92 protein-coding genes and 1 other annotated feature (1 of these 93 only partly in view) are annotated in these 92,214 nt (G+C 42.0%); of the genes, 32 read left to right on the top strand and 60 right to left on the bottom strand.

The annotated features are described in order from the left end of the window. Positions 1–164: 164 nt before the first annotated feature. The 5 genes from C6Y03_RS17455 to C6Y03_RS17435 form a co-directional block, all read right to left on the bottom strand. Entirely contained in the window at positions 165–848 is a 684-nt protein-coding gene (locus C6Y03_RS17455) for a metal-dependent hydrolase (protein WP_060596988.1), read from the bottom strand. 66 nt (positions 849–914) lie between these two features. Beyond that, the gene (locus C6Y03_RS17450; RefSeq protein ID WP_106039690.1) at positions 915–1,670 is read right to left on the bottom strand and encodes an SDR family oxidoreductase; all 756 of its coding nucleotides are present in this window, start codon (positions 1,668–1,670) and stop codon (positions 915–917) included. A 177-nt stretch (positions 1,671–1,847) separates the two neighbouring features. Continuing rightward, positions 1,848–3,221 carry an argininosuccinate lyase gene (gene argH / locus C6Y03_RS17445; RefSeq protein ID WP_106039689.1) on the bottom strand — a complete coding sequence of 458 codons (1,374 nt, stop codon included), beginning with the start codon at positions 3,219–3,221 and terminating at the stop codon, positions 1,848–1,850. Further along, on the bottom strand, positions 3,218–4,429 hold the full coding sequence (locus tag C6Y03_RS17440) for an argininosuccinate synthase (protein ID WP_106039688.1): 1,212 nt from the start codon (positions 4,427–4,429) through the stop codon (positions 3,218–3,220). The genes argH and C6Y03_RS17440 overlap by 4 nt, the downstream gene beginning before the upstream one ends. A 173-nt stretch (positions 4,430–4,602) precedes the next feature. Further along, positions 4,603–5,118 (bottom strand): MogA/MoaB family molybdenum cofactor biosynthesis protein, encoded by a 516-nt coding sequence (locus C6Y03_RS17435; protein ID WP_106039687.1) that lies wholly within the window; start codon positions 5,116–5,118, stop codon positions 4,603–4,605. Positions 5,119–5,360: 242 nt separating this feature from the next. Here C6Y03_RS17435 and C6Y03_RS17430 point away from each other — a divergent pair, with 242 nt between their 5' ends. Continuing rightward, on the top strand, positions 5,361–6,002 hold the full coding sequence (locus tag C6Y03_RS17430) for a hypothetical protein (RefSeq protein ID WP_106039686.1): 642 nt from the start codon (positions 5,361–5,363) through the stop codon (positions 6,000–6,002). A gap of 64 nt (positions 6,003–6,066) precedes the next feature. On the opposite strand, the gene C6Y03_RS17425 is transcribed toward C6Y03_RS17430, so the two are convergent. The 7 genes from C6Y03_RS17425 to sppA form a co-directional block, all read right to left on the bottom strand. Continuing rightward, a complete protein-coding gene (locus tag C6Y03_RS17425; protein WP_106039685.1) occupies positions 6,067–7,254 on the bottom strand; it encodes an acetate kinase in 1,188 nt (395 codons plus the stop codon). Between the two features lie 229 nt (positions 7,255–7,483). Then, a complete protein-coding gene (locus C6Y03_RS17420; protein WP_034661875.1) occupies positions 7,484–8,458 on the bottom strand; it encodes a class I SAM-dependent methyltransferase in 975 nt (324 codons plus the stop codon). Positions 8,459–8,546: 88 nt separating this feature from the next. Beyond that, entirely contained in the window at positions 8,547–9,047 is a 501-nt protein-coding gene (gene tpx, locus C6Y03_RS17415) for a thiol peroxidase (RefSeq protein WP_034321005.1), read from the bottom strand. 111 nt (positions 9,048–9,158) lie between these two features. Then, a complete protein-coding gene (ytfJ, locus tag C6Y03_RS17410; protein WP_003216488.1) occupies positions 9,159–9,611 on the bottom strand; it encodes a GerW family sporulation protein in 453 nt (150 codons plus the stop codon). Positions 9,612–9,625: 14 nt separating this feature from the next. Next, complete coding sequence (locus C6Y03_RS17405) at positions 9,626–10,333, bottom strand: DUF2953 domain-containing protein (RefSeq protein WP_060597089.1); 708 nt, start codon at positions 10,331–10,333, stop codon at positions 9,626–9,628. A 98-nt stretch (positions 10,334–10,431) separates the two neighbouring features. Further along, positions 10,432–10,953, bottom strand: coding sequence for an RDD family protein (locus C6Y03_RS17400; protein WP_034661878.1), 522 nt, complete (start codon positions 10,951–10,953; stop codon positions 10,432–10,434). 14 nt (positions 10,954–10,967) lie between these two features. Then, the gene (gene sppA, locus C6Y03_RS17395) at positions 10,968–11,969 is read right to left on the bottom strand and encodes a signal peptide peptidase SppA (RefSeq protein WP_060596993.1); all 1,002 of its coding nucleotides are present in this window, start codon (positions 11,967–11,969) and stop codon (positions 10,968–10,970) included. A 445-nt stretch (positions 11,970–12,414) separates the two neighbouring features. On the opposite strand from sppA, the gene C6Y03_RS17390 reads away from it, so the two are divergent. The 10 genes from C6Y03_RS17390 to C6Y03_RS17345 all read left to right on the top strand — a co-directional run bounded on the left by C6Y03_RS17390 (position 12,415) and on the right by C6Y03_RS17345 (position 23,568). After that, complete coding sequence (locus C6Y03_RS17390) at positions 12,415–13,218, top strand: NAD kinase (protein WP_003216672.1); 804 nt, start codon at positions 12,415–12,417, stop codon at positions 13,216–13,218. A gap of 99 nt (positions 13,219–13,317) precedes the next feature. Continuing rightward, positions 13,318–14,760 (top strand): DEAD/DEAH box helicase, encoded by a 1,443-nt coding sequence (locus C6Y03_RS17385; protein ID WP_106039684.1) that lies wholly within the window; start codon positions 13,318–13,320, stop codon positions 14,758–14,760. A 189-nt stretch (positions 14,761–14,949) separates the two neighbouring features. Next, the gene (gene desA / locus C6Y03_RS17380; RefSeq protein ID WP_106039683.1) at positions 14,950–15,999 is read left to right on the top strand and encodes a Delta(5) desaturase DesA; all 1,050 of its coding nucleotides are present in this window, start codon (positions 14,950–14,952) and stop codon (positions 15,997–15,999) included. Between the two features lie 118 nt (positions 16,000–16,117). Further along, entirely contained in the window at positions 16,118–17,254 is a 1,137-nt protein-coding gene (locus C6Y03_RS17375; protein WP_106031182.1) for a sensor histidine kinase, read from the top strand. Next, positions 17,251–17,850 (top strand): response regulator transcription factor, encoded by a 600-nt coding sequence (locus C6Y03_RS17370; RefSeq protein ID WP_060596997.1) that lies wholly within the window; start codon positions 17,251–17,253, stop codon positions 17,848–17,850. The genes C6Y03_RS17375 and C6Y03_RS17370 overlap by 4 nt, the downstream gene beginning before the upstream one ends. A gap of 198 nt (positions 17,851–18,048) precedes the next feature. Further along, the gene (locus C6Y03_RS17365; protein ID WP_106039682.1) at positions 18,049–18,969 is read left to right on the top strand and encodes an iron-hydroxamate ABC transporter substrate-binding protein; all 921 of its coding nucleotides are present in this window, start codon (positions 18,049–18,051) and stop codon (positions 18,967–18,969) included. Positions 18,970–19,079: 110 nt separating this feature from the next. Next, positions 19,080–19,769, top strand: coding sequence for a response regulator transcription factor (locus C6Y03_RS17360; protein WP_148660152.1), 690 nt, complete (start codon positions 19,080–19,082; stop codon positions 19,767–19,769). After that, positions 19,769–20,773: a sensor histidine kinase gene (locus tag C6Y03_RS17355; RefSeq protein WP_060596999.1), complete on the top strand. Its 1,005-nt coding sequence runs from the start codon at positions 19,769–19,771 to the stop codon at positions 20,771–20,773. Before C6Y03_RS17360 ends, C6Y03_RS17355 begins: the two co-directional genes overlap by 1 nt. Positions 20,774–20,879: 106 nt before the next feature. Further along, positions 20,880–21,641, top strand: coding sequence for an ABC transporter ATP-binding protein (locus tag C6Y03_RS17350; RefSeq protein WP_012010889.1), 762 nt, complete (start codon positions 20,880–20,882; stop codon positions 21,639–21,641). Then, entirely contained in the window at positions 21,631–23,568 is a 1,938-nt protein-coding gene (locus C6Y03_RS17345) for an ABC transporter permease (protein WP_106039681.1), read from the top strand. Before C6Y03_RS17350 ends, C6Y03_RS17345 begins: the two co-directional genes overlap by 11 nt. 40 nt (positions 23,569–23,608) lie before the next feature. On the opposite strand, the gene C6Y03_RS17340 is transcribed toward C6Y03_RS17345, so the two are convergent. Together C6Y03_RS17340 and C6Y03_RS17335 are read right to left on the bottom strand one after the other, a co-directional pair. Continuing rightward, positions 23,609–24,961, bottom strand: a complete 1,353-nt coding sequence (locus C6Y03_RS17340; RefSeq protein ID WP_106039680.1) for an amidohydrolase family protein — start codon at positions 24,959–24,961, stop codon at positions 23,609–23,611. Between the two features lie 104 nt (positions 24,962–25,065). Continuing rightward, complete coding sequence (locus C6Y03_RS17335) at positions 25,066–25,653, bottom strand: NAD(P)H-dependent oxidoreductase (protein WP_060597004.1); 588 nt, start codon at positions 25,651–25,653, stop codon at positions 25,066–25,068. Positions 25,654–25,770: 117 nt separating this feature from the next. Here C6Y03_RS17335 and C6Y03_RS17330 point away from each other — a divergent pair, with 117 nt between their 5' ends. Then, positions 25,771–26,217, top strand: coding sequence for a MarR family winged helix-turn-helix transcriptional regulator (locus C6Y03_RS17330; RefSeq protein ID WP_106039679.1), 447 nt, complete (start codon positions 25,771–25,773; stop codon positions 26,215–26,217). 33 nt (positions 26,218–26,250) lie between these two features. On the opposite strand, the gene C6Y03_RS19225 is transcribed toward C6Y03_RS17330, so the two are convergent. From C6Y03_RS19225 to C6Y03_RS17300, 7 genes are all read right to left on the bottom strand, one after another. Continuing rightward, complete coding sequence (locus C6Y03_RS19225) at positions 26,251–26,427, bottom strand: hypothetical protein (RefSeq protein ID WP_162839365.1); 177 nt, start codon at positions 26,425–26,427, stop codon at positions 26,251–26,253. Positions 26,428–26,442: 15 nt separating this feature from the next. Continuing rightward, positions 26,443–27,195 (bottom strand): hypothetical protein, encoded by a 753-nt coding sequence (locus C6Y03_RS17325; protein ID WP_095285575.1) that lies wholly within the window; start codon positions 27,193–27,195, stop codon positions 26,443–26,445. 252 nt (positions 27,196–27,447) lie between these two features. Then, positions 27,448–28,062: a LysE/ArgO family amino acid transporter gene (locus tag C6Y03_RS17320; protein ID WP_106036963.1), complete on the bottom strand. Its 615-nt coding sequence runs from the start codon at positions 28,060–28,062 to the stop codon at positions 27,448–27,450. A gap of 131 nt (positions 28,063–28,193) precedes the next feature. Next, entirely contained in the window at positions 28,194–29,774 is a 1,581-nt protein-coding gene (gene mbcS, locus C6Y03_RS17315; RefSeq protein WP_106039678.1) for an acyl-CoA synthetase MbcS, read from the bottom strand. Between the two features lie 225 nt (positions 29,775–29,999). Then, entirely contained in the window at positions 30,000–30,212 is a 213-nt protein-coding gene (locus C6Y03_RS17310; RefSeq protein ID WP_024424829.1) for an alpha/beta-type small acid-soluble spore protein, read from the bottom strand. 89 nt (positions 30,213–30,301) lie between these two features. Continuing rightward, positions 30,302–31,507 carry a tRNA uracil 4-sulfurtransferase ThiI gene (gene thiI, locus C6Y03_RS17305; RefSeq protein ID WP_106039677.1) on the bottom strand — a complete coding sequence of 402 codons (1,206 nt, stop codon included), beginning with the start codon at positions 31,505–31,507 and terminating at the stop codon, positions 30,302–30,304. Positions 31,508–31,511: 4 nt separating this feature from the next. Beyond that, entirely contained in the window at positions 31,512–32,654 is a 1,143-nt protein-coding gene (locus C6Y03_RS17300) for a cysteine desulfurase family protein (protein ID WP_060597009.1), read from the bottom strand. A 200-nt stretch (positions 32,655–32,854) separates the two neighbouring features. Between C6Y03_RS17300 and brnQ (C6Y03_RS17295) the strand changes: the two genes are divergently transcribed. Both brnQ (C6Y03_RS17295) and brnQ (C6Y03_RS17290) read left to right on the top strand, forming a co-directional pair. Next, the gene (gene brnQ / locus C6Y03_RS17295; protein WP_060597010.1) at positions 32,855–34,198 is read left to right on the top strand and encodes a branched-chain amino acid transport system II carrier protein; all 1,344 of its coding nucleotides are present in this window, start codon (positions 32,855–32,857) and stop codon (positions 34,196–34,198) included. Positions 34,199–34,408: 210 nt separating this feature from the next. Further along, positions 34,409–35,752 carry a branched-chain amino acid transport system II carrier protein gene (brnQ, locus tag C6Y03_RS17290; protein ID WP_060597011.1) on the top strand — a complete coding sequence of 448 codons (1,344 nt, stop codon included), beginning with the start codon at positions 34,409–34,411 and terminating at the stop codon, positions 35,750–35,752. A 42-nt stretch (positions 35,753–35,794) separates the two neighbouring features. Here brnQ (C6Y03_RS17290) and ezrA read toward each other — a convergent pair whose 3' ends face one another. After that, positions 35,795–37,498: a septation ring formation regulator EzrA gene (ezrA, locus tag C6Y03_RS17285; protein ID WP_066030549.1), complete on the bottom strand. Its 1,704-nt coding sequence runs from the start codon at positions 37,496–37,498 to the stop codon at positions 35,795–35,797. Between the two features lie 340 nt (positions 37,499–37,838). Between ezrA and hisJ the strand changes: the two genes are divergently transcribed. After that, the gene (hisJ, locus tag C6Y03_RS17280) at positions 37,839–38,654 is read left to right on the top strand and encodes a histidinol-phosphatase HisJ (RefSeq protein ID WP_060597013.1); all 816 of its coding nucleotides are present in this window, start codon (positions 37,839–37,841) and stop codon (positions 38,652–38,654) included. Here the strand turns inward: hisJ and refZ are convergent. After that, on the bottom strand, positions 38,624–39,289 hold the full coding sequence (gene refZ / locus C6Y03_RS17275) for a forespore capture DNA-binding protein RefZ (RefSeq protein WP_060597014.1): 666 nt from the start codon (positions 39,287–39,289) through the stop codon (positions 38,624–38,626). The two genes, hisJ and refZ, sit on opposite strands and share 31 nt — an antisense overlap. Before the next feature lie 126 nt (positions 39,290–39,415). Here refZ and C6Y03_RS17270 point away from each other — a divergent pair, with 126 nt between their 5' ends. Next, complete coding sequence (locus C6Y03_RS17270; protein WP_095285580.1) at positions 39,416–39,913, top strand: GAF domain-containing protein; 498 nt, start codon at positions 39,416–39,418, stop codon at positions 39,911–39,913. Positions 39,914–40,213: 300 nt separating this feature from the next. After that, entirely contained in the window at positions 40,214–40,816 is a 603-nt protein-coding gene (rpsD, locus tag C6Y03_RS17265; RefSeq protein ID WP_034661940.1) for a 30S ribosomal protein S4, read from the top strand. Between the two features lie 235 nt (positions 40,817–41,051). On the opposite strand, the gene C6Y03_RS17260 is transcribed toward rpsD, so the two are convergent. From C6Y03_RS17260 to acsA, 6 genes are all read right to left on the bottom strand, one after another. Next, positions 41,052–42,617, bottom strand: coding sequence for a BclA C-terminal domain-containing protein (locus C6Y03_RS17260; protein ID WP_223260771.1), 1,566 nt, complete (start codon positions 42,615–42,617; stop codon positions 41,052–41,054). Positions 42,618–42,900: 283 nt separating this feature from the next. Next, the gene (locus C6Y03_RS17250; RefSeq protein WP_106039676.1) at positions 42,901–43,464 is read right to left on the bottom strand and encodes a cysteine hydrolase family protein; all 564 of its coding nucleotides are present in this window, start codon (positions 43,462–43,464) and stop codon (positions 42,901–42,903) included. Positions 43,465–43,550: 86 nt separating this feature from the next. Beyond that, the gene (locus C6Y03_RS17245; RefSeq protein WP_066030545.1) at positions 43,551–43,745 is read right to left on the bottom strand and encodes a hypothetical protein; all 195 of its coding nucleotides are present in this window, start codon (positions 43,743–43,745) and stop codon (positions 43,551–43,553) included. A gap of 100 nt (positions 43,746–43,845) precedes the next feature. After that, entirely contained in the window at positions 43,846–44,424 is a 579-nt protein-coding gene (locus C6Y03_RS17240) for an esterase/lipase family protein (protein WP_374955746.1), read from the bottom strand. 320 nt (positions 44,425–44,744) lie between these two features. Continuing rightward, positions 44,745–46,013 carry a tyrosine--tRNA ligase gene (gene tyrS, locus C6Y03_RS17235; protein WP_060597019.1) on the bottom strand — a complete coding sequence of 423 codons (1,269 nt, stop codon included), beginning with the start codon at positions 46,011–46,013 and terminating at the stop codon, positions 44,745–44,747. A gap of 53 nt (positions 46,014–46,066) precedes the next feature. Then, positions 46,067–46,305 (bottom strand) — a binding site (T-box leader). A gap of 59 nt (positions 46,306–46,364) precedes the next feature. Further along, positions 46,365–48,089 (bottom strand): acetate--CoA ligase, encoded by a 1,725-nt coding sequence (acsA, locus tag C6Y03_RS17230; RefSeq protein ID WP_066030543.1) that lies wholly within the window; start codon positions 48,087–48,089, stop codon positions 46,365–46,367. Positions 48,090–48,244: 155 nt separating this feature from the next. Between acsA and C6Y03_RS17225 the strand changes: the two genes are divergently transcribed. The 3 genes from C6Y03_RS17225 to C6Y03_RS17215 are packed head-to-tail and all read left to right on the top strand — an operon-like array spanning position 48,245 to position 50,715. After that, the gene (locus tag C6Y03_RS17225; RefSeq protein WP_060597021.1) at positions 48,245–48,877 is read left to right on the top strand and encodes a GNAT family N-acetyltransferase; all 633 of its coding nucleotides are present in this window, start codon (positions 48,245–48,247) and stop codon (positions 48,875–48,877) included. Between the two features lie 39 nt (positions 48,878–48,916). After that, positions 48,917–49,558 carry a CBS and ACT domain-containing protein gene (locus tag C6Y03_RS17220; protein ID WP_106039675.1) on the top strand — a complete coding sequence of 214 codons (642 nt, stop codon included), beginning with the start codon at positions 48,917–48,919 and terminating at the stop codon, positions 49,556–49,558. Next, entirely contained in the window at positions 49,555–50,715 is a 1,161-nt protein-coding gene (locus C6Y03_RS17215) for an acetoin utilization protein AcuC (protein WP_106039674.1), read from the top strand. Before C6Y03_RS17220 ends, C6Y03_RS17215 begins: the two co-directional genes overlap by 4 nt. A 42-nt stretch (positions 50,716–50,757) precedes the next feature. Here C6Y03_RS17215 and ccpA read toward each other — a convergent pair whose 3' ends face one another. From ccpA to C6Y03_RS17160, 11 genes are all read right to left on the bottom strand, one after another. Then, positions 50,758–51,759: a catabolite control protein A gene (gene ccpA, locus C6Y03_RS17210; protein ID WP_034665514.1), complete on the bottom strand. Its 1,002-nt coding sequence runs from the start codon at positions 51,757–51,759 to the stop codon at positions 50,758–50,760. 450 nt (positions 51,760–52,209) lie between these two features. After that, positions 52,210–53,286, bottom strand: coding sequence for a bifunctional 3-deoxy-7-phosphoheptulonate synthase/chorismate mutase (locus C6Y03_RS17205; protein ID WP_003217626.1), 1,077 nt, complete (start codon positions 53,284–53,286; stop codon positions 52,210–52,212). Positions 53,287–53,503: 217 nt separating this feature from the next. Then, positions 53,504–53,827 carry a bacillithiol system redox-active protein YtxJ gene (ytxJ, locus tag C6Y03_RS17200; RefSeq protein ID WP_034665511.1) on the bottom strand — a complete coding sequence of 108 codons (324 nt, stop codon included), beginning with the start codon at positions 53,825–53,827 and terminating at the stop codon, positions 53,504–53,506. A 33-nt stretch (positions 53,828–53,860) separates the two neighbouring features. Next, complete coding sequence (locus tag C6Y03_RS17195; protein ID WP_034665507.1) at positions 53,861–54,331, bottom strand: YtxH domain-containing protein; 471 nt, start codon at positions 54,329–54,331, stop codon at positions 53,861–53,863. A 26-nt stretch (positions 54,332–54,357) separates the two neighbouring features. Then, positions 54,358–54,777: a DUF948 domain-containing protein gene (locus C6Y03_RS17190; RefSeq protein ID WP_003217556.1), complete on the bottom strand. Its 420-nt coding sequence runs from the start codon at positions 54,775–54,777 to the stop codon at positions 54,358–54,360. A 225-nt stretch (positions 54,778–55,002) separates the two neighbouring features. Beyond that, complete coding sequence (gene murC / locus C6Y03_RS17185) at positions 55,003–56,301, bottom strand: UDP-N-acetylmuramate--L-alanine ligase (protein WP_034665503.1); 1,299 nt, start codon at positions 56,299–56,301, stop codon at positions 55,003–55,005. Between the two features lie 303 nt (positions 56,302–56,604). Beyond that, positions 56,605–59,355: a DNA translocase FtsK gene (locus C6Y03_RS17180; RefSeq protein WP_106039673.1), complete on the bottom strand. Its 2,751-nt coding sequence runs from the start codon at positions 59,353–59,355 to the stop codon at positions 56,605–56,607. Between the two features lie 196 nt (positions 59,356–59,551). Beyond that, a complete protein-coding gene (gene ytpR, locus C6Y03_RS17175) occupies positions 59,552–60,157 on the bottom strand; it encodes a YtpR family tRNA-binding protein (RefSeq protein ID WP_060597024.1) in 606 nt (201 codons plus the stop codon). 16 nt (positions 60,158–60,173) lie between these two features. After that, positions 60,174–60,986 carry a DUF1444 domain-containing protein gene (locus C6Y03_RS17170; RefSeq protein ID WP_106039672.1) on the bottom strand — a complete coding sequence of 271 codons (813 nt, stop codon included), beginning with the start codon at positions 60,984–60,986 and terminating at the stop codon, positions 60,174–60,176. A gap of 19 nt (positions 60,987–61,005) precedes the next feature. Further along, a complete protein-coding gene (locus C6Y03_RS17165; RefSeq protein ID WP_034665496.1) occupies positions 61,006–61,326 on the bottom strand; it encodes a thioredoxin family protein in 321 nt (106 codons plus the stop codon). Next, positions 61,313–62,341: a PTS sugar transporter subunit IIC gene (locus tag C6Y03_RS17160; protein WP_066030539.1), complete on the bottom strand. Its 1,029-nt coding sequence runs from the start codon at positions 62,339–62,341 to the stop codon at positions 61,313–61,315. The genes C6Y03_RS17165 and C6Y03_RS17160 overlap by 14 nt, the downstream gene beginning before the upstream one ends. Before the next feature lie 199 nt (positions 62,342–62,540). On the opposite strand from C6Y03_RS17160, the gene C6Y03_RS17155 reads away from it, so the two are divergent. Next, positions 62,541–62,987, top strand: a complete 447-nt coding sequence (locus C6Y03_RS17155) for a YtoQ family protein (protein WP_060597027.1) — start codon at positions 62,541–62,543, stop codon at positions 62,985–62,987. Between the two features lie 129 nt (positions 62,988–63,116). On the opposite strand, the gene C6Y03_RS17150 is transcribed toward C6Y03_RS17155, so the two are convergent. Beyond that, on the bottom strand, positions 63,117–64,190 hold the full coding sequence (locus tag C6Y03_RS17150; RefSeq protein ID WP_060597028.1) for a M42 family metallopeptidase: 1,074 nt from the start codon (positions 64,188–64,190) through the stop codon (positions 63,117–63,119). Positions 64,191–64,389: 199 nt separating this feature from the next. Here C6Y03_RS17150 and C6Y03_RS17145 point away from each other — a divergent pair, with 199 nt between their 5' ends. Beyond that, a complete protein-coding gene (locus C6Y03_RS17145; protein ID WP_003217759.1) occupies positions 64,390–64,704 on the top strand; it encodes a PepSY domain-containing protein in 315 nt (104 codons plus the stop codon). A 43-nt stretch (positions 64,705–64,747) separates the two neighbouring features. On the opposite strand, the gene C6Y03_RS17140 is transcribed toward C6Y03_RS17145, so the two are convergent. The 3 genes from C6Y03_RS17140 to trmB all read right to left on the bottom strand — a co-directional run bounded on the left by C6Y03_RS17140 (position 64,748) and on the right by trmB (position 68,125). Continuing rightward, complete coding sequence (locus C6Y03_RS17140; protein WP_106039671.1) at positions 64,748–66,445, bottom strand: NAD-dependent malic enzyme; 1,698 nt, start codon at positions 66,443–66,445, stop codon at positions 64,748–64,750. A 73-nt stretch (positions 66,446–66,518) separates the two neighbouring features. Continuing rightward, a complete protein-coding gene (locus C6Y03_RS17135; RefSeq protein ID WP_106039670.1) occupies positions 66,519–67,367 on the bottom strand; it encodes a YtnP family quorum-quenching lactonase in 849 nt (282 codons plus the stop codon). 116 nt (positions 67,368–67,483) lie between these two features. Further along, positions 67,484–68,125 (bottom strand): tRNA (guanosine(46)-N7)-methyltransferase TrmB, encoded by a 642-nt coding sequence (gene trmB, locus C6Y03_RS17130; RefSeq protein WP_106039669.1) that lies wholly within the window; start codon positions 68,123–68,125, stop codon positions 67,484–67,486. Positions 68,126–68,313: 188 nt separating this feature from the next. Between trmB and C6Y03_RS17125 the strand changes: the two genes are divergently transcribed. After that, on the top strand, positions 68,314–68,589 hold the full coding sequence (locus tag C6Y03_RS17125) for a YtzH-like family protein (RefSeq protein WP_095286138.1): 276 nt from the start codon (positions 68,314–68,316) through the stop codon (positions 68,587–68,589). Here C6Y03_RS17125 and C6Y03_RS17120 read toward each other — a convergent pair. From C6Y03_RS17120 to thpR, 4 genes are all read right to left on the bottom strand, one after another. Continuing rightward, on the bottom strand, positions 68,586–69,386 hold the full coding sequence (locus C6Y03_RS17120) for a phosphotransferase family protein (RefSeq protein WP_181185486.1): 801 nt from the start codon (positions 69,384–69,386) through the stop codon (positions 68,586–68,588). The two genes, C6Y03_RS17125 and C6Y03_RS17120, sit on opposite strands and share 4 nt — an antisense overlap. Positions 69,387–69,669: 283 nt before the next feature. Further along, positions 69,670–70,599, bottom strand: coding sequence for a YegS/Rv2252/BmrU family lipid kinase (locus tag C6Y03_RS17115; RefSeq protein ID WP_060597032.1), 930 nt, complete (start codon positions 70,597–70,599; stop codon positions 69,670–69,672). A gap of 48 nt (positions 70,600–70,647) precedes the next feature. Continuing rightward, on the bottom strand, positions 70,648–71,583 hold the full coding sequence (locus C6Y03_RS17110; protein WP_034665469.1) for a hypothetical protein: 936 nt from the start codon (positions 71,581–71,583) through the stop codon (positions 70,648–70,650). 25 nt (positions 71,584–71,608) lie between these two features. Next, positions 71,609–72,160 (bottom strand): RNA 2',3'-cyclic phosphodiesterase, encoded by a 552-nt coding sequence (gene thpR, locus C6Y03_RS17105; RefSeq protein WP_060597034.1) that lies wholly within the window; start codon positions 72,158–72,160, stop codon positions 71,609–71,611. A gap of 94 nt (positions 72,161–72,254) precedes the next feature. Here thpR and cysK point away from each other — a divergent pair, with 94 nt between their 5' ends. After that, positions 72,255–73,184 carry a cysteine synthase A gene (cysK, locus tag C6Y03_RS17100; RefSeq protein ID WP_411266091.1) on the top strand — a complete coding sequence of 310 codons (930 nt, stop codon included), beginning with the start codon at positions 72,255–72,257 and terminating at the stop codon, positions 73,182–73,184. Positions 73,185–73,232: 48 nt separating this feature from the next. On the opposite strand, the gene C6Y03_RS17095 is transcribed toward cysK, so the two are convergent. Together C6Y03_RS17095 and pepV are read right to left on the bottom strand one after the other, a co-directional pair. Next, positions 73,233–73,859 carry a Type 1 glutamine amidotransferase-like domain-containing protein gene (locus C6Y03_RS17095; protein ID WP_060597036.1) on the bottom strand — a complete coding sequence of 209 codons (627 nt, stop codon included), beginning with the start codon at positions 73,857–73,859 and terminating at the stop codon, positions 73,233–73,235. Positions 73,860–73,882: 23 nt separating this feature from the next. Continuing rightward, on the bottom strand, positions 73,883–75,283 hold the full coding sequence (gene pepV, locus C6Y03_RS17090; RefSeq protein ID WP_060597037.1) for a dipeptidase PepV: 1,401 nt from the start codon (positions 75,281–75,283) through the stop codon (positions 73,883–73,885). Between the two features lie 94 nt (positions 75,284–75,377). On the opposite strand from pepV, the gene C6Y03_RS17085 reads away from it, so the two are divergent. Continuing rightward, positions 75,378–76,676, top strand: a complete 1,299-nt coding sequence (locus tag C6Y03_RS17085; protein WP_060597038.1) for an NCS2 family permease — start codon at positions 75,378–75,380, stop codon at positions 76,674–76,676. Between the two features lie 371 nt (positions 76,677–77,047). Further along, positions 77,048–77,269 (top strand): DeoR family transcriptional regulator, encoded by a 222-nt coding sequence (locus C6Y03_RS17080; RefSeq protein WP_008356419.1) that lies wholly within the window; start codon positions 77,048–77,050, stop codon positions 77,267–77,269. 69 nt (positions 77,270–77,338) lie between these two features. Here C6Y03_RS17080 and C6Y03_RS17075 read toward each other — a convergent pair whose 3' ends face one another. Together C6Y03_RS17075 and C6Y03_RS17070 are read right to left on the bottom strand one after the other, a co-directional pair. Further along, the gene (locus C6Y03_RS17075; RefSeq protein WP_106039667.1) at positions 77,339–78,055 is read right to left on the bottom strand and encodes a pseudouridine synthase; all 717 of its coding nucleotides are present in this window, start codon (positions 78,053–78,055) and stop codon (positions 77,339–77,341) included. Between the two features lie 16 nt (positions 78,056–78,071). Beyond that, positions 78,072–79,694, bottom strand: coding sequence for a putative polysaccharide biosynthesis protein (locus C6Y03_RS17070; protein ID WP_034665449.1), 1,623 nt, complete (start codon positions 79,692–79,694; stop codon positions 78,072–78,074). 175 nt (positions 79,695–79,869) lie between these two features. On the opposite strand from C6Y03_RS17070, the gene C6Y03_RS17065 reads away from it, so the two are divergent. The 4 genes from C6Y03_RS17065 to C6Y03_RS17050 all read left to right on the top strand — a co-directional run bounded on the left by C6Y03_RS17065 (position 79,870) and on the right by C6Y03_RS17050 (position 83,659). Beyond that, positions 79,870–81,141, top strand: coding sequence for a BaiN/RdsA family NAD(P)/FAD-dependent oxidoreductase (locus C6Y03_RS17065; protein WP_106039666.1), 1,272 nt, complete (start codon positions 79,870–79,872; stop codon positions 81,139–81,141). Beyond that, positions 81,138–81,335 carry a hypothetical protein gene (locus tag C6Y03_RS17060; protein WP_034665444.1) on the top strand — a complete coding sequence of 66 codons (198 nt, stop codon included), beginning with the start codon at positions 81,138–81,140 and terminating at the stop codon, positions 81,333–81,335. The genes C6Y03_RS17065 and C6Y03_RS17060 overlap by 4 nt, the downstream gene beginning before the upstream one ends. Positions 81,336–81,475: 140 nt before the next feature. Continuing rightward, on the top strand, positions 81,476–83,008 hold the full coding sequence (gene opuD / locus C6Y03_RS17055; protein WP_106031156.1) for a glycine betaine transporter OpuD: 1,533 nt from the start codon (positions 81,476–81,478) through the stop codon (positions 83,006–83,008). Between the two features lie 126 nt (positions 83,009–83,134). Continuing rightward, a complete protein-coding gene (locus tag C6Y03_RS17050) occupies positions 83,135–83,659 on the top strand; it encodes a CbrC family protein (RefSeq protein ID WP_106039665.1) in 525 nt (174 codons plus the stop codon). 44 nt (positions 83,660–83,703) lie between these two features. On the opposite strand, the gene C6Y03_RS17045 is transcribed toward C6Y03_RS17050, so the two are convergent. The 7 genes from C6Y03_RS17045 to C6Y03_RS17015 all read right to left on the bottom strand — a co-directional run bounded on the left by C6Y03_RS17045 (position 83,704) and on the right by C6Y03_RS17015 (position 88,988). Continuing rightward, positions 83,704–83,886 carry a sporulation protein Cse60 gene (locus C6Y03_RS17045; protein ID WP_034665546.1) on the bottom strand — a complete coding sequence of 61 codons (183 nt, stop codon included), beginning with the start codon at positions 83,884–83,886 and terminating at the stop codon, positions 83,704–83,706. Between the two features lie 103 nt (positions 83,887–83,989). Beyond that, the gene (locus C6Y03_RS17040) at positions 83,990–84,301 is read right to left on the bottom strand and encodes a rhodanese-like domain-containing protein (protein WP_066030532.1); all 312 of its coding nucleotides are present in this window, start codon (positions 84,299–84,301) and stop codon (positions 83,990–83,992) included. 54 nt (positions 84,302–84,355) lie between these two features. Next, positions 84,356–85,039: a YesL family protein gene (locus C6Y03_RS17035; RefSeq protein ID WP_106039664.1), complete on the bottom strand. Its 684-nt coding sequence runs from the start codon at positions 85,037–85,039 to the stop codon at positions 84,356–84,358. 24 nt (positions 85,040–85,063) lie between these two features. Next, positions 85,064–86,353 carry a Gfo/Idh/MocA family protein gene (locus C6Y03_RS17030; protein ID WP_060597044.1) on the bottom strand — a complete coding sequence of 430 codons (1,290 nt, stop codon included), beginning with the start codon at positions 86,351–86,353 and terminating at the stop codon, positions 85,064–85,066. A gap of 17 nt (positions 86,354–86,370) precedes the next feature. Continuing rightward, on the bottom strand, positions 86,371–86,895 hold the full coding sequence (locus C6Y03_RS17025; RefSeq protein ID WP_060597045.1) for a hypothetical protein: 525 nt from the start codon (positions 86,893–86,895) through the stop codon (positions 86,371–86,373). Next, complete coding sequence (locus tag C6Y03_RS17020; protein ID WP_106039663.1) at positions 86,892–88,004, bottom strand: glycoside hydrolase family 88/105 protein; 1,113 nt, start codon at positions 88,002–88,004, stop codon at positions 86,892–86,894. The genes C6Y03_RS17025 and C6Y03_RS17020 overlap by 4 nt, the downstream gene beginning before the upstream one ends. A gap of 18 nt (positions 88,005–88,022) precedes the next feature. Then, positions 88,023–88,988 carry an ABC transporter permease gene (locus C6Y03_RS17015; RefSeq protein WP_106031150.1) on the bottom strand — a complete coding sequence of 322 codons (966 nt, stop codon included), beginning with the start codon at positions 88,986–88,988 and terminating at the stop codon, positions 88,023–88,025. Between the two features lie 231 nt (positions 88,989–89,219). Here C6Y03_RS17015 and C6Y03_RS17010 point away from each other — a divergent pair, with 231 nt between their 5' ends. Further along, complete coding sequence (locus tag C6Y03_RS17010) at positions 89,220–91,520, top strand: helix-turn-helix domain-containing protein (RefSeq protein WP_106039662.1); 2,301 nt, start codon at positions 89,220–89,222, stop codon at positions 91,518–91,520. A 37-nt stretch (positions 91,521–91,557) separates the two neighbouring features. Here C6Y03_RS17010 and C6Y03_RS17005 read toward each other — a convergent pair whose 3' ends face one another. Next, on the bottom strand, positions 91,558–91,929 hold the full coding sequence (locus C6Y03_RS17005; protein WP_003217763.1) for a winged helix-turn-helix transcriptional regulator: 372 nt from the start codon (positions 91,927–91,929) through the stop codon (positions 91,558–91,560). Between the two features lie 157 nt (positions 91,930–92,086). Between C6Y03_RS17005 and C6Y03_RS17000 the strand changes: the two genes are divergently transcribed. Next, positions 92,087–92,214 carry the start of an MFS transporter gene (locus C6Y03_RS17000; RefSeq protein ID WP_106039691.1) on the top strand. The gene runs 1,060 nt beyond the window's last position, so only the first 128 of its 1,188 coding nucleotides appear in the window; it begins with the start codon at positions 92,087–92,089; its stop codon lies off the right edge, out of view.

The following is a 92,214-nucleotide window of genomic DNA, read 5'->3' as shown; positions in this document are numbered from 1 at the left end:
GAGAAGAATTTCTAGTGTGGAACATGAGAAAAACACCTTCCTTAAGTGGGTTTTTCTCTATTATAAAATGAGGAGATGGAAAGTTTAAGGAAAAAATAAAGCTGTCGAGATTTTCTCGACAGCCTGAAAGCCGGCATTGGAATGCCGGCTTTTTGCTATGTTGATTAAATCTCAATCGATTCTCCGCTGTTTAACACATGACCAACGCCGCCATGCAGGCTGTCTGCAAATGCATGCGGGTCCTGTTCAATCGGCGGGAATGTGCTGTAGTGAATCGGCACGACCTGCTTCGCCCGAAGCCATTCGGCTGCGATTCTTGCATCGTCCGGCCCCATCGTGAAATTATCACCGATCGGAAGGAATGCAAGCTCAATATGATTCAGCTCACCGATCAGCTTCATATCTGAAAAGAGCGCAGTGTCTCCAGCATGATAAATCGTTTTGCCCTCTGCAGTAAATAAAATACCTGATGGCATGCCTGTATACGTAATCGTTTTTGCATCTTCATCAATGACAGCTGAACCATGGAACGCTTGCGTGAGCTTGACTTTACCAAATTCAAACTCACGTCCGCCGCCGATATGAAGCGGGTGCGTTTTCACCCCTTGCCAGCTTAAATAAACGGCAAGTTCGTTTGGCGCGACAACGAGCGCGTCATTGTTTTTAGCGATTTCAATGGTGTCACCGAGGTGATCTCCATGCCCATGTGTCAGTAAAATGACATCCGCTTTGACATCTTGCGGCTTGATATCTGTGTGTTTATTTCCTTTTAAAAATGGATCAATCCAAATATGGTATCCGTTTGTTTCAATGTGTACGACTGAATGTCCGTGATATGTAGCTTTCATGTGAGTATATCCACCTTTCGAATTTGATCTCATTTCATCTATTCCCTGTATAAAAAGCTGAAAAACTTAATGTCTGTGAATGACGTTAAGACCACCTGTTGCTTCAATAACTGTCCCTGTAATCAGGTCAGAGCGGTCATCGCATAAAAATGAAATGATGCGCCCGATATCTTCTCCAGTACCAGACCTGCCAATAGGCGTTTCATCGTCTTTGATCTGGCGTGCTTCTTCTATTGTGGATTCTTTCATGTCTCCAACGATTTTGCCTGGGCAAACCATATTGGCTGTGATGCCGTTTTCGGCTTCTTCAATCGCAATGGTTTTCGTAAGTGACGCCAGCCCCACTTTTGCCGCTCCGAAGGCTGATCTGTGCATCCAGCCTGGTGCATGGTCTGCTCCTTGGAAGCCATACGTGATAATGCGGCCAAAGCCTTGTTTTCTCATCATGGGGATGACCATTCGGAACAAATGGAACACAGCAGATAGGTTGCCTTCCATCATTTGATGCCATTCATCTTCAGAGTAATCCGCTAGTTTCTTACGTTCAAAAATATAAGGTCCAGCATTGTTAATCAAGGCATCGATCCGCCCAAATCGCTCTGCTGCCAGCTCTACCATGTTTTTTAAATCTTCTTTGTTTGTCACATCTCCTTGGACAAATTGAAGCTTTTCTTCGTATTCCTGCAATTCTTCTTTCATCTGCCGGACAGCTTCATCATCACTTCGATAATTCACTGTCACAGAATACCCCATATTCAGTAAAGACTCGGTTACTTTCCTGCCAAGTCCTTTAGAACCCGCTGTTATTAATGCGTGTCGCACACAATCTCCTCCTAAAGCAAAGGTTGCAAGTTCACATGTTTCTTATCTTTACTTTACTATAAACCAGCATCTGGCGCACTTATGAACCCTTTCTGCTATCATGTTCTCCAAGGAAGAGGATTCTCCTTTCTGACAGCAAAAAAACCATCCGCATCATACGAATGGTTTTTTGACGTGTTACGCTAGGCAGGCTTTTGCTTTTTCTAAAGCGAGCTGAATTTGTTTAAATCCAGTTCCACCTGCACTTGTTCTTTTTTCAACAGCAACATACGGATCAAGAATGGTGTAAATGTCTTCTTCAAAAAGATCGCTCGCTTCTGTGAATGTTTCAAACCGAAGATCACTTAAGTAGATGCTTTTTTGAATGCATGTATACACGAGCTTGCCAACGATTTCGTGTGCTTCACGGAATGGCATGCCTTTTTTCGCTAGGTAGTCTGCCACTTCGGTCGCATTTGAGAAATCTTCTTTTGTTGCCTTTTTCATGACATCCTCGTTCACCGTCATGGTTTGAATCATGCCTGTGAAGATTTGCAGGCTGCCAGCAAGGGTTTTTACTGTATCAAACATGCCTTCCTTGTCTTCTTGCAGGTCTTTGTTATACGTAAGCGGCAAACCTTTCATAATGGTGAGAAGCCCCATTAGGTTGCCATATACACGGCCCGTTTTTCCGCGGATCAATTCTGCCATATCCGGGTTTTTCTTTTGCGGCATCATGCTGCTGCCTGTTGCATATGTGTCATCAAGCTCAATGAATTTGAATTCTTGAGAGCACCATAAAATGATTTCCTCACAAAGACGTGAGAGATGCATCATCACAAGGCTGCTATTAGACAAAAACTCTAAAATGAAATCCCGATCACTCACGCCATCAAGGCTGTTTTCGTAAATATGATCAAAGCCAAGCAGCTCTGCTGTATATTCACGATCAATCGGAAATGTCGTTCCTGCTAGCGCTCCGCATCCAAGTGGAGACACGTTAATTCGCTTCAACGAATCTTGAAAACGCGCTTTGTCACGCTCAAGCATCCAGAAATAGGCGAGCATATGATGAGCAAAGGAAATAGGCTGTGCACGCTGCAAGTGCGTATATCCTGGAAAAATCGTTTCAACGTGCTGTTCTGCTTTTTCCACAAGCACTGTTTGAAAGGAAGAGATCAGTTCAATGATATGCTCTACTTGGTTATTCAAATATAAATGCATATCGGTTGCAACCTGATCATTCCGGCTTCTCGCTGTGTGCAATTTGCCGCCAAGCGGACCAATCTCATCAATGAGCATTTTTTCAAGGTTTAAATGGATGTCCTCATAATCTACTGAGAATTCCAGCTCATCCGCCTCTGCCTTTTTCATGAGCGTATTCAGGCCGTCTTTGATGGCAGCGGCCTCCTCATTACCGAGGATACCGCATTTATTCAGCATACTTGCATGAGCAAGGGAGCCGGTCAGATCTTCTTTGACTAATTGTTTGTCGAAATGAATGGACGCGCCAAACTCATCGACCCATTTTTCTGGTGTTTTTTGAAATCGGCCTCCCCAAAGCTTTTTCATGCTTTAACCTGCTCCTTTTTATTCACGATGCTGTTTACTTTTGTTGGTAAGCCCCAAAGATTAATAAATCCTACCGCAGCATCATGATCGAATTCATCTGCTTTTGTGTATGTTGCTAGATTTTCATCATAAAGTGAATATGGTGATTTACGTCCTTCTACAATGGCATGGCCTTTAAATAGTTTCACACGTACAACACCTGTTACGCTCTGTTGTGTTTCTTGTAAGAAAGCATCTAGTGCTCCTTTAAGAGGTGAGAACCATAAGCCGTTGTATATTAATTCAGCCATTTTTTGTTCAACGATTGGCTTAAAGTGTGCGACTTCTTTCACTAGTGTTAAATCTTCAAGCTCTTTATGCGCTTTTAGAAGTGTGACAGCACCTGGGCACTCGTACACTTCACGAGATTTGATGCCCACAAGACGGTTTTCAACGTGATCGATTCTGCCAACCCCATGCTGACCAGCGACTTCATTTAAATGAAGGATGAGATCAGATAATGAATACTGGATACCGTCAATGGCTGTTGGTTTTCCTTTTTCAAACGTGATTTCGATGATCTCAGGTGTGTCAGGTGTTTTTTCAAGTGGCGTCGTTAGATCATATGCTCCTTCTGGCGGTGCAGCCCAAGGATCTTCTAAAATGCCGCACTCGTTACTTCTGCCCCAAAGGTTTTGGTCGATTGAATATGGGCTGTCTAAGTTAATCGGAATTGGAATACCGTGCTTTTGAGCATAATCGATTTCTTCATCACGAGACCATTTCCACTCACGCACTGGTGCAAGAACTTCTAGGTCTGGATTCAATGCTTTAATAGATACTTCAAAACGGACTTGGTCGTTTCCTTTACCAGTACATCCGTGTGCAACCGCTACTGCATTTTCTTTTTCTGCGACTTCCACTAGTTTTTTTGCAATAAGTGGACGAGATAGTGCAGATACAAGCGGATATTTTCCCTCATACATGGTGTGTGCTTGTAATGCAGTCAGTGCAAATTCTTCAGCAAACTCTTCTTTTGCGTCAATCATGTAAGACTGAACCGCTCCGACTTGAAGTGCTTTTTGTTGAACGAATGCTAAGTCTTTTCCTTCACCTACATCCAGGCAGCAAGCAACGACTTCGTATCCTTGCTCTTGTAACCATTTAACTGCAACAGAGGTATCAAGACCTCCGGAATATGCTAATACGACTTTTTTATTTTGTGACATGATTGAAAAGCTCCTCTCGCTTGTTTTGATTCTGTGAATGTTTTTTGCATAAAAATAAGTTTTAATTTATAAACATGCATTTAGTATGTATACACTGTAACAAGGAAAAATTGTTTTTTCAACCCCTTTATGAAAAAAACTCCGCCAAATTTTCTTGGCCGAGTCATTTTGTGCTATTTTTGATCCTTTTCAAGCTCTCGTAAGACGTGAGGAAGCTCTGGAATGATGAGTTTTGTCATGGCTAAACGAACAGCTCCAGTAGAGCCTGGTGTGGCAAAGACGGCTTTTTGGTTGACGGCCCCTGCCGTTGCCCGGGACAAGATAGCGGCTGAACCGATGTCTTCTGTATAGCTCAGCATGCGGAAGATTTCGCCAAAGCCAGGCAGCTCCTTGGAGAAAAGTGGGGTGATCGCTTCAATGGTGACATCCCTTGCGGCAATTCCTGTCCCCCCGTTTAATAAGACGGCATCTATTTTCGGTTCGCTTGTTCCCTCTAACACAGCGTCTTGGATCGCTCCAATGTCATCTTTTACAATATCGTATGCAAGAATGAGATGTCCCTGTTCTTTAAGCAAATCAATCATCAGGCGGCCGCTTTTATCTGTTTCTTTCGTTCTTGTATCACTGACCGTAATAACTTTTACATAAAGCCTCTCTTTCGCCTCACGTTTATGCTCTGCAACGCTCATTTTTCACACCGCTCCCTTTTGCTTCGTATTGGACAACATTATAGCATGCTGCTTTTAACAGAAAAAAGCTCTTTTCCTTATTGGAAAAGAGCTTCTTCATTTTTGATTATGCTAAGCGCATAACGTCTCTTGCAATCATAATTTTTATTTAAGTTTACAATATGTGTAATTGTTTTCTATCAGCTACTTGATATTTAATTTATAATGTAAGTTATACAGCGTTAGAATGGAGAATGAAAAATATGGATTTAACAGCAATTCCTCAACTAATAACAACTTTAGTCTCTATATTCGCCTTAATTTTAGCAATTATAACATTAAAAGAAAATCTTAAAACAAGAAAATTGTCCATTAATCCACTTCTCTATCCTTCTAAAATTCTTGAGTTCACTTCAGATCATACCCTGTTAGCTGCTAATTTTACCTTTCCTATAACTGGTGATGTTAAACACTTTACCACTTTGCGTTTTGGCTTAAAAAATATTGGAAAAGGCCCCGCAAAAAATGTTAAAATTATTTCTTTTTCTTCTGAGAAAGAAACAGCTAATGAAAGTTTCAAGGTGAGTAGCAATGTAGTAAGTATACCTGAAGGGGATTCTATACCTTTCTTAATTAGAACAAGTTACGAAGACACACTAGAATTTGACTTTACAACTTATACTACAACAATTTATTATGAAAATATTCTAGGCAATGGTCTTTATTTTAGCGCAAGACTCTGTGTTCAACAAGAAGAAGTTATTGTATTAGAGTATACAGATGAGGACACTACTGAATGGAAAGAAATCATATCTTCTGTACCTAGAGCTTTAGAATCTTATGGCTATTTTGAAATGAAAAAAATAGAAGACAATATGCTGAACGACCATAGCTCTAAAAATTAACATAAAAGCACTCCTTTTCTTAATAAGAAAAGGAGTGCTTTTAAATTCTGCAAAAAAGAACACTTTAATTCGCAAGACGAAGAACGTCTCTTGCAATCATTACTTCTTCGTTCGTTGGGATGACGATCACTTTTACAGGAGAGTGCGGGTAGCTGATGAATGCTTCTTCGCCTCTCATGTTGTTAAGAGAAGGATCCCAGTAAACGCCCATGAATTCTAGACCACGAAGTACACGAGCTCTTACTTCTGAACTGTTTTCACCGATTCCAGCTGTGAAGATGATCGCATCTACACCATTCATTCTCGCTGCATAAGAACCGATATATTTATGAATACGGCTTGCAAAAATATCAAGAGCTACTTCTGCACGGTCGTTTCCTTCTTCTGTTGCTTCTTCGATATCACGAAGGTCACTTGATAGACCAGACACACCTAATAGACCACTCTTCTTATTCAAAGTAGAAAGTACTTCTTCAGCTGTATGTCCTGTTTTCTCCATAATAAATGGAATAAGGGCAGGGTCAATGTTACCTGAACGTGTACCCATTGCAACACCCGCAAGCGGTGTGAAGCCCATTGAAGTATCGATTGATTTTCCGCCTTCAACTGCTGCGATACTCGCACCATTTCCAAGGTGGCAAGAGATCAAACGAAGCTCTTCAAGAGGACGGCCTAATAGCTCTGCTGCACGCTCTGTTACGAACTTATGGCTTGTCCCGTGGAATCCGTATTTACGAATACCAAAGTTTTTGTAGTAGTCGTACGGAAGGCTGTATAGGTAAGACTGCTCTGGCATTGTTTGGTGGAAGGCTGTATCGAACACAGCAATCGCTGGTACGTCAGGCAGAATTTGTTTGAATGCTTTGATTCCTACAACGTTTGCAGGGTTGTGCAGTGGTGCTAGCTCTGAAAGCTGATCAATGTCATTGATGACTTCATCTGTTAAAAGAACAGAGTCGCTGAATTTCTCTCCGCCGTGAACGACGCGGTGTCCTACGCCATCAATTTCATTAAAGTCTTTGATGATGTTAAATTCAATTAGTTTTTCAAGCAGCATTTTGACCGCTACTGCATGATCTGGTATATCTGTGATTTCTGTTTTCTTTTCTCCACCTACAGAAATCGTGAAGATACTGTTGTCCATTCCGATTCTTTCAACAAGACCTTTTGTTAAAACGGTTTCTTCTGGCATGTCGAACAATTGGAATTTAAGAGATGAGCTTCCTGCGTTGATTGCAATAATTTTAGACATTTCTGTCGCTCCTTTTACTCAGTTGTTATATAAGGTTTCACGTTTTTTCCGGTGCTATATTCAACCTGTTTGACGGGTCTTTTATAGTTTAACGATAAGTCCGAAAAATATCTGACTTTTTCATTTAAACATTGAAAACTTTGCATTTCAAGTGCACCTTCGAACTGTTACCGCTTACATCGATAAGTCGTTATTTTCTGAATAATAAAATAGCCAGACATCACTCTGGCTATTCTTTCGTTTCTTTTTCTTCTATAAACCACTGGTCTAATTTTCTCATCACACCCACCATGGCTTCCTTTTGTGAGAAAGACGGCAGATTGGCAAAGAGCATCCGTTTTGGTGCTTCCAAGCCTTCCTTTTTCTTTTGCATCACAAACAAGCTTTTGGCGTGCTTTTTGTCCTTGAACATGGAGACCGGCAGCTGAATTAACGCATTCATATATGCATGATCTTTGATAAAATCCTTTAATTGCACGCTTTCTTTTCCTTCAAACAAATCGTTTGGAATGATGAAGAATAAGAAGCCGCCTTCTTTCGTATAACGAAGGCTTTGTTCAATGAATAAATAATGGGCAAAGGCATGTCCTTCTTTTGCCTTCAAATCATAGTCTGCTGCACGCTCATCATTTGGGTAATAACCGACTGGCAGACTGCATACAGTGACATCTACTGGTGAGATCAAAAGCGGCTCAAGGCTGTCTTGATGGAAAAGCTCGACTTCCTTCTCTTCCAAGTTTGCCTGTGCCCATGCAATTTTAATGAGTACATCATCAATTTCAGACGCAAAGCCGCGCTTTGTTTCTGCAGTGAGATTGTTTAAGACAGCAAGCAGTAAGTTCCCTGTTCCCGCTGCTGGATCAAAGACAACAAGCTCTTTTTGTCCTTCTAAAAATTTATTCACCAAATAGCTGACAAACAGCCCGATCGTATCTGGGGTCATCTGACGATTTGGATGGGAAATATCCTTTTGTCCTTTCAATACGGCGAGCTGAAACGCTTTACGAATCTGCTCATGATCATAAGAAGCAAAATCTGCTTTCTCTATTAAATCCTTTAGTAAACCGTCTCGATCATTTGCTTGGAAAAAGGCTTCTCCTGCTTCAGCTAATGCTTCAATATAGGAAATGCTTTGGTCCTTTTTTAATCGAATAGAAGCTGTATCGAGCAGCTCGAAAATCGTACTTACTTGATCTTTCTGCAATGCTTTTCTCTCCTCGCTTTGTTAAAAGCTATATCTCCTCATTGAAAAGAGCCCCAGTATGAAGCCGGAGCTCTTGTCGATGCTGCTTTTATAACAGTGATTTTGCAGCTTCAATGGCTTTTTCATAATTTGGGTGATTCGTTGCTTCGCTTACGTATTCAGTGTAAACCACTTTTCCGCTCGGGTCTAATACGAAGACTGCGCGCGCCAATAAACGCAATTCTTTCATATATACTCCGAACGCTTCACCAAATGACATATCTCTATGATCAGATAATGTTTCGACATTTTCAATTCCGTTTGCTCCGCACCAGCGTGCTTGTGCAAATGGAAGGTCTGCACTAATTGTATAGATATTGACCGGACCTAAACCGGCTGCCTCTTCATTGAAACGTCTTGTTTGTGCGTCACACACACCTGTATCAATAGAAGGAATCACTGAGATGATCGTCACTTTTCCTGTTAAATCTGAAAGTGAAACTTCCCCTAGTGAGTTCGTTAATACCGTGAAATCTGGAGCCTGCTCGCCTACTTTCACTTCATTTCCTACAAGCGTGACAGAACTCCCTTTAAATGTGATCGATGCCAAAACAATTCCTCCCTTATCAAATGTATGGTTCTATCATAGTAGAGAAAGCAAAAAACTGCAAAGCCTAATCGTCACTTTTGAAAAAAAGTTAACTGCAGCGCAGCTAACTTTTTAAAGGTCTATGTCATCTAGTTTTCGTTCTTTATGACGGTTCTCCCGTTCATCCTTCTTAAACATGTGCTGAAGACGTTCAATTGCTTGAGGAGCAGAATCCAATATTTTATCAAGCAGATGTGTATGTTCATCCAAATGAAGCATTCGAACGCCGTTTGTTCCGACAATTAAGAAGGCGATTGGTGTAATAGACACACCTCCGCCGCTTCCGCCGCCAAATGGGAGTCTCGGTTCTTTTCGTTCTTGATCATCAGAACGTTTTTCTTTCTTTTGGTTCCCGTTAAATTCACTGCCGCCGGCTGCAAATCCAAAACCAACCTTCGACACAGTAAGAATGACACTGCCGTCAGGGGTTTCGACTGGATCGCCGATGATCGTATTCACGTCTATCATTTCTTTTAAGTTTTCCATCGCTGTCTTCATAAGACCTTGGATTGGATGATCTGCCATTTTCGGGTTCCTCCTTAAACAGATGATTCATTCTTCGTTGCTTGAAGAGAGGCATTTTTTCTCGCCTTTCTTCCTTTTAACCAATGGACAAGTAAACGAATGGCTGCAAGCATAGCATGTCCAATACGAAAATAAGCTATACATGTAAACTGGGTTTGTGACACATTATGCTGAAAGGCAGGAATGACTTCATATACCGGTTTATGCTTAAAGGTGAGATGCTCCTGCATAAAGGCAAGCAGTGCTCCTTTGACTGACCACACACCGCCGGCTGCTACACCTGTTAAAGCGGCGTCATGAAAGCCGATCCATGTTGACCAGTGAAACGATACAATTCTGATGTGAATGAAGAATTTACGCATGATCCGGTTTAAATCGACGATCTCTTTTGTGATGCGCTCCATTTGATGAAGGATTTGCTTCATATCACGTTTTCCCACTTTTTGATGTATGGATTCTTTTTCGTGACTAGGGGTTTTGGCGCTCGCCATCTTCTTTTCACGTATATCAATCGTTTGATCTTCTGGATTGACCCTCACCATCGGAATGTCTTTTTTGAGTCTGATGATTCCATATAAGGTGATGATCTTCAGTGCAAGGTGGTCATTGTCATTTGCATGTGAATAATCCAGTGAAATGGTCACTTTCATGAAGATCAATAAGATCCCAAGGAACAAAAAAGCTGCGATCCAAACGTAAAGCACTGTGCTCACTTCCTCCATAACAAATGATGCTTCCTCTACGATTATGGCTCTCATTCTGGATTTTATACCCAATCATGAAAAAAGAGTTTGACCGGTACCCGGCCAAACTCCTTTGATTATACGTTTGCTTCTGTTTTTTCATATAAATGTTCATGGACGACCACCGTATCGGCAAAGTAATCATGAACCCCTTGCTTTTTCGGTGAGAACCCAACGACAGCATAGAGAACAAAGAGCGTATTAATGTAGCGACCTACAATCTCTCTAAAGAAAATGACATCCCATGCCAGCTTCTTCTCAGGCTGAAGCGAGACCACTTTGATCCCAAACACCATTTTGCCGAGTGTTTGTTGAAAGATTTTCGTCATGATGGCGAAATAAAGCAGGAATACAATCGTCGTTGTGACGGAGAATGGAGAAAACCATCCTCCTCCTTTGGACCAGCCAAACAGACTAAAGATTGGAGAAACCGTCAAATGGTTGACACCCCAGACGACGAGCCAATCAAGAATAAACGCCCAAAACCTAATCCAAAAGCCTGCAAACGCCTGTGCTTCAATCACTGCACGTTTCGCAAGAGCCGGATTCGATTCTTCTTGGCTGCGGCTTTCGGTTACTTCATCGAACGTAGAATCCATCTATGATCCCTCCTTTATTTTGAATAGAGATACATCGGTTTAGACCCGTTTGAGCCAGCCAGTGTTTCTTTTAGATTGAGAAAATCAATTTCACTTTTAAAGAGTTTGCTTGCGCTCATATTGAAGAGAGAGTTCCAGCCAAAGCTTTGAGAATAGCTGATCACTGTCGCTCCTTTTAACCCTTTTTCATTTTTCTTCATTGCTTTGATTGCATCTTCATAATATCCTAGCTCATCGACTAATCCGTTCGATTTCGCCTGCGTTCCGTCATAGACCCGGCCGTCAGCAATTTTCTTGACGTCCTGTTTTGACATGCCGCGTCCTTCAGAGATGACTTTGACAAACCCTTCATACGAGTTATCAACCATGCTTTGCATGATGTCGCGCTCATCTTTTGTCATATCACGATTGGGTGACATGATGTCTTTAAATTTTCCGCTCTTAATTGTTTCGTATTTAATACCTAAATTATCTGCCAGCTTTGAATAGTTCAAGCTTTGCATGATCACACCTAACGATCCTGTTAATGTTTCAGGTGAAGCAAAGATTTTCTTGGCTGGAGTTGATACGTAGTAACCGCCAGAAGCTGCCATTGAGCCCATGGAGACGTAAATCGGCTTCTTCGCTTTTTTCACTTCTTCTAATTTTTTATGTATTTCCGCACTTTCATAGACACCGCCGCCAGGAGAGTTGACGCGCAGCAGTACACCTTTTACTGAAGCATCATCTTTCGCTTTTTCTAGTTCCTTGAGGAATGCACGATGATCATAACCTTCTCCGCCTAACAGACTTGATGCGCCGCCATTATCTTGAATGGTTCCATTAATCTCAAGAACCGCAATTTTCCCAGCACCGCTTCCATCCTCTAGTACCTTTTCTTCTATTTCATCCCCAAATTGATAGCTCATTTTATTGTCATTGAAGTTTTCGAACAAGGCCATCGTGACACTTATCACAATTGAAAATCCGAAAACACCTAGTGCAATGATTAACGCTACCCATCTTTTCGCATTCATCTTTTTCTCCTCCTTTTTGTCTCTCTTCATTGATACGAATATTCATATGAAATGTTTCACAGGAATTGTGGTTTTTTTACATTTCATTTCATCATATGATAGCACCTCTTTTCATTCACGATCAACTTTACATCGTCTCCTTTGAGATGCGCATGACGAAAAATTGGCTTTTTTATCCTCCCTCTGCACCTAATAGGCTAGTTCTACACCACAACGAAACACCTAAACTACTCTTTCATGAGAAAGAAGCTATTCAATTATGCTCAAATCCTGCCCTTTTCGAATCCCTTACATTGACTCATTTCTAAAAACGAATGCCTTCATCATGCAGGTTTTTCTAATGTTTTTACTTTCATATGAAAAAAGTGTAAAATGTGAGCAAGGGTTCACATGTAAGCCCTTTATTATTGGAAAACTATTTTTGACAACAAAGGGGAGAACGTCAATGACAGACAATCGTCGCAATGTATTTTTCTTTTACAAAAAAGATCATGAATTGGATGGACACATTTCTTCTCTGGAGAAGCTCGCTACCGATCAAGGCTTTCAAGTCGTCAAGCGTGCAGAGGATGCCCATATTATTGCTTCAATTGGCGGGGATGGCACATTTCTTCAAGCAGTCCGCAAAACGAATTTCCGGGATGACTGCTTGTATGTAGGGGTATCAAAAACAGAGAATTCGCATCTATACTGCGATTTTTCATTAGAGCATTTTGATAAAATGATTGATGCCATGAACACTGAACAGATTGAAGTGAGAAAATATCCGATCATCGATGTAAGCGTTGACAGTACCAATCAGTTCCATTGCTTAAATGAACTGTCGATCCGCTCAAGCATTATTAAAACATTTGTGATCGATGTGTATATAGATGATTTCCACTTTGAAACATTTAGAGGAGACGGAATGATTATTTCTACTCCGACCGGCTCAACAGCCTACAATAAATCGGTAAACGGCGCCGTGGTTGATCCGATGCTCCCTTGTATGCAAGTCACAGAGCTTGCATCGCTAAACAACAACTCGTACCGTACACTGGGTGCTCCTTTCATCTTAAGCAGTGACCGCAAGCTAACGCTGAAGGTTGTGCAGGACGGAAACGATCATCCAATTATCGGACTTGATAACGAAGCGCTTGGCACGAAACACGTCAAACAAATTGACATCGGCCTTTCAGGAAAAGTCATTAAAACAGTGAAATTAAAAGACAACTCCTACTGGGAAAAAGTAAAACGCAGATTCCTTTAATCAAAAGCTCCTTTATGGGGCTTTTTTTCATGTCTTTTCATTCACGGTCATGGTTATGGTATGATGTCACAAGTATGAATGTACGAAAAGGAGAACACGATGACATTACAACAATTTGATCAATATCCATTAAGCAATGAATTAAAACAAGCGCTAAAAGCACTTCACTTCCATACACCTACACCTGTTCAGCACGAGACATTATCCGTTGCTTTTTCAAAGCAGGATCTGATCGTCAAATCTCAAACTGGCAGCGGCAAGACCGCAGCCTATGGTTTGCCGATTTGTGAAATGGTCGATTGGGCTGAAAATAAACCTCAAGCCCTCATCCTCGTTCCAACACGAGAACTCGCCATGCAGGTCAAACAGGATATCACAAGCCTTGGACGATTGAAACGAATCAAAGCCGCAGCCATTTATGGAAAAGCCCCTTTTCAAGCCCAAAAAGTAGAGCTTGCACAAAAAAACCATATTGTGTGCGGAACACCAGGACGAGTCTTGGATCACCTTGAGAAAGGTACTCTTTCATTAGAAAACCTCAAATTTTTCGTGTTAGATGAAGCGGATGAAATGCTGAACATGGGATTTATTGATCAAGTCTCTTCTATTATTCAGTATCTGCCGCCAAAGCGCATGTCAATGCTGTTTTCAGCGACCATGTCTGATGAGATGAAGAAATTGAGCGAACAGTTTTTACAATCACCAAAAGTGATTGAAATCGCACGCGCGGCAACGTCTGTACAACAAATCACCCACACCGTGATTGAAACGGAAGAAGAAGCAAAATTCTCCCTTCTTCAGCGTACGATCGTCATTGAAAATCCAGATAGCTGCATTATTTTCTGTAATACACAGGACCGAGTGAATGAACTCACAATGAAGCTGGACGAATGGGATGTGCCTTGTGACAAAATTCATGGAGGCATGAGACAGGAAGACCGCTTCGCTGTCATGGATGAATTCAAAAACGGTGAGTTCCGTTATTTGATCGCAACCGATATAGCAGCCCGGGGCATTGATGTCAGTGATATGACACATGTGATTCATTACGATCTGCCCTATGAAAAAGAGCGCTATATTCACCGAACAGGAAGAACTGGCAGAGCAGGGAAAAGCGGGAAAACCATTGCGTTTATGACCAAAAACGCAAAGCCTCTGATTGATGAATTAAAGCAGGAAGCAGGTATTGATTTCCAGACGCAGCCTTATCCAACAAAGGAAGACGCAGAGCAGCATGTAGAAAGCTTTGAAGAAAAGATTGAAACACCGATTCAAAAGGAAAATAAACAGGCAGGCGTTGAGAAGGATATTATGAAGCTTTATTTTAACGGCGGAAAGAAAAAGAAACTGCGGGCCGTTGATTTCGTTGGGACCATTGCCAAAATAGAAGGCGTTGCCTTCGATGACATTGGGATTATTACCATTCAAGATACGAAAACATATGTCGATATTTTAAACGGCAAAGGCCCTCTTGTGCTGAATGCCATGCGCCACACAACCATTAAAGGCAAGCAGTTAAAAGTTCATGAAGCACGTTCATAAAAAGTGAAGGCTAAGCGCCTTTACTTTTTTATTTAAAATAAAATAAGCTTACAAACCCTGATACCGTCAGCCTTTCCGGCGTCCAACATGACAAATGTCATATCGAATACATGATGGGTGCTACTATGAGCATGACACCTTTCCTTCTATACTTTGAAGTAGAAAGAAACGGAAAGGACTTGAACGTTCATGACGACTTCAACAAACACACAGCAGCAAGCCACTTTAAGAAAACAAGTTGGCCAATTCTCTGGTGCTAATTCTAAAAAAAGTATCATGCAGCTCTTTAATACATTTATTCCATTTTTGGGGCTTTGGTTTCTTGCCTATTATAGCCTGAACATCTCCTACCTTTTAACCCTCTTCTTTGCGGTTATTGCAGCTGGTTTTTTAGTACGTGTCTTTATTATTTTTCACGACTGCTGCCATCAATCCTTTTTTAAACAGAAACCGCTGAATCACCTGTTCGGTTTCTTAACAGGTGTACTCACCCTTTTCCCTTATCTTCAATGGCAAAGAGATCATTCGATTCACCATGCCACAAGCAGTAATCTAGACAAACGAGGTACTGGTGACATTTGGCTCCTGACAGTCAAAGAATATCAAGAAGCATCAGTATGGACGAAATTTCGCTACAGATTTTATCGTAATCCTTTTGTGATGTTTATTTTGGGACCGATCTTTGTTTTCCTGTTTAAAAACCGTTTCAACGTCAAAAATGCTCGTAAAAAAGAGCGCTGGAATACGTATTTCACAAACATATCAATTGTTTTATTGGCAGGAGCGACCTATCTCCTTTTTGGCTGGCAAGGTTTGTTACTTGTCCAAGGTCCAATCTTCCTGATTTCTGGATCAATCGGTGTATGGCTGTTTTATGTGCAGCATACGTTTGAGGATTCTTACTTTGAAGCAGATGAACATTGGAATTATGTGCAGGCAGCAGTAGAAGGCAGTTCTTTTTACAAATTGCCAAAACTCCTTCAGTGGTTAACAGGCAATATCGGTTATCACCATGTCCATCATTTAAGCCCGAGGGTACCGAATTATCATTTGGAGCATGCACATGAGCATAGTGAGCCGCTTCAAAATGTTCCAACCATCACTTTAAAAACAAGTATTGAGTCAATGAAATTTAGACTTTGGGATGAAGAAACGAAAGCATTTGTTACCTTTAAAGAAGCACGTCAGACTAGAAGCACACCTGTCATCAAAGGAGACATTCTCAAGAAGAATGCGTAAACGACGCAAGCTCTTTCTTACAATAGAAGGAGCTTGTTGGTATTTGCAGGATGCGATAACGTGTTCAATTTGATAAAGTAGTGAAAAAGAATGAAAAAATGGAAAAGGTGATTCACGGATGAAAAAACAACTTAAAATTCAAAAATTGCATGGGATATCCCCGTATATATGGGCCATTTTTTTCATCCTTCCCTTTTATTTTATCATTAAGGCTCCTTCGACTTTAGGCATTGTGATCGGCATTATTTTGAACGTTGTCTTTTTCGCTGTCTATCGTTTTGCCTTTATCGCAAAAGGCTGGTCTTTATATGTATTAGGCCTTCTCTTGATTGCGATTTCTACTGGCTATGTCATGCTCTACAGCTACATTTATTTCGCTTTTTGCATCGCCTATTTCAATGGGCATATTAAAAGAAAAGTACCTTTCTATATCTTATACTATATTCATGTCGGGAGCGCCGCCATTGCGGTGAATTTCAGTCTGATCTTAAAAAAGGGCTGGTTTCTCACGCAAATTCCCTTGGTTCTCATTACACTCATTAGTGCCATTCTCCTCCCCCTCAGCATTCGAAGCAGGAAGGAACGTGAACGGCTCGAAGAGAAATTAGAAGATGCCAATGAACGTATCGCTGACCTTGTAAAAATTGAAGAAAGGCAGCGCATTGCACGTGATCTGCATGATACCCTTGGACAAAAGCTTTCCCTCATCGGTTTAAAGAGTGATCTTGCCCGAAAACTGGTTTATAAAGACCCAGAGCAGGCTCGTGCCGAACTGAAAAGCGTCCAGCAAACAGCCAGAACGTCTCTCAATGAAGTTCGGAAAATTGTTTCCTCCATGAAAGGTATTCGGATCAAGGATGAAATGTTGAACATAGAGCAAATTCTCGAAGCGGCCGGGATAGAATTGATCTATGATGAAAAGGAAGCACCGAAACACATCTCTCTTCTCAACGAAAACATTGTGAGCATGTGTATAAAAGAAGCGGTCACCAATATCGTCAAACATAGTGATGCCACAGTCTGTAAAATAACCATTCATCAAAAGTCAAAAGAAGCGGTCATCACGGTTGAAGATGATGGGACATTTAAAGGAGATCACCCCTCCTCTCAAACGAAGGGACATGGCCTTTTAGGGATTAGAGAACGATTGGAATTTGCAAATGGACGCCTTCACCTTGAGACAAAAGATGGGACGAAGCTGATCATGAGTATTCCAAATGATTCAGCAGCAAAAGAAAAGGAGGGGATGAAATGATCAACATCTTTATCGCAGAGGATCAGCAAATGCTGCTTGGTGCGCTCGGTTCACTTCTTGATTTAGAAGACGATATGAAGGTAGTTGGGAAAGGATCGAATGGCCAGGATGCCATCGATTTTGCCAAAAAACACCCTGTTGATATTTGCTTAATGGATATTGAAATGCCAGGAAAATCCGGACTTGATGCAGCGGAAGAGCTCAAAGGAACAGATGTGAAAATCATCATTTTAACGACCTTTGCCCGCTCTGGTTATTTCCAAAGGGCGCTCAAAGCTGGCGTCAGCGGCTATATGCTGAAAGACAGTCCAAGTGAAGATCTGGCAAGTGCCATTCGCAGTGTGATGAAAGGGAAAAAGGTGTACGCCCCTGAATTAATGGAAGACTTATATAGTGACGAAAATCCTTTAACAGAACGAGAGAAATCGGTCCTAGAACTCGTCGCAGACGGCAAAAACACAAAAGAAATTGCTAAGGAACTCAGCATTAAAAGCGGCACTGTCCGGAACTACATTTCCATTATTTTAGATAAGCTAGAAGTGAAAAACCGCATTGAAGCCATTACACGCTCAAAAGAAAAAGGCTGGTTTAAATAAGAAAAAAGATCAGGACACATGTGCCTTGATCTTTTTTTCTACCAAAAATCCCCCTCTATTTTTTATCACCAACTATCAAAATGCAATTGACAACAGACCGCACTCCTATGATATGATATCCAAGTGATAATAATTATCATTATCACTCGTGCAATCAAATACCCGGCTTATGTGCCGATTTCAAAGGAGTCTACATTCATGAAGAAAATATTGTTCCCTCTGATGCTCATCCTTGTACTTGCGTTGAGCGCATGTGGCAATAGCAGCAGCTCTTCCTCAAATAAAGGAAATCAATCAACATCATCAGACAAGATTACATATCAATCTGAAAATGGCCCTGTGAAGCTGCCAGCGCATCCAAAACGTGTCGTTGTACTCGGTTCTTACACGGGTAATGTCATGTCACTAGGTGTGAACCTAGTCGGCGTCGACTCTTGGTCAAAAAAGAACCCTCGCTTCCAAAAGGAATTGAAAGATGTGGAAGAAGTGTCGGATGCCAATGTGGAAAAAATCATGAAACTAAAGCCTGATGTCATCATTGGCTTAAGCAATACAAAAAATGTAGAAAAACTAAAAAAAATCGCGCCAACAGTTTTGTTTACGTATAACAAAGTCGATTACCTTCAGCAGCATATTGAAATTGGAAAAGTATTAAACAAAGAAAAAGAAGCCAAAGCATGGGTAAAAGATTTTAAAGAACGCGCAGCTGAAGCTGGAAAAGAAATCAAAGCGAAAATCGGTGAGGATGCGACGGTTTCTGTGTTTGAAAGCGGCACAAAAGATCTTTACGTGTTTGGAGATGCATGGGGCCGCGGCACAGAAATCCTCTACCAAGAAATGAAACTAAAAATGCCTGAAAAAGTGAAAGAAAAAGCATTAAAGGCTGGCTACTATGCGGTTTCACAAGAGGTCATTCCTGAGTTTGCTGGAGACTATATGATCATAAGTAAAAACAGCGAAATGGACAATTCCTATCAAAACAGTGAAATCTACAAGTCCATCCCAGCTGTGAAAAAACATCGTGTGTATGAGGCAAATGCAGAAGAATTCTATTTTAATGATCCGCTCACACTCGACTATCAACTATCATTCTTTAAAAAGCACTTTTTAGGTAAATAAATTGAAGCAAGGGAGCCCTTCCCTTGCTTTTTTCTTGTCTGCTTCTAGCGGCAGCGCTTTTTTTCCGCTACAATTACATACAAGCGAATACAAAAAGTGTGGTGCTGGTTTTGTTTAAAATTTTACTGATTGAGGACGATACAACCCTCTTCCAAGAAATCAAAGAACGTCTAGTAAACTGGTCCTATGATGTTTATGGGATTCATGATTTTCAACAGGTGATGCAGGAATTCACTTCTGTTCAGCCTGATCTCGTCATTATTGATATACAGCTGCCAAAATACGATGGTTTTCACTGGTGCCGAATGATTCGGCATCATTCAAATGTACCGATCATCTTCCTCTCCTCTCGTGACCATCCTGCTGATATGGTCATGTCAATGCAGCTCGGTGCCGATGATTTTGTACAAAAGCCCTTTCACTTTGACGTGCTCATTGCCAAAGTCAGTGCCGTTCTTCGCAGGGTACATGATTACAATGCAGAACCTGCAAGCTTAAAGGTATGGTGCGGCGCTACGATCGACCTAGAAAAAAACACCGTCACAAATGATCACGGTGAAGTGGAATTAACGAAAAATGAACTGTTTATTCTCAAGGAATTGATTCAGCATAAAAATCATATTGTCAGCAGGGAATCACTCATTCAAGCACTGTGGGAGGATGAACGGTTTGTCAGTGACAATACACTCACTGTGAACGTCAATCGCCTTAGAAAAAAACTAGATGAGATCTCCCTTGGCACCTACATTGAGACAAAAGTGGGCCAAGGCTATCTTGCAAAAGAAAAGGATGATCAATGATGCTGCAAGCATTTTTAAAAGAACGAAGAAGCTGGATCCTGTTCTTTCTTAGTTTGCAGCTCCTCATTCTGTTTGTTGCTTATTTGGATACGACCATTCCACTGGCGTCTCTTTTTTATATTGTGTTATTATCTACGTTTTTCATGATCGTCTTTCTCTTTTTCCGATATCGTAAAGAAACGGCGTATTATGAGCGGCTGAAAGAATGGGATGATCATATTGATCATCAAATGCGGCTCACTCCATCTTCCCCATTTGAACAGCTTGTACATGATGCGACATCAGAGCAAATTGCCCGCTACCGGAAAATGGCAGCAGAACAGCAAATCGCCCTTGAAGAAGAGAAGGATGAATTGCTCTCATGGATACATGAAGTGAAAACACCTCTCACAGCGATGCACTTAATGATTGACCGCTTAACAGAGCAGCCGCTGAAATCGAATATGACGTATGAATGGCTCAGAATTCATTTATTACTCGATGCCCAGCTGCACCAAAGCAGAATACGTCATATCGAAAATGATTTATTTATTGAACAGCTTGACCTGCAAAGCATCTTAGCCAAAGAAATCAAAGCGCTCCAATCATGGTGCATGCAAAAAGGAATCGGCTTTGAACTCACGCTAGAAGAACGTCACGTATTAAGTGATACAAAATGGTTATCCTTTATGATCAGACAGGTGCTCACAAATGCAGTTAAGTACAGTCATTCGTCCGATATTGCCATTGAAAGCAAGCGAATGAATGACCAAGTGATGCTGACGATCTCAGATCAAGGCAGAGGGATAGATCCAAGAGACCTTTCTCGTATTTTTGAAAAAGGCTTTACCTCAACGAGACATCACAATGACACCGCCTCAACAGGAATGGGGCTTTATTTAACGAAAAAAGGAGCAGACGCTCTTCATATCAAGATCGAGGTCAACTCCACGATAGACCAAGGCACAACCTTCACCTTTATCTTTCCGAAAAAGAATGATTTTGTGCATATTGCGAGCATGTGACAACAATGTCACATGCTCGTCTGTTTTGTTCGCCAAATCGAAGGAAATGCGGCGGGCTTCTTTTTATACTAGAGGTATCAATTAAATAGAAAAAGGGGATCGACAAATGAACATTTTAGAAGCTCGCAAAATATATAAAAGCTACGGAAATAAATTCAACAAACAAGAGGTGCTGAGTGGCATTGATTTGACCATTGAAGCCGGAGAATTTGTCAGCATTATGGGGCCATCAGGCTCGGGGAAAACAACCCTTCTAAACGTATTGTCCTCTATCGATCATGTATCCAGCGGATCGATTCGTATCGCAGATGCTGAGATGACACAGATGAAGGATCAGCAGCTCGCAGAATTCAGAAAAAAGCAGCTTGGCTTTGTCTTTCAGGATTATAACTTACTTGATACACTCACGGTCAAAGAGAACATCCTCTTGCCATTATCCATCTCCAAAACGCCGAAAAAAGAAGCTTTTGAACGTTTTCAACAGCTCGCGGAGGACATGGGCATCTATGAACTAAGAGACAAATATCCGAATGAACTCTCTGGTGGGCAAAAGCAGCGGACATCAGCGGTTCGTGCCTTCATTCATGAGCCGAGTCTGATTTTCGCGGATGAACCTACCGGAGCGCTTGATTCCAAATCTGCATCTGATTTACTCAATAAGCTGCAAGATTTCAATCGCAAACGAAAAGCGACTATTGTCATGGTGACACATGATCCTGTCGCAGCCAGCTATTCAAGACGCGTCATTTTTATCAAGGACGGACAAATCTATACTCAGTTGAATAAAGGTGCTTTAGAGAGAAAGATGTTTTTCGAGGATATTATGAAAACGCAAGGTGTCTTAGGCGGTGTGAAGCATGAACATTAATCAGCTCGTCTTCCGTAACCTGAAGAAAAATTTGAAGAATTACTATTTATATGTGTTTGCTCTCGTGTTTAGTGTGGCGCTCTACTTTTCTTTTGTTACCTTGCAGTACTCACCAGCACTTGATGATGTAAAAGGGTCCATTAAAGGCGGTGCGTCGATTAAAGCCGCTTCGGTACTGCTCATTGCCATTGTTGGGATCTTCCTGTTATATGCGAACAGCATTTTTATTAAACGACGAGGGAAAGAAATAGGTCTCCTGCAGCTCATTGGCATGACGAAACAAAAAATTGCCAAACTGCTCAATGCAGAAAATTTTATCCTATACGTGTTCTCATTGGCTGTTGGCATCATAGCTGGATTTATCGGTTCAAAGCTCATGCTGATGGTACTATTTAAAGTAACCGGCGTTAATGCCATCGCGCATCTGCATTTTTCAGGCATGGCCCTTCTGCAAACGCTCATTGTCTTTTTCATCATCTATGGATTAATTATGCTAAGAAATAGACGGTTTATTAGTAAACAGACAATTTTATCTTTGTTTAGAACCACGTCTTCTACAGAGCAGCGTGTGAAAAAGATCTCTGTGTTTGAAATCATCATTGGGGTTTTCGGTATTGTCTTGATCAGCTCAGGCTATTATATTTCTTCTCAGCTTTTTAGCGGCTCATATACGTCCATGCTTGAGTTATTTTCAGCAATGATTTATATTCTAGCCTCTGTCATTATCGGTACCTTTCTCTTTTATAAAGGCTCTGTTTCTTTCATTGCCAATATTGTACGGAAAAGAAAAAATGGCTATCTCGCCATTCATGAAGTCCTGTCTTTGTCATCTATTATGTTCCGATTAAAATCAAATGCACTGCTTTTAACGATTATTACAACCGTATCTGCTCTTGCCATCGGGTTGTTATCTTTAAGCTACATTTCCTATTACTCAGCAGAAAAAACGGCTGAACAACAGATTCCATCACATTTTGTCATGGGCTCAGAGAAAGAAGCCGATACCTTCACTCGTGCACTTTCTGACAAACATATTGCGTATGAAAAAAAGCAGTTCAAGGTCATTCAAGCGGATTTTGATGCACATAAGATCATGGATTCGGAATTACAAAGTTTGAATAAGAATCCAAGAGTCTTGACACTGCCTGTGATCAGTGAGAAAAATGCACCTAATATTCATGTAGAAAACAACGAAGTCATCTTAAGCGGCTACAGTGATTTATTGAAGAAATTCATGCCGATTCAAAGTTCAGGTGATGTGAAACTTCTCATCAAGAAGCCGCTTGATTTAAAAGTCATTGATATGAAGAAAGATTACATCATCTCTTACAAATTCACTTTTGGCGGTCTGCCTGTTGCCGTCGTCAGTCAAAATGTCTTTGAGAAGCTTGACCAGCAGAAAGATCCTAAACTGCAGCTTGAGAATAGTCAATATCATGCGGTCAATATAAAAGATGATAAAAATCTTGAACAAGCCAATGATGTGTTTACATCTTTAAAACTAGGTGACGACAGCATGTCTCAATTAGCTTCAGCTCAGCAGCAAAAGCAAACAATGGGACTGATGATGTTTGTGGTTGGATTTTTAGGTCTAAGCTTCCTTGTGACATCAGGCTGTATTTTATACTTCAAACAGATGAATGAAAGTGAAGAAGAACAAAGCTCGTACACGATCTTACGTAAGCTTGGCTTTACAGAGAAAGATCTATTAAAAGGCATTCGGCTCAAACAGCTATTTAACTTTGGAATTCCGCTCATCATCGGATTGCTGCACAGCTACTTTGCAGTTCAGTCTGGCTGGTTTTTATTCGGCGGTGAACTGTGGACACCAATGCTCATCGTCATGTCGATTTATACGGTTTTATATTCTGTCTTTGGATTCCTATCTGTCCAGTATTACAAAAAGGTCATTAAAGAATCCTTGTAATGAATTCCCCATAGGCCGCTGCCTATGGGGATATGTTTGTTTATGATGGAGTTGATTCAAACTTGTGCGATAGAATATGATCTCTTGCCGCATAAGCTTTGCGTTTGACCTCTTCTAGGTTCACACCAACAAGCTTTCCGCTTCGTTTCACTGCTTTTCCAGCCACATAGACAGAATCAACATTTGAAGGATGTGCCGTTTGGACAACCGCTCCAGCCGGATCTGTCATCGGCAGAAGATTCATGCTTGTCCGGTCGATCAGGATGAAATCAGCTTCTTTTCCAGGTGTGAGTGAGCCAATTTTATGATCAAGCTGTAATGCACGAGCCCCATTGATCGTTGCAGCTTCAAGCATTTGATGAGCAGAAATCCCAAGTTCAGGTCCTGGCATGATTCCCTCCATCAGCAATGATTGATTTTGAAGCGCGCGCTCTGCCTGAAGTCCGAATTTCATTTGAGCAAACAAATCTCCGCCTGTCGCTGTTACCACATCTACACCGAGCGTTGGAAGAACACCTTGTTCAATCGCAAGTCCTGTTACAGGATAACCGTGACCCATCATCATCTCAATTTCAGGTGTAATAGATATGGAGCTTCCGCTGTCTGCCAGCATCTTCATTTGATCCGCATCGATTGCATTGATATGCACCATGTTGAGGTCAGGTCCGAGTAACCCTGCTTTGTGAAGCCGCTCAATCGAACGATCCTCCGCTCCCCAATTCCCAAAGCCAATGTGCATACTGCATAAAGCATCTAGAGACCGGGCTGTTTCAATTTCAAATACTGAAGTCTCCCATGAAGAAAACTCTGGTCCACGAATCGCAAGCCCCATCGTCAAGAGCTGATCTGATGATTGAAAATGCGCTTTTTTCACGCGTGCTGCGTCCTCCATATTGGTGAGCGTGCTCTCCCTATCCCAATACTCAGCATCTCCAGAAGAGCCAAAAGCAAAAACAGCTCGAATGCCCGCATCTTTTAATCCTCCGATGAGCTCTTCTGTATGATCCATTGAATTGATCATCGTCCAGTCTAAACATGTGGTCACTCCTGCATCTAATGCCTCTAATGCCCCTAAATAATTTGCGATTCGATCATCGGATGGGCGTCTCATCGCACCATAGTTACCATAATAGATTTTGCTCAAATATGTCTGCAAAGACCAATCTGTGCCTATGCCTCTGATGACAGACTGCCACACATGACGATGTGTATCCACAAGCCCTGGCATGATCACCATATCGGACGCATCGACAATGTCAGCATCATTTGCTTCAATGAAAGGTCCGACCTCTAAAATGTGTGTCCCTTCAATTAATAAATCTCCCTTTTCTAAAAAACCTAAAGTTGGATCAAGTGTTAAAATCGCTGCATCTTTAAACAATGTTTTCTTCATCCATATCCCCCTTTTTATATGATGAGGAAGAGTTCCCCCACCCTCACTGTCATTTTAAAACATGAAAGGATCGAATTAGAAGAAAAGTGACTTCACCAACTGTTTTATGAGCTGATTTTTTTGAAATAGTTGTAGATACGTTTTAATTTGGCCTCATGTTTCCCTTTTGGGCTTTCCATCATGCCGAACTCAAAAAACTTCACAGGTTTGATTCCGACATATTGTAAGAGGGCTCTTTTCATTAACATCTTGTGTGCATTTTGCAAAAAGAATAAAGGGTAGTTGGTTGGCCCTTGCATTGTCGATACACAAACAGCACTTTTTCCTTTTAACAGTCCTTCTGGAAGCAGCCCGCCTGTTTGACGATAAGCAAAATTCGCAGCAAACATGCGGTCAATAAAGCCAATCAGCATGGCTGGCGGCCGTCCCCACCAAATGGGATAAACGAATACGATTTTATCTGCCCATTTGATCTTTTCCTGATACACCCGAATGTCAGGGTCCTTATGCATATCACGCCTTTTTTTCTCTTCATTAAAAATCAGCACAGGATCAAATTCTTCTTTGTATAAATCGATGATTTTCACTTCATGAACAAGTGGATTTTCTTCACTGCCTTTCATAATTTCTTTTAAAAAAGCACCATTTAAACTATTGTGATGAGGGTGAGTATAAATAATGAGTAGATTCATGTGTTGTCTCCTTTTGTTATCATTTGATAACTAAATGATATACCCCTCTTAATTAGTTGTCAAATGATAATTGTTTTTTGATAATAATTTTGGTATGTTACATAGGAGGTGATAAACATGAAGCATTCCCATTTCTTCAAGGAATTCGTAGCATTTGCTTCTACTTTTTCAGAGCTGAAGCACGCCCTGATGAGCAAAGTCAAACCAGTTGACCTAACAACCTTACAATACTTAATTCTAGAGCAGCTAGCTGTCAGCGAACCGCTTACGCCTAGTGAAATTGCCGACTGTCAGCACATGTCTCTTCCAAATGTCAGCAGAGAACTAAAAAAACTGCACGAGAAACAATTCATTGCTAGAGAAGAAGACCGTGATGACAAACGAAAACATGTCATTAAGCTGTCTGACAAAGGCCGTGCTTGTATGAACGAAGTCTTCCAGCATATCGAAGGGATGCTATTAGACAGCCTATCTTCCTCGGATATAGAACAAATGGATGATATCGTACAAGCTCTCCGCCTATTAAATCAAACGATTTTCAAAAAAGGACCTAAAAAAGCATGAGCGTATCGCTCATGCAAAGGATTTTTTATTTTATTAATCAAGAGATGCTAAAAAATATGTAATGAGACCGACAATGGGAATGATCGGGATCATGAATTTCAATGTGGTACTGGTATTCTTATATAAATTCCATAGCAACACTGGTATACCAAATGTCAACGTATCAAAAACAGCAAGAACTATTCCCTTGCGCTGTTCTTTATGAGCCATTCTAAAAACCCCCATTTACCAAACTTTTTTCACACAATAACCGGCTAATCCTGCAGATATTCCTCCATTAATCACTGCGCATGCTATACAGCTAGCAGGTCCCGTTAAACAAATATAATAACACGCTCCTAAAACCATTGAACGTAGCGGAAGAGATTCATTCGGGCCGCTTTGCTTTTTTAAGCAGTTCCAAAACTTGTTCCAACTAAAACTCGTTTGAATTTCTGAATCATCTGCCTGGAAAATTTTTTTATTTAATTCCATCATATCTTGCTTTGCACCATTTTCACCATAGGTAAAAGATCCTTTTAAAAACTCCCCTTTTTGGTTGATATGGAACTTATTTTTCAATTTTCCATTTTGGAAGAAATATGAGTGCAAATTTCCTTTCTCATCGTATTCTGCAAGTTGAATATAGTAAGCTTTTATTTGGCTCAATGAAACTGAAATGAAGGAAACATTGTCTAACAGCTGATTATCTGACTTCTTCTTTTTAAGATAAAAGTAAACAACATCCGTTTCAGCAGCGTTCAGATGAACCGCTGCACTTTCTCCATTTAATAGATAACCTTTCTTTTGGGCTAATTCTTTTGCCTTTAAAAATTGAGAGCTTTTTTTTGCCTTTTTTATGAGTTTTTCTTCTGTTTTAACATTTTGTATCTTTTTAAAAGGCTCCTCCTCCTTTATGGTAATAGCTTTTCCTACAGGAAATTGTCCGAATAAAAGTGCTATAAACAATAGCACACAAAACATTTTTCTTAACTTCATCATATATCCTCCTTTAGCAAATTTCATAAAATTATAACCTCTAAAGGAAAATAATGTAATAGACCTTTTTGCCAATAAAACCCACTAGTGGTAATGTATCATATATCCTATTTCTTATCATTTCCTATAGGCAATTGAATGTGATCTTCCTCTTGCGATGATAGTGACACTGGCTGAGGAGCCTTTCCAATACACAAAAAAAGCGCCGGACCTTACCTTCCAAGCGCTTCTTTGCTTTATCCTCTATGTATTTTATAAAATCAATTGATACGCAATGTATAACGCGACAAGCCAGATCATGACCGCTGAAGCTTTATTGATACGGTTCATCCACTTGCCGTTTGTATCTAACTTCCCTAGCATCTTCCCTAAAAAAGCGAGCCCAATAAACCATAACCAGGACACGATGATACAGGCGAGTGTAAATGCCAGTTTTTCTGCCCCGCTATATTGAAGCGAATTTGTTCCAATCACACCAATTGTATCAAGAATGGCGTGGGGATTTAAAAGTGAAACTGAACAGGCAAAGACAATTTGCTTTCTCGCAGGCATAAATTCCTGCTTCTCTTTAGCATCTGTTGATGAGCTTGTGTTCCACACGGACCATCCCATATAAACTAAAAAACAAAATCCAATGATATAAAGACCGATTTGCAGTACAGGAATGGTGAACACCACAACAGAAACCCCAATGACAGCTAATGCAATTAATAGTGTGTCACAAAGAGCAGCAGTGATAACGACAGGTAAGGCCTGATATAATCGCGGCTGAAGCGCTCCTTGCTGAAACACAAATACATTTTGTGCGCCCAATGGTAAAATGAGACCAAAGGCAAGCACAATTCCATGAATGATGGCAATGAACATCTTCTAACATTCTCCTTTTCCAGCAATTCTTACACATTTTATCATAGAACATCATGACCGCTTCCAGCGGATTTGATTTTCCGTAAAAAAAAGCGCTGGATGCTTCCATCCAAACGCTTTTCGTTTATTCATCATGATCCTTTTCGTGCAAGCTCTCTTTCTCTCAGCTCGACACGGCGGATTTTTGCTGACGGTGTTTTTGGCAGTTCGTCAATGAATTCAATTTCTCTTGGGTATTTGTAAGGTGCTGTTGTGTTTTTCACATGTGTCTGCAGCTCTTTGATCAGCTCATCACTTTGTGCTGATCCATCACGCAGGACGACATATGCCTTCACAATTGATCCTCTGATTTCATCTGGACTAGCCACAACCGCACATTCTTTGACTGCTGGGTGTTTGATCAGTGCATCTTCTACTTCAAACGGCCCAATGGTATAGCCTGAGCTGACGATGATATCATCTCTGCGGCTTTCAAACCAGAAGTACCCATCTTCGTCTTTTTTCGCGCGGTCACCGGTAATAAAGTAATTTCCGCGGCGCTGCGCTTTTGTACGCTCTTCATCTTTGTAGTATTCCTTAAATAACGCCGGCGTTTCGAGATGGACCGCAATGTCACCAACTTCTCCAGGAGCGCATACGCTACCGTCCTCATCAATGATCTCGACTTCGTTGCCAGGTGTTGGTTTTCCCATACTGCCTGGCTTGATGTCCATTCCTTTTAGCACCCCTACGAGCAGTGTGCTTTCTGTTTGGCCATAGCCATCTCGTACTTCTATATCAAAATGCTTTTTGAATGTATCAATGACTTCACGGTTCAACGGCTCTCCCGCAGAAACGGCACTATGCAGCTTTGGCAGCTCGTACTGACTCAAGTCATCTACTTTCGCCATAAAACGATATTCTGTCGGCGTACAGCATAGGACATTGATTTCATTTTTTTGAAGCAGCTCTAAGTACGTATTTGGATTGAATTTCCCTCCGTATACAAAGCCTTCTGCGCCACTTCCTAACACAGATAAGAGAGGGCTCCACACCCATTTTTGCCAGCCTGGCCCTGCTGTCGCCCATACTTTATCTCCCTCATTAATAGAGAGCCATGCTTTGGCAGCTGTGCGTAAATGTGCATACGCCCATCCGTGTGTATGAACAACCCCTTTTGGATGACCTGTCGTACCAGATGTATAGGATAAGAACGCCATGTCTGTACGTGTTGTTGGAGCCATTTGCAGCTCACTTGATTGTTGATCCTTTTGCGCTAGAATATTTGTCCAGCCATGATCGTTTTCACCGATTGAGAATGTTTTAAAATCGTTTGGCTGATTGGTTCCGTCGAACGATTGAATGAATGAAGAGTAAACAATCGCTCCCTTTGCTTCTGCATGTTCAATTCGGTAATCTAAATCTTTTGCACGCAGCATTTCTGAACAAGGAATGACGACCATTCCTGTTTTCAAAATTGCTAAATAAATGCTGTATGCCTCTAGCATGCGCGGCACCATCACAATGATTTTATCGCCTTTTTTAAAGCCTGCATTTAATAATACATGACCAATTTTATTTGCTTCTTCCACTAAAGCTGCATACGTCACATGCGCTTCGTGGCCATTTCCATCCTGCCAGTGCAGGGCTATTTTCTCCTTGTCATGACTGAACGCTTCAATCTCACTGACTAAGTTATATTGTTCTGGTGCAATTAAGTCTTCTCTTTTCATGGTACAGCTCCTTTTAGCCTCTTTCTATGAAACGAAACATGTTTCAATTTACCTATTCTAACACTCATAACTGAAAAATGCTTGAATTAGGACCTACTCCTAGTATTATGCCATAATTTTTTTCATTCGTCTTCTTTTTTAGAAATATTCAAACTATTTTTATGTACAAAAAGAAAAGAGCGGGAATGATCCCGCTCCTAAGCCATAACTTTTTAATTGTGTGTCTTAGAAAGATCCGCCACCCATATGTTGTTGAGCGTAAGATACAAGACGCTTAGTGATTTCTCCACCAACTGATCCGTTAGCGCGAGATGTTGTTTCTGCACCAAGGTTTACACCGAATTCAGAAGCGATTTCGTACTTCATTTGGTCGATTGCTTGTGCAGCGCCTGGTACTAGTAATTGGTTAGAACTGCTTTGTCTGTTTTGTTGAGCCATGTGTTCTCACCTCCTTGTGAATATAGAATGTGTAGAAACACATGACTTCATGCGATTGATTTTATGGTAATTATTATGAAATTTTTGTTTTAGAATAAATCAGCGAATTCGTCTGCCGCTTTCTTCTCATTTGTGACGATGATCGTTTCCATTTGATCCACTGCCTCGTCGAGCATCGGCTCGAAATCAGCAAAGCTTTCGTAGCGTTCTACTTTCTCAAGCTTTGGTTTTGTTTTAGGAGATGGCGGCGTAAAGATCGTGCAGCAATCCTCGAAAGGCTGAATACTTGTCTCGTAAGTGCCAATTCGTCTCGCTTCATCAATAATGTCATTTTTATCAACAGCAATGAGCGGTCGAATGATTGGTGTATTGGTCACATGGTTAATCGCATACATGCTTTCCAGTGTCTGACTTGCGACTTGTCCAAGGCTTTCACCCGTAATAATCGCAAGAGCATCACGCTTCGCTCTTATTTTATCAGCTATTTTCAGCATCATTCTTCTTGTAGATGTCATCGTATAGTTTTCAGGTACTTGTTTGTGAATCAGCTCTTGAATTTTTGTAAAAGGAACGATGTGAAGCTTCACTTCGCCTCCATATGCTGCTAAGCATTCTGTAAGATCAATGACCTTTTGCTTGGCACGTTCACTTGTATATGGGGGACTAAAAAAATGTACAGCCTCAATTTGAATCCCGCGTTTCATCGCTTGATAGCCGGCAACTGGGCTGTCAAAGCCGCCTGAAAGCATGAGCATCGCTCTTCCGCTTGAACCAACCGGCAGGCCGCCAGCACCCTTGACATCTTTAAATGTAATATACGTCGCATGTTCTCTTATTTCAATGCGCAAATGTACATCCGGCTGTTTGACATTGACCGTTAAGTTTTCCGTATTCTTCAGCACATGTCCGCCAATTTCGCGGTTCATTTCATTTGAATCAAGTTCAAATTGTTTATAAGAGCGTTTCGTTGAGACCTTAAATGTATTTCCTTGTTCATATACTTCCTGTACCGCTGTGAGTGACGCTTCTTTGATGGCATCGAGATTTGTCTCACATTTCACCGCAAGACTAAAGCTTTGAATGCCAAATACACTTTTGAGCTGTTCTGAAATCGGTTCAGGATCTTCTCCGTTCAGCATGATCGTGATGCGGTCTCTGTCAGATGCATACTTTAATGCTTCAAAGTCTTTCAATACAAACCGGATATGCTGCCTTAGTTTTTCAATAAATTTCTTTCTATTCTTCCCTTTTGTTGAAATCTCACCAAAACGGACTAAAATATGATCATATTTCATGCTGTTATCTCATTCCTTTTAGTTTTTTTACACTTTGTGCGATCGATGTGATGATTTGCGGCGCTAGCTCTGGTCCTTGTCCAAATGTCAAACTGATTCTCATACTGCTTTTGGCCACTTCTTCTGCTTTCCCCATCGCTAGCAGCACACGGCTTGGCTCTTTTTTCTTGGCTGAGCAGGCAGAGGTTGTCGAGACATACATGCCTTCTTTTTCAAGCATATGGAGAAGAACCTCGATTTGAATACCTGGCACTGAAAAATTCACAATGTGCGGCGCACTTTGCGTCAGCGGTGTGTTGATGACAATACCTTCTATTTCTCCAAGCTGTTTTTGCAGCTGCGTTTTTAAGTTAAGCATTTCATCATGATAATTTTTCAGCCGTTCGAATGATTGTTTCATGGCTTTTGCTAAGCTGACAGCACCAGCAGGGTTTTCAGTACCTGACCGTAGTCCTAATTCCTGCTCCCCTCCTGTGATGAAAGGGGCAAGCACAACATCTTTTTTTAAAAAGAGCGCTCCTGTCCCTTTTAAGCCATGAATTTTGTGGCCAGATATCGTCAAAAGATCCACATCCAGCTGTTTATTAAGTGCTACTCTGCACATTCCCTGGACCCCGTCGACATGAAAAAGGGCATTTTCGGCATGCTCACGAATGATGCCAGCAGCTTCTTCAATCGGCTGGATGGCACCCGTTTCGTTATTGACATGCATCATGCTGACCAGTACTGTATCAGGGCGTAGCACTTCTTTTAAATGATTCATATCAGCATGGCCATGCTCATTTACTTGAATATAGGAGATATCAAAACCAAATAAAGCCTTCAGCTGTTCAAACGATTCGATGACAGAGGGGTGTTCAATTGCTGTTGTCACAATATGTTTCCCCCGGTTCATTTTGGCTAGAGCTGCTCCTTTAATGGCAATGTTATTTGCTTCTGTTGCGCCAGAAGTGAAAATAATCTCATATTGTTTCAATCCTGTATAGTGAAGCATTTGTTTTCTCGTTTCACTTAGCAGCCGGCTGGCATCAATTCCGAGCTGATGAAGCGAAGACGGATTACCAAAAAAACGCTCACTCACTTGCTGATATACTTGTAAAACCTCTGGATAAGGCTTGGTTGTTGCACTATTATCAAGATAGATCATATTGTAACTCCTTACAAAAAGCTTAAAAAATAAATGCATTTATATGTTACCATAATGAAGTCAGACAGAGAATTTTCTGAAAATGGCAGTTGACAACTTTTCATTTTCACTATATCATCCATAGTGCAATTGTCACACGATCATCAAAATTGTCAGAATATTTTAATTTGACACACTACACTGATTAAGGAGGAACTATTTTGAAAAATAGTTTAAGTATAAAAGAGACGCTAGCCATTGGTCTAATGCTTTTTGCATTATTCTTTGGCGCAGGAAATATGATTTTCCCACCTGTTCTTGGACAATATGCGGGTGAGAATGTATGGCTTGCCATCGGTGGATTTTTACTCACAGGAGTAGGTCTTCCGCTTCTAGGGGTGATTGCAGTCGCCCTTACAGGTACCGGTGCAAAAGGCCTTGCGGATAAAGCGCACCCAAAATTCGGGACCATCTTCACCGTTATTCTGTATTTATCCATCGGACCATTTTTCGCTATTCCGCGAACTGGTACGGTTTCATACGAGATAGGATTAGCTCCATTTCTGTCAGGGGCACAGTCCACTTCATGGGTACCACTATTCATCTTTACCGTTGTGTTTTTCACTATTTCATACTTGCTTGCTTTAAATCCTTCAAAGCTGGTTGATCGAATTGGTAAAATTTTGACACCGATCTTATTAACTGTTATTGCCATTATTGTCATTAAAGCCATTGCTACGCCAATGGGAATGATCGGTGCTCCTGATGCAACATATGAAGCAAACCCGCTCTTCACTGGATTTTTAGAAGGCTATAAAACAATGGATGCTCTTGCTTCTATCGTATTTGGGATCGTCGTGGTGACGGCTGTTAAGGAAAGAGGCATCACGGAGCGTAAATCTCTTGCAGCGGCTTGTATTAAAGCAGGACTCGTGGCAGCTGTTGGGCTGGCATTGGTGTACATTTCACTTGCTTATGTGGGTGCTTCAAGTCCCGATGCGACGGGAATGGTTGGAGCAAATGACGGCGGCAAACTGCTTTCACTTTCTGCCAACTTTTTATTCGGTTCTGCTGGAAACATTGTACTTGGCGCAGCCATTTTATTCGCTTGTTTAACGACTAGTGTTGGACTTATTTCATCCTGTGGGGAATATTTTTCAAAGCTCATCCCTAGCCTTTCTTATCGCACAGTCGTTCTAATTGTTTCTTTATTTAGTACACTGGTTGCAAACCTTGGTTTGGCACAAATTATCTCTCTATCTGTTCCAGTTCTTGTGACAATCTATCCACTGGCAATTGTCATTATTTTATTGTCATTCCTTGATCGCTGGATTAACGGAAGAAGACTCATTTATATCGTATCTCTTATCTTTACTGGTTTCTTTGCCATCATTGATGGATTATTAGCTGCCAAAGTGAACCTCGGTGACTTGCCTGACATCTTAGATTCAATCGTACCGTTTTACGATTTAGGCATTGGCTGGATCTTACCAGCTATTATCGGTGCTGTGGTTGGTTTACTTATTTCGATGTTTACCAGCCCGCCCAAACAGCTCGCCTCATAGTCATAAACCGAAACATCCCCTTCTTCATTGGAAGGGGATGTTTTTTATTGTTCTCCATATACTAAAATAGAAAAATTCATGACTTTTGTACGAAAACACATGTTGACATCAGGCGTACATCCTTTATAATTAGTGAATGTTAATGATGAACGGTTACTTAGCAACTAATTAACAGAATATTTCAACATAATAATGGAGGCTTTAAATGCAATGAAGGCAACTTTGTCGACGAAAGATACAGTTATTATCGGTTTTATGTTATTTGCTCTATTCTTCGGCGCCGGAAATATGATTTATCCACCAGAGCTTGGGCAATATGCTGGGCAAAATGTGTGGAAAGCAATGGGCGGATTTTTATTAACAGGTGTCGGTTTACCTCTTCTAGGGATTATTGCGATCGCTTTAACAGGTCGAGATGCGAAAGGATTAGCTGATAAAGCTCACCCAGCTTTTGGAACAGCGTTTACCGTCATTTTATATTTATCTATTGGGCCGCTTTTCGCTATTCCTCGTACAGGAACGGTTTCATATGAAATTGGTGCATTACCCTTTTTAGCAGGTGTACCAGCTTGGCTCTCACTTCTTTTATTCACACTTGTCTTTTTTGGTATTACATATTATCTTGCTCTAAATCCAACGAAGATTGTGGATCGTGTAGGGAAAGTGTTAACACCAATTAAATTTACGATTATTTTTATTATTATTGTCAAAGCCATTTTAACGCCGATGGGCGCCGTTGGCACACCTGATGTATCCTATAGCAGCGGATCATTTTTCAAAGGATTTCTAGAGGGCTATAAAACAATGGATGCTCTTGCTTCTATTGTGTTTGGGGTTGTTGTCATCAACGCCATTAAAGGACGCGGTGTGACAAGTAAAAAGGCACTGACTTCTGCTTGTATCAAAGCGGGTCTGATTGCAGCTTGCGGATTAACATTTGTTTATCTATCTCTTGCTTATTTAGGCGCTTCAAGTACACACGCCATTGGTTTTGTTGGAGATGGCAGTAAAATCTTGGCTCAGTCTTCTCAATTCCTATTTGGCAGTTTAGGAAATATTGTGTTGGGTGCCGCGATTACGGTTGCTTGTTTAACAACAAGTATCGGTCTCGTTACATCATGCGGAGAGTATTTCTCAAATTTATTACCTAAACTTTCTTATAAAATGGTCGTAACACTAGTGACATTATTTAGTTTTATCATTTCAAATTTTGGACTTGCTCACATTATCGCTTTCTCTGTACCGGTTTTAACTGCGATTTATCCGCTAGCGATTGTCATCATTGTGTTATCGCTGGCAGATAAATGGCTTGGTCAAAGAAGACCTGTTTATGTCCTTACTTTGATTTTAACTGGCTGCGTCAGTTTGTTTGACGGCTTAGTAGCAGCGAAACTCCCGATTGGACCAGTGGAGGATCTCTTTCAAACGATATTACCTTTATATGACCTTGGTATTGGCTGGGTTGTTCCTGCTATTTTCGGAGTGGTCATTGGGTTCGTTCTTTCTCTTTTCACTTCTTCTGCTTCCCAAAAGCGGGAGAAACAAGCATCTTAACAGAAAAAAGCTGAAGTCCTGTAAATGGACTTCAGCTTTTTTTTATTGGTGCTGATACTCTTTTTCTTGCTGAGCTAACAGCTTCTGAACGGCTCCGGGTGATGCTTTTTCAACAGCCGCTGCTGCTACATCAAATGATCCGTTGTAATCGTAGGCATAGAATCTTCGTTCTGCCTCTTTTAGTTGTTCTGAAAGAATATGGTTTTGGCTTCTAAAACGATTGCCGTATTGAATGATTCGTTCAATTTGGTCCACTTTACTGAGCATTTCTTCTGTCTCATCCGCAACATTTCTGACTGTGTCAGAGGCTTCTTTTAATTGTTGATTCACTGCCGGCATGTTGAGCGGCAGGTTTTCCAGCTGCTCATGCACTTGCTGGATCATCTCCTGCGCTTTTTCAGCCCGCTCTTTCATCTCAGCAGGTACACCTGGGATATTGCTTTTATGCAGCTGGCGGACTGTATCTGTCAGCATGGTTTTGAGCTCAGCCAGTGTTTCTCTCGCTTGTAATTCTTCTTTTCTTAATGATTGTAGATGACCTTTAAATGTGTCATGCAATGCTTTTGCATCATCGATAAAGGTCTCCAGCTGATTGATTTCATCCATTAATAATGAATATGCCACGTGGTCACGATCAAGCTTCTCGCGGATTTGTTTCATCAGCTTTTCAATTTCTTCTAAACGTTTTTCGAATGCTTTCTGTTGATCGAGCTCTCCTGCTGTCAGCTTGTAGCTTTCTTTCACAAGAGCCGTTTCTGCCTTTGTTTGTGTGTGATCTTGTTCAAGCTTCTCGAATGCTTCTGTGAGCTCAGGCATTTTGCTTTTGATTTCCTGACCTGCTTCTACTTCCGCCTCCAGCTGATCATACAGCGTCTCAATCGCATCATTGATCATTTGCAGAATGCTTGATGCCTCTTCTAAATTGAGTTCATCAATGAGCAATTTTTCCGCTCTCGCAAGCTGTTTGTTTAAAGTCTCCAGCTCTTTCGTGATCTGGATGTGCTCCAGCTTGTAGCCTTTTTCTGTCATTTCTTGATATCCGTCTTTCAGCTTCGTCAGCTGACCTGGTACGGTTTGTTTGCAGTCTGCAATAAGCTTTGGTACATCATTGATATATAGTTGAAGCTGGTCGAGTCTGCGGTCTTGCTCAAGCAAAATCTTTCTTGCCTTCATGTAGTTTCCGTTTTCTGTTTCTTCCTCGTACTGCTTGATCCCTTCCCAGGCCTCATCTAAGTCCTGCTCCATTTTGTCATAAAGGGTGCCATATAAATGGCTGTACGCAAGCAGATTTTTTCGAACTGTTTGATATTGCTCTTTGACCTTTTCAATGTCCTTGCGATTTTGCTCCTCGCTTGTGACAAGGTCTGCAATTTCTTTTAAAATGTCTTCAATGTTCGAATCAGCAGCACTCAGCAAGTCCTCAATGTGCGTAAGAACCTGCTTGGCTTTGGAGAATCGATATTTATCAGAATACTCTTCTGCATCATATAATAGCTCCTCTACCTTTGGAAGATGGGCTGTGACGATATCGTCCCACTCTGCACGCCATCTTTCAAAAAATTGCTCTGTTTCTCCGGTCATTTTTAAATGTTTGATTTTTGAAATTTCTTCTACAATTGATCTGTTTAAAATTTCAATTTTCCATGCTTCCAATCGGTCAATCTCTTTATATATATTTTTTCGCAGGAAATAACCGACTGAAAACAAAGCAAGCAAAATGACAATTAAACCGATGATAAACTCCATAATGAGCCCCCTTGTTGTGATCTAAGTGATGTCAGGGTAAAAGTGTCCCGAGTAGACCTGAGAACCCTTTCGTGTCCGCTTTGCATTTGTCTTTTTATAAACAGGATCGTATGTTTTCCAATACCATCCATTCACGGTTTTATGTATGTTTTTCAAGAAAGTATTTGAGCGCTTTCTATCATTTGATCACACGTATCCATGTGACCTGCTTTTATGTATGCGGAAGCTGTCGTTTTCATTGTTATTATGATACCATGTAACCAGCATTTTTGGTCATGATTTTTCATTATTTTCGCTGATAAACATCACGTTTTTCAAAATATCGACAAGAGGTGACGACATGCTGAAGCAGGATGCACATCTACATACACCGTTTTGCCCGCACGGCTCGCTTGATTCATTTCATTCTTATATTGAAAAAGCCATCAAAAAGGGATTTGATTCCATAACCTTTACCGAGCATGCCCCTCTGCCTCCATCGTTTCGAGATCCAACACCAGAGCAGGATAGTGCCATGAAGCTCCAAGAACTTGACTCGTATATAACGAAATTGGATCAGCTGAAACAGGAATACAAAGGCCAATTAATAGTAAAAACTGGGCTTGAGGTTGACTATATCAAAGAGTATGAAGAGGAAACAAGTGCCTTTTTAGACTGCTATGGTCCAGAACTAGACGATAGCATTTTATCTGTTCACTTTCTTCCTGCTGGCGATGATTATATTTGCCTTGATTTTGACGAGCATGCCTTCAAGCAGCTAATAAGCGCCTATGGCAGCATCGAACAGGTCTATCAAAGCTACTATGACCAAATTCATTCTTCTATTCTATCATCTTTAGGTCGCTATAAGCCAAAGAGAATCGGTCATATCACCCTTGTGCAGAAATTCAAACAGCTTTTCCCATTTGAGATGCCGCCTGAACTTTGTCAAAAGGTCACCCTTTGTCTTGAAGAAACGGCAAAAAAAGGCATGTCCTTAGATTTTAATACATCAGGTCTTCGTAAAACATATGCCAGAAGTATCTATTTAGATCAATGGATGATTGATCTTGCAAAACAGAAAAAAATTCCGCTCATATTCGGGTCTGATGCCCATCAAGCGGAAGATCTCGGATATGCTTATGATCAATTCGAAGACATCATGAGTTTTAAGTGAGAATCTAATGCCGGCTTTTTTGGTTCTAGTAAATGATGAAGCGAGCGGCTTAGTTCCTTAAAATACATTTGATAGAAATATGGCTCATTTGGATTCAAATAAAGCACCTCCGTTAAATATTGCGGCTGTAAATAGGGCATCATGAGTAGTGATTTCAGTTGAATCATAAACGATGAGAGTGAGAGCTGCTCACAAATCACATGGGTGCTTTTTCCTTTTTCAATAATGAGCTGAAACAAATATTTTTCTTTTGTTAAATAGGTCGACATTATTTCTCTAATGAGCGTCGAATCAATCGTCACCTCTCGATAAACGAAACGGGTTAATTGACGGTGCTTGTGCTGATAAGATAAAATATCAAAAACCACATGAAGTAAACATTCTTTTGCGTGACGAGTTTCCATGTGATGGATATGTGATTCAATCATGTGAATATAGCCTTCATAAAAATCGGATACAAGCTGCTCAAGCAGCCCTCCTTTTCCTTGAAAGTAATAAGATATGTGGGCAACGTTGACGTTTGCTTCCTTCGCAATCTCACGGACAGAGGTTCCAGAAAATCCTTTTTGGTTAAAAAGTCTGATGGAAGCTTCAATAATACGGTCTTTTGTTTGCACGGTTGTTGATGTTTTCATCCGCTCACCCCTCTTCATGTGTACATACTTCAAGATGAAGGCGGAAGTTCCTTTTACAATTGCTCGACAAATCCCACATGTGAGACGCAAGTTATGTATTTTTGAGATAGAAAGTAGGAGATTTTCATGTTTCATGTCGAAAAACAGTCTGGCGATCCATCAAAAGACTATCAATTGCTTGTTAAACAGGTAGAAGCCATTACAGATGGTGAGCCTGATCTGATTGCCAATTTGGCAAATGCTGCGGCGCTATTGTATCATTCACTCCCAGAGGTCAATTGGGCTGGATTTTATTTGGCTAAAGGGGGCGAGCTTGTGCTCGGACCGTTTAACGGACTGCCTGCATGTGTGCGCATCCCGTCTGGAAAAGGCGTTTGCGGTACTGCGTTTGCAACAGGTGAAGTCCAGCGTATCGCTGATGTGCATGCATTCCCTGGACATATCGCATGTGATGCAGCATCGCAATCTGAAATTGTCGTTCCGCTCAAGGTAAATGGACAGATCATTGGGGTACTCGACATTGACAGCCCCGTGAAAGACCGTTTCAGTGAAATAGATGAAACCTACTTAATTCAATTTACCGAGGTGCTCCAAAAGGCGTTATCCATCTCTACAGATGCGTAATCTTGCAAAAAAGCAGGCACATTGTCTGCTTTTTTATTTTTCTTCGCATAACGTGAAGCGTCACGTCTGCCTCTAAATAGGTTGACTTCTCCTATCCAGCGTCATATAATAGAATTTGTGTGAAATATGGCAGCCTTTTTGTTCGGCTTTTTTGTATCATTTTGTTCCTTCTATTTGAAGGTGCATCTTGTAACTCCCTGCTGCTGGAGCGAGGATGCATGAAAACATAATGACGGAAAAGACAAAGAACAGACGGTTTTTATTTTTCACAAATAAAAACAAATAAGGAGGAGTCACATTATGGCTCGCTATACAGGTCCAAGTTGGAAGATTTCCCGCCGTTTAGGCATTTCATTAAGCGGAACAGGTAAGGAACTTGAAAAACGCCCTTACGCTCCAGGCCCACATGGTCCAGGACAACGCAAAAAACTATCTGAATACGGTTTACAATTACAAGAGAAGCAAAAGCTTCGTCACATGTACGGTGTCAACGAACGTCAATTCCGTACACTATTTGACAAAGCTGCTAAACTTCCTGGTAAACAAGGTGAAAACTTCATGATTCTTCTTGAAACTCGCCTTGACAACCTAGTATACCGTCTTGGCCTTGCTCGTACTCGCCGCCAAGCTCGTCAGCTAGTCAACCATGGTCACATCCTTGTTGATGGAAGCCGTGTAGACATCCCATCTTTCTCTGTGAAACCAGGTCAAACGATTGCTCTTCGTGAGAAATCTCAAAACCTTGCAGTTGTGAAAGAATCAGTTGAAGTAAACAACTTCGTTCCTGAATATCTTTCTTTCGATGCTGAAAAGCTTGAAGGAACTTTCACTCGTCTTCCAGAGCGTTCTGAATTAGCGCCTGAAATCAGCGAACAACTAATCGTTGAGTTCTACTCTCGTTAATTTCATTACTCTCTTAAAGAGAGATCAAACAAACCCTAGAGACCTTGATTGTTCAAGGTGGTCTAGGGTTTTTTGTTTGTATTCTCGTATGAACAAATGAATTTAAAACATATAATGGGAAACAGACTATGCACAAGACGAGCACCGGGCAAGACTTCCAAGAAACGGCTGAAAAAAGATATTCAAATGAAAAGGTCCTTTTGAGTGCTTCTATAAGCATCTCTAAACATTTAAGTTAGTCTAATTTTTTAATAACAATAGAAGCGTTCACGTTTGTTTGAGTCCCTCCTGCTAGAGTTTGAAGAGTAACTGCTGCTGCGGAAGTATGGTTTACAAGAGTAAGCGTGTCACCCGCTGCTAGAGCGAGGATGGCCTGACCGTTATTCTGTTGAGTACCAGCTCCTGAACCATAAACTGTGTTCGTCACAGGAGCTCCATTTACAAATAGAGTGAATTGATTTGGCTCTACGCCAGAAACTGAAAAAGTAACCTCATAGTTTCCTGGATTGGTCACTATAATTTGAGAAGTTCCAGGGGCATGTGTAATACCAGGAGTAGTAATTCCAGTTGAGTCAAAAATCACCGGGGCTTCTAAAGCTACTGTTTGAGCACTTAGATTGTATACATATGCAAATTCAGCTAGCCCTGCACCTGTGACTCCCGTGGCTCCTGTTGGACCGGTCGCTCCGGTATCTCCTGTAGCCCCTGTCGGACCAGTGGCTCCGATATCTCCCGTGGCACCCGTTGGACCAGTGGCTCCGATATCTCCCATGGCTCCCGTGGCTCCCGTGGCTCCTGTTAGACCGATTGCTCCCGTATCTCCTGTAGCCCCTGTCGGACCAGTGGCTCCGATATCTCCCGTGGCTCCCGTTGCTCCTGTTGGACCGATCGCTCCCGTATCTCCTGTAGCACCTGTCGGACCAGTGGCTCCGATATCTCCCGTGGCTCCCGTTGCTCCGGTGGCTCCGATATCTCCCGTGGCTCCTGTTGGACCGATCGCTCCCGTCGCTCCGGTATCTCCTGTGGCACCTGTTGGACCAGTGGCTCCGATATCTCCGGTGACACCCGTTGGACCAGTGGCTCCGATATCTCCCGTGGCTCCTGTTGGACCGATTGCTCCGGTATTTCCTGTGGCTCCTGTTGGACCAGTGGCTCCGATATCTCCCGTGGCACCCGTTGCTCCAGTGGCTCCGATATCTCCCGTGGCTCCTGTCGGACCCGTCGCTCCGATATCTCCCGTGGCTCCTGTCGGACCCGTCGCTCCGATATCTCCCGTGGCACCCGTTGCTCCAGTGGCTCCAATATCTCCCGTGGCTCCTGTAGCCCCTGTTGGACCGATTGCTCCGATATCTCCTGTAGCCCCTGTCGGACCAGTGGCTCCGATATCTCCCGTGGCACCCGTTGCTCCAGTGGCTCCGATATCTCCCGTGGCTCCTGTCGGACCCGTCGCTCCGATATCTCCCGTGGCACCCGTTGGACCGATCGCTCCGGTATCCCCTGTAGCACCTGTTGGACCGATTGCTCCGGTATCTCCTGTGGCTCCTGTTGGACCAGTGGCTCCGGTGGCTCCTGTAGCTCCGGTGGCTTCTGCGGCCCCTGTAGGTCCAGTGGCTCCTGTAACTCCTGTAGCTCCTGTAGCTCCTCGAATCCCTCGTAATCCCCGTAATCCTCGTCGCCCTACAATTACTTTTGTTTCACAAATGATGCAACAGTTTGATTTTGATAGTTTATGTTTACAATAAGGGCATTTTTTATACTTATCACAACCCATCAGTTGTTCATCTCCTTTATCATTATTCATATGTTACATCCGTAAATAGGTGCAGATAAGTAAAACGTACAAAGAATAAAAAGATAATCGTAGAATAAACATAATTTGCTAGAGTCTTCCAAAAGTCTTTTGGTTGTGAAAATTTGATTGTATTTTGCGCTAAATTTGTCTATGGTTTTTTCATGATGACTAGCCAGTCTCAAGAAGCTATTCAAAACCATATAATCTATCATGAAAAAAATCCCCTAGAATTCCAGAGGATTTTTTTGTTACATGGTTCTCTCAAGTATTATTAAGCGTATAACGATATCTTTTATTTTACCATCCAATTACTAATCAATTGATCTGTTGTCATGACAGTAGCAAATTCATCATGCAGTGTTGCAAGTGATAGCCGATGAATCATTTCGGGATCATAATATGTACCGTTTTGATCTGTTAGTCCAAAGGCGGCAACTGCATCTGAGATAAGGTACGTATCAAAGCCTAGATTGCCGCTCATTCTTGTTGTCGTTGACACGCAGTGAGGGGTTGTCAATCCTGTGATCACGACCGTGTTAATATGGTTTGACCTTAACTGTTCATCCAAGTTTGTGCCAATAAAGCTGCTGTTGACTTTCTTTCGTATCACCGTTTCTTCCTCTAGCGGTTTGGCGATATCTTTGAAGAGATGCCCTTCATTTGCCGGATGAAATAAGGAGTCCGGCTTGTCAGATGTATGCTGCATATGAATCACTGTCCAGCCTTTTTCTCTCCAAAACGTCAATAAACGACTGATATTTTTCTCTGCATCTAGATTATTTCGTTCTCCCCATTTTTCATGCTCGAACGCCTTCTGTACATCCACAATGATCAAAGCCTTTTGATTCTTTTGCACAAACGCCCACCTCCGTAGATTCTCATTTACTACATGTAGTGTAAGGAATGGTGATCCATTTGTACATGCTTTTAATGATGTTTTGCCTATTTTTGCATCAAAAAAACAAACCACACACTGGCAACGATGTAATAGATACCAATGATCGATGTACAGTTGGACATCACCTCGCCTATTTGAACTGATTTAACAAACTTCATCCAGATGAAATAGATGAGGAGAAATGAGCACGGATAATAAGGGAAATATCCTAAAAAATATTGCTTGAGTTTTTGTGTCATCATTTTACCTCCATTATAACCTTCTTTCATCATCTAGCAGCTGTCATATGTCCGATGACATCAAAAAAAGACAGCACAAGTCGCTGTCTTCTTTCATTTTTTAATTCGTATTCTGTCCCCCGCCATTCAGTCCTTCTTTGATATAGCCTTTGACTTGGCTTGAAGCTAATAGACCGATGTGACCAACCCCGTGAATGAGGACGTTTCTTGCGCCAATTAAACGCGAAAGGCTGTTGACGACGATAAGATCGGCTGAGCTATAGACAGAGGTGTAAAGGATTTTTTGATTTGGATCGGTGCCTGGTAATGCTCTGAGTGAAACGAGTCCATTCGCTCCACCAAGTGTGACGACGTTTTCTATTTTATCGCCGCCGTCTAGATTCTTAATATAGTATAACGTGTTCGCCCCGCCCATACTATGCGCCACAATATCTACTTTTTTGGCACCCGTTTTGTCTAGCACATCTTTGACGAATCTGGATAAACGCGGACCATTGTTGCGGTTATTACCTGTTTTGTCTATGAAATCGATAGCAAATAATTGGTTTCGATCCCATCCTTGTGATACCAAGTAACTTTTAATCGAAGCAAAGTTATAAGACGCACCGCCCATGCCATGTACCATCACAACCGGATTATGCTCAGCCGCTTTGATCTCTTTTGGCTGGATGAAGGCCATTGAACCTATCACTAATGCAAGTGCAACAAGAATTTGCAAACTCTTTTTCTTAAAACGAATCACTTTCATTCCCCCTTATTCATCTTATTCGAACTCTATTTTATATAAGAAAAATATGTCAGAAAAGTGAACAAGGCACTGTTTGTTCAATCAATTTATAGAAAATAAATAATGAAAAAGCACCTTTGACTTTCTCAACGCCAATGCCAAAAGACTAGACAAAGTCTCTTTGAACAGTCTATTAGACTCTTCAAAGAGCACTCATCTCTCATTTTGCATAAAAAAAGCAGCCGGTTATCGCGGCCGGCTGCCCATCGTTCTTATTTGTAATTCACAAGGAAGTATTTCTTTTTCCCTCTTCTTAAGACAGTAAATTGGTTTTCAATTCGGTCTTCAGCTGAAAGGACGTAGTCTTTATCGGTTTGTCTCTCTCCGTTGATGGAAACTGCACCATTTGTGATGTCTTCACGTGCTTGACGTTTTGATGGAGACAGCTTTGATTCAACAAGGACATCGACAAGTGTTAATTCTTCTGTGCTGCTTTTCTCCATTGATGGAACATCTTTAAAGCCTACTTTGACTTCTTCGGCTGAAAGAGATTTGATCTCGCCTTTGAATAGCGCATTTGAGATGTTGACAGCCTGTTCTAGTGATTCACGGCCATGTACAAGTGTCGTGACTTCCTCTGCTAGACGGCGCTGTGCTTCACGCTTTTCAGGTGCTGTTTGCACTTTTTCTTCGTACGATGCGATCTCTTCTTTCGATAAGAACGTAAAGTATTTTAAGTATTTCACGACGTCACGGTCATCTGTGTTGATCCAGAATTGGTAGAACTCATAAGGAGACGTCTTTTCTTTATCTAACCAGATGGCGCCGCCTTCTGTTTTACCAAACTTCGTGCCATCTGCTTTAGTGACAAGCGGCATCGTTAGACCGAATGCTTTTGCCCCTTCTGCTTCAGACTTACGGATCAGCTCAAGTCCAGATGTGATATTTCCCCACTGGTCGCTTCCACCGATTTGCAGCTTACAGTTTTCATTTCTGTAAAGGTTTACGAAATCTAAAGATTGCAGGATGACATAGCTGAACTCTGTGTACGAAATCCCTGTCTCAATCCGTGAGCTGACGATATCTTTTGCCAGCATGAAGTTCACACCGAAGTTCTTTCCAATATCACGAAGGAACGTGATGACATTCATTTGGCTGATCCAGTCGTAGTTATTCACGATAACGGCTGGGTTCTCGGCTGCTTCAAAATCAAGAAATTGTGACAGCTGTCCTTTAATTTTCTCTGTCCATTGTTCTACGATTTCTGCAGGGTTTAGTGAACGCTCTGCTTTTTTGAAGCTAGGATCGCCGATTAGTCCAGTCGCGCCGCCAACAAGGGCAATCGGGTGATGGCCCGCTTCCTGGAATCTACGTAATGTTAAAATTGGCAATAGATGACCAATGTGCAAGCTGTCAGCTGTCGGATCAAAGCCGGAGTAAAGCTTGATTTTTTCTTCTGCTAATAATTTTGTTAAACCTTCTTCATCTGTTTGCTGCTGAATTAATCCTCTGAACGATAACTCTTCCATCAATTGACTCATATCCAATTCTCCTTTTTTTACAATTCAACATAAAAAACGCCCCTTCGAATGAACGAAGGGACGATATATATCGCGGTACCACCCTGCTTAAAAGACAACAAATCACGTCTTTTCACTTACACTGATAACGGACAGATCCGTTCTTTCACTAATCAGGGCAGCATGCATGCTCCTTTTCGTAAAAGCGGTTCGTGAGGGTAATTCGAATACCTCTTTGTACTGACTCGCACCAGCCGTCAGCTCTCTTGGACAGGGAAAGATAATTCTACTGAATCTCAGTCAAAACCTTTACATATTCAACTAATGTCATTTTAAACATACTTTTGGTATCAAGTCAACTGATGAAAAAAATTAATCTTCCATTGTCGATAGGTCGCCAGCCGGTAAATTCAGTTCCCACGCCTTTAGCACACGTCTCATAATTTTTCCGCTTCGCGTTTTAGGTAGTTTGTCTTTAAACTCGATTTCTCTCGGTGCCGCATGTGCAGCGAGTCCTTTTTTCACAAACGTACGAATCTCTTCTTTCAGCTCATCTGTCGGCTCATATCCACTTCTGAGCGCAATGAATGCTTTAATAATTTCACCGCGGACTGGATCTGGTTTTCCAATGACACCAGCCTCTGCAATGGCCGGATGTTCGACCAGCTTACTTTCCACCTCAAAAGGACCAACCCGCTCTCCTGATGTCATGATCACATCATCGACACGTCCCTGGAACCAAAAGTATCCGTCTTCGTCCATATAAGCTGAATCTCCTGAAACATACCAATCTCCCGGCATAAAGTAAGATTCATATTTTTCAGGATTGTTCCAGATCGTATGCATCATAGACGGCCAGCCTTTTTTGATGGCGAGGTTGCCCATCCGGTATGGCGGAAGTTCATTTCCGGCATTATCGACAATCGCCGCTTCTACGCCTGGAATCGGTTTCCCCATTGAACCTGGTTTGATGTCCATGCATGGATAATTACAAATCAGCTGTGCACCGGTTTCAGTCATCCACCAAGTGTCATGAATTCGTTTGCCAAATACAGCGTCTCCCCATCGGATGACTTCTGGATTTAGAGGCTCACCTACACTTAACACATGACGGAGCGAGCTGAGATCATATTTTTGAATGAGGTCATCTCCTGCTCCCATCAGCATTCTAAAGGCAGTCGGAGCACTGTACCAAACGGTCACACCTAGTGATTCAATGGTTTCATACCACGTATCAGGGTTAAACCTGCCGCCTAAAATGACATTCGTCGCCCCATTTAACCATGGTGAAAAAATGCCGTACACTGTGCCTGTTACCCAGCCTGGGTCAGCTGTACACCAGTAGACATCGTCTTCTTTCAGATCAAGCACCCACTTACCGGTCTGGTCTTGCTGCACCATTGCGCCATGGACATGCAGCACACCTTTTGGCGTACCTGTGGACCCTGACGTGTAATGAAGCAGAAAGCCGTCTTTTTCATCCATCCATTCAATCTCAAGGTTCTTTGCTGCCTGCTCAAACGCCTCTTCGTAATGGATTGTCCGAACGCCATCGACGTCTTCCTTTTCACCGCCGACAATGATGACGGATTCAAGCTTCGGAAGCTCTGCAAACGGAATTCGTTCAAGCAGATCCGGCGTTGTCACAATGACCTTCGCCTCACTATTTTCTAAACGGTCTTTGACCGCTCCTTCCATAAATGCCTCAAATAACGGACCAACGATCGCACCAATTTTGACTGCGCCAAGCAGAAGAAAATAGAGCTCAGGTGATCTTGGCATAAAGATAAATACGCGATCCCCTTTTTGCACATGCGCCTTTTCTCTGAATAGATTTCCCGCTTTATTTGTGTTGATTTTCATATCCCTGAACGTATACTTTTCATCACGCTGTGAATCTTTGTAGTGAAGCGCCACCTTGTTCTTACGAAACGAGTCCGCATGTCTGTCAATCGCTTCATAGGCTGCATTTATGTTTCCTGTTTCATACCACGAGAAGTTTTTTCTTGCTTCCTCCCATGAAAATTCTTTGTATGCCTGCTCATAATCATTTAAATGATAGTCCCCTTTTACTGATGGCAGCGTTTCCAATTTCATCAAACAGTCCCCCTTTGCATACGTTTACAATGACCATTATAGTATAGATGACTTTTTTTCTCAATTTTTAAAAAACTTATGGTGAAACCGTTTTAATTCTTGCAAGTTTTAAGATAAAATAGAGACGACTCACTAGAATTTGAGGCGGTGGATACGTGGAGCATCCTAAAACTTATTATTCAAAAACCATTGAGCAAGAAACAGGTTCCATCCTTATTGAAGGTCCGGTACCTGCACCAGAGCTTGCGAACTATACCTTTCATGAAGGACTGACGGCATTTCGCACGCCTGAGGAACAGAAACAAGCACTTGTTGAAATAGCAGACCTTCCAGAAGGACGTATTATCATTGCAAGAATGGATGAGCTTGTCGTAGGCTATGTCACGTATTTGTATCCTGATCCGCTTGAGCGCTGGTCAGAGGGTAACATGGAAAATTTAATCGAGCTTGGCGCGATTGAGGTCGCTCCTCCATTTAGAGGCTGCTCACTTGGCAAGCATTTACTTGATGTGAGCATGATGGATGAGCAAATGGAGAATTATATCATCATTACAACTGAATATTACTGGCATTGGGATTTAAAGGGGACAAAGAAAAACGTGTGGGAGTACCGCAAAATGATGGAGAAAATGATGAACGCAGGCGGTCTTGTCTGGTTTGCAACAGACGAGCCAGAGATTAGCTCACATCCAGCCAATTGTTTAATGGCCAGAATCGGGAAAAATGTGAGTCCTGATTCGATTGAGCGTTTCGATCGTCTTCGCTTCCATCAACGCTTTATGTATTAACGTTCAATTCGTTTTTTTGGCAAAGGGGATTGGTAAACAATGATGATTGAACAAATTATGGAGCGTGATGTGGTCACGCTGCGAAAAACCGATACGATTGAAGAAGCCATTCAAAAAATGAGTGCACATCACATTCGGCATATTCCGATCGTATCTGATCAAGGTTCTGTCATTGGGATGGTGACAGATCGGGATATTAAAAATGCCAGTCCAAGTATATTTGAAACAGAAAAAAGACAGCTCTTTATTCAGCGTCCTGTTGAAGAGATCATGGTATTAGAGACGATCGCTGCTCATCCGCTTGATTTCGTTGAAGAGATTTCAAGTGTCTTTTTTGAACACGGAATTGGCTGCCTTCCAGTGGTGAGACGAGGCAAGCTCGTAGGCATTATCACAAAGACTGATTTGCTTCGTACGTTTGTCAGACTGACAGGTGCAGATCAGCCTGGGTCACACTTAGAGGTTGAAGTGGACCAGATGACAGAAGGCCTCGCAGACATTACGGCCATTTTAAAGGAGCAGCATATTCAAATGCTGAGTGTGCTCGTGTATCCGCATGCAAATGAAGCTTCTAAAGTGCTCGTATTCCGCCTTCAAACCATTCATGCAGATCATGTGACGAAGCTGATTCGTGCAAAAGGCTATAAGGTGCTGTGGCCAATGGAGCAGACGATCAAATGAAGGAAGCGACCTTTGTTTTTTCACCCTCTTTTCAAACGTACCAATTTCACCAAGACCATCCCTTCAATCAGCTTCGTGTCTACTTAACATATGATCTTCTTCAAAAAATGAAGGCGTTAACAGATGATGAGATCGTCGCACCGCGTATGGCGACACTGGAGGAATTAAAGCTCGTCCATACAGCCGATTATATTCAAGCTGTGCAGCGGGCTAGTGAAGGAAAGCTCTCTACAGCAGAGGGTGAACGCTACGGCCTTGGCACGGAGGATACACCGATGTTTGCAGGTATGCATGAGGCAGCTTCTCTCCTTGTTGGCGGGACATTAACAGCCGTTGACCAAGTAATGATGGGACACTCGCAGCATGCACTCAATCTTGGCGGCGGACTTCACCACGGGTTTAAAGGACGTGCATCTGGCTTTTGTATATATAATGACAGCTCCGTGGCAATTCAATATATTCAAAAGACATATGGTGCAAGAATTTTATATATTGATACAGATGCCCATCATGGAGATGGTGTACAATTCAGCTTCTATGACGACCCAGAGGTCTGTACGGTCTCTATTCATGAAACGGGGCGCTACTTGTTCCCTGGAACTGGACAAGTACAGGAAAGAGGTCACGATAAAGGCTATGGCTACGCTTATAATATTCCGCTTGATGCATTTACAGAAGACGAATCGTTCCTCGAAGCATACCGAACAGCAGTGACTGAAATTGCTGCTTTTTTTAAACCAGATGTGATATTGACGCAAAACGGCGCGGATGCACACTACTATGATCCGTTAACCCATTTATCTGCCACCATGAAAATATATGAGGAAATTCCTAGACTTGCCCATGAGTTAGCGCATCAATATTGTGATGGCAAATGGATTGCTGTTGGCGGAGGGGGATATGATATTTGGCGTGTCGTTCCAAGGGCATGGAGCCTGATTTGGCTTGAGATGAAAGGCATCACACCGCCGGCTGAACTGCCTCAGGACTGGGTTCAGGCTTGGCATAAACAATCGCCTGTCAGCCTGCCATCGACATGGGGAGACCCTGACGATTTATATCCACCGATCCCAAGAAAAGCAGAAATCACAGAAAAGAATGCTCAAACTGTAGAAAAAGCACTTATGCCTGTAAGAAGAGAAAAGAAAAATGCATAAGAAAAGCAGGCATTCACTAATGTGTAAGCCTGCTTTTTCGTTTTATTTTGTTGATTGTCTTTCTTCAATTCTGTGCGGAAGCTCAACAATTTGATCGTCCACTTGTTCTTTGTTCATCAGCTTTGTCAGCAGTCTCATTGCGACAGCGCCAATATCATAGGTCGGCTGAACAACTGTTGTCAGCTGAGGACGCACCATGAGAGAAAGTCTCGTGTTATCAAAGCCAATCACTTCTAAATCCTCAGGAATCGATACGCCTCTATCTTGTGCTCCGTGAATGACACCTAGCGCCATTTCATCGGTAGCCGCAATAACAGCTGTCGGCTTGTCAGACTGCTCAAGTAAATGAGCAAGTGATTCAATTCCAGAATCATAGGAGTAATCGCCTTCAGCGACGAGCGCATCGTCAAATGCGATGCCCGCTTCTTCAAGCGCACGCTTATAACCTGCAAGCTTTCTCATAGAGTTAATCGGTTCTGACATTGGGCCAGATACGAAGGCAATTCGCTTATGTCCTTTCTCAACTAAAAGCTGGACTGAATCATAAATCGCTTGCTCGTAGTTGATATTGACAGATGGTGTTTGAGCCTGCTCTTCAACAGATGCTGCAAGAACAATTGGCACAGGAGAGCGCTTAAATTCTTCAACAAGCACATCTGTGATGTTTCCGCCCATAAAGACAATCCCATCTACTTGTTTACCTAGCATTGTATTTAATAGATGAAGCTCTTTATCGGTATTTTGATCTGAGTTGCTTAAAATGATGTTGTACTTATACATCGTGGCGATATCTTCAATTCCGCGAGCAAGCTCCGAATAGAAGATACTAGAAATATCAGGGATGATCACCCCAACTGTTGTAGTTTTTTTACTTGCAAGGCCTCGTGCCACAGCATTCGGACGGTAGCCAAGACGATCAATCGCTTCAAGTACCTTTTTTCTTGTTGTTGGTTTTACATTCGGATTACCATTCACTACGCGTGATACCGTTGCCATACTTACATTTGCTTCTCTTGCTACATCATATATTGTAACATTATTCACATAAATCACTCCTTCAAATACACTTCATATCTATAGCATTCACCAATTGGATAGAGACATGTCAGATACGAGGAAAATAATATCCTATTTGTCATTAAAACGATGAAAAGAGACACATAATTTTTCAATCTACATCAAAATGACATTCTTTTATGAAATTATACACGTTTTTTCACCATATGAAAACGTTCCCTTTCTTTTTATAACTAAATTAAACAAACTTTAATGAGCTTGTTACCTGTAAATTGAATCATATTTCATGAAAAATCGCCGAGAACGTCAGCTATGACAATGATCTTAGCAGATTCTATCGAATTTTAAAAATGAAAACATTGTGAACAAGCACTTTTGAGGCTTGTAATGTGCTCTTTTCCTTTCATTCCCAATCTCATCATATTTTATCCATAGAAAAACCGCCGGGCAGTTATCCGGCGGCTTTTCTATCTATGATTACGCGTGAATGTTGACAAGTGGTCTTAACGCATCTAACCATTTTTCGAATTGAGGAATGTCCATTTGCTGCGCTGAGTCAGATAGAGCAACAGATGGATCTGGATGCACTTCTGCCATGACACCGTCTGCTCCAATCGCAAGAGCTGCTTTCGCTGTTGGAAGGAGAAGATCTCTACGTCCAGTTGAGTGCGTCACATCAACGAATACTGGTAAATGTGTCTCTTGTTTCAAGATTGGCACTGCAGAGATATCAAGTGTATTTCTTGTCGCTGTTTCGTATGTGCGGATACCGCGCTCGCAAAGGATGATTTGGTCATTTCCTTGGGCGATGATGTATTCAGCTGCATTGATGAATTCTGAAATAGTCGCTGCAAGACCACGCTTTAAAAGAACTGGTTTCTTCACAGATCCGGCTGCTTTTAATAGCTCGAAGTTTTGCATGTTCCGTGCACCAATTTGGATGACATCGATATGCTCAATCGCTTCTTCAATATGAGCAGGATTGACGATTTCACTAATGACAGCAAGACCGTATTCATCCGCTACACGCTTTAGAATTTTTAGACCGTCTACACCAAGTCCTTGGAAATCGTATGGACTTGTGCGAGGTTTAAATGCACCTCCGCGAAGTAGTTTTAGTCCTTGCTGTTTCGCTGCTGCCGCAACTTCTGCGACTTGCTCGTAGCTTTCAACAGCACATGGTCCAACGATGAAGCGCTGTTTCCCATCACCGATCGCTTCTCCATTGATGTTCACGATTGTATTTTCCGATTTTTTCTTACGAGAAACAAGAAGTGCTTTGCTGTGGTCATCTTCTTGAAGCTCTAGACCTGCTTTGAAAATCTCTTTGAAAATATGCTGAATCGTTGAGTTTTCGAACGGTCCATCATTTGCTTCAAGAATTTGGTTCAGCATTGTGCGCTCTCTGACAGGATCATAACGGTTGACACCTTGCGCTTCTTTCGCCTTTCCAATTTCTTTTACAATGCTTCCTCTTTCATTGATCAGTTTTAAGATTTGAAGATTTAGTTCATCTGCCTGCTGTCTCAATTGTTCTAGTTCATTGTTGCTCATTTTTGTCATCCTTTCCTCTGCCTGTTCTCGCTTTTTATTTTTTCATTCTCTCATGATAGGGTTTATTATAAACAAAGATTTCGGAATTGTCACGAAAATTTTCTTTATTACCCAAACGCTTTTAAGCGATAAAGTATTATGTGTAAGATTATAGCATACTTTTGGTTGAAGTAAACCTTTTTTTATAAAAAAACGTCAGCAATTGCTGACGTTTCTTCTACAGATTATGTTCAAGCGCTTCTTTTGTAATGCTTGAGTGAGATGCATGCCACTTCACTTTTCCACCGCTAAAGACGAGTGCCTGGGGACTTTCATGCTTTACCCCCGACTTTTCAGTCACATAGGATGAAAGCTCTCTTGTGTTTTGGATTTGCAAGAAATAAGTAGGCACGTCTTCATGTGCAGACGCAAATGCTTCAAACTCTTGAAAAGCCGCTTGGCTGATCGGACATGTCAAACTGTGCTTAAAAAAGACAAACGTCCCATCTTGATTCGTTAGTTGATCAAACTGTTCTTCTGTTTCAATGAGTTGTTTTGACATGATGTTCTCCTTCTTCACTCCGAGCAGTGAGAGTTAGCCTTTAGTCGATTGTTCTACTTTTTCTTTGACATCTTTGATGCCATCTTCAATTTCTGATTTCGCTTCTTGTGCTCGTACTTTTGCTTCGTCTGCTACATCTGAAGCTTCATTTGCTAGGTCAGCTGCTGCATCTTCTGCTTCACTTTTCACATGATTAGCTTTTCCAGCTGCACGCTCTTTTATGTCTTTCACTTTGTCTAAAATCTGGTTTGACTGTTCTGCTACCAGTTGGGACAATTCAGACGTTTTATCTTTCGCAATCGTCACATATTCAGTGCCTCTTTCTTTTGCATCTGTTGTGAGGCGATCTGTTTTTTCTTTTAAAACATTCGCTTGGGTGTTCAAATCATCGCGAAGCTCTTTCCCTGACTTCGGTGCTAAAAATAAGGCTGTTGTTGCACCAACAATTCCACCAATAAGTGTTCCGATCAAAAAGTCTTTGCTATTGATTCCGTCTTTGCTCATGATTATTCCTCCTATGCGAAAATGGTTTATTTTTGGTGTTTTCGTTGTTTCCATTTTTTATAAATTTCAAGTGCTGCGTTACTCCAGCTTACCACATCCGTGACTTTTTCTTGATTTCGTTCAACGGATGAAGAAACTGCACCAGCTGCCTGCTTTATGCTTGTATTAAATTGGTTGATCGAGCCGCCAATTCCCTGCACCGCATCCACAACTGTGTTGAGTTTTGCCGATTTGTCTTGAATATCTTCAGCAAGCTGATTCGTCTTATGTAGCAACTGTGTCGTCTCTGTGGTGATCCCTTGCATCTGACCTTCAAGACCTTCTAAAGTTGATGCAACATTCTTTAATGTCAGCTGTAAGGATTTTAATGTTTTGGACAAATAGATGACAAGAATGAGGAAAGCAATTGCGATCAGTGCAACGCTTAGATATAGAATAATAATCATCTGATACCTCCTTTGCTGCGGGCATATGCAATTCATTACCCTCTCGTTGTATCATTCAAACATCGCCTAGAATGACCGATTGAATAATAATTCTACACTTATTCGCTGATTCCTGTCCACAGCGAACGAAAAAAAGCGGCAGATGTTGACACATTTAGCCCCTTTGTCACATTTTATTCAAAATAAAAAAAGTGCCGATCAAAACGGCACTTTCCCTTTAAGCATTTATACAGCGACTTTCTCATAAGCACGCAGATATTTTTGAATGTCTCCTGCTCCCATAAAGATCAGAATCCCATCTTCGTGCGCTTTCAGCACAGATGTATCTTCTTCCGCAATCAATTGGGCCTGCGGGATTTTTTCTCGTAAATCTTCGATACTCAGCTTCCCAATGTTTTCACGGGCTGAACCGAAAATATCGCATAGGTATACATAGTCCGCTTTTTTCAGACTGTCAGCAAATTCACTTAAGAATTGCTGTGTACGTGTGAAGGTATGCGGCTGGAAGACAGCGACAATATCACGGTCTGGATATTTTTGACGTGCTGCTTCAATGGTGACTTCAATCTCCGTTGGGTGATGGGCATAGTCGTCAATTAAGACCTGCTCACCGACCACTTTTTCATTAAAGCGGCGTTTCACCCCGCCAAATGTCATTAGTGCCCCTTTGATGAGCTCTACATCAATGGCTTCATAGTGACATAATGCAATCACAGCTAATGAATTGAGGACATTATGATTTCCGTAGGCAGGAATGTAGAAGGTATCATAAAACGTATTGCGTACAAATACATCAAATGTAGTGCCTTCCGTGTTTTTCACAACATTGCGTGCTTGGAAATCATTTTCTTCATTGAAACCGTAGTACACAACAGGTACCTTCGCTTGAATCTTGGGCAGATGCTCATCATCACCGCAAGCGATAATGGCTTTTTTCACTTGAAGCGCCATGTTTTGAAACGCATCAAACACGTCGTCAATGTCCGAGAAATAATCAGGATGATCAAAATCAATATTGGTCATGATCGCATAGTCTGGATGATAGCTGAGGAAGTGTCTGCGGTATTCGCATGCTTCAAATACAAAATACTCGCTGTTTTCTTTCCCCATACCAGATCCATCACCGATTAAGTATGAAGTTGGTTTCGCTGATTGCATCACATGGGCAAGCAGTCCTGTTGTCGACGTTTTACCATGAGCACCAGTAATCGCAACGTTTGTGAATGAATCCATGTATTCTCCAAGGAATTTATGGTAACGAATGACAGGAATCCCTTCAGAAAGGGCACGTTCAATCTCAGGGTGTGTATCAGGAAATGCATTACCTGCAATCACGGTCATCCCTGGCTGAATATTATCTGGGTCAAATGGAAGAATTTTAATATTTCGTTCTTCTAATGCTTTTTGTGTAAAGATATGTTTTTCGATATCCGATCCTTGGACAGTATACCCAGTATCATGAAGAATTTGGGCCAGTGGACTCATACCTGTCCCTTTTATTCCAACAAAATGATAAACAGTCATAATTGTACCTCCAACAAACGTCTATCTGACTTACAGTATATGACGCTCATTTCAATTTGCAACTTGTGATTTTCGCCTCTAGCGGCTCACAGATCGCAGCTCCAAATAAAGATTTTTTTCCGATCTTCCTATTCTAATCAATATTAACTATGATTAGTATCCGACAACTTTCCTATTTCTAACACCTGCTTTCGCTCATTTTACATAAAAAAGCGTTCTGACAGGCATACGAAAAGCGTCCAATTACAAAATTGCACCTATGTGCTATCATACCATGTTTATAAAAAAAATGAAGTGGTTTGTTTAGATCAGCTGTTCTAAGTCACTCAGTGTCATAAGGACTTCCCTTGGCTTACTGCCTTTTGCACCAGAGATCATGCCCTCGCGTTCCATCATGTCGATCAATCTGGCTGCACGATTGTAGCCAATTCTAAATCTTCGCTGCAAACTCGATGTACTAGCGCTATTCTGCTCAATCGCAAAACGGCAGGCATCCATAAACAATTCGTCTTCATCTGTAATCGCAGAGCCTTGGAGCATTAATTCCTCCTGTTCGAAAAGGAACACTGGCTTACGCTGTTTTCTTACATGTGCCACTACTTGATCAATCTCACGGTCTGATACAAAGTTCCCTTGCAGCCTCGTCGGCTTGCCGGAGCCATTTTCTAAGAAAAGCATGTCTCCTTTTCCGAGAAGCTTTTCTGCACCTGCCATGTCAATGATCGTTCTAGAATCTACCTGACTTGAGACAGAGAAAGCAATTCTTGTTGGGATATTGGCTTTAATGAGACCTGTGATGACATCGACAGAAGGTCTTTGTGTCGCAATCAATAAATGAATGCCGCATGCTCTTGCTTTTTGTGCGATTCGGCAAATGCTTTCTTCGACTTCATTTGGTGCGACCATCATTAAATCAGCGAGCTCATCGATCACAACGACAAGATAAGGCAGTTTTTCACCCATTTGTTTTTCTTTGACAAGCTCATTGAATCGTTTAATTTCTCTCACGCCAGAGTGCGCAAACAGTTCGTAGCGCCTTTCCATTTCATCCACTACCCATTTCAGAGCGGCTGTCGCTGTCTTGGCATCGGTGATGACAGGACTCACGAGATGCGGAATGTGATTATATGGCGCTAATTCAACCATTTTAGGGTCGATTAAGAGCATTTTTACTTCATCTGGTGACGCTTTAAACATTAAGCTCACTAAAATGGTATTGATACAGACACTTTTTCCTGACCCTGTTGCTCCAGCAATTAAGCCATGCGGCATTTTTTGCAGATCAACCACAACAGGCTGGCCAGATATATCTAATCCGAGTGCTGCTGTTAAAGGTGATGGATTGTCTCTAAATGCACTGCTTCTGATCATCTCTCGTAAGAAAACCATTTTACTGTGAAGGTTCGGCACTTCGATCCCGATCGTGTTCTTTCCTGGAATCGGTGCTTCGATTCGAATATCTTTTGCGGACAAACTGAGTTTAATATCATCTGATAGGTTCGTGATTTTGTTCACTTTGACACCTGGTTCTGGATGTACTTCAAACCTTGTCACAGAAGGGCCTTGCGTGACATGAACCACACTTGCTCTGACATTGAAATTTTTCAGCGTGGCATTGAGCAGCTCTGCCCGCTCTTTCACCCATGTCCCGTCCTCTTCTTTTTGAGCTGGAGGTACGTCTAAAAGGGCGAGACTTGGGAAAACATACCCTTGTGCATCTGCTGCTTTCTTTTGCCCTTGCACACGCTGATCACTTTTTAACATCATGACGTTAAAAGGAACCGTTGAGGTTTGTCCGCTTGTACGTTGCGTCTGCGGAGCTGCTTGTTTCGGTTTTTCTTCCTTGACTTCATGCACTTGTTCTTGCTTTTCTTGCTGCTCTATGACAGGTTCTGCTGGTTCAGTAGCGGTCTCATCGTCTGCTACTTGTTCTATTGGCATCATTTGATCTTCTACTATTTCAGCTTCTTCCAACAATTGGTCTTCTTGCAGATCATGCTTGGCGACTGGCTCAGCTTCTTCAAATGCTGCCGCTGGCACTTCTTCTTGATGATCTTCTATGGAATCAGCTTCTATTTCCGCGACCGGTTCTGCTGGGATGTCTTCTGTTACCTCAACTTCTTCTGCCGGCATGTCTACTTCCATTTCAATTGCGGGATGTGTGTCTTCTGCTGTTTCGAATGTCAACGGTTCTATTTCCTCCGTATGATCTACAAACTGATGTACCGGCTCGCCTTTTATTTCTTCATCATCGCTTGAGACATCCTGTTCCGGCTCAGCCTCTACCGGCTGTTCTTGATAAGCTTCGGCCTCCTGATTATGTAAGTCAGCTTCAATATGGTCTTGAGGCTCAGAAAAGGCTTGCTCTTTTTCCTCTGTTTGAATGAAAGGCTCGTCATTTAAACGCTCCATCGTCGATTGAACGTGATCCTGATAAGCGAGTTCCTCTTGCAAAGTAAGCGGGGTCACGTCTGTTTGCATGTCCACTCTTTCTTCTGCTGGGGCTGAAACCGTTTCTTCCATACGATTTTCTTTCCGTATTGACGGAATGTTCATTTGCTGTCTGACATTCCGTACACGCTCTGCCTCTTCTGATAACAGGGTGACACGCTGCGCTGTTTCTGCTGCTTTCATTTGAACAGGAGATGATTCTTCTTTCGCTTCTGTTCGTTTTGGACGCATATCCTGATGATAGCCATAGATCGGTGATGGAATTTGCTCTGTTTTGAATGGCTTTTTATTGATGTCAGGCTGCACCGTTTGTTTTGGCTCATAGGTCTTCTGCTTAGCCTTTGGCTTGCTTGGCTTTGCGCGTCTTCTTTCCTGCTTCACTCCGTCACGCAGAGGTTCATCTGGAACGAGCGGAAAGCGGAAGTTGCCTTTCGGATATTCATAATAGACTTTTGTATCTTCAATTTTTTTATATTCTTTATGCTGTTCAAAAACTGGCTGCGTTCGTGCAGCTGGACCTTCATTAGGTCTCACAGCTTTTTCTTCTTTCTTTTCTTCTTCTCCTAAAAATACACTAAAAAATTTATCTAACCAACTCATCATTTATCACTCACTTTAACTCCCCTTACGTTTTCTTGGGCGATTTTTAGTATACCATTGCTTTTTCATGCAGAAAAGCGAGAAAAGTGCTGCTCTTTGCTATTTGTGCTGTCTGTAGATGAAAAAAAGTCACTAAGTACGTACTTAGTGACTTTTGGTATAACACATTCTTCGCTCCTATGTGCCCGTTTATGGGAGGTTACGCTTTAAAGGGTTCGCCAGCTTGGTGGCTTCCCTCTAGAACAAGAATCCCTTTTTCAGCAGGCGCGTCTGGAAGATCTAGTTCTTTTGCTGAACAAATCATTCCGCTTGATGGAACACCTCTTAGCTCAGCATCTTTAATGACCAAACCGCTTGGCATCACCGCACCAACCTTCGCAACCACGACATATTGCCCTTGATCAACATTTGGCGCACCACACACGATTTGTAATGTTTCATCGCCAACATCTACTTGGCAAATGTTTAATTTATCTGCATTCGGATGCTTTTCTTTTTCCTTCACATAACCGACAACAAATTTTGGTGATAGATCCACAGTCAACGTTTCACTTACACCGTTGCGGTTTAAAATTTCGTTGATATCTTGAACAAGTGTTTCAGATAGCGGTACAGATCCGTTTTCTTCAATTTTCATGTAAGTGGATGCGTTGAAGATATTAAAACCTGTTGTTTCTTTTGTTTCTTGATTGAAGATTCTTACGACATCTCCAAACCTCTCATGACCTACTTCTTCTCTCGTCACATCTTTCAATGAAATAAGGAGTGTGTCGCCTACACCTTCTGCATTATAAAAAACGTTCATTCTTCAAAATTCCCTTCTACTGCTGTTTTGGTCTGCTTTTAGCAAGAATAAAGATCGGTTCAAGCTTGCCCTCGTCATATAAAAATGACAATGCGGTAATCGGAACCGTGCCGCTGGCGAAGAAACTCATCGACATCTGTCCTAAAATATCATAACCTGATTCATTGCGAACATCTGCAATGATGAATACATCTTGATGGGGAACAGAAATGGCCATCTGTCCTTCTATTTTTTGCGCGTATTCTTGTAAAATCGATTCATTTAAAAGTCTGCTGGCATCATATCCGTCATTCGCACGGAAGAAATAAAACCGATTGCCTGCAACTTCATCCATTTTCACCACAGTTTCAAGTGAGCGGACATTGAAGCTTGCAGTTTCCCTAATTCGCTCTTTTGTCCAGTTTTCCTTTTGAAGCATTTTCTCATCAATTAATCTGTAGGTGCTTCCAAGGTCAAGTGCGTAGAAGATTCTCGTTTCAGCTGTATGCTCATCAAAAACGAGGGGAATGCCATCACTTGATGTCTCAGGAAAGGAAGTGGAACGAATGACAGGATAGATCTGCTTTTCTTTTCCTGAGATGTGCTGCGCTTCGCCTTTCATGGCACTTAGCGCCTCTTTCACATAGTAAACGATCTCATCTAATGTTTCATCAGGCTTTACTTCCCACTTTGCAATGATTGGCGGGAGCTCTAGTGTAATACCTTTACTTGTTTGTTTATCTTCAATACGAAGCGTATCTTTTTCTCGGTCAAACTGGTGTGACCAGCTGTCATTTGTCAGACGGCTTTTGAGTTCGTTCGCAAGCTGTCTTGATGTCATTTTTGCCATGATTTAGACCCTCCTTTCATTATTTAGAAAGAGAATCTGTTAAAAATGCTTCAATCTCTTCCTTCGTCTTACGATCCTTGCTGACAAAGCGGTTAACCTCTTGTCCATTTTTAAAAACTAAAAAGCTTGGAATGCCGTAGATTTCCCACTCTGCGCAAGTGTCAATGAACTGATCTCTATCCACATAGAAGTACTCAAATTCTGGGTAGTTTGCTTCAAGCTCTGGCAAGAATGGTTCGATAAAGGTGCAGTCCGGGCACCAGTCAGCTGAAAATAGCAATACTGTTAAGTCTTCTTGAATCACTTTTTGTAATTCTTCGTTTGATTCAATTTTTTTCATGTTTCATTCCTCCAGTTTGTATGGTTAAATCTCCGAATTGTATATAGCCTTTCTTTCTCATCCATTCTGATACTACCAAACTAATCACTGCCGGGCCAACGATATGCAAAAGAGCGATCGCCAGAAAAACGGATGGATGAAATCCCATAACGGTCAGTGTCATGAGCTGTCCAACGAGGCCGCTCGTTCCCATACCTGCCCCTGCCGCATTATTGACCATCCCAAAGCCAATAATACCAATTGGCGCGAGAATGAGGCCCGCAATCGTCGGCGGAATAAGGATAAGGGGATTTTTCACAATGTTCGGCAGCTGCAATTTTGACGTGCCAATGCCGACAGCAGCAAGACCGCCAAAACGATTTTCTCTAAAGCCTGCAGCGGCAAAGCCGACCATTTGAGCGCAGCAGCCAATTGTTGCAGCACCAGCCGCTGTTCCGCTTAAGTCAAGCATGAGCGCAAGCGCCGCACTTGAAATCGGTGAGCTGAGGGCAAGTCCAACAATGGTCGCTACTAGCATGCCCATGATCAGCGGACTTTGGTCAGTCCCCCACATGATGAGCCTACCAAGCCCTGTCATCATGGCTTCAATCCCAGGACCGATCAAAGCGGCGGTGAAAAAGCCAGTAATAATGGTGACAAGCGGCGTTAAAATAATATCAATTCTTGTCTCACCACTGACCAGCTTGCCGAGTTCCACACCAATTAATGCTGCGACAAAGCTTCCAGCAGGTCCACCAAGTTCTGCTCCTGCAGCACCTGAGACAACACTTGCAAAAATGATCAAAGGAGATGCCTGTAACCGGTACGCAACAGCTACGCCAATCGCTGGTCCCATGAGCCCCATTGCGAGTGTTCCCATTTTGATGATGAGCGGAAGTGATAACAGACCGCCTGCTGTTTTTAAAATCAGCCCTACCACTAATGTAGCAAATAGACCTAAAGCCATATAAGAGAGTGCATCAATGAAATACACTTTTGGCGAAAGGGAGATCCCTTTTCTTTTCAAATAAGTCATCAACGTCGTCTTCCTGCTTTCTCATAGGAAAGACGAAGAGCCTGTCCTTCCCATTATATGTAGTATTCTTACGATGAAAAATAGTCTCTACCATGAATATCATAATCATATTTTTTTTGCTTTATCAAGCACTTCTTGTGTAACATGAAAAGAAACAGGGCAAACCTTTACTAAGTTTGTACAAAAGGAGGAGATCGTTATGCAATTAACCGTCTATTTAGCAGGAGAAATTCATAGCCAGTGGCGTGATGAAATCAAGGAGAAAAGCCAATCGTTGAAACTGCCGGTGACGTTTGTTGGTCCAATGGAGAATCATGACCGCTCAGATCACATTGGTGAGGACATTTTAGGTGAGCAGCCGAATGCCATTTTCAAAGATGATGCGGCTTCTGATTTGAACAATTTCCGTACTGAGATCTTATTAAACAAGGCAGACGTCGTCATTGCCCGCTTTGGTGAGAAATATAAACAGTGGAACACGGCAATGGATGCATCTGCTGCCATCACAAAAGGAAAACCTCTCATTTTGATCCGCCCAAAAGAACTGCACCATCCGTTAAAGGAACTATCAAACAAAGCGAATATCACTGTAGAAACCGTGAACCAAGCGATCAAGGCGTTATCTTACGTGTTTGAACAGCAATAAAAAAGGTGAAACTGCAACCTTTTTTCCTCTTTTCGAAACCTTTGCAGACCTGGCAATGAATGCGAGGTTTTGTCTACATATACACACTAAAGGCTGCTCTCATGAAAGAGGCAGCCTTTTCTATTACATTTACACCTGTTGATAAATAGAATCCACTGTACTTTGATCACAGTTTTTCACCAGGCGGACAATTAATTCTTTTGCCGCTGCGTAATCATCCACATGCAATACTGAATGACTTGTATGAATGTAGCGAGCGCACACCCCAATGACAGCAGAAGGCACACCTTGGTTGGAAATATGCACACGTCCAGCGTCCGTACCACCCGGTGATACGAAGTATTGGTATGGAATGCTGTTTGACTCAGCAGTATCGAGCACAAAGTCTCTCATCCCGCGATGCGTAATCATGGTTCGATCAAAAATACGCAGAAGTGCTCCTTTACCAAGCTGGCCGAATTGGGTTTTGTCACCTGTCACATCGTTTGCAGGGCTTGCATCTAAAGCAAAGAACAGATCTGGCTGAATCATATTCGCAGCTACTTCTGCCCCTCTAAGCCCTACTTCTTCCTGAACCGTTGCACCTGAATACAGATGACATGAAAGAGGTTCGTCTTTTATTTCTTTTAATAATTCAATCGCAAGTCCACAGCCATAGCGGTTATCCCAAGCCTTCGCTAAAATCTTTTTAGGATTCGCCATAGGGGTAAAGACTGTTGCAGGCACGATTTGCTGTCCTGGGCGAATGCCAAGTTCTTTTGCCTCTTCTTCACTGTCTGCCCCAATATCAATGAGCATGTCTGATGGTTTCACAGGTTTGCTTTTTTGTTCTGGTGTTAGAAGATGAGGCGGTGTACTAGAGACGACACCAGGAATTGGTCCGTGAACGGTATGAACGTCGACACGCTGTGCCAGCATGACTTGACTCCACCAGCCGCCGAGTGTTTGGAAGCGTATCATCCCGTTCTTCGTAATGGATGAAACCATGAATCCCACTTCATCCATATGACCAGCCACCATGATTTTAGGTGCGTTCTCTGGTCCCTTGCGTACCCCAAACACACCGCCAAGACGATCCTGAATGAGTTCGTCAGAATATTTCTCAAGTTCCTTTTTCATAAAAGCACGCACATGGTGCTCATTACCTGGAGTTCCCTGTAATTCTGTTAAATTTCGGAAAAGCGACAATGTTTCTTCATTCATTCTACGGTTTACCTCGTTTCTATGTAATGACCATATATATTCCTATAAAAATAACACTCACTTTATACTATAAGAATTCTTTCGGTTTTCCAAGTATCTCTCCAGAAATTTTGAATATGCTTTCAAGTATTCGGATTCCTTAACATCAATGGACAAGTTTTGTATAATGGAAAAAACAGCAATACGGAGGTGCAGCACGTTGAAGTTAAAACATGTTCTGATTGGTGCGAGTATTGGCGTAGCCGCTGCAATTGTTGCAAAGAAAGTATTTTTCCCTACGTATATCTCGTCTGAAAAAGCATTAAAAATTGTGAAATCTGCTTTTAAACAGCGCGGCCCGATTGATGGCTCTTGGATTTATACTGTACCAGAACCGTATACCGTAAATGGTGAAACGATTGATGTGTACAAATCTGGCATTACTCGCTCAGCCTTTGGCGAGCTTGAACAGTACGAAGTCATGATTGATGCCAAAACAGGCATGATCGTTGATGTCATTGATTCTGTGGCTTGATAAAGAAAGCTTCGCAAAGGCGTGTCCTTGCGAAGCTTCTTTTTTATATGGCTTTGATTTTTTTGTACACAGGATGCCACATGGCGTCCTGTACAGCCTGAATGAGATCCTCAGGCGTTTCCTCTGCAATTCCTTCATCGATCGCTGCTTGCGCCACACGGACAGCCACTGTCGCTGAAACAGTTCGAAGCTGATCCACACTTGGCAGCATCGCTGCACCCGGCTTTCCGACATTGACCATGCTAGCAATCGCTTCAGCACTCGCAACAAACATGCTGTCTGTTATAAGGCGGGCTTTAGACACAATCGTTCCAAGACCAAGCCCTGGGAACACAAGGGCATTATTCGCCTGCCCAATTTCATATGTCACGCCGCCATATTCGACAGGATCAAATGGGCTTCCCGTTGTCACAAGGGCGCGTCCTTCTGTCCACTCGATGAGATCTTCAGGCTTTGCTTCTGAAAGAGGTGTTGGGTTCGACATCGGTAAAATGGCTGGGCGCTCCACGTGTGACGCCATTTCTTTCACAATTTCCTCTGTAAATGCTCCTCCTACCGTCGAGGTGCCAACTAAGATGGTTGGTTTCGCCTGTTTGACGACCTCTAATAAATCAATGGAATGCTTAGGACCGTTACGGGCATAATCCTTTACTTCGTCAGAACGTCTTGCATATGGCTTTTGAAATGGCTGAATGTCAGGCGAATCATCTGTAAGCAATCCTGTTTTATCAATACACCAGAAATGATCATATGATTCCTCTTCTTTGACACCGTCTCTTACGAGAGCATCACGGATCTGCTCCGCTATGCCAATCCCTGCCGTACCCGCTCCGAAAATGACGATTCGGTGATCTTTCAGCGGAACCTTCGAAGCTTTTGCACATGCCAAAACCGCAGCAAGTGAAACAGCTCCAGTACCTTGAATGTCATCATTAAATGTACAAATACGTTCCTTATATTTTTCCAATATGGCTCGGGCATTTTTTGTCCCAAAGTCTTCCCAGTGAAGGAGTGCATTTGGAAAGGTTGCGCGGGCAAGCTCTACATATTGATCAATGAACCGATCATAACGTTCTCCTCGAACGCGAGAATGCTGATTTCCAACATAAAGCGGATCATTCAAGAGACTTTCCTGGTTCGTCCCGGCATCAAGCACAACGGCCAGCACGCGGCTAGGATCAATGCCTGCTGCGGCTGTATAAACAGCAAGTTTCCCGACTGAAATGGCAATACCGCCAACACCCCAGTCTCCAATACCTAAAATGCCTTCTGCATCTGTCGCAACGATTAAGTCAATTGATTCATCAACACCGTAAGAGGCAAAAATCTCTTCCATGCCTTCCAAATCATCAATCGATAAATAAAGCCCCCTTGGCTTTCGATACTCGTGGCTATAACGCTGAATGGCTGTTCCAACAGTCGGCGTGTAGACAATCGGCAGCATCTCCGCCAAGTGCTCATTTAGTAATTTGTAAAAAAGCACTTCGTTTCTGTCATGAAGTGATGTTAAATACACATTTTTCCCCAGTTCATCCGGCTGTGCCTTGAACTGCTCATATGCACGCTTTGCCTGATCCTCTAATGTTAAAACCTTAGGCGGTAGAAATCCCTTTAAACCAAGCTCTTCCCGCTCTTCCTTAGTAAATGCAACCCCTTTGTTTAAATAAGGGACGGACATGACTTCCATCCCTCTTAATGGTGTTTCAATGACATCACCATGTACACGATAAAATTGGTTCACCTGCACTCTTCCTTTCACAAGTTCATTTTGTCGTTATTTTGTGTGAAAGGCGAAAAAACATGCAGATGATCTTTTATCTTCCTGTTTCTCTTTTAACTTCATGTGTGATTTGCCCGTCTTCATCCCATTTTACAGCGCGGTAAATCGCATCATGATAAAACAAGTACCACGCATTTTTTTCTTCTGCAAATGCCTGCCATTTTTGCTTAGCTGGAATCGAAGTCATTGGGTAATCATCATAAGCCAAGACCCATAATGGATTTTTATGAGCGTGTGTTGGCATGATATCAGCCAAATGAATCGCTGTTTCGCCCTGACTTGTGAGCGTTAAGATGCTATGGCCATTGCTATGACCGCCTGTATGATGCAGCCCAATGCCTTTTGTTACTTCGATGCTTTCTTCAAATGGCACCACTTGATCTGCTATAGGCTCCCAGTTTTCTTTCCAATATGTATTTCTTGAGCGGATGTTAGGCGCCCTCATTTCATCCCATTCGATTTTGGATGTGATGATTTTTGCCTGCGTAAAAACAGACACGAGCTCTTCTCCCTCACGTTTTGTCAGCCCGCTTGCATGATCGAAGTGAAGGTGTGTCATTAAAACGTAATCAATATCAGCTGGTTGCAGGCCGAGTGCCGCTAGCGATTGTTCCAATTTCGTCTCTTCTGTTACGCCGTAATTGCGTTTTTGTTTATCTGTCAGCTTCCCTGATCCGATGCCGGAATCCACTAATAAATGAAGACCATTCCACCGAATGAGGATCGGATCACACCGCAGTTCAATTTGATTGCGATCGTTCACCGGGTATTTTTTTGACCATAACGGCTTTGGCACTACACCGAACATCGCACCGCCGTCCATGTGTGTATCTCCCCCATTTAACCAGAACAGTTCCATGTCACCTATTTTCATTGTCTCCATTGCTGTCATCCCTCCTTTTTCTATCGTAGCAAATACAGCTGAAAATCGCATGCATCAATCTTTTCATGAAAAAAGCTGACTGCAATTTTTCTTTACAGCCAGCTTGATGTCACTTGTTAATCTGGAAATTTTACTTCTGATCGATAGATGGGTTGTCCCATAGACGAGAATTTTTCTTCGTATTCAGTCATCACATTTCCTTCTAATCCGTCCTTATGTAAATCTAAGCTTACATACGTTAAAAGAAGGCCATATGCAGAAAAACTCTTTAAGGAATATTCAAATAATCCGCGGTTATCTGTTTTGAAATGCAATTCACCACCTGGACGGAGAATATGTTCATATCGCTCTAAAAAGGCCTTAAACGTTAATCTGCGCTTTTCATGCCTTGCTTTTGGCCACGGATCAGAGAAATTCAAATACACCCGGTCAATTTCATTTTCCGCAAACACATCTGTCAGCGTTTCAGCATTAATGTTCAAAAGCTTTACATTTTCAACATCTGTCTCTTTGATTTTATCTACTGCTGTCACAATGACACTTTTAAATAATTCAATGCCAATATAGTTGATATCAGGATGAAGCTTGCCCATTCCAGCGATAAAGCTCCCTTTTCCTGTCCCAACTTCGATATGGATTGGATGATCATTTCCAAACAGCTCATGCCATTTCCCTTTATATTGCTCGGGGCTAGCTAAGGCAATATGAGCATTTTCAGCTAAGTAATCATTCGCCCATGGTTTATGTCGCATTCTCAATTTGATACACCTCTATTTTCTTTACATTTTATCAAGATACCATGAAACATAAAGACCCGCAAGACAGCATCTTTATGCACATATGAAAAAGACCAGCCCTTCGCTTGAGCTGGTCTGCCGCATGTATAAATTGGGCGCTGAATGCACAGTTTAACCACATAAATGACACGCAGAAAAGGAGCATACGTATGGGATTAAACCGTCAACATCAGCTTCAATTAATCAAAGATATTTTAACCGATCACCAGTTGGATTGCTGCGGGACTGTTGCAGAATATGAACAGGTGGGACGTGTGATTCAATTAATGCTGGCAAAAGAAGACCTTGATGCCGACATTCGTCAATTATTAACAGATATTTATGATTACAGCCAAAAGGGCACTTCTGTCAGTTCAATTGATGCACATATCGAGGAGCATCAATCGCATTTGTCAGAGTGGGTCGAGAATATTCCTATGTCTTAATAGATGTTTAACCGCTTTAAGAGTGCGCTCAGCTCCGCTTGCACTTCTTGCTGCGCTTTTTCATTTCCTTTTCTTTTATGCCACACGACAAACGATACGGTTTCAGCGAGGACGTACCAATCCATACGTTTTCGCAAATTGTCCGTCAGCGGAGCACCGTACATCGAGAGCCAGCTTTCCCAGTTCTCTTCTTCAACATAATGGTATAAAAGTGGTCCAAGATCAATGGCTGGGTCAGCAATCATCGCCCCATCCCAATCGATCAAGTAAAGCTGATTTTCATCTGTCAGCAGCCAATTATTATGATTGAGGTCACAATGACACACGACCTTGTCCTCAAATTGGACTGCCTCCACATGCTTCTCTAAGTACTGGATGGCACGTGTAATGTCTTGTGAATCGATTTGCTCTTTTAATATGGACTGTTTTAAATGCTTCAAAATGGATTCTGGGTGTAGAGCGTGCTTCTCTAATCTTTTCAGCATATCAAGCAATTCTTTAGATGTATGAATTTTTCTTAGCTGCTCTGCTACAGGACGGTCATTCATGTCCTTTGGCTTCAGCTCTCTGCCGCTCAGCCAGTGCTGCGCAGTGATGACATCCCCATTTTCCATCCGTTTTGTCCAGACAAGCTTCGGCACAATGCCTTCAGCTGACAAAACCGCAAGAAACGGTGACGTATTGCGTTTTAAAAATAGCTTTTGGTCATTGTGTGTTGCGAAGTACGCATCTCCCGTAGCGCCTCCAGCAGGAGAGATGTGCCATTCGCTACCTAATATTTGTCCCAACCAGTTCATATCAATTTTCAACCCATCATTTCTTAAAATATTTTAAATCTTGCTTTTTTAGTCGACAAAATTCAGCCGATTGAAGATCAATTGGCTGTTTCTTTTTTATTTATATGATCATAAAAACAAAAAGGACAGCTATTGAGAATGAGATGCTAAACAATAGCCGTCCTATAGATTTTATCGTTACCTTCTTATACTCGTCAAGCAAAACTAGAAAATCAGGACAAGAACCTTATGAAAAGGAAGGCTTTTTTCATGGTTTTTGACTAGGGCATTCACGAGAAGCCATTTAAGCACGTAATTTTAAGGAGCGATCACTCGCCTTCACAAAGACAGGCGTTGCGCCGATCACTTCTCCATCTGCATGAAATAAGATTTTTGCATCTGCCTCCAAGTACGCTTCCTCGTGCTGATACAGGGTAACGCCCTTCATTCCAAGATGCTTTCGAAACACCATCGCACTTAAAAACAAGAGCACTTTGAATGGATTCAAATCTGTGACAACGATCGTTTGAAAGCCTGGCTGCCTCGCGCTCACTTCCGGCGCTGCTTCCAGCCCGCCTCCGTAATAGGGGTGATTGCATACAATCACAAACCACACTTGGCGAAAGACCTTCTTCTCATTTTCAATAAACAGCGCAAGGTCAAACGGCTTAAAGGACCATAAAGAATGGAGAAATGACAGCGGGTAGATGATAAACCCAAGTCCCAGCCGTTTCAGCCACTTTTTTCCTCTGAAATGCACTGTTTTCCTTAGCACATGCGCATCAAACCCAGCACCGATATGATTGAGAAAGAGAACGGATTGCGGGCTTTCTGCATGATCTTGAAAGGAGCCGAGAGAAAATGTTTTGGTGAGCATTCTCTTTTGCTTTCTCACTTCTTTTAGGACATCTTGACGATGGATGCCGAGGCCCTTCGCCGCATCATTCCAATGACCGGCGGGAACAAAGCTTAACTGCACATGATCCATTTCCTTTAAGCCATTCAGGACTTCATGAATGGTGCCGTCACCGCCAATGACAATCAGGCGCTTCAGCCTGTCATCTTGCATGGCGCTAATTTGTCTTGCCAATACTTCTGCATGACCTTCATGCTGGGTGAGAAACGATCGATAAGAGATCTCCATCTTTTGTAATTCTTTCTCTATGCTCCTCCATGTACGAAGTCCTTTTCCATGTCCTGCTGCTGGATTAACGATAAAGTACCATTCATTCATATATTAGCTCCACTCAGGTCTCATTTTTCGTGACCTTCCATTATGCCTTTAATCGAGCCATTCCTGCCTTCTTTTGCTGTCTGATTCACCATAAGCAAGCAATGCCTTTGTCGCCTTAAATTGCTGATGCTTTGTCGGCGCGGTATTTTTCCGCTGCTTTTCAAACCAATCTTCCGCCTTCTTCTTATCGACAACCTCCATCCCGTATGGAACTTCCGGTAAGTCAATATAAGAGGTTCTGCTGATCAGGATTTTTTTCACAGGAAGATCGACACCGCTTTGCTGTAAGATCTTTGACACGACGGTGCCAGAGCGCAGAAGGCTTGCGCAAGGATTCAAAACGGACTGAACAGCTTTCCCATTCGCCCGCTTTTCCCAAAAACGTTCCTTCGTTCCGATATATACGCTGTCAGGCTCTGCCTCTAAGAAGGATAAACAAATCACTTCCAGCGGCGTAATAAGTACTGAACATAATTCCATCTCTGCTTTTTGAATGAGCAGCACCGGCTTATACATCACAAAATATGAATCCGGAAGCTGCCTAGCAAGCATACGCAGCTTTTCATCATACCGAATATGATGGGAGACGGTTGAAATGTGGGAAATCGTCGAGCTCGCCCATTTTAATTGAACATCGTATAGATGATCCTTAAAAAAATGAATGAGCTTCGTTTCATCGGTAGGAACGTTTGTAAAGACACCTTGCTCTATATCTGTCGGCTCGTTAAAAAGACTCAGGTCCCGTTCCTTTTTCATATCGGCTTCTTTTTGCTTTCTTTTTAAGGAGAATTTCTTTCTCTTTTCTTCCTCTTGTTCAGGCACTTGTTCAGAGATTTGGTCAAATGAATGCTGCGCCTCCTGTTTTGAAGCCTTTTTTAACTCGTCCCACCTTTGCTTTTTCAATCGAATGAATTGATTGATGTAGTGATGCGGGTCTTGTTCATATCGTGATATATAATCTTGAATTTTGATAATTTGCGCCATCTGCTGCTCACTCCAACTTTTAGAATCATTTATGTAGTGCAAATTGTTTGATTGCGTGATAACGCGGGGTTTCTTTCGGACGTATTTCAAATAGAGTCATACAAGAAACCTCTATCACGTATGGCTCTTTGCGTAAAGGCGCTTGTTCTGCAAAAGAGTGATCCGCGTTCCATTTTCGCGCAATCGTCATATGCGGATGAAACGGTCTCTTTTCAACAGGATGTCCTGCTGACAATACGGCTTCTTTCACCTTTTCTCTTAATTGCATGAGCGGTTCACTTTCATTAGGTTTTGCAAAAAAGACTCTCGGGCGCTCCTTCATGCCAAACTGTCCTAACTCATTCAGCTCTAGTGAAAATGCAGCGGCTTCATTTGAAAGGATATCAAGCAGCTCGATGATCTTTTTTAAACGCTCATCTGGAATGGCACCTAAAAAGATCAGGGTCACATGATAATCATCTGGTGCTGTCCACTTTTGAAAGGATAGTTCACTCCTTAGATCCATGTCTTTTTTGATTTGATGCGCAAGTTGTTCAGGGATGTGAATCCCTATAAAATAATGACGGTTTTCTGCCACAATATCACCTGTCCTTTTTTAACAAACTTTACGAATCCCCATTGATGATAGTATAACTAAAGAAATGCAGAATGAGAAGAAAGGGTGTCACATGATGAAGGTTGCACAAAATATAGCTGAGCTGATTGGCGATACACCACTTGTTAAATTACAGCGGCTTCAGCCAGGCAATGCGGCAGCTGTTTATTTAAAGCTGGAATCATTTAATCCTAGCGGCAGTGTGAAGGACCGCGCTGCTTACAATATGATCGTCGAGGCTGAAAGGCAAGGAAAGCTTACAAAAGGAGCGACCATTATTGAACCAACGAGTGGGAATACAGGGATTGGTTTAGCCATGAACGCAGCAGCAAGAGGCTATAAAGCCATCCTTGTCATGCCAGATACGATGACAAAGGAAAGAATCAATATTTTGAAGGCTTATGGGGCGCAGGTCGTTTTAACCCCAGGAGAAGAAAAAATGCCAGGCTGTATTCGCAAGGCAGAGGAACTGGCGTCTCAAATTCCTCATAGCTTTATCCCGATGCAATTTGATAATGGGGCGAACCCAGATGCACATAGAGGCACAACAGCTGTTGAAATCATGGAAGCTGTAAAACAACTTGGAAAGCCAATTGGAGCCTTTGTCGCAACAGCAGGAACTGGCGGAACCATTACAGGCACCGGAGAGGAATTAAAGAAGGCATTCCCTCATTTGACCATACGTGTGGCAGAGCCGAAGGGATCTCCAGTCTTATCTGGCGGGAAACCTGGCAAACATAAACTTGTTGGCACAAGCCCAGGATTTATTCCCCATATTTTAAACGAGCATGTCTATGATGAGATCGTGCAAGTAAGCGATGAGGATGCGTACACCATCACACGTCAGCTTGCCCGGCTTGAAGGAATTTTAGTTGGTCCTTCATCTGGTGCAGCCTGCTATGCTGCGATTGAAACAGCCAAGCAACTGCCGGCAGAACAAATCGTGATCTGTATGACAGCAGATACAGGCGAACGATACTTATCAAGTGATGTTTTTCAAGATTAAAAAAGGAACAGGGTCATGAATCCCTGTTCCTTTTTCTTCGTTTCAAGGTTAGGACGATTTGTCGGACTTCACCTCAGCCTGCTCCCCTGTGATGAGTAAAACCTGCTCATCAGTAAGCGGGCATAAATCGAGCGTCTGCTCAAACTGTTCCATGATTTGCTGCGCAGCCTCGCCTAAATAGGTATTGTACATATGCGGTACCGGATAGTAGCTTATCTCATTGAATCCTTGACATGATGAAAGTTCTGCTGCCTTCTGCCGATCATCCATCACGGAGATATATTCAATGCTTGGTGCCATGATGATACTCCCTGCGGACTCTCCGATGTACAGCTTGCCTTTATTGATTTCTTCTTTCAGCACGTCATCAAGACGATGCTTTCTTAATTCCTGCAGCAAATAGAAGGTGTTGCCTCCTGATACGTACATCACATCATTTTGTTCCATCATCTTTGTGATTTCTTCAGTAGACTGCTCAGCTATCTGAACGGTCTCTAGATGCATACCTAGTTGATGAAAGGCTTCTTTCGCTGCCTCCACATAGTGCGTGACTTCTTCCACAGCACTGGCTGTTGGAAAAAATGTCACGCGTTTTCCTTTTAATGATTCACCCGCAAAGTCAGATAAGAGAGAATAGCTGTCTTTGAATGAAGAGCATAAGAACATTTTTTTCACTGTGAATCCCCTCTTCTCTTTTTCTATTTTGCCAATTCATACATGGCTTGTGCATATAGAGCGGTTGCTCTTAGTAGATCATCGATTTCGATATATTCATCCTTCTGGTGTGCGCAATCTGGTCTGCCAGGGAATAGAGGACCAAAGGCAACGCCCGCTTCTAAAGATCTCGCATACGTTCCTCCACCAATGGCAATCAGATTAGCTGGATCTCCCGTTTGTTCCTCATATACCCGCTGCAATGTTTTCACAAGCGGATGATCTTTTGAGACGTGATGCGGAGGGCTGTCGTCAAATTTCAGAAGGGTGGCCCCTTTGATGCCTTCGATCCCTTTTTTAACGTCCTTGCCGTCTGCTGTCACTGGATAGCGGACATTTAATCCTAGCTTCGCTTCCTCGTTTTGTGTATAGCGGATCGTTCCAACATTTAAAGTCAAATCTCCGCTAATCTCATCTTTACAAGCAATCCCCAGCTTTTTCCCTCTTGTATCCTGATCAAATAAAGCGTTGATTTGGGAGGTAAAAGCAAGCCCGTCTTCATCTAACTCTTGTCCACATAGGAAATTGGCCATATGAATGCCCGCATTGATGCCATGCGCCGGCTCCATGGCATGAACTGATTCACCTTTTAATGTGAGATGCAGTCCGTCCGCTGCATTCTTTACCTCACCTGATAAATGATTGTGAGCAAGATAAGCTTCAAAAGCTGTTTTTAATGATTCAGCATCGTGATCTTGTGCAGCTGTCACAGTGGCAGCTGCCTCATCCGGCACCATATTCAGCCGCATACCCGATGTGAATTGCTTGAGCGTATAGCGCTGATGATTTTCTGTAAGTTGATATGTAAATGACACGATGGCATCAATAATCCCTTTTTCAGCATGAATAATCGGAAAATCGGCATCTGGCGCAAATCCAATTTGCGGCATCGCCTCATGCTTGAAATAATGGTCCACACAGCGCCAATCACTTTCTTCATCCGTTCCAATGATCATTCGAATCTTTTTTGACAGCTTCATCCCTGTATCTTTTATCATCTTTAGCGCGTAGAAAGCCGCCATGGTTGGACCTTTATCATCAATGGCTCCTCGTGCAAACATTTTATTTTCTCTTATGTCCGCTGAAAATGGCGGGGTTGTCCAGCCATCACCAGCAGGCACAACGTCCACATGGCATAGCACACCTACAATGTCTTCGCCTTCTCCATATTCAATATGACCTGCATAGCCATCGACATTCTTGACTGTGAATCCTTCGTCTTCCCCTTTTTTCAACATATACTGAAGGGCCTGATCGACTTTTTCACCAAATGGCTTTCCTTCTTTTCCACCTTCTTCATCAAGGACACTTTCAATTTGCAAAAAAGATTGTGTGTCCTTAATTAAGTCGTCTTTTTTTCGTATCACTTCAGCTTCCCAATTCATTTTTCCATTCCTCCTTGAAAAAAGGTTGCAATCCACCCTTAAAACGAATATTATATTAATTGTTTTGTAATAATGTTCGTAAATGGAGGATTTTATGTTTCAGTTAAAAGAAAACCAAACCAACATAAAGAAAGAATTAATTGCTGGTATGACGACATTCTTTACCATGGTATATATTGTTGCCGTTAACCCAGGAATTCTTTCAAAAGCAGGCATTCCTTTTGACCAAGTCTTTACTGCAACAATTATCGCTGCTGTCGTCGGTACGCTCTGGATGGCACTATTTGCAAACTATCCGATTGCTATTGCACCAGGCATGGGGCTGAATGTCTATTTCACCTTTACAGTTGTCGGTGGCGGCGGCATCAGCTATCAAACAGCGTTCAGTGCGGTATTTGTTGCTGGTATACTCTTTATTATTTTATCGTTAACATCCCTTAGAAAACAACTGATTCAAGCCATTCCAGATAATTTAAAGTACGGCATTACAGCAGGAATCGGGCTTTTCATTGCATTTATCGGCCTCCGTCAGTCTGGGATTATCGCAGCTGACCCAGAAAATCTAGTGAAGCTTGGCAACTTAAGCTCGCCTGTTGTCATTTTAACGCTTGTCGGCTTAATGATCTCTGTTATTTTAATGGTTCTTCAAATAAATGGCGCTCTGTTTATCGGCATGTTAGCGACGACACTGATTGCGCTCGTAACAGGCCAGCTTCATTTCCCTAAAATGCTGATGGACATCCCTGCACTACCCGAAGGCATGCTGATTACAAATCCATTCGCTGCTTTTGGCGATGTATTCTCTCATCATTTATATGCTGTCGTCTTCTCCTTCTTACTAGTGACGATTTTTGATACAACGGGCACAATGATCGGAGTGGCTGAACAAGCAGGACTCATGAAAAAAGGTCAGCTGCCAAAGGTACGCAGAGCCCTACTCGCTGACTCTGCTGCAACGACGATAGGTTCTATGTTTGGGACAAGCCCAACAACAGCTTATATTGAATCATCATCTGGGGTTGCTGCTGGCGGAAGAACTGGACTAACGTCTTTAACGGTCGCTGCACTGTTTATTGTGGCATTGTTTTTCGGCCCGCTCGTTCAAGCCATTTCTTCTTTACCATCCATCACATCACCTGTTCTCATCATTGTCGGGTGCTTGATGATGAACTCAGTGTCACGCATTCGCTGGAACGAGCTAGACGAAGCATTCCCTGCTTTTCTTGTGATCCTTTCCATGCCGCTGACATCTAGTATTTCTACAGGAATTTCACTTGGATTTATCTCATATCCCCTTGTGAAACTGGCAAAAGGGAAATGGAGAGAAGTACATGTACTTGTTCTCATCTTTGCCATTTTATTTTTCATTCAGCTCTTTTTCTTAGAAGGATAACAGAAACAAAAAAGGCACATTCTAACAAGGGATGTGTCTTTTTGAGATGAGTGAATTTTTTATTTTGTAAATTTTCTGTGTTTATTTTTTGGATGTTTGAATGTGACGGTATTCTCCATACCCCTTACGCCTATTGAGTTGTAACCGAATTCAAAACATGGTATATACCATGTTTCGATTCATGAAGACAAGTTAAAAAACACGTAAAGTTGACTTTTTGGTGGAACTAGATGCATAATAACGTGTATAATAGAATAAAACATTAAGAAACACGAACATTTACCATTGTTGCATGTCCTTATTTCGCAGTTTTAGTGTAGTAAGTTGTGGTTAGTCAAGTCCATCCGATCTTATTGATAGGGAGTGGTTTTTTGAAACCTTCAACAAACCGTATGATGACTCGAATTAAATCAGTTTATATGTTCATTCAAGAGAAAGGTCTTGTGACGACACAAGAGCTGGTTGATGAATTCGGGATCACACCTAGAACCATTCAAAGAGACTTAAACGTGCTTGCCTATAACGATCTTGTTCATAGTCCAAGCAGAGGCAAATGGGAAACAACGAGAAAAAAAGTGAAAATATCATCTTAAGCGTATAATGAACTGTCCATATAACAAAAAGAACCGGCGATATGCCGGTTCTTTTCTTTTATTCTACATTTATGGTCGATTGATTAAGCTGTCTAATTCTTCATCCGTCAATTCACGGTACTCCCCAGGCGCTAGATCTTCATCTAAAGAGACAGCCCCCATCGAGAGTCTTTTTAAAAAAATGACTTCATTTCCCACTGCTTGCGCCATCAGCTTCACTTGATGGTACTTTCCTTCAGTAATCGTTAAACGGATGCGTGTATCTTCGTTTTCATTCGCATCTACTTCAACCTTCGCCGGCTTCGTGCGGTAATCATCTAAAATGACAACGCCCTCTTCAAGACGCTTGATGTCTTGATCTCCTAATGGGTATTTCAAATGAACTTCGTATGTTTTTGGCACATGCTTTTTTGGAGAAAGTAATTGATGAGCAAGCTGTCCATCATTTGTGAGGAGGAGGAGACCGACTGTGTCCTTATCCAGTCTCCCCACAGGAAATGGCTCCCTTGCGATATCCTCCGGCTCTAGTAAATCGACGACCGTTTCATCCCGCAGATCTTCAGTTGCTGAGATGACCCCGTCCGGTTTGTTCATCATTAAGTAAATGAATTCTTTATACTCTACACGCTCTCCGTGTACGAGCACTTCATCATTCGATGGATCAACATGATCTTTCACCTGCTTCGCCAGTTCTCCATTCACTGTGACCGCCCGTGCCTTGACCAGCTTCTTCACATCTTTTCTTGAACCAAAGCCGCTGCTAGCAAGCAATTTATCAAGCCTCATGAATATCCACCTCTTCTTAACTCTTTTTTCTTAAAAATTTCGGCATACGGCTGCCGAGTACACGCTCAAGTAATCCTACCTTATAAGACAAGAACAGATACACACCGCCGCCAGTGATCATTGAAATCAAAATGACGATACCCGCTTGTACAATTCCACCCTCATACGAAATCACTTGGCTCACAAGCTGACATGTCACATACGCCACAACAGCCATAATCGCCGTTAAAATACCAATGAGAATAAATCGTTTGAAAATCCTGCGGAACGAGTAGCCGGCATGGCGCTTAATCATGATAAACATATACAAGATGGACGCGCTATAGCCTAACGCAGTCGCAAGCACAGAACCATTTCCTTGCAGCCAGCTGATTAGCGGAATGTTCAGAACCGTTTTAATAATGATCCCTAACAACAGACTGACAATGGCGAATTTTTGTTTGTTAATTCCCTGCAAAATTGCTGCATTAATGGTGAATAAGGAAAACAATAACGCAACAGGTGCATACCAGAACAAAATTGACATCCCAATCTCAGGATGAACGGACGGATAGAAAAACCAATAAACCGGTCCAGCCAATGCCGAGATACCAAATGAAGCAGGCAGTACGAAAAATAAAATGACCTGCATCGTCTGATCAATTTGTCTATTGAGAAGCTTGTAGTTACGTGCTGTAAATGATTCCGTAATCGTCGGAATCAAGGTTAAGCCAAACGCTGTTGCAAGTGACACAGGAATCATCACGAGCTTCGGTAAATATAACGTCACAATGGACAATACCGCTGTACTAATATCCTGATGTCCTGATGCAATCATAGCTCTGTTAATGGTGTTTGTATCAATATAAGAATAAATTGGAATCGCAAGTCCAACAAACACATACGGTGCCGCATAGCTAAACAGCTCTGTAAACATTTGTTTATAAGATAAGTCAGAGGAAGCACCTGTATTCGGCTGCATGGATAAGAGCCGGTCCTTGCGCTTCAGCCAATATAAATAAAGCGTGAATAAACCCCCAAATGCGCCGATAAGTGCTGCAAATGTGGCATATCCGACAGCGATGACAAGCCCGCCGTCAAGCACTTTTAAAATAATAAACGTTGCAGTTAATAGGAAGATGATTCTGACAAGCTGCTCAATCACTTGGGAAACAGCTGTCGGTCCCATCATGGAGTGTCCTTGGAAGAACCCCCGCACAAGACTCATAATAGGTACAACCAAAAGACCTAAACTGACCATCCGAATCACATATACCACTTGATCGACAGTCAAACCGCCTGTTTCATTCGATCCGCCAAGCTGAATCTTGGCAAAAATCGGTGCGGTCAAATATAAAATAGAAAAGGCGATAATCCCGGTGACAAGCATGACCGACATACCCGCCCTGAACATTTTCCTTGTTGTCTCATAATCGCCGATTGCATTATATTTAGAAACAAATTTTGATACCGCTGTTGGAAAACCAAGCGTAGCAATACTTAAAAAGATCGTATACTGATTGTATCCATATTGAAATAGCGCTCCACCAGTAGCTCCAACCATTGCGCTAAATGGAATTAAGTAAATCATACCAAGAATACGAGAGAGATAAGTCCCTATCGTTAAAACCAACGTACCACGAAGCAGTTTATTAGACATGCGCTTAACCACCATTTTTCTAATGAATATTCAACTTAACTATTTTACCACATCATTTCGACGCACAGGTAACAAATCCAATACAGAAGGCACAAAACCAATCAATTCATATTTCAGCCTTCCCCAATTTTCGTTATAATAGAGGAATGACTGAAAGTAGAAAGAGGAATGTAACATGAAACATTATGATGTCATTGTCATTGGCGGTGGACCTTCTGGACTGATGGCCGCGATTGCATCAGCAGAGCACGGAGCGACTGTTCTGTTAATTGACAAAGGAAACAAACTTGGCAGGAAGCTCGCCATTTCTGGCGGTGGACGCTGTAACGTCACCAACCGCCTTCCAGTAGAAGAAATCATCAAGCATATTCCCGGAAACGGCCGTTTTTTATATAGTGCATTTTCTGAGTTCAATAACGAGGATATTATTTCGTTTTTTGAAAACCTCGGCATTGAACTTAAAGAAGAAGACCATGGACGTATGTTCCCTGTCTCAAACAAAGCACAATCTGTTGTGGATGCCCTTTTAGACAGGCTCCGCAACCTCAATGTCACCATTCGAACGAATGAAAAGATTAAAACAGTTCTGTATCAAGACGGACAAGCAGCTGGAATTGTTACAAATAATGATGAAAAAATTTCAAGTAACGCCGTTGTCATTGCTGTTGGCGGAAAAAGTGTGCCGCATACTGGTTCTACTGGTGACGGCTATGCATGGGCAGAAGCCGCTGGTCATACGATTACAGAGCTCTTCCCAACAGAAGTACCGGTCACATCAGATGAGCGCTTTATTAAAGAAAAAGTGCTACAAGGTCTTTCTTTAAGAAGTGTGGCTGTCAGTGTTTTAAATAAAAAGGGGAAACCCGTCGTCACACATGTCATGGATATGATTTTTACTCACTTTGGCTTATCCGGCCCAGCTGTTCTTAGATGCAGCGGATTTGTTGTGAAAGAATTGAAAAAACAGCCGACTGTTCGTCTGCAAATAGACTTATATCCGAAGCTTAATGACGAAGATCTGTTCCAAAAGCTTCATCAAGACCTAAAAGATGAACCAAAAAAAGCCATTAAAAATGTCCTAAAGTCTTGGATGCAAGAACGCTATTTATTGTTTCTGTTAGAACGGAACGGCATAGATCCGCAAGACACATTTTCTGGACTTGCTAAGGACAAACTGCGCGCATTCGTAAATGATTGCAAACACTTTATCGTTCATGCGAACGGCACTCTTTCCTTAGACAAAGCGTTTGTCACAGGAGGCGGCGTTTCTGTGAAAGAAATTGAACCGAAGAAAATGGCGTCTAAAAAAATGCCCGGTCTTTATTTCTGCGGAGAAATTTTAGACATTCACGGTTATACAGGCGGATACAATATCACGTCAGCACTTGTGACAGGCAGGCTTGCCGGTATGAATGCTGCACTCGAAGCAAAGGAGAGATTTTCATGATGAGACGTGCACTTCCGATTATCCTAGCAGTTGTGATTAGTTTGACAGCCGCTGTATTCTTAAAGCTGTCCATTACCCCTTTAAAAGTCGCCATTGTGTTGGCGTTTACCATCTTCGCTGTTTGTTTAAAAGAATACGTCTACCGTCTTCGTAAACGCATTGAAGAAAAATCATCTTCACATATCGATAGTTGATTAATGGAAGCAAAACATGTTACGGTAAAGTAGAGGTCGAGTGAGAAGCTCGCCTCTTTTTGTTTGAAATTAGTTGAGTTAGGGGATATTAAGCAAAATCCTCTGCTTAAACGTGTAGAACAACAGGAGAGTGAGATGGTGTGAAAAACGTATCAAGTGTATTTTGGATTGTGATTGCGATCACATTTGTTGCCGTCATATGGGGAGCTTTTTCTCCAGAAACACTGCAAAATGTCACAGATCAAATTCAAACATACATTACAAATGACTTTGGCTGGTATTACTTGTTAGTGGTGTCACTGCTCGTCGGCTTTTGTCTATTCTTTATCTTTAGCCCAATCGGTAAGATTACGCTAGGAAAACCTGGGGAAGAGCCTGAATTCGGCTTATTTTCTTGGTTTGCGATGCTATTTAGTGCCGGTATGGGAATTGGTCTTGTTTTTTACGGAGCAGCTGAACCGATCAGCCACTATGCCATACAGTCACCAACGGGTGAAACTGAAACGGCGCAGGCCTTCCGAGATTCCCTTCGATATACATTTTTCCATTGGGGGCTTCATGCATGGGCTATTTATGCCATTGTTGCACTTTGCATTGCTTACTTTAAATTTAGAAAAGATGCACCTGGCTTAATTAGTGCAACGTTGCAGCCAGTTTTAGGAAATAAAACGAATGGATGGATCGGAAAAACCATCGATTGTATTGCGGTATTTGCAACTGTTGTTGGTGTTGCGACAAGCCTAGGATTAGGTGCGGCACAAATAAACGGGGGATTGAATTACCTGTTTCAAATTCCGAATGCTTTTAGCACACAATTGATCATTATCATGATTGTGACGGTGCTTTTCCTTGCATCTGCTCTAAGCGGGATTGGAAAAGGCATTAAATATTTAAGTAATATCAACATGGTATTAGCAGCTGTTCTGATGTTTTTCTTACTTTTGGTAGGTCCAACTGTTTTTATCTTAAATTCATTTACTGACTCGATTGGGCAATACTTATCCAATATCGTTCAAATGAGCTTCCGTCTATCTCCAAATGATCCTGAGAAGAGAGAATGGATTAATGGATGGACAATCTTTTATTGGGCATGGTGGATTTCTTGGGCACCATTTGTCGGAATCTTTATCGCAAGGGTGTCACGCGGACGAACGATTCGAGAATTTTTACTAGGTGTCTTAGTGGCTCCTTCTATCCTAGTATTCCTATGGTTCTCGATTTTCGGTGTATCTGCGATGGATTTACAGCAAAAGAATATTGTCGATGTTGCAGGTCTTTCAACAGAAACAATGCTCTTCGGTGTACTAAATGAATATCCGCTGGCGATGATCACATCGATTCTAGCACTCATTTTAATCGCCATATTCTTTATTACATCGGCTGATTCAGCTACATTTGTGCTTGGAATGCAGACAACCTACGGATCATTGAACCCTTCTGGCAGTGTCAAAGTCAGCTGGGGTATCATCCAATCTGCTGTTGCTGCCGTGCTTTTATTTTCAGGGGGACTTGGAGCTCTTCAAAATACAGCCAAGCTCGCAGCCTTGCCGTTCTCCGTTGTCATTATTTTGATGATTGTCTCACTGTACAAGTCACTGAATGATGAACGAAAAGCTATCAAGCAAGCCAACAAAGTCAGTAAACCACGAAGTCCAAGAGTAAAAAAAGCATAATCTCAAGCGAAAAAAGCCGTTCCTCATCCGAACGGCTTTTTTCTATATAGACAATTTAAGATTGTTGCAAGCTTGAGGATTCCTGTAAAATAATGATGAAATCATTTCTACATAATGGAGGTTTTTATGACGTTACCTACATTCAAGTACAACCCAGATCCAGTTTCGTTAAACGTGATCAAAAAAGAGCATACGACATGTCCTGTTTGTGAGAAAGAAAGAGATTACGTGTATCATGGTCCATTTTATACTGTTGAAGATGTGGAAGGAATTTGCCCTTGGTGTATTAAAGATGGATCAGCCGCTAAAAAATACGATGGCATCTTTCAAGACGATGCAAGTTGTGATGACGTCGATCAAGAGGAATATGTAGATGAACTGATCTTCAGAACGCCAGATTATCGCGGCTGGCAGCAGGAATATTGGTTAAGCCATTGCGGAGATTTTTGCGCAATCGTCCAGTATGTCGGATGGAAAGAGATAGAACATTTAGAGGTTGAACTCACAGAAGATATCGAAGACATTTGCAGCGGCGGGGGATTAACGAAAGAGAACCTAAAACAATGGCTCGTCAACGGAGGAGACTTGCAGGGCTACCTCTTTCAATGTGTTCACTGCAAAAAGCATCTTTTATATATTGACGCTAGCTAATCAAACAAAAAGGGCCCTTCAAACAGGTCCTTTTTTGATGCCGTCTATTTTTTATATAAAATGAGTGCAGAAAAACAGTAGAGCTGTTCTCCTCCCTGCTCACAAATCACCGCTACATCGTACTTGATATCAATGATTTGGTCGTCATCCATTCCTTTTAAAAAAAGATTGATTTCGCTCTGCAAATCTTTTTCGTGTTCTTCATCAAATACAGCTACCTTTAGCACATATGCCACTCTCCCTTCTCTCGCTACTCTATCTTTATGCATATAAGGGCGGGCATATGAACAAAAAAGCCTTTCATCTCAAAGATGAAAGGTCGGACTTCTTTTACAGCTTCGGTTTTGTTTCTCCTGTCCAAGCAAGCATCCCGCCAATGACATTGGTCGCTTGATAGCCTTGGTCTTCTAGGAAATAGCAGACATTTTCACTACGTTTTCCGGAGCGGCAAATAATATAATATTCCTGCGTTTGATCGAATGCATCCAGCTTCTCAGGGATATCTCCCATTCGGATGTGGACAGCTTCTGGAATCATTCCTTCTGCTACTTCCTCGTCCTCACGCACATCAACAAGCTGAATGGCTTCTTCTTGCTCTAGCTTTTGTTTTAATTCTTCTATTGAGATTTCTTTTACTGACACGACGCTCATCTCTCCTTTTAATCACGGTGACACCATTATAGCAAATGATTCACATCACTGTGTATTCACCCGCTTCGATTGAAGGAAAGACGGCAGACGTTTCTTCACTTCGGCTGTCTGCTGATCACTTTCAAACTCTACCTTTTTGAATACTTGATAGGCCAGCCACATGTGGCCATAGGCGAGTATACTCACACTAAAGAACGGCACGATTCCCGGCAAATAAGCAAAGAGAACAAACAGCAGAGCCGAGAAAACGAGCATACAGAGTGTATATTGCAAATATGAGATACCAAGCAAAAGAGAGAATTTCAGATAGAGACGTTTTTTCCAATCATAATGAGCCAGCAGCGGAAAAATATAAAACAAGCTCACAACAAAGAGAAAACCAAAGATATAAATGGCAAAACGAAGCACATGCAAAAACCAGCTCGTTGGATAAATAAACGCAAGGTCTACATATATAATCGTCCCTATGATCAGCAGCGCCACTCCAATTAAGTTAGAGCGTACAAACTCCTCACGATACACCTTCCAAAAAGTCCGGAAAACGCTGACTTGCTCATGCCCTTGTATCCACTTTCTCATCACTGAAAATAGCGCAGTGGTCGCAGGCATCAATCCAAAGATCCCAAGCCCCAGCATGGTGAACAGCAGCCATAGCAAATTCGTATAGGCAAGGCTCATCACCCACTCACACATTCGAAGCATTCTGCTCATTGAACCATCATGATCCATCTCTTTCCCCTCCTCTCTTTCTCATTACACCGTCTCTTTTTGAAACAATTCTTCTATTTCAATTGGGCGCTTCTCTGCAACAGACCGCCACATGCCTTCCCCAAGCGCAATCGAATAAGCACCAGCCTCTGCTCCTGCTGATATGTCATAGTGAATTAAAGGATCTTTTCCTATAAATAAATCGGCCAGAAGCAGAGGGTCTCCGCCGCCATGTCCCCCTGGCTGTTTCACGACTTCAATTGTCTCTTTTGCCCCAAACATCGGATAATAAGAAATCGTCTGTTCTGGGAATTGAAAAGGAATTCTTGATGGCACATGAAACTCATTTGTTTCAATACGCCCCTTCGTCCCATTAATGGCAAGCCGGTATCCTTCATATGGCGCTGAGAATTGAATTGAATAGCTGAGCAGAGCTCCTTGGTCATATGCCACTGATGCCACATATGTATCCTCAATGTCAATTTCCTGATCAAAAATACAGGCGTCTGGGCGATAATTTGAGTACTGCTGCGTTTGCTCCTTACCGGATTCAATATGGTCGTCCTCTACCTTTGAGCGTTCTACCCGCGGATTCCACCTTGCTTCATAATGACATGTATCCTTCACATGACATGTTCCGCAATACCTGTTTTCTCCCCCCTGCAAGGGATTCCAAGGACTTTCATTTCCGTAATAGTTCAGCGCCCCATAGGCAAATACTTGCTTCGGCTTTTGATTGATCCACCAATTGACCAAATCAAAATGATGCGTCGATTTATGAATGGATAGTCCGCCAGAGAATTGCCTCGTTCGGTTCCACCTTTTGAAGTAACTAGCGCCATGATACGTATCAATGAGCCAGCTCAGTTCAACAGATGTGACCCTTCCAATCTTTCCTTCTAAAATGAGTTCTTTGATCTTTCGATGAAATGGATTGTAGCGATAATTAAAAGTGACTGTGACCTTCCCTTTACTTTCCTTTTCTTTTTCCATCACTTTTTTGGCGTCTTTTGCTGTTGTGACCATTGGCTTTTCAGTGATGACATCGAGATCATGGTCAAGTGCCTGCAAAATATACGTGACATGTGTGTCATCCCGGCCTGCCACAATGACGATATCTGGCTTTGCTTCCTTCACCATTTGATCAAATGCACCTGCATGAAAGAACGAGATGCCCCGCAGTGATGGAAAACGCTCCTGACAAAGTGTATACCGATGATGATCTATATCTAGGAGCCCTGTAATCTTGTAATGCTCATTGAAATCCTCTGTGAGCGGTTTAATAAACATATTGAACGCACGATGACTGAGTCCGCAAACTACGACCCGTTTCACAGTCCCCACCTCTTTTTCTATCGATTTTCACGAAGCTGTTTCATGAGAGACAGCGCCTCATTGGACTTGTAAGCATACACAGGAATAAAAGCGACCATATCTCGGTGTAATTGAAAGGTATAGCCGTTTAGCTTTTTTGTGCCTTTATTGACTTGAACCGCATAATCGACCGTTTTCCCTGTCTTTTGGTCCTCGACCGTATATGGTCCTGCCGCTTGATCATCTACGCCCATTTCTTCAAGCAGCTGAAAGCTTTCAGGATCATCATATGTTCTAAACATTTCTTCCGGGACAAGCATGATGTCCCCCTCTTTTGCGGTAATTTCAACAAGAAGCTTTTCAGGAATCGCCGGAAAGATGTGGACGCTATAAGACTCTTGTTCTGTCTGAAAAGCCTTCTCGACTAATTGATCCTTCATCCCCTTTGACATGTCAGAAAAAATCAGAACATCAATACCGTTTGTTTTCCCTTGGCAGGCTGACAAACAAAGGGCAGCGATGAAGCTGAGGAGCCATACCGCACCCCTTTTTCGCCTCTTCATGCCTTCTGAAAAACAGACAGCTTCTCTAGCTCAGTTAACGCCATAATAAAAGCGCCTGCCCCGTGCAAGTCATTTGTGCTTCGCTCTCTTTCAACGTAGTAATCATAAAATCCTGCAGATGTTCCGATACAAATATCATTGATGGTAAAATCACCGTTTTCTGTCTCAGCCGTCTTATGATGAATTAAGCCTTGGTATGCTTTCACCACATGATCGACATAACGAAAGCTGACATACCCTTCATTCATGGCTTTTGCCATGGCGTACATGAATAAACACGATCCTGAGCTTTCAAGCCAATTGTCGCTATGAGTACCTTTATCAATGATTTGATGCCAGAGACCTGTGTCTTGATCCTGGTACTTGGATACACTTTCCAGCATGTCTGTCAGCGTTTCCTTCCAAACCTTTCGTCCCTCATGCTCTTCTGGCAGATCCTCGATCATATCTGCTAATGCAAGGACATACCAGCCAAACGATCTTGCCCAAAACTCGGGGGAACAGCCAGTCTTTTGATCAGCCCATGGCATCACTTTTCGTTCGTCCCACGCGTGATAGTACAGACCTGTTTTTTCATCTTTTGTATGCTTTCTCATGAGATACTCTTGATGGATCACCATATCCACCAGTTCCTCTTCACCTCTCAGCTTTGCATACTTTAAGGCAAAAGGTCCTCCCATGTAGAGACCATCCAACCACATTTGATAGGCATAATTGTCTTTATGCCAAAACCCGCCCTCAGATGTGCGATTCAATGTGCGGTAAAGCCCCCGAAGCTTCTCCGCTGCCAGCACATACCGCTTCTCTCCCGTCCGTTCGTAAAGAGGGAATAAAATGAGCCCTGCTTGGATCGCATCAAGCTCATCTCTGCGAAATAACAGGTTTCCATACTCATCAATGAGCGAATCTGCGTAGCTTTTCACATAATTGAAATACGTCTCGTTCTTCGTTGCCTCATATAGCTTCATCACACCGCAAAGAAAAACGCCTTGATGATAATGCCATCTTCCAGCTGGAGGCAGCTCAATTGGTGTATGCGCTTTCATAATTGTTTGTGCTAATTTCTCTGCATGCTCAAGTGGTGATCCCTTTTCAGTCGATAATGTCATTCTTCTTCATCTCCCTTTTTAGTAAATACCTTCTTCCCCGAATTTCTTCGCTAAACGGTTCGCCAGCATGACCAAAATGAGTCCAACGGCTGCTTTAAATAGACCAACAGCGGTACTATAGCTGAATTGTCCTTGCTTAAGACCAGCTGTATAGACGTACGTATCAAAGATTTCTGCTACTTCCCGGTTCGTTGCATTGAGTAATAAGTAGACATGCTCAAAGCCAAGCTCTAATGTGTCACCAATTTTCAAAATAAGCAGAACGACAATCACACTTTTAATGGCAGGAAGAGTGATGTGCCACATTTGTCTCAGTCTGCCGGCTCCATCCATTTTTGCTGCTTCATATAGCTGCGGATCTACCGCTGTAATCGCCGCAAGATAAATGATCGTCGACCAGCCTGCTTCCCGCCAGATCACCTGTAAAATGTACATGGGTCTGAACCATTCCTGACTAAGGAGGAAGTTAATCTTTTCCCCTCCAAAGAAAGCAATCAATTCATTGATTAACCCGCCATCTACTGTTAACAAAACAAAAGATAAGGACACGACAATCACCCATGACATGAAGTGAGGAATGTATATCATCGTCTGGACAAATTTCTTAAACAATGCCAATCTGACCTCGTTTAAAAGCAGGGCCAATAAGATCGGAATCGGAAAGAAAATCACGATATTCATGGCAAATAAAATCAGTGTATTTTTTAATAAGATGAAAAATGTTGGTTCTGTAAACAATCGAATAAAGTGTTTGAAGCCAACCCACTCACTCCCAAGAATACCGAGAAACGGCTGGTAATCTTGAAAGGCAATGATAAGCCCCCACATCGGCACATATTTAAAGACAAGAAAATAAATGAGCCCTGGCAAAATCATTACATACAAAAACTTTTGACTAAGCAATTGATTAAGTAAGCGCTTTCTCTTTTCTTTTTTCAAAGCTGCCGCAGGCACACCCTTGGCAGTGACATCCTCTGTTTTCATAGATAAAGCCTCCCCTCATGCTGATGCATGTGTTAACTGTATCTTAAGGATGAAAAATCCGTCTACAATCATATCATCAGATCATATTTACTTAGGGGAAGCTACTCAAAACGTTACATAAAACATAAGAAAATGATCCTAATCTCAGAAAATGATTATTGACAAACCTACCAAATTTTTGGATTAATAAATTAAGGGGAAAAGATTGTTCTGTTTGAAATGGGGGGTTTTATGAAAAGAAGGCAGTATAAATTTTATTACAAGCTTGTGACGTTTTTTTTCGTGCTTAGTACGATTCCTGTCATCATTGTCGGTATTTTTTCTTATCAGCATTCGCAAAAAACCGCACTCGAAAATATCTCAAATGAAAAGCTGGACAGCGTCAAACAAACGCAATCCAATATTGAGCATATTTTAAAAACAGTGGATCATTCTCTCACTCACTATGTCAGTTCGCCGCCTCTCCTTCAAACACTGGCAGAACCTTTAAATCCAGACCAATTCCAGCTTTATAATCAAGTACAGCAGGAACTAAACTACCTGCAAACCTTTGACACCGATCTTTCCAATATTACACTCGTGAGTAAAATGGAAGACTGGTACATGAACAATTCGGGACTTTATCATGTCACAAGCGGAGACCAAGAGAAAGCGCTCACCTCTTACCTCAATATACCGAGTCATTCCAGCTGGGCACTTGAAGAGAATAATCCACTTGTTGCGACAAAAGAAGGAAAGGCCTCCTTTTGCAAATACAATGTGAACTTAATCAAACAACTCCCTATGAACAGTGTCCAGAAAAAAGGGATCGCTGTCGCCAGCATTCCGAGCTGCACGATTGCTGACAATATGCCTGACTTCTCTCAATCTGACAGTATGTTTGTCATTGATACAAACGGAAAAGTGCTGCTACATAACCGCAAAGAACAAATTGGTGAATCCTTGAAGAATCAAGAGCTCGTCAAGCATGTCCTATCACGTGAAGAACGATCAGGTCAATTTAACATGAAGATCGAGGAACTAGCCTATCAAATTACGTTTCAAAAATCAGACTATAACGAATGGACGTACCTATCCTTTGTTTCCATTCCAGAACTCAAGGCACAAACGAAATCAATTGGGTGGATCACCTTTATTATCTGCTTTATTTTGTTAGCGCTTTCATTACTATTTTCATGGTTTGGGTCCAGACATTTTTATAAACCAATCCGCTTGTTATATGAGTCCTTTGCACGCAATGAATCCTTTTTGCAAAAACAGCCTTTTCAAAATGAATTTGAGTTGATTGAGTCGAGTATTAAACAAATGAAGGATCAAAACAATGATTTAGAGGAACGTATTGAGCAGCAAGTCACGCACCTTCAGCAATACTTTATGGTGCGGCTATTGCTCGGAAAGCTGACAGAAGAAGAAATTAAAAACCGGTTCCAAAGTTTAGGATTCCCTCAGGGCTGGTCTCATTTATCCATGCTTGTGACCCAAATCGATACGTTAAAAGGAACACCTTATGAAAAAAAGGATGCTGACTTGCTGTTATTTGCCATCAATGGACTGATCGAGCAGATGATTCCGCAAGATGAGCACCTTCAGCCAACGGTTGTCAATCAGCATCAAACGACGATTATCTTGAATCACTCAAAGTCAGATGAAGAGTTTACTGAATATTTAAACCAATTAGCGGAAACTATTCAGCAGCGCATCGAGGAAGAGCTTGGTTTATCGATCAGCATCGGGATCAGCCGCCAGTTTAAGGAGCTCACGATGGCGAAACAGGCTTACATTGAAGGAAAAGAAGCCTTAAAATACAGGCTCAAAGCAGAGAAAAAATCCATTATCTTATATGAACATATTCAGCAAGGAAAAACGTTTAAAACCCATTTTCCAAAACAGCTGCAGCATGATTTATTCGATGCGATGAAAGCAGGTGATCAAGGCAAGGCGGATCATTATTTACATGTGCTCCTGCAATCCATTTTCTCTAAAAATGCTGGACCGCATGAATACCATATCGCTCTCGCCCGTTTTTTAAACAATTTGATTGAGCTGATGCATTTGCTTGGCATTGAATTATTTGAGGTCGAAGACAACAAAATGCTGTATGATACGATTTTTGAATTTAAAACCTTTGAAGATACCGAAGCATGGCTGAAACATGAGATCATTCGGCCAATTATTGACCAGCTAGGTGCACGTGAGGACTCACAATACAAAAACATCTCAGAGAAAATCATTCATATCATTCATCAAGAATTCGACTCAGATCTTACATTGGATGAAATCGCCACACGCCTGCATTACAACCCCAATTATTTAAGCAGTATTTTTAGAAAGGAAATGGATATCTCCTTTAGTGAATATCTCTCGTCCTACAGACACCATGTCGCCAAAAACTGGCTCGTGGAAACCGATATGTCCGTCAAAGAAATTTCGGAAAAACTGAAATATAAAAATCCGCAAAACTTCATCCGTTCCTTCAAAAAACTAGAAGGCACGACCCCTGGCAAATACCGCGACCACAAAAAAGGCACATAAGACAAAAAGTCCCGCTCGCACAGGAAGCGGGACTTTTTTATTTAAATTGTTCATTTAAAATGCTGTCTTCCAGCACTGAAAGCGGCTCTCCGTACACACGTTCAATATGAGCTGCTCCCCAATCACAAAGCGCATTCAGAATTCTTTCGAGCGACTGTCCGTATTCACTTAATTCATATTCCACTTTAGGCGGTACTTGCTCATACACAATTCGGTTAATCACCCCATCACTTTCAAGCTCTCTCAGCTGTTGTGTAAGCATTTTTTGTGTGATGTTTGGCATGAGCCGCTTCAATTCACTCGTGCGTTTTTTTCCATGTGTTAAATGACATAAAATCACGCACTTCCACTTCCCGCCAATGACCTCAAGGGTCGCTTCCACTGAGATATTATATTTTTTCTTTTCCATCAAATCCTCACTCCTCTTTGTGCGAACAGGCACTTTTTAGTACCTATATTACAAAAAAGTACGTACTTTTTTTTTCGTCATCTATGTTAGATAATAACTCTTGCCGATCGGCTTCGTCTATCAAAATGTCATCATAGAAGGATGTGAACACTTATTCATGAAGAAAAAGCAAAACCACTTTGCCCTTCTCGCACTAGCCATTAGTGCTTTTGCTATAGGAACCACTGAGTTCATTAGTGTCGGTCTTTTGCCGATGATTTCAGAGGACTTTGGAGTGAGCGTCAG

The organism is Bacillus sp. LNXM65 (genome assembly GCF_002998575.1).
Taxonomy (GTDB): Bacteria; Bacillota; Bacilli; order Bacillales; family Bacillaceae; genus Bacillus.
This window is presented reverse-complemented; position numbering and strand designations above follow the sequence as displayed.

Excerpts from the sequence above, each read along its gene's own strand:
- C6Y03_RS17330 (WP_106039679.1), top strand. The coding sequence starts at position 25,771 with ATGAAGCATTCCCATTTCTTCAAGGAATTCGTAGCATTTGCTTCTACT.
- C6Y03_RS17070 (WP_034665449.1), bottom strand. The coding sequence starts at position 79,694 with ATGTCTAATAAACTGCTTCGTGGTACGTTGGTTTTAACGATAGGGACT.
- C6Y03_RS17190 (WP_003217556.1), bottom strand. The coding sequence starts at position 54,777 with ATGATTATTATTCTATATCTAAGCGTTGCACTGATCGCAATTGCTTTC.
- C6Y03_RS17050 (WP_106039665.1), top strand. The coding sequence starts at position 83,135 with ATGACGTTACCTACATTCAAGTACAACCCAGATCCAGTTTCGTTAAAC.
- ytfJ (WP_003216488.1), bottom strand. The coding sequence starts at position 9,611 with ATGGCAGATCATCCAATCCAAGGTCTTATGAAGACAGCGATGGAAAAC.
- C6Y03_RS17020 (WP_106039663.1), bottom strand. The coding sequence starts at position 88,004 with ATGACATTATCGACTGAAAAGGGATCACCACTTGAGCATGCAGAGAAA.
- ytpR (WP_060597024.1), bottom strand. The coding sequence starts at position 60,157 with ATGAACGTTTTTTATAATGCAGAAGGTGTAGGCGACACACTCCTTATT.
- C6Y03_RS17060 (WP_034665444.1), top strand. The coding sequence starts at position 81,138 with ATGATGAGACGTGCACTTCCGATTATCCTAGCAGTTGTGATTAGTTTG.
- C6Y03_RS17180 (WP_106039673.1), bottom strand. The coding sequence starts at position 59,355 with ATGATGAGTTGGTTAGATAAATTTTTTAGTGTATTTTTAGGAGAAGAA.
- ezrA (WP_066030549.1), bottom strand. The coding sequence starts at position 37,498 with ATGGAGTTTATCATCGGTTTAATTGTCATTTTGCTTGCTTTGTTTTCA.
- desA (WP_106039683.1), top strand. The coding sequence starts at position 14,950 with ATGACGACTTCAACAAACACACAGCAGCAAGCCACTTTAAGAAAACAA.
- C6Y03_RS17385 (WP_106039684.1), top strand. The coding sequence starts at position 13,318 with ATGACATTACAACAATTTGATCAATATCCATTAAGCAATGAATTAAAA.
- C6Y03_RS17355 (WP_060596999.1), top strand. The coding sequence starts at position 19,769 with ATGCTGCAAGCATTTTTAAAAGAACGAAGAAGCTGGATCCTGTTCTTT.
- pepV (WP_060597037.1), bottom strand. The coding sequence starts at position 75,283 with ATGAATTGGGAAGCTGAAGTGATACGAAAAAAAGACGACTTAATTAAG.
- C6Y03_RS17455 (WP_060596988.1), bottom strand. The coding sequence starts at position 848 with ATGAAAGCTACATATCACGGACATTCAGTCGTACACATTGAAACAAAC.
- C6Y03_RS17170 (WP_106039672.1), bottom strand. The coding sequence starts at position 60,986 with ATGGCAAAAATGACATCAAGACAGCTTGCGAACGAACTCAAAAGCCGT.
- mbcS (WP_106039678.1), bottom strand. The coding sequence starts at position 29,774 with ATGAAAAGAGAAGACTTAATTGCACCAGAACAATATAACTTAGTCAGT.
- C6Y03_RS17400 (WP_034661878.1), bottom strand. The coding sequence starts at position 10,953 with ATGGATTCTACGTTCGATGAAGTAACCGAAAGCCGCAGCCAAGAAGAA.
- C6Y03_RS17135 (WP_106039670.1), bottom strand. The coding sequence starts at position 67,367 with ATGGAGACAATGAAAATAGGTGACATGGAACTGTTCTGGTTAAATGGG.
- cysK (WP_411266091.1), top strand. The coding sequence starts at position 72,255 with ATGAAGGTTGCACAAAATATAGCTGAGCTGATTGGCGATACACCACTT.
- C6Y03_RS17245 (WP_066030545.1), bottom strand. The coding sequence starts at position 43,745 with ATGACACAAAAACTCAAGCAATATTTTTTAGGATATTTCCCTTATTAT.
- thiI (WP_106039677.1), bottom strand. The coding sequence starts at position 31,507 with ATGAAATATGATCATATTTTAGTCCGTTTTGGTGAGATTTCAACAAAA.
- C6Y03_RS17435 (WP_106039687.1), bottom strand. The coding sequence starts at position 5,118 with ATGAGCGTTGCAGAGCATAAACGTGAGGCGAAAGAGAGGCTTTATGTA.
- C6Y03_RS17240 (WP_374955746.1), bottom strand. The coding sequence starts at position 44,424 with ATGGCCTTCATCCAGCCAAAAGAGATCAAAGCGGCTGAGCATAATCCG.
- C6Y03_RS17270 (WP_095285580.1), top strand. The coding sequence starts at position 39,416 with ATGTTTCATGTCGAAAAACAGTCTGGCGATCCATCAAAAGACTATCAA.
- C6Y03_RS17005 (WP_003217763.1), bottom strand. The coding sequence starts at position 91,929 with ATGGAAAAGAAAAAATATAATATCTCAGTGGAAGCGACCCTTGAGGTC.
- C6Y03_RS17215 (WP_106039674.1), top strand. The coding sequence starts at position 49,555 with ATGAAGGAAGCGACCTTTGTTTTTTCACCCTCTTTTCAAACGTACCAA.
- C6Y03_RS17160 (WP_066030539.1), bottom strand. The coding sequence starts at position 62,341 with ATGACTTATTTGAAAAGAAAAGGGATCTCCCTTTCGCCAAAAGTGTAT.
- C6Y03_RS17205 (WP_003217626.1), bottom strand. The coding sequence starts at position 53,286 with ATGAGCAACAATGAACTAGAACAATTGAGACAGCAGGCAGATGAACTA.
- C6Y03_RS17260 (WP_223260771.1), bottom strand. The coding sequence starts at position 42,617 with ATGAATAATGATAAAGGAGATGAACAACTGATGGGTTGTGATAAGTAT.
- C6Y03_RS17340 (WP_106039680.1), bottom strand. The coding sequence starts at position 24,961 with ATGAAGAAAACATTGTTTAAAGATGCAGCGATTTTAACACTTGATCCA.
- C6Y03_RS17440 (WP_106039688.1), bottom strand. The coding sequence starts at position 4,429 with ATGTCACAAAATAAAAAAGTCGTATTAGCATATTCCGGAGGTCTTGAT.
- murC (WP_034665503.1), bottom strand. The coding sequence starts at position 56,301 with ATGACTGTTTATCATTTTGTTGGAATAAAAGGGACAGGTATGAGTCCA.
- C6Y03_RS17150 (WP_060597028.1), bottom strand. The coding sequence starts at position 64,190 with ATGAATGAAGAAACATTGTCGCTTTTCCGAAATTTAACAGAATTACAG.
- C6Y03_RS17375 (WP_106031182.1), top strand. The coding sequence starts at position 16,118 with ATGAAAAAACAACTTAAAATTCAAAAATTGCATGGGATATCCCCGTAT.
- C6Y03_RS17120 (WP_181185486.1), bottom strand. The coding sequence starts at position 69,386 with ATGAACTGGTTGGGACAAATATTAGGTAGCGAATGGCACATCTCTCCT.
- C6Y03_RS17300 (WP_060597009.1), bottom strand. The coding sequence starts at position 32,654 with ATGATCTATCTTGATAATAGTGCAACAACCAAGCCTTATCCAGAGGTT.
- C6Y03_RS17325 (WP_095285575.1), bottom strand. The coding sequence starts at position 27,195 with ATGAAGTTAAGAAAAATGTTTTGTGTGCTATTGTTTATAGCACTTTTA.
- C6Y03_RS17165 (WP_034665496.1), bottom strand. The coding sequence starts at position 61,326 with ATGAAAAAAATTGAATCAAACGAAGAATTACAAAAAGTGATTCAAGAA.
- rpsD (WP_034661940.1), top strand. The coding sequence starts at position 40,214 with ATGGCTCGCTATACAGGTCCAAGTTGGAAGATTTCCCGCCGTTTAGGC.
- tyrS (WP_060597019.1), bottom strand. The coding sequence starts at position 46,013 with ATGAGTCAATTGATGGAAGAGTTATCGTTCAGAGGATTAATTCAGCAG.
- C6Y03_RS17220 (WP_106039675.1), top strand. The coding sequence starts at position 48,917 with ATGATGATTGAACAAATTATGGAGCGTGATGTGGTCACGCTGCGAAAA.
- C6Y03_RS17310 (WP_024424829.1), bottom strand. The coding sequence starts at position 30,212 with ATGGCTCAACAAAACAGACAAAGCAGTTCTAACCAATTACTAGTACCA.
- C6Y03_RS17155 (WP_060597027.1), top strand. The coding sequence starts at position 62,541 with ATGCAATTAACCGTCTATTTAGCAGGAGAAATTCATAGCCAGTGGCGT.
- C6Y03_RS17065 (WP_106039666.1), top strand. The coding sequence starts at position 79,870 with ATGAAACATTATGATGTCATTGTCATTGGCGGTGGACCTTCTGGACTG.
- C6Y03_RS17335 (WP_060597004.1), bottom strand. The coding sequence starts at position 25,653 with ATGAATCTACTCATTATTTATACTCACCCTCATCACAATAGTTTAAAT.
- C6Y03_RS17075 (WP_106039667.1), bottom strand. The coding sequence starts at position 78,055 with ATGAGGCTTGATAAATTGCTTGCTAGCAGCGGCTTTGGTTCAAGAAAA.
- argH (WP_106039689.1), bottom strand. The coding sequence starts at position 3,221 with ATGAAAAAGCTTTGGGGAGGCCGATTTCAAAAAACACCAGAAAAATGG.
- C6Y03_RS19225 (WP_162839365.1), bottom strand. The coding sequence starts at position 26,427 with ATGGCTCATAAAGAACAGCGCAAGGGAATAGTTCTTGCTGTTTTTGAT.
- sppA (WP_060596993.1), bottom strand. The coding sequence starts at position 11,969 with ATGAATGCGAAAAGATGGGTAGCGTTAATCATTGCACTAGGTGTTTTC.
- C6Y03_RS17010 (WP_106039662.1), top strand. The coding sequence starts at position 89,220 with ATGAAAAGAAGGCAGTATAAATTTTATTACAAGCTTGTGACGTTTTTT.
- C6Y03_RS17015 (WP_106031150.1), bottom strand. The coding sequence starts at position 88,988 with ATGAAAACAGAGGATGTCACTGCCAAGGGTGTGCCTGCGGCAGCTTTG.
- acsA (WP_066030543.1), bottom strand. The coding sequence starts at position 48,089 with ATGAAATTGGAAACGCTGCCATCAGTAAAAGGGGACTATCATTTAAAT.
- C6Y03_RS17425 (WP_106039685.1), bottom strand. The coding sequence starts at position 7,254 with ATGTCTAAAATTATTGCAATCAACGCAGGAAGCTCATCTCTTAAATTC.
- C6Y03_RS17320 (WP_106036963.1), bottom strand. The coding sequence starts at position 28,062 with ATGTTCATTGCCATCATTCATGGAATTGTGCTTGCCTTTGGTCTCATT.
- C6Y03_RS17085 (WP_060597038.1), top strand. The coding sequence starts at position 75,378 with ATGTTTCAGTTAAAAGAAAACCAAACCAACATAAAGAAAGAATTAATT.
- refZ (WP_060597014.1), bottom strand. The coding sequence starts at position 39,289 with ATGAAAACATCAACAACCGTGCAAACAAAAGACCGTATTATTGAAGCT.
- C6Y03_RS17390 (WP_003216672.1), top strand. The coding sequence starts at position 12,415 with ATGACAGACAATCGTCGCAATGTATTTTTCTTTTACAAAAAAGATCAT.
- C6Y03_RS17350 (WP_012010889.1), top strand. The coding sequence starts at position 20,880 with ATGAACATTTTAGAAGCTCGCAAAATATATAAAAGCTACGGAAATAAA.
- C6Y03_RS17115 (WP_060597032.1), bottom strand. The coding sequence starts at position 70,599 with ATGAATGAATGGTACTTTATCGTTAATCCAGCAGCAGGACATGGAAAA.
- C6Y03_RS17345 (WP_106039681.1), top strand. The coding sequence starts at position 21,631 with ATGAACATTAATCAGCTCGTCTTCCGTAACCTGAAGAAAAATTTGAAG.
- brnQ (WP_060597011.1), top strand. The coding sequence starts at position 34,409 with ATGAAGGCAACTTTGTCGACGAAAGATACAGTTATTATCGGTTTTATG.
- C6Y03_RS17430 (WP_106039686.1), top strand. The coding sequence starts at position 5,361 with ATGGATTTAACAGCAATTCCTCAACTAATAACAACTTTAGTCTCTATA.
- C6Y03_RS17195 (WP_034665507.1), bottom strand. The coding sequence starts at position 54,331 with ATGAGCAAAGACGGAATCAATAGCAAAGACTTTTTGATCGGAACACTT.
- C6Y03_RS17110 (WP_034665469.1), bottom strand. The coding sequence starts at position 71,583 with ATGGCGCAAATTATCAAAATTCAAGATTATATATCACGATATGAACAA.
- C6Y03_RS17370 (WP_060596997.1), top strand. The coding sequence starts at position 17,251 with ATGATCAACATCTTTATCGCAGAGGATCAGCAAATGCTGCTTGGTGCG.
- hisJ (WP_060597013.1), top strand. The coding sequence starts at position 37,839 with ATGCTGAAGCAGGATGCACATCTACATACACCGTTTTGCCCGCACGGC.
- C6Y03_RS17125 (WP_095286138.1), top strand. The coding sequence starts at position 68,314 with ATGGGATTAAACCGTCAACATCAGCTTCAATTAATCAAAGATATTTTA.
- C6Y03_RS17035 (WP_106039664.1), bottom strand. The coding sequence starts at position 85,039 with ATGGATCATGATGGTTCAATGAGCAGAATGCTTCGAATGTGTGAGTGG.
- C6Y03_RS17405 (WP_060597089.1), bottom strand. The coding sequence starts at position 10,333 with ATGGAGGAAGTGAGCACAGTGCTTTACGTTTGGATCGCAGCTTTTTTG.
- C6Y03_RS17365 (WP_106039682.1), top strand. The coding sequence starts at position 18,049 with ATGAAGAAAATATTGTTCCCTCTGATGCTCATCCTTGTACTTGCGTTG.
- C6Y03_RS17025 (WP_060597045.1), bottom strand. The coding sequence starts at position 86,895 with ATGAAGAGGCGAAAAAGGGGTGCGGTATGGCTCCTCAGCTTCATCGCT.
- ytxJ (WP_034665511.1), bottom strand. The coding sequence starts at position 53,827 with ATGTCAAAACAACTCATTGAAACAGAAGAACAGTTTGATCAACTAACG.